We start from the raw sequence: 114138 nt of genomic DNA on the forward strand, positions 1-114138 counted from the left end.
CACCTCCTCGGGAGCGGTACGGCGCAGCAGGTCCACGAGCAGCACGCGCTTCGCGAGGCGCGACCGCGTGGCAGCGACGGATGCCGAGGTGGTGGCGACATCGACGAGCAGCACCCGCCCATCCTCGTGCCCGGCGCCCCGTCCCGCCCCCACAACCCTCGCCGAGATAGAGCCGTCGCGCCGAGGTAGAGCCTCCTGCGGCTCTACCTCGGCGCCACGGCTCTATCTCGCGGACGGGGGGGTGGTCCCGGATCGCGGGGGGGTGCGGGGGCGGGAAGAGTGGGGGGGTGAGCAATCGTCTGGCGGGCAGCACCAGCCCCTACCTGCAGCAGCACGCCGACAACCCGGTCGACTGGTACGAGTGGGGCGACGAGGCGTTCGCCGAGGCCCGGCGGCGCGACGTCCCCCTGCTCGTCTCGGTCGGCTACGCGTCGTGCCACTGGTGCCACGTGATGGCGCACGAGTCGTTCTCGGACCCGCAGGTCGCGGCGGTCATGAACGAGCACTTCGTCAACATCAAGGTCGACCGTGAGGAGCGGCCCGACGTGGACGCGGTGTACATGGCGGCCACGCAGGCCACGACCGGTGCGGGCGGCTGGCCCATGACCGTCTTCGCGACGCCCGACGGCGAACCGTTCTACTGCGGCACGTACTACCCGCCCGAGCCGGTGACCGGCATGGTCTCGTTCGGGCAGGTGCTGGACGCGGTGCACGATGCGTGGGTGACCCAGCGGCCCGACGTCGAGTCCAACGCGCACCTGCTGCGCGGCGCACTCGCGGCCGCACCGCCCGTGGCTCCCCCGGCGGGGTTCGACACGTCGCCCGCAACCCTCGAGGCGGTGACCGAGGCCGCCCGCTCCGAGCTCGCCCGCGCGTACGACTCGCACCACGGCGGGTTCGGGGGCGCCCCGAAGTTCCCGCCGTCGATGGTGCTCGAGTGGCTGCTGCGCCGCGCCGCGCGGGTGCACGACGAGGTCGCGCTCGAGATGGCCGAGCACACGCTCACGGCCATGGCGAGCGGCGGCATGGCCGACCAGGTGGGCGGTGGCTTCTCCCGGTACTCGGTCGACGCGTCGTGGACCGTGCCGCACTTCGAGAAGATGCTCGAGGACAACGCGCTGCTGCTGCGGGTCTACACGCACTGGTGGCGGGCGACCGGGGCGCCGCTCGCGCTGCACGTGGTCGAGGGCACGGCGCGGTGGCTGCTGCGCGCGCTGCGCACCCCGCAGGGCGCGTTCGCCTCGTCGCTCGACGCGGACACCGACGGGGTCGAGGGGCTCACGTACGTGTGGACGCCCGCGCAGCTCGTCGAGGTGCTCGGCGAGGAGGACGGCAGGTGGGCCGCCGAGGTCTTCGGGGTCACCGAGCAGGGCACGTTCGAGCACGGCACGTCGGTGCTGCAGCTGCGCCACCCACCCGGCGAGCACGCCGCCGAGCGGCTCGCCGCGGTGCGTCGGCGGCTGCTCAAGGCCCGGCGGGCGCGCCCGCAGCCGGCACGCGACGACAAGGTCGTGGCGGCGTGGAACGGGCTGGCGATCGCGGCGCTGGCCGATGCGGGCGCGATCCTGGGTCGGCGCACCTGGGTCGAGGCGGCGCTGCGGGCCGCGGTCGTGCTCGACACCGTGCACCTGCGCACCGAGCCCACGGGCCCCGGCGGCGAGCCCGAGCTCCGTGTGCTGCGCACCTCGCGCGACGGCGTCGCCGGCGACTCCCCCGGGGTGCTCCCGGACTACGCCGGCGTCGCGGAGGGCTTCCTGGCCCTGTACTCCGCGACCGACGACGAGCACTGGTTCGTGCGGGCGGGCGAGCTGCTCGAGACCGTCGAGGCGCACTTCTCCGACGGGACGGGCGGCTACTGGGACACCGCCGACGACCGCACCGACCCCGCGCTCGCCCGGTTGCAGCGACCGCGCGAGGTCGCTGACGGCCCCGCCCCGTCCGGACCGTCAGCCACCGCGGGGGTGCTGGTCACCCTCGGGGCGCTGACCGGCTCGCTGCGGCACCGTCAGTCGGCCGAGGCCGCGCTCGCGGCGCCCCTGGGCCTCGCACCGCGGATCCCCCGGGCGAGCGGCTGGGCGCTGGCGGTGGCTGAGGCGCTGCTCGACGGACCGCGCGAGGTCGCGGTGATCGGTCGCCCCCAGGACCCCGCGACCGGCGAGCTCGCCCAGACGGCGCGGCGGTCCACGGCGCCCGGTGCTGTGCTCGCGGTGGGGGACCCCGAACGCATCGAGGTGCTCGGCACGCACGTCCCGCTGCTCGCCGACCGCACCATGCTCGAGGGTCTCGCGTCCGCGTACGTGTGCCGCGGCTTCGTGTGCGACCGGCCCACCACCGAACCGGCGATGCTCGCGCGTGCGCTCGGTGGCGGACCTCCCGACGCGGGCGCACGATGAGGCATGGACGAACTTCACCTTCTCCACCGCGTGAACGCGGACAAGATCACGTTCCTCGTGACGCTCGTGGGTGACCGGTGGGACACGGTGACCCCGTACGCGGGTTGGACCGTCCGCGAGCTCCTCAACCACCTCACGGCAGAGCAGCTGTGGGCCCCTGAGCTGCTCGCGGGGCACTCGGTCGAGGACGTGGGCGACCGGTTCGAGGGCGACGTCCTCGGCGAGGACCCGCTCTCGTCGTGGCGGCTGGCCGTCGAGGCCGCGCTGGCCGCGTTCTCGGAGCCCGGCGCCCTCGAACGCACGGTCTCGGTCTCGCAGAACCCGATGACGGGCGACCACTACCTCGACCAGATGGTCACCGACCTGGCCCTGCACGGCTGGGACCTGGCACGCGGCATCGACGCCGACGACCAGATCGACCCCGCGACCGTCGACCGTCTGCTCGTCGAGTGGACGGGCCGCGCCGAGGAGTACCTGCGGGGGCCGATGTTCACCGGCCCCGCGGAACCGCCGGAGCCGATCGACGTCGACGACGAGGACGAGGCCCAGACCCGCCTGCTCGCGCTGTTCGGCCGTCAGGCCTGAGCCGCAGCGAGGACCACCCGCCGGGGGCTCCGGGGTTCACCACCCGCCGCCGCCACCTCCGCCGACCCCGCCGCCCGAGAATCCGCCACCCCCGGAGAAGCCCGAGGTGCCCGACGAGCCGGGCGTCGCCGACAGCGAGGTCGTCGCCACGTCCGTGAACCGCTCGATGTTGCTGCCGAACGCCGCGTACGAGCCCCAGAACAGCCCCTGGGTCATGGGGTAGCCGACGTACCAGCCGGGTTCCGGGACCGCGCGGCCCTGCGCCGCGAGCCGGCCGAAGACTGTCGCCCAGCGCTCGGCCACGCCGAACACGATCGCGTAGGGCAGGTAGCGCGAGAACAGGTCCTCGCCCTCCTCGAAGCGGATCTGCTCGGCCTCGGCCGTCTCGAGGTAGAGCTGGAAGCCACGCGCGTGCGCGAGCACCGCGGTCCCGCTCGAGGTCCGTGCGGGGGCCGCCTTGGCGAGCAGCATGACGACGACCCCGACCACGCCCAGCGCGATCGGCACGAGCACAGCGCCCCGCACGGTCAGGAAGAAGGCGACGATGGTCGCCGCGACGGCGATCGCGAGGAGCACGGCGCCCGCCCCGATCCACCGCTGACGCACCGCCTTGGGCGACGTCCGGAACCAGCCCCGCGCGGTGACCTCGCTGTACAGGCCCTCCTGCACCGTGGCCATGGTGGCCGCGAACGTGGTCCGCACCTCGGAGAGCTTGACCTGGCGGTCCGTGCCGAACAGGCCGTGCAGGAGCGTCCTCTCGAACTCGATGAGGCCGGCGTCGTCGTCGCGCAGCAGCACCAGGGTCCAGTCCTTGGGCTTCTTCCCGGGGTTTTTGCGCGGCACCTCCTCGATGCGCAGGTATCCGCGCACCGCGAGGTCGATGAGCGTCGCTGTGACGTCCTTCGGGTCGGCGACCTCGTCGAGCAGCGTGCCCAGCTCACCGGGTCGCACCTCGGGCGGCGGCGTGAACTGCACCGCGATGGGGCCGCGACGGTCGCTGTACCCCTCGGCGACGTCCTGGCCGGTCGCCGGCGCGAGGCCGGGCGTCAGGCCGAGGTACGCGCGGTCGCGGCCCTGCGAGCGCACGCGCCGCACCGCGATCCCGATGCCGCCCGCGGCGACGAGCAGCGCGAGGCCGCCGGTCAGCGGGGTCGGGAGCAGGGGTTCGAGCGGGTCCGCGCGCTCCTCGAAGACGGGCTCCGCCCCCTGGAACGTGCCGACGGGCCAGCCGACCGCGACGGTCAGCTGGTCGCCCACGGGGACCTCGGCCTGGCGGAACGTGGCTGTCGTGCCCGCGACGTCGGCCGCGTCGCACGAGCTCTTGTCACCCGCGGGACCGGCGTAGCAGGCGGCCTGGAGCACGTCGGCGGGACCGGTCACCGTCACGGCCACGTCGGCCAGCGGGATCTCCCAGTCGGCACCGATCGCGTTCCAGCTCAGCTCGTCGACGTGGTCGCCCGCGGCGTCCGGCACGTCGGGGTTGACCCAGCCGCTCGCGGTGTAGCTCACGTGGTAGGTCTGCACGCCGGACACGTCGTCGATGTCGGGGTCGCCGATGCGCACGATCGCCGCGTCGCCCGACTCTTCGACGTCGACCTGCGCCGGGGCGCCCGTGGGGCTCTGGGCGGCGAACCCGCTCAGGTCGTAGACGCGGTCGCGGTCGTCCCCCGCGTCCTGCCGGGTCACGAACGTCAGGTACGGCCCGTGCCCGGGGTCGTCACCGAAGTCGAAGTCGAAGTCCAGGTCCACGTGCGCCACGCCGTCCGCGGCGAGGCTCACCGCCGCGGCGTACCGCGTGATGTGCTGGCCCGAGGTGTCGGCGGCGGCAGCGCGCAGCGCCCCGGGGCCGATCGCGACCAGCACCGCCAGGACGACGGCACCGAGGATCGCGGCGACGCGTCCGCCCGCCGCACCTGCCCCTCGTCGGGCAGGGATGACGAGCGTGGTCACCTAGCGGTCCCTCTTCTCGCGCATGGCTCGCTGCGCCTCCAGGTTGTCCTGACGCTCACGCAGCGCCTCGCGCTTGTCGTACTCGCGCTTGCCGCGCGCCAGGGCGATCTCGACCTTCGCGCGACCGTCCAGGAAGTACAGCGACAGCGGGATGATCGTCTGGCCCTTGGCGCGGGCCTTCATGTCGAGGCGGTCGATCTCCGAGCGGTGCAGCAGCAGCTTGCGCTTGCGCCGCGGCGCGTGGTTGGTCCACGTGCCCTGCGTGTACTCGGGGATGTGCACCCCTTCGAGCCACGCCTCGCCGTTCTCGACCTCGCACCAGCCGTCGACGAGCGACGCCCGTCCGGCCCGCAACGCCTTGACCTCGGTGCCCGTGAGCACGACGCCGGCCTCGAAGACGTCCTCGATCATGTAGTCGTGGCGTGCCTTCTTGTTGGACGCGACGAGCTTGCGCCCAGTGTCCTTCGCCACGACTGCACCATCCTCACGTCACTGCACGGCCCGCCGACGAGCAGGCCCGTCACCAGGTCTCCGACCGTCGAGCCTACCGCCCGGTCGCCGAACGTCCCCAGCCCAATTCGTGCGGGGGCGCCGGAACCAGTCAGAGGCCCAGCAGCGGGCGCGGGTTCTGCGTCACGCCGTTGACGTAGACCTCGAAGTGCAGGTGGCACGCGGCCGACGTCCCGGTGTTGCCCGAGTACCCCAGCAGGGTCCCCTGGCCCACGGACTGCCCGCCGCGCACCACGAAGCTCGTCATGTGGTTGTAGCTCGTCATCACCGAGCTGCCGTTGACCAGGCCGTGGTCGACCATGACCTGGTTGCCGAAGCCGTACCGGGACTTCGCCCACAGCACCGTGCCGGCGCGTGCCGCGTAGATGGGTGTGCCGCAGTAGGTGCGCAGGTCGATGCCCGCGTGCAGCCGCACGTAGCCGAGCGTCGGGTGCAGGCGCATGCCGTACTCGCTCGTCACGTAGATCGGGCTGATGCTCGTCGGGTTGGAGAACAGGGCCCCCGAGACCGGCCCGGCGGGGGTCGCGGGCTTGCCCGCGGCTGCGGCGGCCGCGTCGGCGGCGGCCTTCTGCTTCGCCGCGATGTCAGCCAGCTCGGCGGCGATGGCCGCGGCCTCGGCGTCGGCCTGCGCGGCCTCGGCCGCGGCCTGGGCCTTCTGGTCCTCGATCTGCGCCTTCTTGGCGGTCTGCTGCGCGATGAGCGAGGAGATCTCGTCGGTGCGGGCCTGCGCCTCGGCGCGCGCCTGGTCGGCCTCGACGACCTTCGCGTCGGCTTCGACCTTGAGCTCCTCGACCCGCCCCCGCACGGCCTCGAGCCGGGCCTGGCTGTTGCGGTTCTGGGCCTGGAGCGTGCGCAGCTCGTCGAGCGTGTTCGTCTGGGTGCGCCGTGCGGTCGCGACCAGGCCGTACTGCTCGATGAACTCCTCGGTGTTCTCGGCCCCCAGCACGACGCCCAGGCTCGACTCCGCGCCGCGGCCCTTGTACGCCTCGCGCGCCATCTGCCCGATCGCGGCGCGGATCTGCGTGGTGCGTTCGGTGTCGTGGGTGATCGTGGCGCCGATCGACGCCTCCTGGTCGAGCGCGTCCTGCAGGCGCGAGGCGATCATCGTGGCCTCGCGCTGCGACCGCTCGAGCGTCTCCTGCGCCGTCCAGAGCTCGGCCTCGGCCGCGGGCAGCCGCTCCTCGACGGCCTGCAGGTCGAGCATCGCCTGCGCGAGCTCCGCGCTGAGCCCTTCGAGCGACGCCTCGAGCGCGGCACGCTTGGCGGCGTTGGCCTTGGCCTGCTTCTGCGCCGCTGCCTTCTTGTCCGAGAGCGTGTCGGCCACCGCCGGGGAGCCCACGGCCACGAGGGTCGCCAGGGCGGCGATGAGCAGCCCGGCGAGGAGGCGGGTCAGCGGACGACGGCGTCGGCTCATGCGATCACACCTTGGTGTAGCGGCTCAGGGTCACGAGCGAGGACACCGCTGCCAGGCCGATGGCCACGGCGGCGAGGAACGGCGCGATGACCAGGACGTCGGCTGTGGTCACGTACGGGATCCAGGTGAGCGACTGGCCCAGCCAGTCCGCGATCAGGTACTGCACACCCACCCACAGGCCACCGATCGCGAGCGCCGCCCCGATGGTCGCGGCGATCGCGCCCTCGAGCATGAACGGCAGCTGGATGAACAGGTTCGACGCGCCGACCAGCCGCATGATGCCCGTCTCGCGGCGCCGGCTCATCGCCGACAACCGGATCGTGGTGGTGATGAGCAGCACCGCGGCGAGCAGCATGACCGCCGCCAGACCCACCGAGAGCATCGTCGCGCGGTTGAGCACCAGGAACAGCGAGTCGAAGAGCTTGCGCTGGTCCTGCACCTCCTCGACGCCCTGGCGGCCCGTCAGCACGTCGGCCACCACCTGGTACTTCGTGGGGTCGGCCAGCTTGATCCGGAACGAGGAGCTCATGTCGTCGGCCGTCGTCTCCTCGGCCCACCACTGGTCCCCGTACATCTTCTGGAACGAGGCGAACGCCTGCTCCTTGGTCTCGAAGTAGACCTTCTGCACGTAGGGCTCGACGTCCGACGAGCCGAGCGCGTCCTCGATCGCCGCCTTCTGGTCCTCGGTGACCTCACCGCCCGCGCACGTCGGCTTGGCCGACACCTGCGGGCACAGGTACACCGACACCTCGACCTTGTCGTACCAGTCGTCCTTCATCGCGCCGATCTGCATCTGCAGCAGCGCGGCGGCCCCCACGAAGGTGAGCGACACGAAGGTCACGAGGATCACCGAGATCGTCATCGACAGGTTGCGCCGCAACCCGATGCCGATCTCGGAGAGGATGAACTGCAGTCTCACGGTGGTGCCCCCTCAGCGCGCCGAGCCGTAGACGCCGCGCGACTGGTCACGGACCAGCTCACCCGACGACAGCTCGATCACGCGCTTGCGCATCTGGTCGACGATCTCGTCGTCGTGCGTGGCCATCACGACGGTGGTGCCTGTGCGGTTGATGCGGTCGAGCAGCCGCATGATGCCCAACGACGTCGTCGGGTCGAGGTTGCCCGTCGGCTCGTCGCACAGCAGGATCGACGGCCGGTTGACGAACGCGCGCGCGATCGCCACGCGCTGCTGCTCACCACCCGAGAGCTCGTGCGGGCGCCGCTTCTCCTTGCCCGCGAGCCCCACCATCTCGAGCGTGTCCGGCACCGTCGTGAGGATGTGGTGACGCGGCTTGCCGATGACCTGCAGCGCGAACGCCACGTTCTCGAAGACCGTCTTGTTGGGCAGCAGGCGGAAGTCCTGGAACACAGCGCCGATCTGCCGGCGCAGGTGCGGCACCTTCCACGACGACAGCGTGGTCAGGTCCTTGCCCGCGACGAACACGCGACCCGCGGAGGGCCGCTCCTCGCGCAGCGCGAGCCGCAGGAAGGTCGACTTGCCAGACCCGGACGCGCCGACCAGGAAGACGAACTCCCCCCGCTCGATGTCGAGCGAGACACGGTCGAGGGCGGGTCGGGCGCCGCGCGCGTAGACCTTGGTGACGTTCTCGAGTCGGATCACTGTGCCACGGCCAGGTTCGGGGACAAGGGGGGCACGGGGGTGCCGGTGGGACGGTGCTGGCCTCGTGGCAGGGTAGGCGCGCGGTGCGGCCGATCCCCGGGTGACACGCCGCCCACGACCCTGTGAGTGCACGGCACGCACCGTGCGAGTCACCCGGGGGCGTGACGCGACGCCGGTCAGGCCTCGCACACCGCGACGACGTTGCCGGCCGGACCGTCGAGCCCGGCCAGGGTGCCCAGGGGGTCGTCGAGCAGGTCCGCGAACGCGACCTCGGCACCCCCGACGAGCTGCGCGTCGGACCCCAGCGTCGACCGCACCAGCCGCGCCTGCTCACGCCCCGGCCCCAGCGCCCGCGCGATCGCGACCTGCAGCGTCGGCTCCATCGTCGGGTACAGCGCCCCGAGCGAGCCGCCGAGCACGACCACGCTCGGGTTGAACAGGTTGACCAGGCTCGCGAGCCCCACCCCCACCCACTCCCCCGTGCGCCGCACCCCCGCGAGCGCCCGACGGTTTCCCGCGGCGACGTCGCTGATCACGTCCTCGATGTCGGACTCGCGCGGGTCGCGGCCCACGGCGCGGATGATCGCGCCGTCCCCGATCTCCGCCTCCCAGCAGCCGCGCGCCCCGCACGAGCACAACCTGCCCCCGGGCTTCACCACCAGGTGCCCCACCTCGCCGGCGTAGCCGCCCGCGCCCTTGAGCAGCTCACCGTCGATCACGACACCGCCGCCCACGCCCACCTCGCCGCGCACGTACAGCACGTCGTGCTCACCACGCGCCGCCCCCCGCAGGTGCTCGGCGACGGCGCCCAGGTCGCCGTCGTTGCCCACGACCACCGGCAGCTCCCCGTGGGTCGCGGTCCGCAGCATCGCCGCGAACGGCACGTCGTGCCAGCCCAGGTGCGGGGACCGGCGCACCAGTCCGTCCGGCTGACGCACGCTGCCGGGCACCGACACCGCGAGCCCCAGGCACAGCGCGCCGACGGGAGCCCGCGCCTGCATCTCGGCCGCGAGGCCCGTGACGAGCGCGACGACGGCCGCGGCCTCGTGCGGCGAGGTCCGGTGCAGGCGGCGGCGCACCTGGAGCATGTAGCCGCCGAGCCCGACGAGCGCGGCCGCGACCCCGGACGTCGTCACGTCGAACGCGAGCACGTACACGCTCGTGCTGACCGGCACCACCACGTTCGAGGGACGCCCCTTGCCGCGCACGGCGCCCGGGCGCTCGCGCACCAGCCCGGCCCGTTCGAGCTCGGAGGTGAGCGACCCGACGGTCGAGCGGTTGAAGCCGGTCGCCAGCACGATGTCCGAGCGGGAGGTCGCCCCGTCGAAGTGCAGCCGACGCAGCACCGCCGACAGGTTGGCGCGCCGGACGTCGTCGCTCCCGGCCGCGTCCGCGCGCAGCACGGGCTGCCCGGCGCCGAGCCGCACGTGGAGCCTCCTCGCCCCGGAGGCGCGCGTCACGGCTCCGGGAGGCCCGGCGCCCCGACGCACCCGCCGGCTGTCGCCCGATCCGGGTGCTACGCGCTCCCGGTCGCGCGAGCACGTCGCCGCGACAGGGCGTCGACGCCCGCAGCGGCGGCCAGGACCGCGCCGGTGACCACGTACTTGATGCCCGCAGAGTAGCCGAGCAGCCCCATCCCGTTGTCGATCACGGCGATCACAGCGCCACCGATCAGGGCGTCGACGATGCGCCCCTTGCCGCCGAACAACGACGTCCCGCCGATCACCGCGGCCCCGACCGCGTACAGGAGCACGTTCGAGCCGCCCGCGTTGGGGTCCACCGACGTGGCCCGCGACGCGGCGAACACGCCGGCGACGGCTGCCATCGTCGAGCACGTCATGAAGCACGCGATGCGCACCTTCTTGACGGCGATGCCGGCGCGGCGGGTCGCCTCCGCGTTGCCGCCCACCGCGTACACGTGCCGGCCGAACGCCGTGCGGGTCAGCACGAAGCCCAGCACGAGGGCCAGCACCACGATGATCGGCACCACGATCGGCACACCCTTGAGCGACGTCCGCGCCGGGTTGAGGCTGCGCTCCTGGTTGAGGGCGCCCACGAGCCCGAGCACGACCGCGGCGAGCACGACGATCTTGGCGACGACCAGGCCCAGCGGGGACGTGAGCAGACCCCGTGCGCGGCGCACCGACCACGTCCGCAGGCTCGTGACGGCGTACGACCCGACGGCCACGACCGCGAGCACCCAGCCCAGCACCGGGGGCACGTTCTTGTTCTGGATCGCCAGGATCACCGGGTCCGTGACCGGCACGTTGCCGCCCGCGCCGATGATCAGCAGCACGATGCCCTGGAAGGCCAGGAACGCCGCGAGCGTCGCCACGAACGACGGGATGCCCACCCGGGCGACCAGCAGCCCGAGCATCAGCCCGATCGCGACCCCGGTGAGGATCGCCGTGGCGAGCGCCGCGTACCAGGGCCAGCCGAAGTCGCGCAGCGTGACCGCCAGCACGGCCCCGCACACGCCCGACGCGAAGCCCGCGGACAGGTCGATCTCGCCCAGCAGCAGCACGAACACGAGCCCCATGGCGATGGTCGCCACGACCGCGCCCTGCTGGAACAGGTTCGCGATGTTGAGCACCGAGGGGAACGTCTGCGGCTTGAGCAGCACGAACACGCCCGCGAGCACGGCCAGCGCCAGGATCGCCGGCAGCGACCCCATGTCACCGCCCCGCACACGTCGCAGGTACGCCTGCAGCGCCTCGGCGAGCGTCGGCTGCTCGACCGCACCGGCCTGCACCGACGGGGCCGGGGGTGGCGTGGGCGGCGTGACGGTGGGTGCGCTCATGCCGGGGTGCCTCCGTTCGTCGGGTCGGGAGCCGTGGGGGCTGTGGGGGTCGCCGCCGCGGGCGGCGGTGCCGCGGCATCCGGCGCTGCGGTGCCCGGCGGCCCGACGCTCGTCGAGCCGCTCGTGATGAGCTCGATGATCTCGGTGCGTGTCGTACCGGCCGCCGGTACCTGCGCGGCCGTCTGCCCGAGGTAGAGCACAGCGATCGAGTCGGCGACCTCGAACACGTCGTGCATGTTGTGCGACACGAGCACGACCGCCAGCCCCGCCTCGGCCAGCTGGCGCACCAGCTGCAGCACCTGCTCGGTCTGCGCGACCCCGAGCGCCGCGGTCGGCTCGTCGAGGATGACGAGCCGGGAGTTCCACAGCACCGCCCGCGCGATGGCCACGGTCTGCCGCTGCCCGCCGGACAGGCTCGCGACGTGCTGGCGGACCGAGCGCACCGAGCGCACGGACAGCTGCGCGAGCACCTCGGCGGCCCGGGTCTCCATCGCCTGCTCGTCGAGCCGGATGCCCCTCTTCAGCTCACGCCCGAGGAACATGTTGTGCACGATGTCGAGGTTGTCGCACAGCGCGAGGTCCTGGTAGACGACTTCGATGCCCAGGTCGTTGGCCTGCGCGGGGTCGGAGATGTGCGTCGTGCGCCCCTCGAACAGCACCTCGCCCGCGTCGAACGGGAAGATGCCCGCGATGCACTTGATCAGGGTCGACTTGCCGGCACCGTTGTCGCCCACGAGCGCCGTGACCTCCCCCGCCCGGGCCACCAGGTCGACGCCACGCAGGGCGTGCACCGCTCCGAAGCTCTTGCGCCCGCCGCGCACCTCGAGCGTCGGGGGCCGGGCCGGGTCGGCGTCGGCCGGGACGGCGTGCGTCATCGTCCACCTCGTCGTGTCAGGTCGCGGGGTCCTGCAGCGTGCGGGATAGGGCAGACCGGGGTCCCGGGGCGGGTGCACCGGCCACCCGCAGGCGGCCGGTGCACCTTCCCCCCGATCAGGAGATGCCGGCCTCGGCGCACTTGTCCGCGAGCTCGGCCGTGCAGACGTTCTCGACGGTCGTGTACCCGTCGGCGATGACGTCCTTGACGTTGTCGAAGTAGATCGCCTCGGGTTCCAGCAGGACGGCCTGCACGTCCTCACCGGACTCGCTGTCGGTGACGGAGTCCGGGGCCAGGTCCGCGGTGTCGGCGCCGGTGGCGAGGGCCACGGCCAGCGCGGCAGCCGCGTCGGCCTCCTTCTTCACGGCCTTGTAGACGGTCATGCACTGGTCGCCCGCGAGGACGTTCTGCAGACCCTGGTCCGTGGCGTCCTGCCCGGTCACGGGCACGGTGCCGTTGACGCCGTTCTTCTTCAGGATGGCGATGGCCGCGTTGCCGAGGCCGTCGTTGGCGGCGAGGACGCCGTCGATGTTGCCGCCCTGGTCGGTCCACATCTGCTCGAAGATCGTGCCGGCCTGCTGGTTGTCCCAGTCGGGCACGGCCTGGTCGGCCACGACCGTGTACGCCCCCGAGTCGATCTGGGGCTGGAGCGCCTCGACCGCGCCCTGCTTGAACAGCGTCGCGTTGTTGTCGGTGGGCGACCCGTTGAGGTACACGATGTTCGCGGTCGTCGTGCCGGCGTCGGTCAGGCACTTCTCCAGGCCTTCGCCCTGCAGGTTGCCGACGGCGACGTTGTCGAACGACACGTAGAAGTCGGCGCCACCGCCGAGGGTCAGCCGGTCGTAGTCGATCGTCGAGATGCCCTGGGCCTGCGCCTTCGAGAGCACGGCCTTGCCCGATCCGGAGTCGAGGTTGACGATCATGAGGACGTTGACGCCGCTCGTGATCATCTGGTCCGCGATCGTCTGGAACTGGGTCTTGTCGCCCTGGGCGTTCTGGATGTCGTAGTCGACCCCGGCGGCCTGGAAGGCCTCCTCGAGGTACTTGCGGTCGGCGGTCTCCCAGCGGGCCGACGACTTCGAGTCCGGCAGGATCACCCCCACCTTCGCTGCCGAGCTCTCGCTCGAGCCCCCTGCGGTGCCAGACCCGTCACCGGACGAGTCTGAGTCGTTCGAACAGCCGGCCAGCAGCAGCCCGGAGGCCGCCAGGGCCGCCGTCGCCAGGATCATGCTCCGTCGCATCGCGCTCCCTCTCGTGACGACGCCCCCGTCGCACTCGTCGGCCGAGCCGTGGGCGCTCGGATTCTGTTGTCGGCGACAACATATTCCGGTGTGATCCGGATCACAAGCGGAAAACGGTGTCAATCGCCTGATATCCACCCAGAACGACCCAGGGCCCCGAGGAGATGTCTCCTCGGGGCCCTGCGGTTCGTCGTCGCGCCGTGCCGCGGACTCACCGTCCGCTCATCGCTCGTCAGGCCTGCACGTCCTGCGCCCGGCGCCAGCGGATGCCCGCCTCCAGGAACCCGTCGATGTCACCGTCGAAGACCGCCGCCGTGTTCCCGACCTCGTACTCGGTGCGCAGGTCCTTGACCATCTGGTACGGGTGCAGCACGTACGAGCGCATCTGGTCGCCCCAGCTCGCCTTGACGTCACCGGCCATGGCCTTCTTCGCCGCGTTCTCCTCGGCCTGACGCTGCAGCAGCAGGCGCGACTGGAGGACGCGCAGCGCGGCCGCACGGTTCTGGATCTGCGACTTCTCGTTCTGCATCGACACGACGATGCCCGTGGGGATGTGCGTCATGCGCACGGCCGAGTCGGTCGTGTTGACCGACTGACCACCCGGGCCCGACGAGCGGAAGACGTCGACCTTGATCTCGTTCTCGGGGATCTCGACCGAGTCGGTCTGCTCGATGAGCGGGATGACCTCGACCGCAGCGAACGACGTCTGGCGGCGCCCCTGGTTGTCGAACGGGGAGATCCGCACCAGGCGGTGCGTGCCGGCCTCGACCGACAGGTGCCCGAACGCGTACGGCACCTTCACCTCGAACGTGGCCGACTTCAGGCCGGCCTCCTCCGCGTACGACGTGTCGAGCACGGCCGTCGGGTAGCCGTGACGCTCAGCCCACCGCAGGTACATGCGCAGCAGCATCTCGGCGAAGTCGGCGGCGTCGACGCCACCGGCGCCGGAGCGGATCGTCACGACCGCCTCGCGCTGGTCGTACTCGCCCGCGAGCAGCGTGCGCACCTCGAGGGCGTCGAGGTCCTTGCGGATCTTGGTCAGGTCGGCCTCGGCCTCGGCGAGGGTCTCCTCGTCGCCGCCGTCCTCGGTCGCCATCTCGACCAGCGTCTCGAGGTCGTCGATGCGGCTGCCGAGCTTGTTGACCCGGTCGAGCTCCGCCTGCGTCGCCGACAACGCCGAGGTGATGCGCTGGGCCGCCTCGGGGTCGTCCCACAGGTTGGGCACCGAGGCCTGCTCGGACAGCTGCGCGATCTTGGCCTGGAGCGCCGTCGGGTCGCTCACCGCCTGGATGGACTCCAGCGTCGTACGAAGGTCGCGGATCTCCGCGGGAAAGTCAGTGGTCGCCACGGCGGTCCAGGCTACCCGCTCAACCCGGACGTCCCACCGCCCACCCCGCACCACCCGCCGGATCCGCCCAGATAGAGCGTGGGGGTCTGGCCCGGGAGACCAGGTCCGGGGCGGGGCTCACCAGCCTCGAGCCGTCGACGACGCCTCGAGCACGATGCCGTCGGACCACGGTGCCGTGACCCAGCTCAGCAGCACCGGCCGGGACAGCGCGCCGAGCCGCACCTCGGCCGAGTGCCCGTCGGGCGACGTCGCGTCGAGCACCTGCAGCCCCTCCAGGCCCCCACCGACCTCCGGGTGGTCGGCCAGATACCGCTCGACGACGCGGCGCACCTCGGCGTCGGTCAGCGGCACCGCGCCGCCGTCCTGGGTGGGCACGAGGCCGTCGTCGAAGTAGGTCGGGTCCGCGAGCGCATCGGCCCCCGCGAGCGCTGCGGCGTCGGCGGTCGCGAGCAGGCGCTTGCGGTCCAGGTGGACACCGGTGGCCGAGACCACGGCCGTCACGAGCAGCAGCGCCAGCACCATGAACCCGATCGCCAGGATCGTCGTCTGCCCGTCGTCACCGACCGGGCGTCGGGAGCGCCCGAGCAACCGCCACGCGGACCAGCGGGTCGGTGCCGGGGCGTTCACGGTGCGGCCCTGAACCGGTCGACCGGGGCGACGTGGTCGGCCGTGACCGGGATCTCGAGCGGCACGACGCCGCGCACGAACGACGGCACGAGAGGAAGCGGCACCCGCACCTCGACGTGCGCGAGGACCTCGCTGCCGGGTTCGAGGCACGGCACGCTCGAGCAGGTCAGCGTGAGCGCTGCCGACGGGTCGACGTCGTCGAAGCCCTGGTCGCGCAGCGCCACCCCGACCGACGCCACCGCGAGCGCGGTCCCCGTCTCGGGGTCCTGGGCCCGGGCGGGCGCTCCCCCGGCCTCCCGGGCGGCACCCTCGGCGGCGAACGTGCCCGCCTGCACGCGCCCGAGGACCAGCACGAGGTAGACGATCGGCACCAGCAGGATCAGCGCCACCGCGAGGAACTCGACGATCGCGTTGCCGCTGTCGTCCGCGGCCCTGGACCGTCGCCCGTCCCACCATGCGCGCACCCGGCGCCCGTTCACCGCCCGGCGTCGACCGGGCGGGCACGTCACTCCCCCGGTGTCGCCCCCGGCCGTCATGGGGCCTCCGCGATCGCGTGGCCGAGCACGGTCAGCGACCGGGCCGGCCCGAGCAGCCCTGCGACGGGCAGCGGGGCGGTGACCTGCACCTCGATCACGTCGAGCCCGTCGATCTGGGTGCGGCGCGCAGTCACGTCCTGCGCGTAGGAGCCCGAGAGCCCGGCCGACACGAGCGCGCGGGTGCGCTCGGCCCCGTCCTCGAGGTCGCGGTCTGCGAGCGCGGCGTACCGGGCTCCCTCCGCGGCGCAGTCGACGAGCGTGTTGCGCACGTGCTGCACGAGCGTGAGCTGCAGCACCGCGGCGAACAGCAGGCTCGTGAGCGCGCCGACCAGCACGAAGTCGACGACCGCTGAGCCGGAGTCGTCGGTCAGGGACCGGACACCGAGTTGATCGCGGTCTCGAAGATGCCCGCCAGCCCTGGTCCCGCGACGGCCCACAGGGCCACCACCAGGCCCGCTGTCATCAGGGTGACCAGCACCCAGCCGGGCACGTCGCCCCGCTCGCGCTCGTCGTCGGGCAGGTGCAGTGCGGCCGCACGTGCCGCCCACGCCCGCCTCCACGGGGTCAGGAGTGCCTGCATCGTCTGGTGCCTCGTCGTCATGGTGCCCTTCCTGTTCTGCCCCGGCACCCACCGGGACCTGGTTCCGTCGTACGACCACCGTCCATGTGCCGCTCACAGCCCGACCTGCAGCACAGCGATGCTCGGGAAGACCGCGAAGACGACGGTGACCGGCAGGATGAGGAAGACCACCGGCACCATCATCAGCACCTCCTTGCGGCCGCCCTCCTCCATGAGCCCGCGTCTGCGCTGCTCGCGGACGTCCTGCGCCTGGGCCCGCAGCACGTCCGCCAACGGGGTGCCGCGCTCGACCGCGACAGCGACTCCCTCGGCGAACCGCGCGAGCGCAGGCAGGCCTGTCCGGTCCGCGAGGTTCTCGAGCGCCTGGGCCAGCGGCGTCCCCGACCGGGCGTCCGCGAGGGTGCGCCCCAGCTCGGTCGAGAGGTCGCCGCGAGTGGTGCGCACGACCCGCTCGAGCGCACCGACCGCCCCCTCGCCCGCGCCCACGGACAGCGCGAGCAGCTCGGCGATGGTCGGGAGCTCGGCCAGCAGCCGCTCCTCGCGCGCCGTCACCTCACGGGTCAGCTGGTAGTCCCGCGCGAGCACAGCTGTCGCACCGGCCACGAGCACGAGCGCGAGGAGCGGGACCACCGCGGCGCCCCGCCCGGCCGCGAGCACCAGGGCCACGGCGAGACCGACCGCGAGTCCGACGGCTCCCCAGACCACCTGACCTGCCCGGAACTCCTCGACGGTCTCGGTGCGTCCGGCCCGCTCGAGCCGTCGGCGCAGGTCTGCGGTGGGTGACCCGAGCCGGGCGACCACCCGCACCCCGTCGGCCATCGCGGGCGCCAGCAGCCGCTCGAGCGTCGGGAACGGGGTCCGGGTGGCCGGGGTGCGCAGCAGCCGCGAACCGGTGCGCTGGGCCCGCAGGTAGGGGGCGAGCCGCTCGTCCAGGCTGATCCGGCGCGCACCGAGCCGCCACCAGACCACCGCCAGCCCGAGCCCGCCCAGCGCCCCGATGAGCGCACCGACCAGTGCCGGGCTCATCGCAGCACCCGCGGGTCCTCGGGCAGCCGGCCGATGCGCACCATCAGCACGTAGGCCACCACCGAGCACACCGCCCCGCCCAGCAGCACGAGCGAGCCCGCGAACGTGTTGTACGCGCTGGCGGCCTCGGTCCGGGTCGCGAGCATCGCGAGGACCGCCCACGGCGCGGCGACCGCGAGCCGCGCGGCGTACACAGTCCAGCTCTGCCGGGCCTCGAGCTCGCCTCGGGTCCGCGCGTCCTCGCGCAGGAACCCGGCGAGCGTGCGGAGCAACCGCCCCAGGTCGGTGCCGCCCACGTCGCGCGTGAGGCGCAGCGCCTCCACGATCCGGTCCGCGACCGGGTCGGCCAGGCGCATCTTGAGATCGTCGAGGCAGTCGCCGAAACGGCCCGTCACGCGGTAGTCCTCGGCGAACGCGGCGAACGGCTCGCGCAGCTCGACGGGCCCGCGCTCACCGAGCTGACCGAGGGCTTCGGGCAGCGACAGGCCCGCACGGATGCCCGACCCGAGGTGGTCGACGACCTCGGGCCACACGTCGCGCAGCAGGGCCCGGCGACGGCGGGCACGCCCGTGCACGAGCGCGACCGGTGCCCCGGCCGCCATCGCCGCGAAGCACGCCGCCACCGCGGGGGCGCGCGTCAGCGCCACGCCGAGCACCATCACCACGGCCCCGATCCCGACGCAGGTGGTCACGAGCGAGGCCGGGGAGACCTGCGGGGCGCCGGCCTGGACCAGCAGGTCCTGGGTCCGTGCCGACCAGCCGTCGAGCCGGGAGACGCTGCGGCCCCGCGGCGCCCACCAGGACCACCACACGCAGCACAGCCCGGCACCGAGCAGCAGCCCGACGACGACCCCCATGCCCTCCCCCTCAGCGTCCGCCGCGCAGCAGCGCGGGCAGGTCGATGCCGGCGAGCTCGAACCGTTCGGGGTGCGGCGGGTAGCCCTCGCCGCGCACGAGCTCGGTGCCGCGCAGGTGGTACAGGTCGGAGGTCTCGACGATGCCGTTCTCGACCCGGCCCGGGACCCCGACGATCTCGCGCACCCGGCGGCGTCCCCGCGCGTCGACACCCAGGTGCACCACCAGGTCGATCGCGGCCGCGACCGTCGGTACGACGAACCGGTCCGAGATGTTCTCCCCCGCGAGCAGCGGCAGCGTGCAGAGCTTCGTCAGGGCCTCACGCGCCGAGTTGGCGTGCAGCGTGCACATGCCGGGCACGCCCGCGTTGAGCGCGACCAGCAGGTCCAGCGCCTCGGCCTCGCGGACCTCGCCGATGAGCAGCCGGTCGGGGCGCATCCGCAGCGCCTCCTTGACCAGCCGTCGCAACGGGATCTCGCCCGTGCCCTCGAGGCTGGGCTGGCGGCACTGCAGCGCGACGACGTCCCGGTGCACGAGCCGCAGCTCGAAGACCTCCTCGCACGTGATGATGCGCTGCCGGGCCGGCACCGACCCCGCGAGCGCGCCGAGCATGGTGGTCTTGCCCGCCTGGGTCGACCCGGCGACCAGCACGTTGAGGCCCACGCGCACCGCCGCGTCGAGGAACGTCGCCGCCGTGGTGGGCAGCGACCCGAGCGCGACGAGGTCCTCGAGCCGGTGGGCCCGGGCCACGAACTTGCGGATGTTCACGGCCCAGTCGCGCCGCGTGACGTCGGGGATGACCACGTGGAGGCGCTCACCGCCGGGCAGGCTCGCGTCCACGAACGGGCTCGACAGGTCGAGCCGGCGCCCCGAGGCCTTGAGCATCTGCTCGACGAGGTCGCGCACCTGCCCGGCCGTGAGGATGGTCGTGGTCAGCTCGGGCTCGCCGTGCCGTGCGACGAACACCTCGGTGGGCGAGTTGACCCAGATCTCCTCGATCTCGGGGTCGTCGAGGTAGCGCTGCAGGGGTCCGAGCCCCGCGACCGCGTCGACCACGGCCTTGAGCGCGGAGCGGTGGTCGGCGAGCGGCGGGACCGCACCGACCACGCTGCGGGCGTCGTAGTCGGCCATCGCGTCGGTCACGAGCTGCTGCACGCCCGGCCGGTCGCGCACCGGGTCCAGACCACGGCGACGGATGAGCTCGCGCACCTCCCCCTCGAGGATCGCCACTCCGTCCATGTCTGCTCCCTGGGCCGGCACCACCCGGCCGACGCGCGGGCGACCCGACCATAGGGGAGAAACCGGACAGAGCGCACTCCTCCGTCCACAGAACGGGTGACGCGCGCTCCGGGGCCCGCTGGTGACGGCCCCGGATGCGGCCTCTCGGGGCGTGACCTGCACCGTCGTCCCGCTACCGTTGTGAGCGTGAACACTCCTTCTCCGTCCGGCCGCCAGCACCACCTCGTCCTGGGCGACCAGCGCGCCACGATCGCCGAGGTGGGGGCCAGCATCCGCGAGTACGCGGTGGGCGAGCGCCCCGTCGTCCTGCCCTTCGCGGAGGACGCCATCGCCCCCGCGTACTCGGGCGCCGTCCTCGCGCCGTGGCCCAACCGTCTGCGTGACGGCGAGTACACCTACGACGGCGTCGAGCGCGAGGTCCCGCTCAACGAGCACGACCGTCGCACCGCGCTGCACGGCCTGGTGTCGTACGCCCGCTTCTCCCCCGTCGGCGAGCCGTCCGCGACGTCGGTGACGCTGCGCCACGACCTGGTCCCGACGCCCGGCTACCCGTGGACGCTGCGCATCGACGCGACATGCACGCTGACCACGGAGGGCCTGGGCGTGCAGGTCGCCGCGACGAACCTCGGCGCGACGTCGGCGCCCTACGGCGTCGGCTTCCACCCGTGGCTCTCCCCCGGCGACGCCCGGGTGGACGAGTGCACGCTGCGCCTCGACGCGGCGACACGGGTGGTCAACGACGAGCGCCTGCTCCCCGTGGGCACCCGTCCCGTGGGAGCTGACGACGACTTCCGGACGCCGCGCCCGCTCGATGGTGTGGTGCTCGACGACGCGTTCGTCGACGTCGTGCGCGACGCGGACGGCCTGTCCTGGATCCACCTGGCGTCGCCCGACGGGCGCACGGCGTCGGTGTGGATGGACGGTTCGATGGACACGTGGCAGGTCTGCACGGGCAACGGCATCCCCGGCATCGACCGGGGTGGCGTGGCTGCGGAGCCGATGAGCTGCATCGCGGACGCGTTCCGCACGGGTGAGCGCCTGGTGCACCTGGCACCCGGTGCGACGCACACGGTGACCTGGGGTCTCGCGCTGTCCTGAGCAGCGTCCCTCCGGAATCAGCGGAGCCCGGCGACGCATCGCGTCGTCGGGCTCTGTCGTCTCCGGTGCGGTGTCAGCCGCGCGGACCCTCGTCAGCCGTAGTACTCGCCGTCGTCCTTGACGCCCTGCGTGTACTCCCAGTGCCAGCGCTCGTACGGGCCGGACCCGCCGGGCCGTGCCCACTCGGGGTTGTCCCAGCCGTAGGACGGCGCGTTCTCGTTGAGCCACGTCCAGCGGGCGCCCGTGGTCTCCTGCGAGCAGAAGTCGACGGCGAGGCCCCAGCCGTGGTTCGACTTGCCCGGCGCGGCGGCCAGGCCGCCCTTCTGCGCCTTGACGGACTGCTGCTGGCCGTACGTGCGGTACGCGCTCGAGATGCACAGGTCGGCGCCGAAGCGGGCGACGAACGCCTGGTTGAGCACCGCGAGCGAGACGGCGGCGTCGGCGCGGAGCTGGTAGCCGCCCTGCCAGAGCGTGCACAGGTCGGCGGTGGCGAGCTTGCCGTTGGTGCCGGGCGCGCGCTTGCTGCCGTCGCAGCCGGCGAGCGGCTCACGGTCCGCGGAGCGGCTCGCCGAGATCGTCGAGCGCAGTGCGGTCGCGTCGGTCGAGACGAGCGAGGCGGGCGGCAGGCCCGTCAGGCCCGAGGCGGTGAGGGCCTCGACGGTGCCCGGCATGTCCTCGGCCGCCAGCTCGGCGGTCGCGAAGCCGCCCGACGGCAGCGAGGCCTGCGTGAGCGGCACGGCGATCGTCACGCCAGCGAGCGCCGCGAGCACGCCGATGCGTGCGGTCCAGCGGACGGGTCGGGCAGCGGCTCCGCGGGGCTTGGCCGGCGGAGCCGTGGCGAGCCGGACCGCGGGGCGGCGATCGGCGGCCGGGCCGGGGTGGGTCGCGGATATCGCCGGGTGGGGCGGCTCGACGGGCTGCGCGCCGTGGCGACGCTGTGCCCGTTCGGCCTCCGCGGCCTGCTCGCGCAGCTGCCTGCGGGAGACGGGCGCCGGGGCGTCGCGCGGCACGGCTTGCGGCTCCACGACACCTCCAGCGCTCACGACCAGGACCAACGGGCGACCCGGTCAGGAGGGGGTGAGGGGCCTCGCGGCCCACCTGTCCGCCTCCGGAGCGGTCACGAAACCATAACGGACAGGTGGGAGCGGGTCCAAGCCCTCTGGACGTTTGTCCAGACTTCTCCCCCCGGACGGACGCACCCCGAGTGATGCGGGTCACCCGTCAGCGCATGCCACCGTGCTGCATCGCGTCCCGCACCTCACCCACGAGCTCCTCGAGGATGTCCTCCAGGAACACCACGCCCTCGACCTTCCCGTCACGCTCGACGCGCGCCAGGTGCGCCCCCGAACGCTGCATCGCGGCGAGCGCCTCCTCGACCTCGGCCTCGGGCTCGACGACGGCCAGCGCCCGCACCCGCCACGTCGGCACCGGCAGGTCGCGGTTGCTCTCGTCCGCGTACAGCACGTCCTTGAGGTGCAGGTAGCCGGTGGGCACCTCTCCGGCACCGAGCACGGGGAACCGGCTGTAGCCCGTGCGCGCGACGCGTCGTTCGACGTCGGCAGGTGTCGCGTCCGAGGACAGCGTGACGAGGTCCTCCACGCGGACCATGACCTCGGCGGCGGTGCGGTCGGAGAACTGGATGGCACCGGAGAGCAGCCCCTGCGCGTCGTCGATGAGCCCCTCGGCCTGCGAGAGCTCGACGATCGACTGCACCTCCTGGGCGGTGAACGCCGAGGCGATCTCGTCCTTGGGCTCGACGCCGAACAGCCGCAGCACGTGGTTCGCGAGCCAGTTCAGCGCCGAGATGATCGGCCGCAGCACCTGCCCGAGCCACACGAGCGGCGGGCCGAACCACAGCACCGCGCGGTCGGGACCGGCCACGGCGAGGTTCTTGGGCACCATCTCGCCGAGCACCACGTGCAGGTAGACGACGATCACGAGCGCCATCACGAACGCGATGGGGTGCGTGAGGCTCGGGCTCACCCCGAGCGCCTGCAGCGGGTCCTCGATGAGGTGGGCGATCGCGGGCTCGGCCACCAGGCCGAGGCTCGTCGAGCAGACGGTGACGCCGAGCTGCGCGCACGCGAGCATGAGCGACACGTGCTCCATCGCCCAGAGCACGGTGCGGGCCCGGCGGTTGCCGGCCTCGGCGAGCGGCTCGATCGAGCTGCGCCGGGCGGAGATGATGGCGAACTCGGCGCCGACGAAGAACGCGTTGGCGGCCAGGAGCACGACCGCCAGGACGAGCGCGAGGGTGCTGTTCATGCGCGCTCACCCCGCTCGCGACGACCAGGGGCGTCGGGCGTGCCGCCGTCGATCCGGGTGCGGTCGGGCACCGTGCGTCCTCGATCGTCGTCGTGCTTCTGGTCGTCCAGCGCGGGCATGACCGCCACGCGCTCGATCCGACGTCCGTCCATCTGCTCGACGAGCAGGCGCACGCCGTCGGCGTCCACCTCGTCGCCGACCTGGGGCACCCGGCCGAGCAGGGCCATCACGAGGCCGCCCAACGTCTCGTACGGGCCGTCGTCGGGCACGGTCAGGCCCGTGACCTCGGTGAGCTCGTCGGGGCGCAGCAGGCCGGGCAGCACCCACGAGCCGTCGGCGCGCAGCGAGGCGCTCGAGCGGCGCCGGTCGTGCTCGTCGGCGACGTCCCCGACGAGCTCCTCGACGACGTCCTCGAGCGTGACGATGCCCGACGTGCCGCCGTACTCGTCGACCACGACGGCCATCTGCAGGCCGAGCTCGCGCAGCTCGTCGAGCAGGGGGCCCAGGCCGACGGTCTCGGGGACGCGTGGGGCGTCGACCATGAGTGCGGCGGCGGGCACGTCGGCGCGTCGCTCGTAGGGCACCGCGATCGCCCGGCGCAGGTGCACGAGGCCGAGGATGTCGTCGCGGCTCTCACCGATCACCGGGAACCGGGAGTGACCCGTCTCCCGCGAGCGGGCGACCACGTCGGCCGCGGAGTCGTCGCGGCGCAGCACGACGATGCGCTGCCGGTCGGTCATCGCATCGACGGCGGTGAGCTCCTCGAAGTCGATCGAGTTGGTGAGCAGCATCGCTGTCGACTCGTCGAGCGTGCCGACCTGCGCGGACCGGCGCACGAGCGAGGCGAGCTCCTGCGAGGAGCGCCCGCCGGACAGCTCCTCGCGGGGCTCGACGCCCACGCGGCGCAGCAGCGCGTTGGCGCTGTTGTTGAAGAAGGCGATGAGCGGGCCGAGCGCGGTCGTGAACGCGCGCTGGAACGGCACGACGGTGCGTGCTGTGCCCTCGGGGTGGCTGATCGCGAAGTTCTTGGGCACGAGCTCGCCGAACAGCATCGAGAACCCGTTGACGAGGATCACGGTGAGGAGTCCCGCGACGACCCCGCCGACGGCCTGCCCGAGCGGTGAGTCCTGGAGCGGCAGGCTCAGCAGCCGCGAGACAGCCGGCTGCGTGGTGTAGCCGAGCAGGACCGTCGTCACGGTGATGCCCACCTGGGCACCGGACAGCTGGGTCGACAGGTGCCTGAGCGCCTTCAGCACGGACTGGCCGCGGCGGTCCTCGGGGCGGGTCTCCTTGCCCATCAGGCCCGGGTCGAGCGTGACGAGGGAGAACTCGCTGGCGACGAACACAGCGGTGCCGAGCGTGAGGAGGACACCGAAGCCGACGAGGAGCCAGTCGGTCAGCACGGGCTCACCCCGGCGGAGGTGCGCACCACGAGCCGGTCCGGCGCACTGGGCGCTCGGTGGGCACGGATGATCAGGACAGTGGAGGGGCCGGCATGGTCGCACCCTGGCTCGGAGGCCGAGGCGTGACGCCGGCAGCTACTTGAGCTGCTCATGGTGGAGACATCCTACGGAATGCTCCCGGGAGGTGCACGCAGGTGCCCGATCCTGCGCCGCACACGCGGTCCACCTGCGGGTTGACCCAGCTCCCAGGGCCGCTGTGCCACGCTGGACGCATGTCGATGAGTCACGGGTCCGTCCCGAGCGCCGGGAGCGGGCAGCAGGGTCCCTCGTCCACCGTGGTGCTCGTGGTGGAGGACGAGCCGGCGATCGCGACCGCCGTCGCGCACCGCCTGTCGGCCGAGGGCTGGCGGGTCGAGACCGTGGGCGACGGCCACGCGGGGGTCGCCGCCGCGGCGCGCCTCAAGCCGGACGTCGTGGTGCTCGACGTGATGCTGCCCGGCATCGACGGGCTCGAGGTGTGCCGCCAGATCCAGGCCGAGCGCCCCGTGCCGGTGCTGATGCTCACGGCTCGCGACGACGAGACCGACATGCTCATCGGCCTGGGCGTGGGGGCCGACGACTACATGACCAAGCCGTTCTCGATGCGCGAGCTGGTGGCCCGCACCAAGGCGCTGCTGCGGCGCACCGAGCGTGCCGCGCGCGCGGCCGAGCTGATGAGCGCACAGGCCACCCCCGAGCCCGCGATCGAGATCGGGGACGTGGTCGTGGACCGGGCGCAGCGGCGAGTGCACCGCGACGACCGGGAGGTGCACCTGACGCCCACCGAGTTCGACCTGCTCGTGGCCCTGGCGTCCTCGCCGCGCACGGTGCTGACCCGCGAGCGGCTGCTGGCCGAGGTGTGGGACTGGGTCGACGCGAGCGGCACCCGCACCGTCGACTCGCACGTCAAGGCGCTGCGTCGCAAGCTCGGCGCCGACCTGATCCGTACCGTGCACGGGGTGGGCTACGCGTTCGAGCCGTCCGACGCCCCGACGCCAGGGGCGCCCGGGCCCGGCGCGTGAGCGCGCGGCACGCCCGCGGCGGCAGGCTCCCCGACGTGCGTCCGCTCGACCGCTTCCAGTCGATCAAGATCAAGCTGGGCATCCTCGTCGCGGCGACCGTCACCCTGTCGGCGTTCGTCACGTGGCTGGGCCTGTACAACCACCTGGGCCCGACGCGCACGCTCCCGCTGGCGATCGTCGTCTCGCTCGTCGGCACGCAGTTCCTGGCCCGGGGCATGACGTCGCCGCTGCGGGAGATGACGGCGGCCGCGCGCGCGATGGCTGCGGGCGACTACTCGCAGCGTGTGCAGGCCACGAGCCGCGACGAGGTGGGTCAGCTCGCGCAGGCCTTCAACACCATGGCGCAGGACCTGGGTTCGGCCGACACGCTGCGGCGCGAGCTCGTGGCGAACGTCTCGCACGAGCTGCGCACGCCCGTCACAGCCCTGCAGGCCCAGCTCGAGAACATCGTCGACGGCGTGAGCGAGGCCGATCCCGCGACCATGCAGGTCGCGCTCGCGCAGACCGAGCGGCTGGGCCGGCTCGTGGCGTACCTGCTGGACCTGTCCCGGATCGAGGCGGGGGCCGTCGGCCTCGACATCACCGACGTCCCGCTCCAGGAGTTCCTCGAGGACGCGGCCGACGGCGCCGCGCTGGTGAGCGGCGACAAAGGCCTCACGTTCCCCGTGGTGGTCACGCCTGCGGACCTGGTGGTTCCGGCGGACCCGGAGCGGCTGCACCAGGTGGTCGCGAACCTCCTGCACAACGCTGTGCGCCACTCCCCGGCGGGCGAGGAGGTGCGGATGGTCGCCTCGCGCGTGGGTCCGAACGTGCGCATCGAGGTGATCGACCACGGCCCCGGCATCGCCCAGGCGCAGCGCAGCCAGGTCTTCGAGCGTTTCGTGCGCGGGAACATGCCGACGACCACCGGTCAGATCTCGACGGGGGGCACGGGGCTGGGCCTGGCGATCGTGCGGTGGGCCGTCGAGCTGCACGGCGGCACCATCGAGGTGGCCGACTCCGAGGTCGGGTGCACGATGCGCCTCACTCTTCCGGCCCAACGCCAGCCGTAACCACTTGTTCTAGCGAAACTATGACAGTTACGCTCGCGGCATGTCCCCGACGACCGGCGGCACCATCGAGGTCGCCCACCTGTCCAAGTCCTTCGGCGCGGTCCGCGCCGTCGACGACCTCTCCTTCCAGGTGCGCCCCGGCCGGGTGACCGGCTTCCTGGGGCCCAACGGCGCCGGCAAGACCACCACGCTGCGCATGCTGCTCGGGCTCGTGACCCCGACGTCCGGCACCGCGACCATCGACGGGCGCCGGTACCGCGACCTCGACCGGCCCCTGCGCACGGTCGGCGCCGCGCTCGAGGCCGCGAGCTTCCACCCGGGCCGCACCGCGATCGACCACCTGCGCGTCTACGCGCCCCAGGCCGGCGTGCCCGACGCCCGCGCCGCCGAGGTGCTCGACCTCGTCGGGCTGTCCGCCGCCGCGGACCGCCGGACCGGGGGCTTCTCGCTCGGCATGCGCCAGCGCCTCGCGCTCGCCACGACCCTGCTCGCCGACCCCGCGGTGCTGCTGCTCGACGAGCCGGCCAACGGCCTGGACCCCGAGGGCATCCGGTGGCTGCGCGTCTTCCTGCGCGCGCTCGCGGCCGAGGGGCGCACAGTGCTCGTCTCGAGCCACGTGCTCTCCGAGGTCGAGCAGACCGTCGACGACGTCGTGATCATCGCGCAGGGGCGGCTCGTGCACTCGTCCACGCTGGCCGACCTCGCGCGGCTCGCGCTCCCCCGGGTCCGGCTCGCCTCGCCCGACGCCGACGCTCTCGCCGCGCTGGTGGCCCGCGCCGGCTGGGAGGTGGCGGCGAACCCCGCGACCGGCTCGGGCGTCGAGCTGCTCGGCGTCGACGCCCGCACGGTCGGCGCCGCCGCGTTCGCCGCAGGCCTCGAGCTCTCCGAGCTCTCCCCCCACGACCCCGGGCTCGAGGCGATCTTCCTCGCCCTGACCCGCGCCCCGCAGGCCCCCACGACAGGAGACGCCCGATGAGGGCCGCGCTGATCACCGAGTACCGCAAGCTCGTCACGACCCGGATGTGGTGGGTGCTGCTCGGCGCGATGGCGCTGTACATGGCGTTCCTCGCCGTGGTGCTCACGTGGAGCCTCGTCGAGGCGGGCGGGGCCGTCACGAGCGACGTCGGGTCGGGCGGCATGGTGCTCAGCCCACGGGCCGTTGCCGAGACGGTCTACTCGCTCGCTCCCACGTTCGGCTACGTCTTCCCCGTGCTGGTCGGCGCGTTCGCCGTGACCGGGGAGTTCCGCCACAAGACCCTCACCCCGACGCTGCTCGCCGAGCCCCGCCGCTCGGTGGTCCTCGGCGCCAAGCTCGTCTCGACGCTGGTCGTCGGCCTGCTGTTCGGCGTGGTCGGCACCCTCGCGACCGCCGGGCCGGGTGCCGCCGTGCTCGCCGCGCTCGGCGAGCCCACCTACCTCACCGACCCCGCGGTGCTGCGCTCGCTCGCGCTGTGCGTCGTCGCGCTCGCCGTGTGGGCCGTGGTCGGCGTCGGCTTCGGGGCGCTGCTGCCCAACCAGGTGGCGGTGATCGTCGTGCTGCTCGCCTTCACCCAGCTCGTCGAGCCGGTGCTGCGCACGGTGCTCGGGCTCGTGTCGTGGGGGCAGGGCGTCGCGGCCTACCTGCCGGGGGCCGCGGGCGAGGCGATCGTCGGGGGCAGCTTCTTCTCGACGAGCGGCCTCGCGACGCTCCTGAGCCCGTGGCAGGGCTTCCTCGTGCTGCTCGGCTACGCGCTCGTGTTCGCCGCGATCGGTCGCGCGACGACTCTGCGCCGGGACATCACATGACCTGGGAAGACGCTGCGCCGACCCCGGCTTGAGGCTCCCAGGACGCGCCCGTTGCCCGACGTTGACCCCCTCTCCGGCGACGGGGTGACGCGGGCCCCAGACCTGCTCTCGGAGGCGAAGTTCCCCGGGTGAAGGCCGTAGTGTTGTCGTCAACAGAACCGACGATGACGCGGCGATGCCGCGGCGGAAGTGGGCGAATCTCGCGTGTCCCAGAAGGCTGAGCCAGACTCGACCCGAGCCGACTTCGGCGCCAACGAGTGGCTCGTGGACGAGCTCTACGAGCAGTACCTCAAGGACAAGAACGCGGTCGACCCCGCGTGGTGGGAGTTCTTCGAGGGCTACCGGCCCGACGAAGGAACCACGGTCCGTGAGGCCCCGAGGGCTGCCCCGACACCCGCACCCGCACCCGGCGCCCCGGCGTCGAACGGCCGCGCGCGCACCGCGCCCGCCCCCACCGCTGCGCCCACCCCCACAGCTGCGCCCACCTCCACGCCGGCGCCCGTGACCGCGCCGACGTCGACCGAGGAGCCAGCGACGCTCACGCCGCCGATCGCGACCGCCCAGCCCGCCACCGCGCCCTACGCCGAGGTGGCCGCCAAGGCCCGCCCCACGAGCGAGGCGCCCAGCAAGGACGACGTGCAGAAGCTCCGCGGCCCCGCCGCGCGCGTCGTGACCAACATGGAGGCCAGCCTCGAGGTCCCCACCGCGACGTCGGTGCGCGCCGTGCCGGCCAAGCTCATGGTCGACAACCGCATCGTCATCAACAACCACCTCAGCCGCGGACGTGGCGGGAAGATCTCGTTCACGCACCTCATCGGCTTCGCGATCGTCGAGGCGCTCGCGGACATGCCCGCGATGAACTCGGCGTACACCCTGCTCGACGGCAAGCCCGCGGTCGTCACGCCCGGGCACGTCAACCTCGGCCTGGCGATCGACCTGGCCAAGCCGGACGGCACCCGCCAGCTGCTCGTGCCGAGCATCAAGAAGGCCGACACCCTCGACTTCGCGCAGTTCTGGAGCGCGTACGAGGACGTGGTGCGCCGTGCACGCGGCGGCAAGCTCACGGTCGACGACTTCGCCGGGACCACGATCTCGCTCACGAACCCCGGCACCATCGGGACCGTTCACTCGGTGCCCCGTCTCATGGCCGGGCAGGGCACGATCGTCGGCGTCGGCGCGATGGACTACCCGGCCGAGTTCGCGGGCACCTCGGAGGAGATGCTCAACCGGATGGGCGTCTCCAAGGTGCTCACGCTGACCTCGACGTACGACCACCGCATCATCCAGGGTGCGCAGTCGGGCGACTTCCTGCGCATCCTCGGCCAGAAGCTGCTGGGCGAGGACGGGTTCTACGACCGCGTCTTCGCGTCGCTGCGCGTGCCGTACGAGCCCGTGCGCTGGGTGCGCGACGTCTCGGCCGACCCCGACGCCGAGGCGATCAAACCCGCCCGGATCGCCGAGCTGATCCACGCCTACCGCTCGCGCGGGCACCTCATGGCGGACACCGACCCGCTCGCGTACCGCCAGCGCAAGCACCCCGACCTGGACATCCAGACCCACGGCCTGACGCTGTGGGACCTGGACCGCACGTTCCCCACGGGCGGGTTCACGGGCAAACCCCGCGCCAAGATGCGCGAGGTGCTCGGCCTGCTGCGCGACTCGTACTGCCGCTCGGTGGGTGTCGAGTACATGCACCTGCAGGACCCGCGCCAGCGGCGCTGGATCCAGGAGCGCCTCGAGATGGGCTACGCCCGCACGCCGCGCGAGGACCAGCTGCGCATCCTGCGCCGGCTCAACGCCGCCGAGGCGTTCGAGACCTTCCTGCAGACCAAGTTCGTGGGCCAGAAGCGCTTCTCGCTCGAGGGCGGCGAGTCGGTCATCCCGCTGCTCGACGCGATCCTGTCCAAGGCCGCCGACAACGGCCTCGACGAGGTCGGCATCGGGATGGCCCACCGCGGCCGGCTCAACGTGCTCGCCAACATCGCGGGCAAGAGCTACGGCCAGATCTTCAGCGAGTTCGAGGGCAACCAGGACCCGAAGTCGGTCCAGGGCTCGGGCGACGTCAAGTACCACCTCGGCACCGAGGGCACGTTCACCGCCGAGTCGGGCGCCACCACACAGGTGTACCTCGCGGCGAACCCCTCGCACCTCGAGGCGGTGGACCCCGTGCTCGAGGGCATCGTGCGGGCCAAGCAGGACCGCATCGACCTGGGGGGCGACGGCTTCTCGGTGCTGCCGATCCTCATCCACGGCGACGCCGCGTTCGCGGGCCAGGGCGTGGTGTTCGAGACGCTCAACCTCGCGCAGCTGCGCGGATACCGCACGGGCGGCACGATCCACGTCATCATCAACAACCAGGTCGGCTTCACCACCGGCCCGTCGTCCTCGCGCTCGTCGCAGTACGCGACGGACATCGCCAAGGGCCTGCAGCTGCCGATCTTCCACGTCAACGGCGACGACCCCGAGGCGTGCGTCCGGGTCGCCGAGCTCGCGTTCGAGTACCGCGAGCAGTTCGGCCGTGACGCGATCATCGACATGGTCTGCTACCGCCGCCGCGGCCACAACGAGGGCGACGACCCCTCGATGACCCAGCCGCTCATGTACAACCTCATCGAGGCCAAGCGGTCGGTGCGCAAGATCTACACCGAGACGCTGGTGGCGCGCGGCGACATCACGGTCGACGAGGCCGAGCAGGTCCTCCAGGACTACCAGGCCCAGCTCGAGCGGGTCTTCACCGAGACCCGTGAGGGCGGCTACACCCCGCCCGCCGAGAGCGAGCCGGTGGCCGGCCTCGAGCGTCCCGAGTCCCAGCGCGAGGACGCCGGCGTCATGGTCGGCTGGAAGACGGCCGTCGACGCGGAGCTCCTCGAGCGCATCGGCCGGGCGCACGTGAGCCCGCCCGAGGGCTTCACCGTGCACCCCAAGCTCGCCCAGCTGCTGGCCAGGCGCGAGCAGATGTCCCGCGAGGGCAGCATCGACTGGGGCTACGGCGAGCTGCTCGCGTTCGGGTCGCTGCTCGCCGAGGGCACCCCGGTGCGCCTCGCGGGGCAGGACTCGCGGCGCGGCACCTTCGTGCAGCGGCACGCCGTGATGCACGACCGCGAGACGGGCGCCGAGTGGACCCCGCTCCTGTACCTGTCCTCCAACCAGGCGAAGTTCTGGTGCTACGACTCGTCCCTGAGCGAGTACGCGGCCCTCGGGTTCGAGTACGGCTACTCGGTCGAGCGGCCCGACGCGCTCGTGCTGTGGGAGGCCCAGTTCGGCGACTTCGTCAACGGCGCCCAGACGGTCATCGACGAGTTCATCTCCTCGGCCGAGCAGAAGTGGGGCCAGCGCTCGTCGGTCGTGCTGCTGCTGCCGCACGGCTACGAGGGCCAGGGGCCGGACCACTCGTCGGCCCGCATCGAGCGCTTCCTGCAGATGTGCGCCGAGAACAACCTGACCGTCGCGCAGCCCTCCACCCCCGCGTCGTACTTCCACCTGCTGCGCCGGCAGGCCTACGCCCGCCCGCGTCGGCCGCTGGTCGTCTTCACCCCGAAGTCGATGCTGCGGCTCAAGTCGGCGACGTCGGACGTCGCCGACTTCACCACCGGCACGTTCCGCCCGGTGGTCGGTGACGACCTCGCCGCGGCCAAGGCCGACCAGGTCGACCGGGTGCTGCTGTGCTCGGGCAAGGTCTACTGGGACCTGCTCGCGCACCGCGTCACGTCGGGTGACGACCGCACCGCGATCGTCCGGCTCGAGCAGCTGTACCCGCTCGACGACGCGGGCCTGCGCGAGGCTCTCGCACCGTTCGACGGGGCCGAGCTGGTGTGGGTCCAGGACGAGCCGCAGAACCAGGGCCCGTGGACGCACGTGTCGATGAACCTGCCGCAGGTGGTCGGGCGTTCGATCCGGGTCGTGTCCCGTACCTCGTCGGCCTCGCCCGCGGCGGGCTCGGCGAAGAAGCACCAGGCCGAGCAGGTCGAGCTGGTCAGCGCGGCGTTCGCCCGCTGACCCTGTGGGACCTGCGGGGTCGGCTCAGGCCGGGCAGGCGAAGGTGCTGCGGTACGACTGAGGGCTCGTGCCGAGGGTGCGGGCGAAGTGGTGCCGCAGCGCCGCCGCGCTGCCGAACCCGCTGAGCCGGGCGATCTCCTCGACGCCGGCCTCGGTGCGCTCGAGCAGCTCCTGGGCGCGGGCCACGCGCTGCCGGGTGAGCCAGGCCGCCGGGGTGGTGCCGGTCTCGGCGCGGAACCGGCGTGCGAACGTCCGCTCGGACATCAGCGCGCGGGCCGCGAGGGTCGGCACGTCGAGGTCGTCGTCGAGGTGCTCGAGCATCCACGCCACGAGGGGCGCGAGGGTGTCGGCGTCGGGCGGCAGGGGCGTGTCGACGTACTGGGCCTGCCCGCCGTCGCGGTGCGGGGCCACGACCATGCGCCGAGCGATCGCGGCGGCCGGACCCGCACCCAGCTCGCGTCGCACGAGGTGCAGGCACGCGTCGATGCCCGCCGCGGTACCGGCGCTCGTGATGACGCGGTCGTCCTCGACGTACAGCACAGCGGGGTCGACCACCGCGGTCGGGTGCGCCCGTGCGAGGGCGGCTGTGTGCATCCAGTGGGTCGTGCACCGGCGGCCGTCGAGCAGCCCGGCCTCGCCCAGTGCGAAGGCGCCGCTGCACACGCTCAGCACCCAGGCGCCGCGCTCGTGGGCCGCACGCAGCGCGTCGAGCACCTCGGGGGGCACCTCGGTCGACCCGCCGTAGGCGGGCATCACCACGAGGTCGGCGGCGCGGGTGGCCTCGAGCCCGTGCTCGACCACGATGCTCATGCCGACCTTGGTGGGCACGACGCCGGGCTCGACCCCGCACACGGTGAAGCCGAACGACGGGCCGCCGGTGTCGCGCCGGTCGATGCCGAAGACCTCGCACACGACGCCGAGCTCGAACGGGGCGACCCCGGGCAGGGCGATCGCGGTCACGGTGCGCAGCATGCTCCAGTATGCGCACACAGTGGCGGGATGTGAACGATGACCGGCACTCCTGCCACTAGTGGCAGGATCCTCACCGGCGCAGACTTTCTGCCATGACCATTCTCTGGATCACCCTCGCCACCCTCGCCCTCGTCGCGCTCGTGCTGCGGCTGGCCGACCTGGTCCGCCGGGACGGCTACGGCACGCACGCTCCGCCGGTCTCGCACGACCACCAGCGCGGGCCGCGGCCGTCCGTGCACGGAACGCCCTACTTCTGAGCAGTTCGTTCCTCTGGCGATCGGCGACCCACCCGATCGTGCACGCGCCGCGCCCGGGGATCATCGCTCCACGGCGCCCCCGGCCTGAGACACTGGCCGCCGGGACACACGCGCCCCGTCGGCCATCGCCGCCGGTACGTGCGCACGAGACGGGCTGGAGTGATGAGAGTGGGCGAGCAGCCGCTGCGCCTCGCGGTGGTCGGCGACGAGCTGGCCGCCGGCGTCGGCGACCCGAAGGGGCTCGGCTGGGTCGGTCGCGTCGCGGCCCGCACCCCGACCGCCACCCCGCCTGCCGTCCTGACGCTCGCCGTCCCGGGCGAGACCAGCACCGCGCTCGGCGCCCGCTGGGAGGAGGAGGCCGACCGACGGTTCGCCTCCGACGCCGACAACCGGCTCGTCATCGGGCTCGGTCGCGCCGACATCGGCGCCGGCCTCTCGCTCGCCCGCAGCCGGCTCAACCTGGCCAACATCCTCGACGTCGCCGAGCAGCGACGCATCCCCGCGTTCGTCGTCGGACCGCCCCCCGGGCGCCCGGCCGACACCGACCGGCTGGCCGACCTCTCGGCCGCCTACGCCGACGTCGCCACGCGCCGCCGCGTGCCGTACGTCGACACGTTCACCCCGCTCGCGGCGCACGAGCAGTGGCTCGCCGACATGGCCGCGGGCGACGGCGTGCTGCCGAGCCAGGCGGGTTACGGCCTGATGGCGTGGCTCGTGCTGCACACGGGCTGGCACACCTGGCTCGGGCTGCCCGACGACACCCTCTGAGCCACCGAGCCCCTGAGCCGCCGACGGCTCAGCGCAGCGTCGCCCGCACCGCCGTGAGCGCGCTGTCCAGCACGGTCCGCACGGTCTCGACCGTGAGCTGACCCACCCCGGCCCGCGCGTCGGCGCCCCGCAGGTCGGCACGCAGCTCGTCCCGGAACCTCTGGAGCAGCTGCTCGGCCTCGACGCGGCGTGCGTGGGAGGCGGCACGGCCGTCGTCGGGCGCAGGTCCCGCCGCACCCGGCCCCTGCGGGTGCGCCCCGGCCCGGGCCTCCTGCGCCGCGGCGGCGAGGTCGGCACGCAGGCCGGCCATCGAGCCACGGACGTCGTCACGCACCTGCGCGGCGAGGTCGCGCACGGTCTCGGCCAGCCCCTCCTCGAGGGCGGCGAGCTCGCCGCGGCGCCTGTCGAGCTCCTGGCGACCCGCGTCGGTCAGGCTGTAGGTCCCCTTGCGGCCCTCGTCCGACCTGCGCACCAGCCCTTCCTCCTCGAGGCGGGCCAGACGCGGGTAGATCGTGCCCGGGCTCGGACGGTAGGTGCCCCCGAACCGGTCGGAGAGCGCCGTCATGATCTCGTAGCCGTGCGCCGCCCCGGACTCGAGCAGCGCGAGCAGGTACAGCCGCAGCTGGCCGTGCGCGAACACGGGCGGCATCAGGACGCCTGCCGCGGCGTGTCACGCAGCACGGTCAGACCGCCCGACACGGTCGAGCACGAGACGAAGCACGAGCCGTCCTCGGTGCGCAGGTCCACGGTCGTCTGGCCGGGCGTCGAGCCCGAGCGCTGCTGTCCGTCGACGACGACCCGCCCGGCGACCGTCCGTGCCTCGACCGTGAGCCCCCGCCCTTCGGGAAGCCGCACGGTGACGTCTCCCGCGACCGTCGAGACGCTCAGCGACGAGGACTCGGACGTCACGTCGAGGGCGACCGCGCCCGAGAGCGCGTTGGCGGTCACGCGCGTGAGGTCTCCGGACGCGGTCACGTCGCCGCTCACCGTGTTGATCCGCAGGTCGCCCCGGTGGCTGCGCACGACGAGCTCGCCCGAGACGGTGTTGGCCGAGAGCGCGCCGCGCGTGGAGTCGGTGACCATGCTCCCCGAGACCGTCGAGACGGCAGCATCCTCGGCGAGGCCTGCGAGCAGACCCTCGGCGCTGACCGTGCCGAGCTTGACCGCGACGTCGCGCGGGACGGCGACGTGCACGTCGGCGGTGTCCTTGTCGCGAAAGTTGCGGAACTTGTCGAGGAAGTTCTCCCAGCCGTCGAGCGTGTAGCTGTAGCCCACGCGCAGCTCGCCGCCGGCGAGCACGATCTCGAGCGGGCGCCCGTCCACGGAGTGCACCTCGATCCGTGCGCCACGCTCGGCGGGGTCGTCGTGCGCGACGACGTCGACGCGTCCGCGCACGAGCTGGACGCGCAGCCGGGAGAGCTGCTCGATCTCGATGATCTGGGGGCCCGTGACGACCCACGACTCGGTGGCCATGACTTCCTCCGGCATGTTGAGATATATCGCGTTGAGAGACACGTTATATCGCGTCATGCCGACCGACAAGAGGGTTCACCCGAACGACCCGTCCGGCGCAGCGCGAACAGCGGGGCGCGCGGCACAGCAGGTCAGGCGACGAGCCCCGCGGCGCGCAGCTCGACCGTGAGGTCCTGCGGGTTCGAGGCCACCGAGCATGCCTCCTCGTAGGTGACGTGGTCGTCGCTGATGAGCTGGAACAGGTGCTGGTCGAAGGTCTGCATCTTGTAGTAGTCGCCCTCGCGGATCAGGTCGGGCAGCGGGGTGCCCTCGCTCGGGTCGAGGATCGCCTCGGCCGTGCGCCCCGTGTTGACCATGACCTCGACCGCCGCGCGGCGGCCGTTGCCGTCCGCGCGGCGCACCAGACGCTGCGAGACGATCCCCCGCAGCGACTGCGAGAGCGCCACCCGCACCTGCTTCTGCTCGTGCGGCGGGAAGAAGTCGACGATGCGGTTGATCGTCTCGGGTGCGTCGATCGTGTGCAGCGTCGAGAGCACGAGGTGGCCGGTCTCCGCGGCCGCCAGCGCCGCACGCACCGTCTCGACGTCGCGCATCTCCCCCACCAGGATCACGTCCGGGTCCTGCCGCATCGCCGCGCGCAGCGCCGCCGTGAAGTCGACGGTGTCCTGACGCACCTCGCGCTGCGAGATGATCGCCTTCCTGTCGGAGTGCAGGATCTCGATCGGGTCCTCGATCGTGACGATGTTGACCTCACGCGACGAGTTGATGAGGTCGACCATCGACGCGAGCGTCGTCGTCTTGCCCGATCCGGTCGGGCCCGTCACGAGCACCAGGCCGCGCGGCTCGAGGGCGAGCTCGCCCACGATCTCGGGCAGGCCCAGCTCGGCCATCGTCTGCGCCCCGACCGAGACGCGCCGGAAGACCAGGCCGAACGTGCCGCGCGCCTGGTAGGCGTTGACCCGGAATCGCCCGACTCCCGACAGCGAGTACGCGAAGTCCGCCTCGTGGGTGTGTCGGAACTCGTCCACGAGGTCCTCGGGCAGCACCTCGGAGAGCATGAGCTCGGTGTCCTTCGGCTTCAGGTCGCGGACCTGCAACCGGCGCAGGCGCCCGTCCACCCGCACGCGTGGCGCCGAACCGACCTTGACGTGCAGGTCGGAGCCGCCCGTGCTGGCCAGGGCGTGCAGGAACGGGATGACGGACAGCGGCTGGTCGCTCACCCCACAGTCATCGGAGACCTGCGGCCGGGACTTGAGACCTGCCGGCGAACGACCGTGACCAGCACCGCGGCGCGGCGGACCCGGCAGATGTGGGAGCATGGGACCGAATCCGGCGCGCAGCACGAGCGCCAGTACTTGAGGAGATCCCATGAGCAAGCGCGGACGCAAGCGCCGTTCCCGCAAGGGCAACGCCGCGAACCACGGCAACCGTCCCAACGCCTGAGGCGTCAGACGGAAGAACATGACGCAGGCCCGGTGCGATCTCGCACCGGGCCTGTCGTCGTCCTCACCTGCTCCTGAGACCCACCGGGACCACCCGAGGAGGTCGGCGCGTCACTGCTGATGGGCCCGCAGGAACGTCATCTGGTCCCTTATGCGGGCGCGCAGCTCGAGCGGGGCCTCCTCCTGGCAGCAGCGCCGCACCAGGTTCTTCACGACGATCTCGACGTCGTACTCCTCGAAGCACGGCCGGCACTCCTCGAGGTGCGCACGGACGCGCTCCTGGTCCGGTTCCGCCAGCTCCGAGTCGAGGTACTCGAACAGTCGGTCGAGCGCCTCGGCGCACCCGTCACCGCACCCGCCGACGTGCTCGTGGGACACCCGAGGTGCCGCGGCCAGCGGCTCGTCGGTGGCCGACGGCTCGTCCTGCGTGGGCGGTTCCCAGATGCTCATCGTTCCCCCTCCGGTCCGGTCGGTGCCACGCCGACGAGCCCTCGCCCGCGGGCGTAGTCGGCCAGCAGGTCCCGCAGCTGGGCGCGCCCACGGTGCAGCCGCGACATCACGGTCCCGATCGGGGTGCCCATGATCTCGGCGATCTCCTTGTACGCGAACCCCTCGACGTCGGCGAGGTACACGGCGATGCGGAAGTCCTCCGGCAGACGCTGCAGCGCGTCCTTGACGTCCGAGTCGGGCAGCCGGTCCAGCGCCTCGGCCTCGGCCGAGCGCAGCCCCGTCGACGTGTGCGAGGCAGCGCGGTGGATCTGCCAGTCCTCGACGTCCTCCGACGCCGACTGCAACGGCTCGCGCTGCTTCTTGCGGTACGTGTTGATGAAGGTGTTCGTCAGGATCCGGTACAGCCACGCCTTGAGGTTGGTCCCCGGGCGGTACTGGTGGAACGCCGCGAACGCCTTCGCGAACGTCTCCTGGACGAGGTCCTCGGCGTCCGCCGGGTTGCGCGTCATGCGCAGGGCAGCGCCGTACAGCTGGTCCAGGTAGACCAGCGCATCGGTCTCGAAACGTGCGTTGCGGGCCGCGTCGCCCTCGGCGTCGGGCGCGCGGTGGGTGTCTTCGCTCATCAGGGTCGAGCCTAGTCCCGGGGTCGGGGCAGGGCCCGCCACAGCACGGGTCGTGTCCGACGGTGCGATCGCGGGCGGGCGGGTGGCCAGGGCGCAGCTCATGAAACGGACAACACGCGACCCCGCACGCTGATTCCCGCACGCGGTCCTGGGCCCTGGCCACTAGCGTGCAGGCATGACCGACTCGACCTTCGTGAAGCTGCTCCGCGACCAGATAGGGCACGAGTTCGACGCCCACCAGCAGTACGTCGCCATCGCCGTGTGGTTCGACAGCCAGGACCTGCCCCAGCTGGCACGGCACTACTACCGGCAGGCCATCGAGGAGCGCAACCACGCGCTCATGATCGTGCAGTACCTGCTCGACCGGGACCTGCCCGTCGAGATCCCCGCCGGGAGCGCGGTGCGCAACGGCTTCGAGAACGTGCTCGAGCCGATCTCCCTCGCGCTGGCGCAGGAGCAGCAGGTGACCGCCCAGATCGAGGCGATCTTCCGGGCGGCCCGCGACGAGGGCGACGCGCTCGGCGAGCAGTTCCTGCTGTGGTTCCTCAAGGAGCAGGTCGAGGAGGTCGCCTCGGCGTCCACGCTGCGCACGGTCGCCGAGCGGGCGGGCGACAACCTCTTCGACCTCGAGAACTACGTCGCCCGGGAGCAGATCGGCGACGGTGGCGAGTCAGCCGACGCGCCGCACGCCGCCGGCGGCGCGCTCTAGCCGCTCACGCACGTCCCCGCACACCTGACACCGCACGGAAGAGGAAGAGGAGGTCGTGATGCTGCTCCGCAGGATCGCCCGCCCGATGTTCGCCACGTGGTTCGTCTCCGAAGGGCTCGACGCCGTGCGCCATCCTTCGAGCCATGCTGCCGTCGCCACGGGCGCGGTGACGTCGCTCGTGGCCCGGGTGCCGGTCGGCGCGCTCGGAGGCGCGCTCGAGCCGTTCCGTCAGCCCAGCCACCGGCAGATGACCACCGTCGTGCAGGCGCACGGCGCCGCGACAGCCGCCGTCGGGGTCGCGCTCGCGGTGGGCAGGGCGCCGCGCACCGCAGCGCTCGTCCTGGCCGCCCTGACGCTGCCGCTCGTCGCCGCGAACCTTCCCGACCGCAAGCTCGGCAAGCTCGACGCCGAGGAGCGCCGGGAGCGCCGGGCACGGCTCGTGCGCTCGATGGCCTTCGCCGGTGGCGCGCTGCTCGTCGGGATCGACCACGAGGGCCGGCCGGGCCTCGCCTGGCGGGTCGACAAGGCCCGCGAGCGCAAGGTGGCCGCCGCGACGGGTCTCGCGGAGGCCGCGACGCAGCGTGCCGGCGCCGTGGCCCGCAGCGCACGGTCCGCAGCGACGCCGGGCAGCCACTGACGGCCCGGCGCCACCCGGTACACGCCACCCCACCCGGACGCCCGGGCCGGGTGGCGCGGGCGGCCGATAACCTGGGGGCATGACCCAGCACCCCCTCGCACCCGCCGTCGAGCCCGTCGTCGAGCCCGTCGGGCCCGCCGACCGGGTCGTCGAGGACGCCTGGGACGCCCCCACGGCCGCCGGGCCGCTCGACGCGACGGTCGAGGTGCCAGGCTCGAAGTCGCTCACCAACCGGTACCTGGTGCTCGCGGCCCTCGCGGACTCCCCCGGTCGGCTGCGCGGTGCGCTGCGCTCGCGCGACACCCTGCTCATGGCGCAGGCGCTGCGCGGGCTCGGCGTCCAGGTCGACGACGAGGGTCAGGACTGGGTCGTGGACCCCGCCCGGCTGCACGGGCCCGCCACGATCGACTGCGGGCTGGCCGGGACGGTCATGCGCTTCGTGCCGCCGATCGCGGCGCTCGCCGACGGCCCGGTCCGCTTCGACGGTGACGCCGGCGCCCGGGTGCGCCCCATGGCCCCCGTGCTCAGCGCGCTGCGCTCCCTCGGGGTCGAGGTCACCGACGAGGGCGAGCCAGGCTTCCTGCCGTTCACGGTGACGGGCACCGGGGCCGTGCGCGGCGGCGCCGTGGACGTCGACGCATCGGGATCCAGCCAGTTCGTCTCCGCGCTCCTGCTCGCGGGCGCCCGCTTCACCCGCGGCCTGACGCTGCGCCACACCGGGGCGACGCTCCCGAGCCTTCCCCACATCGAGATGACGATCGACCTCCTGCGCGCCGCAGGCGTCACCGTGGACGACTCGGTGCCCGCCCGATGGCACGTCGAGCCCGGCCCCATCGCGGGTCGCGACGTGCGCGTCGAGCCCGACCTGTCGAACGCCGCACCGTTCCTGTGCGCCGCGCTCGTGGCCGGTGGCACCGTCCGGGTGCCCGGCTGGCCCACGACCAGCACCCAGCCCGGCGCGCTCGTGCCCGGCATCCTCGAGCAGATGGGCGCCACGACCCGGCTCGACGGCGACGTGCTCGCGGTGACCGGCACGGGTCGCGTGCACGGCGTCGACCTCGACCTGCACGCCGCGGGTGAGATCGCCCCCACGATCGCGGCCCTCGCGGCCCTCGCGGACTCCCCGACCCGGCTGCGCGGCATCGCCCACCTGCGCGGTCACGAGACCGACCGGCTGGCCGCGCTGACCACCGAGATCAACCGGCTCGGCGGCCACGCCGAGGAGACGGCGGACGGCCTGACGATCACCCCCGCTCCCCTGCACGCCGGGACGGTGCGGACGTACGCCGACCACCGCATGGCCACCGCGGGCGCGCTGCTCGGGCTCGCGGTCCCCGGGGTGCGCGTCGAGGACGTCGCCACCACGACCAAGACCCTGCCCGACTTCGTCGCGATGTGGGAAGGGATGCTCGCGTGACCGCGGTCCAGACATCCCGAACGCGCCGCACCGACCGGGCGGGGAGCTGACGTGGCACGCCGCCCGCTCGACGAGTCCGACGTCCGTGTCCGCCCCGGCCGCCGGGGCTCGCGCCCGCGCACCAAGACCCGCCCCGAGCACGCCGACGCCGAGGTCGCGCTCGTCACGGGCGTCGACCGGGGCCGGTACACCGTGCTGGTCGACGCGGGGTCACCGAGCGAGCGCCGCGCGATCGCGATGAAGGCCCGCGAGCTGGGCCGCGACCGCGTGGTCCCCGGCGACCTGGTCGACCTCGTGGGCGACACCTCGGGCGACGACGGCTCGCTCGCGCGCATCGTGCGCATCACCGAGCGGACGACGGTGCTGCGCCGGACCGCGGACGACACCGACCCGGTCGAACGGGTCATCGTCGCGAACGCTGACCAGCTCGTGATCGTCACCGCGCTCGCCGACCCCGAGCCGCGCACCCGCATGATCGACCGGTGCGTCGCCGCGGCGTACGACGCGGGCATGGACGCGCTGCTCGCGCTCACCAAGGCCGACCTGGCCGACCCGGCCGAGCTCGTCGCGATGTACGAGCCGATCGGGGTGCGCGTGGTCGTCACGAGCCGCACGGGCGAGGACATCAACGGGCTCGCGGAGCTGCGCGCGGCGCTGGCCGGGCGCACGTCGGTGCTCGTCGGGCACTCGGGCGTCGGCAAGTCCACGCTCGTCAACGCGCTGGTGCCCGGTGCGTTCCGGGACACCGGGGTCGTCAACGACGTGACCGGGCGCGGTCGGCACACCTCGTCGTCGGCCATCGCGCTGCGCGTGCCCGAGCCGGCAGGCACCGACCCCACCTGGGTGATCGACACCCCCGGTGTGCGGTCGTTCGGCCTCGCGCACGTGACCCCCGAGCACCTGCTGGGGGCGTTCTCCGACCTCGCCGAGGTCGCCGCGGAGTGCCCGCGCGGCTGCACCCACCTGGCCGACTCCCCCGACTGCCTGCTCGACGAGTGGGTCGCCGGTGCACCGGACGAGACCGTCCGGGCCCAGCGGGCCGCCCGCCTCGCGTCGTTCCGACGGCTCCTCGCCAGCCGCACCGGAACGCTCGACAGCGACTCGCGCACCGCCGAGGACCGCCCCTCGGGCTCGGGGCGGCAGCCCGACGCGTGAGCTCGCAGGTCCCCGGCCCGCGGGGCGCCCCCGACCGGTGCGGCGGCCCCGCTACGGTGTCGGCATGAACCTGCGTCCCGGGTACGACGACGACCTGCGCCTCGCGCACGTGATGGCCGACCAGGTCGACTCTGTGACGATGTCGCGCTTCAAGGCCCAGGACCTGCGGGTCGAGACCAAGCCCGACCTGACGCCCGTCTCGGACGCGGACCGCACGGCCGAGGAGATCATCCGCACCCAGCTGAGCCGCGCCCGCTCGCGCGACGCGGTGCACGGCGAGGAGATGCCCGACACCGGGCACGGCCCGCGGCGCTGGGTCGTGGACCCGATCGACGGGACCAAGAACTTCGTGCGCGGGGTCCCCGTGTGGGCCACGCTCATCGCGCTGCTCGACAACGACGAGGTCGTCGTCGGGGTCGTGAGCGCCCCCGCCCTGGGACGCCGCTGGTGGGCCGCGAAGGGGTCGGGCGCCTGGACGGGCCGCTCGCTCGCGGCGGCGAGCCGCATGCAGGTCTCGCAGGTCAGCCGCCTGCAGGACGCCTCGTTCTCGTACTCGAGCCTGTCGGGCTGGGACGAGCAGGGGCGCCTCGGCAGCTTCCTGGACCTCACCCGCTCGGTGTGGCGCACCCGCGCCTACGGCGACTTCTGGTCGCACGTGCTCGTCGGTGAGGGGGCCGTGGACCTCTCGGCCGAGCCCGAGCTCGCGCTGCACGACATGGCCGCGCTGGTCCCGATCGTCACCGAGGCGGGCGGACGCTTCACCTCGATCACCGGTGAACCCGGGCCGTTCGGGGGCTCGGCCCTGGTGACCAACGGGTTGCTGCACGACGACGCGCTGCGGATCCTCAACCCGTAGGGCCGACCGGCCCGTCGGGGCGGCTCAGCGCGGGATCGCGCCGAGCTCGCTCACGTCGTACCAGAGCAGGTCGCGCTCGGCGAGGCGGTCGAGCGCCTGCTCGTCACCCGTCACGGCGGCCTCGACGTCGGCCACGGCCTCGGGCTCGTCGACGTGGCCGCAGACCACCTGCGCGAGCGTGACGGGCTCGGTCAGGTCGACGAGGCTCGGGGCCACGCCGTCGTCGCCCACCGGTGACACGTGCGCGTCCGGGACGTCCGCCGCGAGCACCAGGCGCAGCTGCGGAGCAGCCGGGCGGGCTGCGACGAGCAGCAGCGCGTCGTCCGCAGCGCCGAGCTGGGCGGCGTACTCGTGCTCCTCGTCGTCCTCCTCGGGCAGCGCGGCGACCAGCGCGGGCGTCACGGCGTGCACGCGGCGCGGCGCGAGGACCACCGGCCCACCGCCCGCGGGAGGGTCGAGCTCGTCGAGGGTCGCGGGAAGGTAGATGCGCACGACCCCAGTCTGCCCGGCCGCCGGGCTCATGCCTCCGCGAGGCGCGCCGCGGGCGCGAACGAGTCGAGCTCCACGGGCCGCACCGGTGCGTGCCGGGCCGATGTCGGGGCGCCGCTCGTCGCCGCCGCGAGCCTGCCCGCGAGCGCGACCACCGCACGACGTGCGGGTGATCCGGGCACGATCTCGTGGAGCAGGCGCGCGTCGAGCAGGGCCGCGTCGAGACCCGCGGGGTCGTCCGGCACGAGGTGCACGTCGGTCACCCCCGCGTACCGGGCCAGCGCCTCGGCGATGGCCTCCCCCGGTCGCGGGCCGGCGACGCCGGACCGGAGCCGGTTGACCACGACGGTGCGGTTCCCCGGCAGGCCGAGGTCGGCCAGGTCGGCGAGCGCCCGCACCAGCCGCTGCACCCCGATCGGGTCGGCAGCTCCGACCACCACGACCTCGTCGGCCTCGTACAGCGCCGAGAGCGTCGCCGCGTTGCGTCGCGGGGCGCGGGTGTCGTAGCTGAGGATCTCGTCCTGCTCGAGGCAGAACCCGCAGTCCACGACCGTCCAGTCCGTCAGCGCACGCGCCACGGTCCACACGACGTCGAGCGACGACGCGGGGAGCTCGGGCCACCTGTCAGGCCGCGAGATGCCCGACAGGACCCGCAGGTCAGGGGCGAGCAGCGGGGAGAGCCGTGCCAGCGCCTCCACGTCCAGGGCCCCCTGCCCCGCAGCCCGGGCCGCCGCGGCCAGGCCCGGTGCCTCGTCGAGCATGCCGACGGCCTGCGCGACGGTGCCGCCGTAGGTGTCGGCGTCCACCAGCAGGGCGGTGCGACCCGCGACGGCCAGCTCGGCCGCGAGGTTCATCGCGAGGGTCGTGCGCCCCGGCGCACCCGTCGGCCCCCACACGGCGACGAGCTGCCCCCGCTCGCGGCGCGGCGACCCGGCACCCGGGACGGGCGCGTCGGCCGAGGGACGGTCGGCGCCGACCTGCCCCGGTGCGGCCGCCTCGGCGGCGCGTGAGCCGGTGGGCGACTCGAGCGCCTCGACCACCTCGCGCACCAGCACCGCCGCGGCCCTGGCGTCCGACGGGACGTCGAGCACGAGCTCGGCCCCGAGGTCGCGGAGCCGGTCGCCGTGCCACGGCGCTCCCGGCTCGCCGAGCCCCACCACGTGAACCCCGCACCGGTGCAACGCGGCGACGGCCTCACGGTCGAGCAGCGGGAGGTCCGCCGAGACGACGGCGACGCGTCCGAGGCCCGCCTCCGCGGCGGCGAGCAGCTCGGCCAGGTCGGCGCACCGACGGGTCACCCGGAGCCGGCCCCCCGTGGCGTCGACGGCCTGGACGATCTGCGACTCGGCGGTGCCACGCACCGCGCACAGGACCCCGACCGCCATGCTCAGCCCCCGGTCCCGGGGACGTGGACGACCTGCACGGTGCCCGGGCCTGCGACGGCCGCCAGGACGCCCGGCAGGTCCGCCTCGGGCACCAGGACCTGCACGACGGTCGACCCGCCTGCGCTGAAGGCGCCCTCGGGCCGCGTGACCTCCGCGACCGTGAGCCCCGTGGCCAGCCGGTGCGGAGCGGGCTGCGCGGCGGCCCCCTCGGCGTCGCGGGCGGCCGCGGGCACCTCCCACAGGTCGACGAGCGCCCCGGGCACCACGTCGCGCGAGGGCAGCTGCCCGACGGGCACGGCCACCGGACGCAGGTCGAGAGCGGTGGCCGTGCCCAGCGCGGACCGGGGCACGAGCTCGCCGGCCTCCACGACCCGTACCGCGACCGCGTCGGCGGGCAGGCCGTCCACGACGGTGACGTACCGCTCGAGCTCGCCCGCCGCGAGCCGCACCTCGGCGACCACGAGCTCGGACGGCACCACGCCGGAGCCCGGCGTGATCGTCTCGGCCGCGACGTACACCTCGACCGTCCGCTGGGCGTCCTGCACCACCCACGAACCCAGCGCGACCGACCCGGCGACCATCACGAGGCCCGCGAGCAACCTCGGGTCACGCCATCCGGGACGGCGCAGGCGGGTCGCCGGCGGGGCCGGCAGCTCGAGGACCGACGTGTCCATCACGACTTCCTTCGTCTCGTACGGGGGCCGTGCAGGGGCGCGTGCGATGCCCATCATGCCGACACCGGGGCAGGAACGGGACATCCCGGTCACACCCTTGTGCACAACCCGTCGGGCCCGCACGCGCGTGCCACACTGCGGTCATGGCTCCCAGGTTCCTCACGCTCGCCGACGTGACCGAGGTCCTGAACATCTCGGCCGCGCAGGCCTACGCCCTGGTGCGCTCAGGTGAGCTGCCCGCGATCCAGATCGGCGGCCGTCTGCAGTGGCGCGTCGAGTCCGCCGAGCTCGAGCGGTACATCGAGCGGATGTACGCCCAGACGCGGGCCCGCATCGAGACCGAGGTCGAGCACGACACGGTGCCCGAGCACGGTTGACCCGGAGGGCCCCGCGGGCCTGACGGCGCGCCTCATCCCGACCTGACCGCGCGCAGCCCCGCGAAGGGCACCGTCCACCACGTCCCACCCCGCAGCACCTCGCCGTGGCCCGTCACCAGGTCGAGGTGATCGGCACCCACGCGCTCGATGCGCCCGGTGAGCTCGGCCCCGTCGGTCTCGACGCGAACGACCACGCGATCGCGCGCGAGGGCCCGGAGGGCGTGACCGAGACCGAGCCGGCGCTCGACCTCGCCCGGTGCGGGAGCCGCGTGCGGGACGAGCCCGACGACGGCCGTCACCGCGTCGAGCGGCACGAGCGTGCGACGAGCCTGCTCCCCCAGCAGCAGCCACTCGGGCGCCGTGTCGAGCACGACCCCGTCGACGAGCGCCCCGCCGCGCACCCGCACCCCGATGCGCGCGCCGCGGGACGCCCGCAGCCGGTCCGCGACCGTCACCGTCGCCCGCTCGGCGCGGGTCAGCTCGCTCACCTGGGCCCCGAGCTCGGCCGACTCCTGCGCAGCCAGCTGCGCCTCCATGTCGGCGAACAACGACTCCCAGCGCATCGACTCACCTTAGGGCCCGAAGCCGGACAACCTACCGATATCCATCCCTGAGGCTGGACACCGGCCCGACGCGGCTGACGCCGTCAGGGCGTGTTGAGCACGAACACCCCGACCAGGGTCACAGCGACCACGATCAGGCTCGCGGCTGCCCAGGCGGCGCCTCGTCTGACGGTGAAGCCGAGTGACGGCAGTGCGGCAACAGGAAGAGCGACGAACACGCCAGCCAGGGCCCAGAACACCACGGATCCGGAGGGGTCGGGGGCGGGACCGGCGGCGAACTGGCTACCGGAGAGCGAGGCGATCACAGCGAGGACTGCGGCGATGATCCAGCTCGCGAGCGCGCACAGGATCGCCATCCCCCGACGCGGACGCTTGCCCGCCGCGGCGGGGGTCACGACACCACCCGGGTTGTGCACAGTCACCGCCCCTGAAGTCGCAGCCGACCGGTCGAGATGGTCCCGGTCAGGTCAGTCGTGCCGTCGATCTGCACGGTACCGACAGCGGAGGCCTTGACGAGCACTTCCGATCGAGTCATCGGACCTCATCCAACTCTGGACATACCGCCCAGTCATGCACTACACCTAGGGGCGTCAGGCACACCAAACTGCATCAAACGCGATGAAACGAAGGTGAGCGTATGACCGCGACCTCACGCCCGGCATGGGCGGGCCGCACCCTCGGACTGCTCGCTCTGCCTGTCGGCCTCGCGACGACGCTCGGTCTGACCGTGGTCATCGCCGGGCGGCTGCGCACCGCCCTCGAACCCGGGCTCGACCTCACGACCCTCCGCATCGACCGCGCCGTGCTCGTCGCGGTCCTCGGGGCCGGCACGCTGCTCGCGGCCTGGCTGGCCCTCTCGCTGCTCGTCGCGACGCTGTGCGCCGTGGCCCGCACCTGCGGGACGGCCTGGGGGGCAGGCGAGCGGGTCGTGCAGCGCTGGGCCCCCGCGCTCGTCCGGCGCACTCTCACCCTCGCGCTCGGCGCGAGCCTCGGGCTCGGCTTCACCGCGGCAGCGCAGGCCACCTCCCCCGATCTCCAGCTCGGCTGGGCCGCGACGGGAACGTCGACCTCGGCACCGGCGACGACCGGCACCGCACCCGAGGCAGCACCCGTCGACACCGCATCCGTCCACGCAGCGCCGACCAGCACCCGCCCCACCGGCACCCCCGCCGGTGCGTCGTCCACGGGCGACGGTGACGCGGCGTCGGTGGGGACGCCTGCGTCGGTGCCCGTCTCGGACGGCCAGGTCGTCGTCGCGGCGGGCGACAGCCTCTGGCGCATCGCCGCCCGGTACCTGGGGCCCGGCGCGAGCACCGCGGACATCGCCGCGGCCTGGCCCGACTGGTATGCGGCCAACGCGGCCGTCATCGGCGACGACCCAGGCCTCCTGCACCCCGGACAGGTCCTCACCCTCCCCGCGACCGCCTCGACCTCCACCGCCCCTGCCGAGCCCGGGAGTGCCTCATGACCCTCACCGCCGCAGCCCTCAGCCCCACCGAGGCCGCCCTCTGCCGCCTCGCATCCGGTGGTGCTCGCCCGAGCGGCCCGCCGACCACGTCTCGCCCACCGGCCACCGCCACCCCCACCGCCACCACAGAGGCACGCCCGGTGCGGCGGCCGCACGGCGCCGTCGACGACGTCCACCTCGCCGCCGACCGTGCGGGGCACGAGAGCGCACCCGACGAGGCCACGACATCCGGCCACCCGGCGCCGACCGAGACGGGGCTCGTCGACGCGACCAGAGCCTCCCAGCAGCCGGCCGCCGTGTCGTCCGACCGCCCGCCCGGGCCGGCGAAGCCCGTGCGGGTGCGGCTCGTCCCCGAGGTGCCGCACGGGCCACGCTCACGACCGCCGGCCGGGCCGGGCCACTCCCGTCCCCCGACGCTCGAGGAACGAGCCCTGGCCCGGCGCCGCGCCGCCCTCGACCCCGCGCGGGCCGAGACCCCCGGGGCTCCGGCCACCGAGGCGCTGCCCGAGCCGACCGCGCTGTGCTGCTCGATCGTCCTCGTGGCGCTCGAGGCGCTGCACGGCACGCGGTCGATCGCCCAGCTGGCCAGGTGGGTCACCCCCGAGGTGTACGAGCAGCTCGCGGCGCGCGTGGCGGTCACGGTGCGGGCCCTGGGCGCCGCACGGCCGACGGCACGCCCCGAGGTGCGTCGCGCGCGGGTGTGCCGGCTCGGCGGGCGGGTCGCCGAGGCCAGCGTCGTCGTGCAGGACGGCGCCCGGGTGCGCGCGGTCGCGCTGCGGCTCGAGGAGCGTCGCGGAGCGTGGCGCGCGGTGGCTCTCGAGATCGGCTGACCCGCGCACGGACGAACGGCGACGGCCCGCCCCGGAGCTCCGGGACCGGCCGTCGCCGTGCTGCCTCGTACGGGGGCGCTGACCCCCAGACGTCAGCGCTTGCGCTGCTTGGCGGCCTTGCGCCGCTCCTGACGGTTGCTGCCGTCCGCGGGCGCAGGCGCAGGCGCGCCACCCTCGGAACGGGTGACCACCGCGTCGTCGCCGTCCGCGCTGGGCGCCGAGTACTGCAGCGGGGCCCGCTCCTCGGGGCCGTCGATGCCCTTCGCGACGAGCCCGCCCGCGGCGGCCGGACGCGGACCGGCAGCGCCAGCCCCCGCACCGATTGCGGCCTGCGCGGCCGACTCGGCCGTGACGGCCCCCGCCTCACCGGCGGCGTCGGGCTCGGCGACCTTGACCTCGAGGTTGAACAGGTACTGGACCGACTCCTCCTTGATGGACTCGGTCATCGCCCCGAACAGCTGGAAGCCCTCACGCTGGTACTCGATGAGCGGGTCGCGCTGCGCCATGGCGCGCAGGCCGATGCCCTCCTTGAGGTAGTCCATCTCGTAGAGGTGCTCGCGCCACTTGCGGTCCAGCACCGAGAGCACCACGCGGCGCTCGAGCTGACGCATGTTGTCCGCGCCGATCGTGGCCTCGCGCTCGGCGTAGGCGTGCTCGGCGTCCGAGAGGACCTCGGTGCGGATGAGCTCGGCCGTGAGACGAGTCTCGCCGCCCGCCTGCTCGACGACCTCCTCGGGCGTGATCGAGATCGGGTAGATGGCCCGCAGCGCGGCCCACAGCGCCTCGAGGTCCCAGTCCTCCGGGCGCCCCTCGGCGGTCGCCGCGGTGACGTAGTCACCCAGGACGTCGCCGAGGAAGTGGTGCACCTGCTCGGCCAGGTCCTCGCCCTCGAGCACGCGGCGGCGCTCGTCGTAGATGACGGTGCGCTGACGGGACAGCACGTCGTCGTACTTCAGGACGTTCTTGCGGATCTCGAAGTTGCGACCCTCGACCTGCGACTGCGCGCTCTGGATGCCGCGCGTGACGATCTTCGACTCGAGCGGCATGTCGTCCGGGAACCCGGCGCGCGTCATCATCGACTCGGCCATCTGCGAGTTGAACAAGCGCATCAGGTCGTCCTGCAGCGACAGGTAGAAGCGGGACTCGCCCGGGTCGCCCTGACGTCCGGACCGGCCACGCAGCTGGTTGTCGATGCGGCGCGACTCGTGCCGCTCGGTGCCGAGCACGTAGAGCCCGCCCAGCTCGACGACCTCGTCGTGCTCCGCGGCGACGGCCTCGGTCGCCTTGGCGAGCGCGTCGGGCCACGCGGCCTCGTACTCCTCCGCGTTCTCGGCCGGGTCCAGCCCGCGGGCGGCGAGGTCGGCGACGGCCATGAACTCGGCGTTGCCGCCGAGCATGATGTCGGTGCCACGACCGGCCATGTTGGTCGCCACGGTGACGGCGCCCTTGCGGCCTGCCTGCGCGACGATCGACGCCTCCCGCGCGTGCTGCTTGGCGTTGAGGACCTCGTGCGGGACGCCCTGCTTCTTGAGCTTGGACGAGAGCAGCTCGCTCTTCTCGACGCTCGTGGTGCCGACCAGCACCGGCTGGCCCTTGGCGTGCCGCTCGACGATGTCGGCGACGACAGCGTCGAACTTGCCGTCCTCGGCCTTGTAGACCAGGTCGCCCTGGTCGATGCGCTGCATCGGGCGGTTGGTCGGGATGGGGACGACGCCGAGCTTGTACGTGCCCTGGAACTCGGCGGCCTCGGTCTCGGCCGTACCCGTCATGCCCGCGAGCTTGTCGTACAGGCGGAAGTAGTTCTGCAGCGTGATCGTGGCGAGCGTCTGGTTCTCGGCCTTGATGGCCACGCCCTCCTTGGCCTCGATCGCCTGGTGCATGCCCTCGTTGTACCGGCGCCCGGGCAGGATGCGGCCCGTGTGCTCGTCGACGATCAGGACCTCGCCGTTCATCACGACGTAGTCCTTGTCGCGCTTGAAGAGCTCCTTGGCCTTGATCGAGTTGTTGAGGAACCCGATGAGCGGCGTGTTGAGCGACTCGTACAGGTTGTCGATGCCGAGGTAGTCCTCGACCCGGGCGATGCCGGGCTCGAGCACGCCGACCGTGCGCTTCTTCTCGTCGACCTCGTAGTCGCGATCGGGCTGCAGGCGCCGGGCGACCTTGGCGAACTCGGCGTACCAGCGGTTCGCGTCGCCCGACGACGGCCCCGAGATGATGAGCGGGGTGCGCGCCTCGTCGATGAGGATCGAGTCGACCTCGTCGACGATCGCGAAGTTGTGGCCGCGCTGCACGAGCTCGTCGGTGTTCCACGCCATGTTGTCGCGCAGGTAGTCGAAGCCGAACTCGTTGTTGGTGCCGTACGTGATGTCGGCGGCGTACTGGACCCGCCGCTCGGACGGACGCTGGTTCGAGAGGATGACCCCGCTCGTGAGCCCGAGGAACCGGTACACGCGCCCCATGAGCTCGGCCTGGTAGCTCGCCAGGTAGTCGTTGACCGTGACGACGTGCACACCCTTGCCGGTGAGCGCGTTGAGGTACGCCGGGGCCGTGGCGACGAGGGTCTTGCCCTCACCGGTCTTCATCTCGGCGATGTTGCCGAGGTGCAGCGCTGCGCCGCCCATGAGCTGGACGTCGAAGTGCCGCTGACCGAGCGTGCGCCGCGAGGCCTCACGGACCGCCGCGAAGGCCTCGGGGAGCAGGTCGTCGAGGTTCTCGCCGTCCGCCAGGCGCGCCCGGAAGCGGTCCGTCTCCTCGCGGAGCTCCGCGTCGGACAGGCTGACGAAGCTGTCCTCGAGGGCGTTCACCTGTTGGGCGATCCCGGACAGCTTCTTGACGATCCGCCCTTCGCCGAAGCGCAGGACCTTGTCGAGAATCGCAGGCACGCGTAACTCCCCACGGTTTCCCGCCCCGCACGCCAGGGCGTCGGGACGGTCAGGCGGACCCGACCGCACGGCCGGGGCGCTGACCATCGTAGGCGAGGGTCATGGTCGCGGTCGAAGAACCACCACCGCGAGGAGCACCAGCACGGCCCCGAACGACCCCGCGAGGCCCAGCCGCTCGTCCCGCAGGAGCAGGGCACCGACCGTCGCGGCGAGCGGCTCGAGCAGGGCGAGGAGCGCCGCTGTGGTCGCCGGCACCGTGCGCAGCCCGCGGAAGTACGCGGCGTAGGCCGCTGCGGTGGGCACCAGCCCGAGGAAGAGGAGCACCGCCCAGCCCTGGCCGCCCCGGGGCAGCAGCGGCCCGGCACCCGACACGAGCACCGCTCCCGCGAGCAGCACACCACCGAGGGTGAAGGCGAGCCCGGTGAGGGACGACGCACCGAGCCCGGGCACGGGCCGGGTGTTGAGCTGGGTCATCGCCGCGAACGCGGCCCCCGCCCCGAGCGCGAGCAGGACGCCTGCCGGGCCGGACCCCGTCGCCGGCGCGCCGACGAGCAGCCCGAGACCGCCCACGGCCAGCGCGAGGGCCACGAGCACGGGCGTGGTGGGCGCTCGCCGGCTCCGCAGGGCCACCCCGGCCGCCACCAGCACCGGTGCGGAGCCGAGCGCGACGAAGGTGGCGCTCGCGACCCCCGCGCTGACCACGGCGGCGAAGAAGCAGGCCTGGTACAGCGCCGCGAGCACGGCCGTCGTGCCCACCCGGACCCCCACGGCCCGGGTGCGCGGCACTCCCCCGAGCTGCCCGGTCACCCCCAGCAGCCCGAGCAGCAGCAGGCCGCCGGTCAGCAGACGGCACGCGGCCACCGCCGGTGCGGACAGCCCCGCCACCGCGGCGAGCTCGGCACCCGCGAGCCCGCCGACCCCCCACAGCACCGCCCCGAGCACCACCAGGGCGAAGTCACCCGATCGGGCCAACGCGAACCGGGCGTCGACCCCCTCGGCGGCCACCCGTCAGCCGCCGACCGGCGAGAGAGGTCCGGACAGCACCGACGCCGCCGGCGCCCCCACGTCCAGCACACCGTGCAGCGCGCCGTCCAGCGCACCGTGCAGCGCCGCGGCGAGGTCCCCGCGTGCGTCCGCGCCGGCCGCCCCGACCCGGACGTCAGGCAGTCCCAGCCACCCGGCGAGCACACGCAGCTCGAGGGCCAGGGCGTCGGCCACGTCCACGCCGCCACCGCGGACGGGCCGCGCCCCCGGGGTCCGGTGCGCGGCGTGCACCCGGAGCACCCCGGCGCGTCGGTCGGCCTTCAGGTCCACCAGGGCGGCGAGGTGCTCGCCGTGCAGGAAGGGCAGCACGTAGTAGCCGTGCACCCGCTTGTGCTCGGGCACGTAGATCTCGATGCGGTAGCGCAGGCCGAAGAGCTCCTCGAGCCGCCGTCGCTCGAACACGAGCGGGTCGAACGGGCTGAGCAGCGCGCTCCCCGTCGCGTGGCGCGGCACCGTGGCGTCGCGGTGCCGCAGCACGTCGCGGTCCCAGCCTTCGACGCGCACCGGCACCAGCACCCCGTCCTCGACGAGGTCGTGCACCGCCTGCGCACCCCGGGGGCCACGGACCCGGAAGTAGTCGAGGAAGCAGCGTGCCGTGCCGATGCCGTGCGCCCGGGCCCCGATCTCGACGAGCGAGCGCACCGCGTCCGCGTCGGAGGGCTCGGGGGCGGCCAGCACGTCCGGCGGCAGGACGCGCTCGGTCAGGTCGTAGCAGCGCTCGAACTGGGCGTTGCGCCGCGCCGAGGCGACCTCCCCCGTGAAGAACAGGTACTCGAGGACCCGCTTGGCCACGGTCCGGTTCCACCCCCAGCCCGTGCGCGTGCGGGGGTGGTCGACCTCGAAGAACCGGTGGATCTCGGCCGCGGTCACCGGGCCGTGCTCGGCGACGAGCCGGCGCACCTCGGCCACCTCGGCCGCGTTCGCGAGCGGGACCTCGCGGATGGTGCCCCACGCCGTCGACCGGTAGGCGCGCCGACGCCAGCCGAGCAGCCGGTAGGTCTCGGGCGTCACGTACGACGCCTCGTGGGCCCACGTCTCGACCAGACGCCGCGGGGCGCGGCCCGACGCGCGGTCGAGCAGGCCGGTGTCGTAGGCCCCCAGCCGCGAGTAGACGGGCATCAGGTGGGCGCGCGCGAGCACGTTGACCGAGTCGATCTGCAGCAGGCCCAGCCGGTCGACGACCTGCTGGTACCGGCGCATCGTGACCGGACCGGACCGGACCGGCCGCGACCTGTCGAGCCCCTGGGCCCGGAGCGCGACACGGCGGGCCTGCGACGACGACAGCGATTCACGGGTCGGCCGGACGAGGGGCGGGACGGGACGGGTCGGAGGCACCTCGCCATCCTGCCGTCCCGCACCGACACGACGACAGGTCCCGCGGACGCGCCGCGGGACCTGTCGTCGGTACCTCAGACCGCGGCGTCAGACCGCGGCGTCCTCCCGCTCGTGCACGCGGCCGTTGGTGCTGACCGGGGTGTCGAGCTTGACCACGCCGTAGCTCCAGCCGTGACGCCGGTAGGCGACGGCGGGCTGGGCCGTCTCCGCGTCGATGAACAGGTAGAAGTCGTGCCCCACGAGCTCCATCTCGTAGAGCGCGTCGTCCACTGTCATCGGATGGGCCGAGTGGACCTTCTCCCGGATCACCACCGGCGAGTCGCCCAGCGCGATCTCGACCACGTCTCCGGGTGCGACGGCCGTGGGACGCTCGGCAGGCGGCTCTTCCTCGTCCTCGCTCAGCGGTCGCACGTCGACGGGGGCGTCGTTCGCCGCGGTGAGCGTGCGGTTGTGGTGGTCCTTGCGGCGGTCGCGCGATCGACGCAGCCTCTCCTGGAGCTTCGCGATCGCCAGGTCCAGCGCGGCGTAGCGGTCGTCCGCGCACGCCTCCGCGCGGATCACGGGACCCTTGTCCACGACCGTGAGCTCCACGCGCTCGCTCGAACCCGCCTGTCGGGGGTTGCGCTCATGGGTGACAACGACGTCGATCCGTTGTGCACGGGGTGCGAGCTGGGCCAGCTTCGTCAACTTGTCCGTCGCGTGCTGGCGGAACTTCTCCAGCACCTCGGTGTGACGACCAACGACCACGATCTCCATGAATACCTCCTGGAGGACCAGGGGCGGGGGGGAACACCGCCCGGTGACGTGCAGAGAGACGCCCCGATGGGGCGATCGTGCGGCACCACCTCCTCCCGTGGCCGGAATTGCACCCGGGACCGATCAGGCCCTCGAGCGGCTCCGCTCCGGCCCGTCGGTACTGGCTCCACGCTATCTCCGTGGAGCCTCAGGTTCCAGTTCCGCCGCTCCGCCGACCGGGTGGTGGCGTCGCCGCGAGCACCAGCCCTCCCACCACGACGGCTCCCGCCCCGACCAGCGCCCGCTCGGCCGCCGCGAACGTCGCACCGGTCGTGAGCACGTCGTCCACGAGAAGCACCGGGCGACCCGCGAGCCTCGCACCAGCCGCGCGGCGGACACGGACCTGACCTGCGAGGTTGTGCGCCCGGGCGCGCACCCCCAGGCCCACCTGGTCGCGCGCGCCCCCGCCCCGTCGCAGCCCGCGGCACACGGCGACCTCGGGCAGGTCCGCGGCGAGCGCACGCGCCACCGCGATGCCGAGCCGGCCCACGAGGTCGTCGCCGCGGCGGCGACGGGCCCCCGGGGACGAGGGCGCCGTGACGACGAGCAGCGGCGCGCACCGACCGAGGCCGGCCACGAGAGCCGGAGCGAGGTGGGAGGCCCCGCGGGCGAGCGCGGCCGCGAGCGGTCGCGTCAGGTCGGTGCGGCCACGGTCCTTCCACGCCACGACGAGCTCGCGCACCTCGCCCGTGCACGGCGCGAGGGACCAGACCGGCAGGACCGTCGACCCGTCCGACCGGTCGAGCCGTGGGGCCGACGCCTCGCACCTGCGGGGCTCGACGCGCAGCCTCGCGTGGCAGGCCTCGCACAGCGGCACGTCGAGCTCGCCGCAGCCGCCGCACGCGACCGGGAGCACGAGGCGGCCGACGTCGGCGACCACCCGCAGGAACGCGCGCGGCAGGGACGGGGCGGACGGGACGCGCGGGACGCTCGTGGCAGGCACGGCCCAGGGTGGCGCCCAGGGGCGACCCCGGCGTCGCGGCCGGGCGGCCCGGGCCCGCACACGGCCGTCGCCCGGGCTGGGGGTGGGCGACCGTGCGAGGTGTCAGCCCGGGAAGGACGGGTCGTGCACGCCGGTCGCGACCGACACCCAGCGCTGCCCCGACCGGGACCACAGCTGCCCGTCCGCCGTCGCCGCGTACAACGACCGATCGGCCTTGCCGCCCGCGACCGACACGATGCCCTCGAGGGACGGCGCCGCCCGGGTCGGACCTGCGACAGGCACCAGGTGGATCCCGGCGCTCGTGGCACCCGCCACCTTGCCCACCACCGCGAGCGTCGTCTCGTCGAACCACACGACCCGCGTGGCGTCGGTGAGCATCGCACCCGTGGCCAACGGCTCACCGAGCTGCTGCGGGACCCCGACACCGCCTCGCACCACGCCCGCGACGTCGAGCCCCGGGCCGTCGTCTCCGGTCGACAGGATCGCCACGCGTGAGCCGTCACGGGCGACCCGCACCTCGCGGACCGTGCGTCCGGCGAGCCAGTCGGCCTGCACGACCTGCTGGGTCCCGTCCGACCGTGCCGCGGTCAGGACCGGGCCCTCGGGGCTCGCGGACGCGGTCCACGCCCAGCCGAACCGGTCGACCGACGGGTCCGCGAGCGCGACCCCCGTCACGAGCGGCTGCGCGCTCCCGGACTGCGTCGTCGGCGCGCGCACGAGCGCGTCGCCGTCCGACAGCAGCACCCGCACGTTGCCCTGCTCGTTGCGCGCGGTGCTGCCCGCCTGCAGCCCCGTGAGCGCGCCGACCTCGTCGACCGGTGTCAGCTCACCGTCGGTGAGCGCCACGAGCGCGTCGCCCTGCACCACCTCGAGCGCCGTGTCGGCGGGGAGCACGCTCCGCTCGAGACGGGCCGGCTCCCAGTCGAGCGGCACGTCGCCGACCGTGAGCTGCACGGCGCTGACCCGGGGGATGCGCAACGACGCCTCGAGCTGGGCCATGAGCAGCGCGCGCTCGGTCGGGTCGCTCAGTGCGGCGCCCGTCAGGCTCACGTCGGCCGTGCCCGAGGGGTCGACCGGCACGGCGGGGGTCGTCAGGTGCATGCCGTCCGGCACCGCGGTGCGCACGGCGTCCTGGAGCCACGGCGAGGGGCCCTCGACGAGCGCCCGCACGACCGACGTCGCGAGGTTGCGCACCGGGAACGACCGCGTCTCGGGGACCAGGTACGTGCTGTCGGCCGACAGGAAGTACAGCGTGGCCGTGCGGTACACGAGATTGAAGTTGGGCTGCGAGAGCACCACGCCGTCGTCCAGCCCCGAGATCCGCCACTGCCCGGCACTGTCCATCACGAGGTCGAAGACCAGCGACTCCTGGGTCTCCGGCCCCGACTCCTGGTAGCGCCCGTCGGAGTCGACCCGCGCCGCGACACCCACACGCACCTGCACCTGGGTGTCGGTGAGCATCGTGGACTCCGGGCTGCTGGCCGCCGAGTACACGACCACCCGCTCGCCCGGGTCCCACGTGTCGCGCGCCTCACCCGCCAGGTACTCGCGGGCCACCGAGAAGTCCTTGCTGATGTCCGCCGTGCTCTCACGGCTGAACCCCGCGGCGCTCGCGTTGAGGAACCCGTCGACGATCTGCTGCGGTGAGGCGTCCTCACCCGGCGAGTCGCCGAGCAGGGTCACCGGGGCGAGCTCGCTCACGTCCTCGACGCCCTCGCTCACCGGACCGTCGGTGGGGATCGCGGCGCAGGCCGCGAGGGCGCCTGCCGTCAGCATCGCGAGCACCGCTGCGAGCACGGGATACGCGTGGCGGCGCCGGTGCAGGACGAGAGGCGCGCTCATCGGACCTCCTGGGGGTCGAGGTCGGTGTCGAGCTCGGGCAGCGCCGTCGGGTCGCTCGCCCCACGGGACCGCACCGCGGGCGCGGGGTCCGCGGTCTCCTCGGGGACGAGCGGCAGCGGCGCGCTGACGAGCCGGATGCCGGCCCGGCGCGGCAGCGTCAGCCGGAAGCACGCGCCGTCGCCCGGCCGGCCCCACGCCTCGAGCCAGCCGCCGTGCAGGTGGGCGTCCTCGAGCGCGATGGCCAGTCCCAGCCCCGTGCCGCCGGTCGTCCGCGCGCGCGCCGGGTCGGCCCGCCAGAACCTGTCGAACACGTGCGCCGCGGCCTCCGGGGTCATGCCCACGCCGCGGTCGCGCACCGTGACCGCGAGCGCCTGCGCGTCGGCCGCGAGCGTGACCTCGACAGTGCTCCCCTCGGCGTGCTCGATCGCGTTGACGAGCAGGTTGCGCAAGATGCGCTCGACGCGGCGGGGGTCGACGTCGGCGATGCAGCGCGTGTCGGGCAGGTGCACGCTCAGCCAGGTGCTGCGGCGCTCGGCGAGCGGGAACGCGTGCTCGACGGCCGCGGAGACGACGTCCCGCACGTCACGGCTCTCGGCGTCGAGCATCGCCGCGCCCGCGTCGAACCGGCTGATCTCGAGCAGGTCGGCGAGCAGGTCCTCGAACCGGTCGAGCTGGGTCTGCAGCAGCTCCGCGGAGCGCTTGACCGACGGCTCGAAGTCGTGGCGTGCGCCGTGCAGCACCTCCCCCGCCATCCGCACCGTCGTCAGCGGGGTGCGCAGCTCGTGCGACACGTCCGAGACGAAGCGTCGCTGGAGTGTGCTGAGCTCCTCCATGCGCCCGATCTGCTCCTGGAGCCCGTGCGCCATCTCGTTGAACGACCGGCCCAGCGTCGCGATCTCGTCCTCGCCCCGCACGGGCATCCGCTCGTCGAGGTGCCCGTCCGCGATGCGTGCGGCGACCTGCGCCGCGGCGCGCACCGGCCGCACGACCTGGCGCGTCACGAGCCACGTCATGGTGCCCAGCAGCAGCACGAGAGCCGCCGCGCCGATCGCGAGCATGCGCTGCAGGAAGTCCAGCCGGTCCTGCTCGGCCTGCAGGCTGTAGAGGAAGTAGAGCTCGTAGGTCCCCGCCACGGGCAGCACGACCGTCTGCCCGACGACGACGGCGGGCTCGGTCCGCCCGGCGTCACCGACGCCCCGCGAGACGGGCCACCCGGTCGACTGCCAGCGCTGCCCCTCGCCCGCGGCCGTGGCCGCGCGCAGATCCTTGCTGATCACGTCCATGAGGCCCGGCTCCGAGGCCCGGGAGTTCACGAGAGTGGTCTGGCCCGGCGCGCGCAGCAGGAACACCTCGCGCTCGCCCGAACCGCCCGAGCGCAGGGCCGACATCACGTCGTTGAGGAGCACCTGGACCTCGGTGGACGTCGCCGCGGTCGACGCGTCGAACGTGTCTTGCGCCTGGCGGGTCGCGCGCGCGCTCTCGTCGAGCACCAGGTCGACCCGTTCGGTGAACAGTCCGTCACGCATCTGCGCGGACAGCGTCACGCCGACCATCGCGAGCGCGACGAGCCCGATCGCCAGCGTCGACGTCACGACCCGGGCCTGCAGCGACGAGCGCCACGCGCGGCTCGAGACCCGCACGGACCGGACGACGCGCAGCCGCGCGAGCCGCCAGCTGCGTCTCACGCGTCCCACGAGGCACCCCCCGCCGTCCGTGCGTGCCTCACGGTCACTGCGACGGTGCGCCCGCCTTGTAGCCGACACCCCGGACCGTCACGACGATCTCGGGACGCTCGGGGTCCGCCTCGATCTTCGAACGAAGCCGCTGGACGTGGACGTTGACGAGCCGCGTGTCGGCCGCGTGCCGGTAGCCCCACACGCGCTCGAGCAGCACCTCGCGCGTGAAGACCTGCCACGGCTTGCGCGCGAGAGCGACGAGCAGGTCGAACTCGAGCGGGGTCAGCGATATGGGCACCCCGTCCCGCGACACCCGGTGCCCCGTGACGTCGATCGTGAGGTCCCCGATGCCGAGGTGCTCGGGCACGGGCTCGTCGCTGCGGCGCAGCCGCGCGCGCACCCGGGCGATGAGCTCCTTGGGCTTGAACGGCTTGGAGATGTAGTCGTCGGCGCCGGACTCGAGACCGAGCACCACGTCGACGGTGTCGGCCTTGGCCGTGAGCATGACGATCGGGACGCCCGACTCGGCCCGGATCTGGCGGCACACCTCGGTGCCGTCCTTGCCCGGCAGCATGAGGTCGAGCAGCACGAGGTCCGGCTGCGACGCACGGAAGATGCCGATGGCATCGTCGCCGTCCGCGCAGAACACCGGGTCGAAACCCTCCGAGCGCAGCACGATCCCGATCATCTCCGCCAGCGCGACGTCGTCGTCGACGACCAGCACACGACCCTTCATGGGGCCCATGATCGCACCGATCCGCCTCGGCCCGGCCCGGCTCAGCACAGATCACCCGCCCGCGCGCCCCGTCGCCCATGCTCACCTGCCCACAGACCCGCATGAGCGCCACCGCGACAGGTGCGACATGGCACCATGAACGTCTGACCAGGTACGGCCCAGACCAGGGAGCGAACGTCCATGACCACGCCGCACGAGGACTCCCCCCGGTCCCCCGCCGACCCGTCGCCGGTACCCGTCCACACCCCTCCTCCCACGCCGGGTTGGGGACCCGCCCCGGGGCAGGTGCCGCCGCCGTCCGGGTACGGGCAGCAGCCGGGGTACGGGCAGCCGGTGTACGGCCAGCAGCCCGGGTACGGGCAGCCGGTGTACGGCCAGGCCGGTCCCGGAGGTGTTCCGGGCTACGGGCCTGGTGGCTGGCGACCACCGGCCGCGCAGCCGGGCATCGTCCCGCTGCGGCCGTTGGGGCTCGGCGAGATCCTCGACGGCTCGTTCCGCGCCATCCGGGCCAACCCGCGCGTCATGTTCGGCCTCGCCGGCGTGGTCGTCACGGTGGTCGTCGCGATCCAGGCGGTGCTGCAGTGGTACCTCGGCGGCCTGCTCGCCGGTGGCGTCAGCGACCTCACCACCTCGGTCGACCCGACCGGTGAGATGGGCCTGGACACGCAGCTCGGCTCGACCGTCGGCTCGCTCGTCGCCACCCCGCTCCTGTTCGTCGCGACGACCCTGCTCACCGGGCTCCTCATCGTCTCGGTGAGCCGTTCGGTCATCGGCCGCACCGCGACGCTCGCGGAGGTCGGCCAGGCTGCGCGCGGGCGGGTGTGGTGGGTGCTGGGCTTCTCGGCGCTGTACGGCGCGGTGATCCTCGCTGCCGTCGGCGTGTTCGTCGGTGCGATCGTCGTGGCCGCGGCCAACGAGCAGTGGGGGGCGCTGGTCGCCGTCGCGCTGCTCGGCGGTGTGCTGCTCACGGCGGCCGTGGTCTGGGTCGCCGTCCGTACGCTGCTGGTCCCGCCGGCGCTCATGCTCGAGGGCGGCCGGTTCTGGGCGACCATCCGCCGGGCCTGGCGGCTCACGCGCGGCAGCTTCTGGCGGCTGCTCGGCATCTACCTGCTCGTGCAGATCATCATGTCCGTCGTCGTGAGCCTGCTGTCGTTCCCCGCTGCGATGATCTCCGCGTTCGTCTTCGACGACCCGACGGGCACGGCGTTCGGCTCGATCGTGGTCACCTCGCTCGTCAGCATCGTGACCTACACGCTCACCACCGTGTTCTCGGCCGCAGTGGTCGCGCTGCTGTACATCGACGTGCGGATGCGCCGCGAGGGACTCGACGTCGAGCTCGCACGGGCGGCCGACGAGCCGGTCGCGTGATCCTGCGCCGGCCCGCGTTGCGCGCGTCCGACATCCCGGTCGCACCCGGGGCGGACGAGGCGCGCACGTGGCTCGAGCGCGAGCTGACCGACCCGGTGTACCACCGCGGCCAGAGCATCCTGCAGCGCATCCTCGAGTGGATCGGTGAGCTGTTCGACGGCGCCTCGCGGGTGGGGCTGCCGCCGGGCGTCGCGATCCCCGTCGTGATCGGGGTGCTGCTCGTCGTGCTGGTCGTCACGGCGTGGGTCGTCGGACCGGTGCGCCGCACCCGGCGTGCCGCGTCCGCGCGGGCCGTGCTGGACCACGACGACCGGCGCACCGCCGCGGAGCTGCGGGCCGCAGCCGACGCCGCCGCCGCGGGACACCTGTGGGCGCTGGCCGTCGCCGAGCGCTTCCGGGCGCTGGTGCGCTCGCTCGAGGAGCGCACGCTGCTCGACGAGCGACCCGGCCGCACGGCGCACGAGGCCGTCGAGGCAGCGCTCGTCCGGCTCCCGGCCCGGACCGACGACCTCCGGCGCGCGGGGCGGCTCTTCGACGACGTCGTCTACGGCGACGTGCCCGCGGGTGCCGACGACGACGGGTGGCTGCGTGACGCCGAGCAGCGGGTGCGCGACGAGCGCCCGACGCTGCCCGGGCTCGTGGACGCCGCGGGTGCGAGCGGGTGGCCCGCGTGAGCCTCCCCGGGGCGCCCGCGGGCGCCGCGGCCACGACCACCTCGCCGGGTGGCGACGTCGGGAGCGGCGGTGCGCCCGGTGCCCGTGTCGTCGGCGACGGGACGACGGGTCGCTCGCGCGCCCGGAGCCGCTGGCGCCGCGCCCGGTGGCCGATCGCGGTCGGCGGGCTCGCACTGCTCGTCGGCGTGCTCGCGGCGCTGCCCGAACCACGGACCTCGACCGTGCCCCTCGCACCCGACAACCCGGACGCCGGCGGGGCCCGCGCCGTGGCCGAGGTGCTGCGTGACCAGGGTGTGGAGATCACCTACGTGCGCTCGACGAAGGCGGCGCTCGAGGCCGCCACCCCCGGCACCACGCTGCTCGTGACGGGCGACGCCGTGCTGACCACCGAGCAGGTCGAGCGGCTGGCCGCGAGCCCCGCCGACGTCGTGCTGCTCGAGCCCGGCTGGACGCTCGAGCTCTTCACCGACGCCGCCGCCCCGGCCACCACCGGCACCTTCGACCCGTCCGCGCCGCGCACCGCCGGGTGCACCGACCCGGACGCGCTCGCCGCGGGTGAGATCACGAGCGCCGGACCCGGCTTCGTCGCGCTCGGGCCGGACGCGACCGTGTGCTTCCCCGCCGCCGACGGCGAGCCCGGCACCGGCGCCTACCTCGTCGTCGCGGGCGAACGCCGGTTCACAGCCCTGGCCGACGCGGCGCTGCTCACGAACGCGCAGGTCACGACGGCAGGCAACGCCGCACTCGCGCTGCGCACGCTCGGTCGCCACGACCACCTGGTCTGGTACGTGCCCTCGTTCATGGACACCGACGAGGAGCCCGCCGGCCCGGGCCTGCGCGACCTGCTGCCCCCGGGCGCGGGAGTCCTCGGGCTGCAGCTGCTGGTCGTCGCGGGCGTGGCCGGCGTGTGGCGGGCCCGCCGGCTCGGGCGCGTCGTGAGCGAGCCGCTGCCGGTGACGGTGCGGGCGGGCGAGACGACGCGGGGGCGGGGGCGGCTGTACCGTCGCTCCCGTTCGTACGGCCACGCGGCCGCGGCGCTGCGAGCAGGCACCGCGACCCGGACCGCCACCCGGCTCGGGCTGCCGCGCTCGGCGCCCGCCGTGGCGGTGATCGACGCGCTCGTGCGGGCCACGGGCCGCACGAACGAGGACGTGGCGGGGATCTTGTACGGCCCCCCGCCGACCGACGACGCGGGGCTCGCGCTGCTGGCCCGCAGGCTGGACGACCTGGAGAGCGAGGTTCACCGATCGTGACCGAGGCACACACCACCGATGCGTGGCCCACCCCTGCACCCGGGGCTCCCGGGGCACCCGACGCCCACGTGCCGGCCGGCCCGGTGCCACCGCACGGCCCGTCGATCGCGCTGCGCGAGCAGCTGGGTGCCGTGCGCACCGAGGTCGGCAAGGCCGTCGTCGGCCAGGACGCGGCCGTGACCGGGCTGCTCATCGCCCTGCTCTGCCGGGGCCACGTGCTGCTCGAGGGGGTTCCGGGTGTCGCCAAGACGCTGCTCGTGCGCACGCTCTCGGCGGCCCTCGACCTCGACACCAAGCGGGTCCAGTTCACCCCCGACCTGATGCCCGGCGACATCACGGGCTCGCTCGTGTACGACGCGCGCACCGCGCAGTTCTCGTTCCGTGAGGGCCCGGTCTTCACCAACCTGCTGCTCGCCGACGAGATCAACCGCACTCCCCCCAAGACGCAGGCGTCGCTGCTCGAGGCGATGGAGGAGCGTCAGGTCTCGGTCGACGGGCAGGCGCGCCTGCTGCCCGACCCGTTCCTCGTGATCGCGACCCAGAACCCGGTCGAGTACGAGGGCACGTACCCGCTGCCCGAGGCCCAGCTCGACCGGTTCCTGCTCAAGCTCAACCTGCCGCTGCCCGAGCGCGAGCAGGAGGTCGAGGTCCTGGCCCGGCACGCCGCCGGCTTCGACCCGCGCGACCTGCGGGGCGCCGGGGTGCGTCCCGTCGCCGGGGCGGCGGTGCTGGCCGCCGCACGTGCCGAGGTGGCCCAGGTGCAGGTCTCGCGCGAGGTTCTCGGGTACACCGTGGACCTGTGCCGCGCGACGCGGCAGTCGCCCTCGCTCTCGCTCGGCGTCTCGCCGCGTGGCGCCACCGCGCTGCTCGCGACGTCGCGCGCGTGGGCCTGGATGTCGGGTCGCCCGTACGTCACGCCCGACGACGTCAAGGCCCTCGCCCACCCCACGCTGCGCCACCGGGTGCAGCTGCGGGCCGAGGCCGAGCTCGAGGGCGTGAGCACCGAGCGGGTGCTCGACACCGTGCTCGCGGCCGTCGCCGTCCCCCGCTGACGACCCCCGTGGCGATCACCTGGCGGGCCGTGGCGCTCACCGCCCTGGGCACGGTGGCGGTGCTGCTCGTGCCCGTGGCCGGCACGGTGCTGGTCTGGGCCGCCGTGGTGGCGCTGGCCTGCGCGCTCGACGCCGCGCTGGCCGCGAGCCCGCGGCAGGTCGCCGTGCAGCGCTCGGTCCCCGCGTCGGTGCGGCTCACCCAGACCACGCGCTCGGAGCTCACGCTGACGAACCTCGGCCCGCGCCGGCTGCGCGCCGTGGTGCGTGACGCGTGGCAGCCCTCCGCGGGCACGGGACCGAACCGTCACCCGGTCGACCTGCCGCCGGGTGAGGCGCAGCGGGTGCGCACCCCGCTGACCCCGACCCGCCGCGGCGACCGGCGCGCCGACCGTGCCACGGTGCGGACCGTGGGCCCGCTCGGGCTCGCGGGGCGTCAGGTCTCGCTCGACGTGCCGGCGACGCTGCGGGTGCTGCCCGAGTTCGCCTCGCGGCGTCACCTGCCGAGCCGCCTCGCCCGGCTGCGTGAGCTCGACGGCCGCGCCGCGGTGCAGGTGCGCGGCGCGGGCACCGAGTTCGACTCGCTGCGCGAGTACGTGATCGGCGACGACGTGCGCTCGATCGACTGGCGCGCCACCGCCCGACGTGCCGACGTCGTGGTGCGCACCTGGCGACCCGAGCGCGACCGGCGCGTGCTGCTCGTGGTCGACACGTCGCGCACGTCCGCGGTGCGCGTCGAGGACGCCCCACGCCTCGACGCGTCGATCGAGGCCGCGCTGCTGCTCGCGGCCCTGGCGTCGCGCGCGGGCGACCGCGTCGAGCTCGTCGCCTACGACCGCCGGGTGCGTGCGCGGGTCGCCGGGGCGAGCGGTCCGCGGCTCATGCCGGCGATCGCCGACGCCCTGTCGACGGTCGAGCCGACGCTCGTCGAGACGGACTGGCCGGGGGTCGTGGGGCTCGTGCGCGAACGGCTGTCGCAGCGCGCCCTGGTGGTGCTGCTGTCCTCGCTCGAGCCCGCCGCCGTCGAGCAGGGGCTGCTCGGCGTCGTGGGGCAGCTGACCGACCGGCACCAGGTGGTGCTCGCCGCGGTGCGCGACCCCGAGGTCGAGGAGCTGCGGGTGGGGCGCGCCGACACCGCCGAGATCTTCGACGCGGCGGCCGCCGAGCGCACCGAGCTCGAGCGGGCCTCGGTCGCGGCACGACTGCGGCAGCGCGGTGTCGAGGTCGTCGACGCGCTGCCCGACGAGCTCGCCCCACGGCTCGCCGACACGTACCTCGCGCTCAAGGCGGCCGGGCGGCTCTGACGCGCGCGTCGGGCACCCGCGAGGCTTCCGCGAGCCTCCGGTGCGGTGCCCCGGGGACTACCCCGCGAGCGCGACCGTGTACCCGGCCCTGTCGTCGTCGAGGTCGCCCGTGTGCCCCTCGGCCACGGCCCGGCGCCCGAGCACCAGCGTGTAGGCCCAGAACCCCGCGAGCGCGAGCGCACCGATCGTGATCTTCACGCCCCACGGCAGCGACGAGCCCGTGACGAAGCCCTCGACGAGTCCCGAGACGCCGAGCACGCCCACCAGGCCGATCGCGACCGTGAACAGCGCGCGACCCTCCTCGGCGAGCGCACGGGTGCGCGGGCGGGGACCCGGGTCGACCCAGGTCCAGAACAGCTTGAGGCCCGCCGCGCCCGCCACGAAGATCGCGGTGAGCTCGAGCAGACCGTGCGGCGAGATGAGCTGCAGGAACAGCCCCAGGTGCCCGTACGACGCCATCATCCCGCCCGTGGCACCGACCATGACCGCGTTGTTGAGCAGCACGTACACGGGCATGACGCCCGTGATCCCGAGCCCCACGCACTGCGCCGCGATCCAGGCGTTGTTGGTCCACACCATCGTCGCGAAGCCCGCGCCGGGCTCGTAGTACTGCGCGAACGCGTTCTCGACGTACTCGCGCCGCTGGCTCTCGGTACCCATCGCCGCGAGCGCGTCGGGCTGGGTCGCGACCCACACCCCGGCGACGACCCCCACCACGAGGCACGCCGCGGTCACCGCGACGGTCCACCACCGGATCCGGTAGAACGCCGCGGGCAGCGAGACGAGCACGAACCGCCGCAGGTCGCGCCAGCCGGCCTCGTGCGCGCCGGCGATCCGCGCCCGGGCCCGTCCCAGCAGCTGCGAGAGCCGCGTCACGAGCTCGGGGTCGGGGGCGCTCGAGCGCACGGTCGACAGGTCGGTCGCGACCGCCTGGTACAGGCGCACGAGCTCGTCGGCTTCGGCACCGCTCAGGCGCCGCTGCCGGCTCAGCTCGTCGAGGCGCTCCCACGCAGGGGTGTGCACCGCCGTGAAGGCGTCCAGGTCCACGCCCGATACCCTGCCACAGCACGTGCCGCCCCGAGTGCCCGGAGGAGCCCCGATGGACGAAGGCATCGTCACCGGCGAAGGTGTCCTGCTCGACACGCGCCCGACGTCGTTCGTCTCGCGCCTGCTCGCCGCGCTGCTCGACCTGGTGGTGCTCGGCATCGTGGCGATCGCCGCGGTGATCGTGCTGGTCCAGATCGAGTTCGAGCCCAGCACGACCCTGCTGATCGTGATCGTCGCGACGGTGACGGTCGTGGTGCCCACCGCTCTCGACACGCTCACGCGCGGTCGCTCGGTCGGCAAGCTCGTGGTGGGCATCAGGATCGTGCGCGACGACGGCGGTCCGGTGCGTCTGCGGCAGGCGTTCGTGCGGGCCCTGGTGGGGCTGGGCGAGCTGTGGATGACGTTCGGCTCGGTCGCCCTGGTCTGCGCGATCTTCCACCCGCAGGGCAAGCGCGTGGGTGACGTCCTGGCCGGCACGTACGGCGTTCGGGTCCGCGGCAAGGTCTCGCGGAGCACGCCCGTCGTGGCGATGCCCCCGCAGCTGGCCCCGTGGGCGGCGACGGCCGACGTGCGCCGCCTGCCCGACGGTCTCGCGCTGTCGGTGCGCCAGTTCCTGATCCGCACCCGCACGTTGCACCCCGGGTCGCGTGCCGAGCTCGGCACGCAGCTCGCGACCGAGGTCGAGCGCTACGTCGCCCCCGCTCCCCCGCCCGGCACCCACCCGGAGTCGTTCCTCGCGGCTGTGCTCGCCGAGCGACGCCAGCGCGAGTACGCGCGGACCGAGGCCGCGCGGCAGCGCGACGCGCACGACAGCGCGCTGATGCGCCGGCTGCCGCACGGCGTGCCCGACCCGGTCGACTGACCGCTCGGGCCCTCAGTACCGGTAGTGGTCGGGCTTGTACGGTCCGTCGACGTCGAGCCCGAGGTAGGCGGCCTGCTGCTCGGTGAGCGTGGTCAGCCGGGCCCCCAGCGCGTCGAGGTGCAGCCGGGCGACCTTCTCGTCGAGCAGCTTGGGCAGCCGGTGCACCCCCACGCCGTACGCCTCGGGACGGGTGAAGAGCTCGACCTGGGCGATGACCTGGTTCGCGAACGAGGTGCTCATCACGAAGCTCGGGTGCCCGGTCGCGTTGCCGAGGTTGAGCAGCCGGCCCTCGGAGAGCACGAGCACAGCGTGCCCGTCGGGGAACGTCCACTCGTGCACCTGCGGCTTGATCTCGGTGCGCCGGACGCCGGGCACGGCGGTGAGCCCGGCCATGTCGATCTCGTCGTCGAAGTGCCCGATGTTGCCGACCACGGCGTGGTCCTTCATCGCGGCGAGGTGCGCCGCGGTGATGACGTCACGGTCCCCCGTGGTGGTGACGAAGAAGTCCGCGTCGGCCACGACGTCCTCGAGGCGCACCACCTGGTAGCCGTCCATCACGGCCTGCAACGCGCAGATCGGGTCGACCTCGGACACCACGACGCGCGCGCCCTGGCCGCGCAGGGCCTCGGCCGCTCCCTTCCCGACGTCGCCGTAGCCCGCCACGAACGCGAGCTTGCCGCCGATCAGCATGTCGGTCGCCCGGTTCAGGCCGTCGGGCAGCGAGTGCCGGATGCCGTAGCGGTTGTCGAACTTGGACTTGGTGACCGAGTCGTTGACGTCGATCGCGGGGAACAGCAGGCGGGACCCGGCGGCGAGCCGGTCGAGCCTGCGCACGCCCGTGGTCGTCTCCTCGGTCACCCCCCGGATGCCCGCGGCGAGCGAGGTCCAGCGCTTCGGGTCGTCCGCGAGCGAGCGGCGCAGGAGCCCGCGCAGCACGTTCGCCTCGTCCGAGTGGCCCGGGTCGCCGGGCGTGGTGTCGGGCCGCACGGACCCGGCGGCCTCGACCTCGACCCCGCTGTGCACCAGCAGGGTCGCGTCGCCGCCGTCGTCGAGCACCAGGTTCGGTGGTGCGTCGTCGGGCCAGGTGAACACCTGGTCGGTGCACCACCAGTACTCCTCGAGGCTCTCGCCCTTCCAGGCGAACACCGGCACCCCCGCCGGGGCGTCGGGCGTGCCGCCGGGGCCGACGACGACGGCCGCGGCGGCCTCGTCCTCCGTCGAGAAGATGTTGCACGACGCCCAGCGCACCTGCGCACCGAGGGCCGTGAGCGTCTCGATCAGCACGGCGGTCTGCACGGTCATGTGGATCGAGCCGGCGATGCGGGCGCCCGCGAGCGGCCTGCTCGGACCCAGCTCGGCACGCAGCGCCGTCAGGCCGGGCATCTCGTGCTCGGCGAGGCGGATCTGGTGGCGCCCGGCCTCGGCCAGGGACAGGTCCCGGACCTTGTGACGGCCGGGAGCCTCGTCGAAGTCGGACATCGGTGCCCCTCTGGTCGGCTGACCCCACCCACGCCGTGCTCCGGCCATGCTACTGACGGGACGCTCCGGCGCGAGCGGGAGCCGTGTCGGCCCACCCGGCGACTCCTGGGATGATCGACGCGTGACCGCCACCCTCGTCGCCCGTGGCCTCGGGGCCGCCCACGGCGACCGCCCCCTGTTCTCCGACCTCGACCTCGTCGTCTCCCCCGGTGACGTCGTGGGCCTGGTGGGCGCCAACGGCGCGGGCAAGTCGACGCTGCTGCGCCTGCTCGCGGGCCAGACCGAGCCCGCGGCGGGCCGTGTCACGTGCTCCCCGTCGGACGCGCTCGTGGGGTACCTGCCCCAGGAGACCGAGCGGGTGCCGGGCGAGACGCTCGCGGAGCACCTGGCCCGACGCACGGGCGTGGCGGCCGCGCAGGCGGCGCTCGACGCCTCGGCGGACGCGCTGGCCACGGGCCTGCCCGGCGCCGACGACGCCTACGCGACGGCCTTCGACCGGTGGATGGCGCTGGGTGCGGCCGACCTCGAGGAGCGCACCGGGCAGGTGCTCGCCGACCTGGGTCTCGACGTGGACCCGTCGCACCCCATGACGGGGCTCTCGGGCGGTCAGGCGGCCCGCGCGGGGCTCGCGGCCCTGCTGCTCTCACGCTTCGACGTGCTGCTGCTCGACGAACCCACGAACGACCTGGACCTCGACGGGCTCGCCCGCCTCGAGACCTTCGTCCGCTCGCAGCGCTGCGGTCTCGTCGTCGTCTCGCACGACCGCGAGTTCCTGGCCCGGTGCGTCACGACGGTGGTCGAGCTCGACCTGGCCCAGCAGCAGGTCGCTGTGTTCGGTGGCGGCTACGAGGCCTACCTCGAGGAGCGCGACACCGCTCGCCGCCATGCCCGCGAGGCGTACGACGAGTACGCGGACCGTCGCGGCTCGCTCGAGGAGCGGGCCCGGATGCAGCGCGGCTGGATGGACAAGGGGGTGCGCAACGCGGCCCGCAAGGCGTCCGACCCGGACAAGTTCATCCGTGCGCACCACCGCGAGGGCTCGGAGAAGCAGGCGGCGAAGGCACGCCAGACCGAGCGCATGATCGAACGGCTCGAGGAGGTCGCCGAGCCGCGCAAGGAGTGGGAGCTGCGCTACGAGATCGCCGCGGCGCCGCGGGGCTCGGCGGTCGTGGCGACGCTGCGCGGCGCGGTCGTCCGCCTGGGTGCGGCCGACGGCGACCGCGAGCCGTTCACGCTCGGCCCGGTGGACCTGCAGCTCGACGCCGGGGACCGGGTCGCGGTCACGGGTGCGAACGGTGCGGGCAAGACGACGCTGCTGGGCGCGCTGCTGGGCCGGGTGCCGCTCGACGCGGGTACCGCGTCGCTCGGGACGAGCGTCGCGATCGGTGAGGTCGACCAGGCCCGGGCGGCGCTGGCCGGCAACGGCCCGGCCGACGTGGACGTGCCGCTGCTCGACGCGTTCGCCGCGCAGGTGCCCGACCTCGTCACGGCGGACGTGCGCACGCTGCTGGCCAAGTTCGGTCTGCGTGGTCCGCACGTGCTGCGGCCCGTCTCCTCGCTGTCGCCGGGTGAGCGCACCCGCGCGGGCCTGGCGCTGCTGCAGGCCCGCGGCGTCAACCTGCTCGTGCTCGACGAGCCCACGAACCATCTCGACCTGCCCGCGATCGAGCAGCTCGAGCAGGCCCTCGAGTCGTACGCGGGCACCCTGCTGCTCGTGACCCACGACCGGCGCATGCTCGACGCCGTGCGGGTGAACCGCCGCTGGCGGGTCGAGGGCGGACGCGTCCGCGAGATGTGAGACGCCTCACGGGGCGCACGGGGTACGAGGGCGCGTCGGAGCGCTCGGCAACGAGAGTTGTATCACGAAACGGTAACGATCCAAGAGCGGGTAAAGCCGCACGTCAGAGGCCATTTCCTGACGCGCCGACCCCCTCACAAACCGGACTCTCGACCTGAGGGGCGTTCGCTTTCTGCTCCTCGGTCGAGGCATGGTGAAGGCGACAGATCGACGACGGTCCGGCTCGGACCCCGTCACCTCGCCCCGCCGCAGCCCCCGTCCAGGGGATGCCGGGAACGAGACGTGACGGCTCTTCCTCGAGCGCCTCGCTGCACCACCGGTGCGCGCCGTCGACGACCGGATGTCCGCCCGGTCCACCGCCAGCGCGCACGTGCTCCAGCACGCGCCGCTCCCCCGAACGGGGTGCGGTCCGGGTGGCTGCGAGCAGATGAGGTGACCATGACGGCAGTACGCGCCGAGAACGTCTACAAGGTGTTCGGCCGACGCCCGGCCGAGGCCGTGCGGAGGCTGCGCGAGGGCGCGACCCGTGACGAGGTCGCCGCCCACGGGACCCCCGCCGTGATCGACGCGAGCTTCGAGGTCGCGAGCGGCGAGACGTTCGTCGTGATGGGCCTCTCGGGCTCGGGCAAGTCCACCCTGATCCGGATGCTCAACGGCCTCGGGCGTCCCACCGCCGGCCGGGTCGTGCTCGGCGACGCCGACCTGACGACGGTGCGACCCCACGAGCTCCGCGAGATCCGCCAGCGCCGCGTCAGCATGGTCTTCCAGCACTTCGCGCTCCTGCCGCACCGCTCCGTGCTCGACAACACCGCGTACCCGCTCGAGATCCGCGGCGTCGACCGCGCCGAGCGCCGCCGCCGCGCCGGCGAGGCGCTCGAGCTCGTCGGGCTCGAGCGGTGGGCCGACCGGCTCCCGTCCCAGCTCTCGGGCGGCATGCGCCAACGCGTGGGCCTCGCCCGCGCCCTCGCCGCCGACACCGACGTGCTGCTCATGGACGAGGCGTTCTCGGCGCTCGACCCGCTGATCCGGCGAGAGATGCAGGACCAGCTCCTCGAGCTCCAGCAGAGCCTGGGCAAGACGATCGTGTTCATCACCCACGACCTCAACGAGGCGATGTACCTGGGCGACCGGATCGCGGTCATGCGCGACGGACGCATCGTCCAGATCGGCACGAGCGAGCAGATCCTCTCCGACCCCGCGAACGACTACGTCGCGCAGTTCGTCGCGGACGTCGACCGCACCCGGGTCCTCACCGCGTCCTCGGTGATGCAGCCCGCCCGCGCCGTCGTGCCCCTCTCGGGCGGCCCCCGCCTCGCGCTGCGCACGATGCGCGCCGAACAGGTGTCGGCCGCGTACGTGGTCGACCGTTCGCGCGTGCTGCGCGGCGTCGTGACCGACGCCGACGTCGTGACCGCGCTCCGGTCCGGCGTCGACACGCTCGCCGGGCTCGTCCGCACCGACGTCACGCCCGTCCCGCCCGAGACAGCCCTCGCCGAGCTGTTCGCCCCCGCCGCCGAGTCGTGGCTCCCGATCCCCGTGACGGGCACGGACGGGCGCCTCGTGGGGGTCATACCCCGCGTGACGCTCCTCGAGGCGATGGTGCCGCCCGAGCAGACGCCCGCGCGGGGCACCCCCGCCGTCGCGGCAGCGGTCGACGACCCGGCCCCCGCCGCCGCTCCCGCTCCCGCTCCCGCCGCGGACGAGACCAGTCCCGTCACCGAGACCACCCCGGAGGTGCACGCATGATCGCGTCACCCACGCCCACCGACCTCCCGCGCCTGCCGCTCGGCTCCTGGGTCGCGGACATCGTCGACTGGGTCACCAGCACGTTCAGCGGGCTGTTCGCCGAGATCCGCGCCGTGCTCGAGTGGTGCTACGGCTCGCTCGACACCTTGCTCGGCGGCCCGCCGTTCTGGGTGGTCGCGCTCGTTCTCGTCGCCGTGGCCCTGCTCGTCAAGGGCTGGCGCCTCGCGCTCGGCTCGCTCGTCGGCTTCGCGCTCATCGCCGCGGTCGACCAGTGGGCCAACGCGATGGACACCCTCGCGCTGGTGATCCTCGCGAGCGTCGTCGCGCTGGTGATCGCCATCCCGCTCGGCATCTGGTGCGCCCGCAACGACCGGGTGTCCCGGGTCGTGCGCCCCGTGCTCGACCTCATGCAGACCATGCCCGCGTTCGTCTACCTGATCCCGACGGTGGTGATCTTCCGGGTCGGTGTGGTCCCGGGCATCGTCGCCACCGTCATCTTCGCGATGGCCCCCGGCGTGCGCTTCACCGAGCTCGGGATCCGTCAGGTCGACCGTGAGGTCGTCGAGGCCGGCCACGCGTTCGGCTCGGGCGAGGGGCGCATCCTGCGCCAGATCCAGCTGCCGCTCGCCCTGCCCACGATCATGGCGGGCGTCAACCAGGTGATCATGCTCTCGCTGTCGATGGTCGTCATCTCCGGCATGGTCGGCGCCGCCGGGCTCGGACGCGACGTCGTGTCGGCGCTCCAGCGGGTCAACATCTCGCTCGGTTTCGAGGCCGGCATCTCCGTGGTGATCCTCGCGGTCTTCCTCGACCGGGTCACGTCCGCGCTCGCCGACCGCGCCCCCGTCGCCCGCGCCCTGCGCACCACCGACGCCTGAGCGTCGCCACCGATCTCGTCCCCCACCCCCGGCCGCGCGACACCTGTCGCGAGCCACCTGGAAGGAAACGATGACCCACCGCACGTCACGTCACGTCATGATCGCCGCCACGGGCGCCGTCCTGGCCCTCGGCCTCACCGCCTGCGCCGGGACGACCGACGCCTCGTCGGGCGAACGCCTCGAGAACGGCGACCTGTCCACCGTCTCGATCGGGATCCACTCGGGCTGGGACGAAGGCATCGCCGTCTCGCACCTGTTCGCCACGATCCTCGAGGACGAGGGCTACACCGTCACGAGCCAGGAGGCCGACCCCGGGGTCGTCTACACCGGCATGGCCGGCGGCGACTTCGACGTCAACTTCGACATGTGGCTGCCCGAGACGCACGGGGACTACCTCGACCAGTACGGCGACGACCTCGAAGACCTCGGCGTCTGGTACGACGACGCCAAGCTCACCGTCGCCGTCGACGAGGACTCACCCATCACGTCGCTCAGCGAGCTCGCGGCGGCCTCGGACGAGCTCGGCGGTCGCATCGTCGGCATCGAGGCGGGCGCGGGACTGACCCGCATCGTCCAGGACTCTGTGGTCCCCGCCTACGGGCTCGAGGACATGGACCTGCTCATCTCGTCGACGCCCGCGATGCTCGCCGAGCTCAAGGGCGCGACCGACGCGGGCGAGCACATCGCCGTGACCCTGTGGCGCCCGCACTGGGCGTACGACGCCTACCCGGTGCGTGACCTGGAGGACCCCGAGGGCGCGCTCGGCGAGGCCGAGGAGATCCACTCGACGGGTCGCACCGACTTCGGGGTCGACTACCCGACGCTCGCCTCGTGGATCGAGGCGTTCCGGATGACCGACGAGCAGCTGTTCTCGCTCGAGAACGTCATGTTCAACGAGGACGGCGGCTCCGACCCCGCAGCGTCCGCACGTCAGTGGCTCGAGGCGAACCCCACGTTCGTCGACGACCTCAAGGCCGCCGCCCAGGCGTGAGCCGACGGCAGCTCAGCCGATGACCTCGGCCGGACCTGCGGAGCCCGTCGCCGGGTGCCGCAGGTCCGGCTCGAGGTAGATGACCCTGGCGATCGGCACCGCCGCCCGCACCCGCTGCTCGGCGCCGTCGATCGCCTCCGCGATCTGTGCCGCGGACGCGGTCGGTGAGATCTCGATCTTCGCGGCGACCAGGAGCTCCTCGGGGCCCAGGTGCAGCGTGCGCAGGTGGATCACCGAGCGCACGCCCTCGCCCACGAGCGCGGCCTCGATCGCGTCGACGTCCTCCTCGGTCGCCGACTCGCCGAGCAGCAGCGACGTGATCTCGAGCGCGAGCACCACGGCGATCGCGACGAGAAGCACACCGATGCCTGCGGTGCCGGCCGCGTCCCAGCGCCCGTCGCCGGTGACGAGCGTCATCGACACGCCCGCGAGCGCGAGCACCAGGCCGATGAGCGCGCCGAAGTCCTCGAGCAGCACGACGGGCAGCTCCGGGGCCTTGGCCCGGCGGATGAACTCGACCCACGACCGCGAGCCGCGCAGCGGGTTCGCCTCGCGGACCGCGGTACGGAACGAGAGACCCTCCATCACCATCGCGGCGAGCAGCACCACGATCGCGACCCAGCGCCACGAGTCGATCGGGTGCGGGTCCTGCCACTTGTGCCACGCCTCGTACAGCGCGAACAGGCCACCGAGCGAGAACAGCACGATCGACACCACGAACGCGTACACGTAGCGCTCGCGCCCGTAGCCGAACGGGTGGCGCTCGTCGGCCGCTCGGCGCGCCCGCCGGCCGCCCACGAGCAGCAGGAGCTGGTTGCCCGAGTCGGCGAGCGAGTGCACCGACTCCGCGAGCATCGAGCTCGACTGCGTCAGCAGGTACGCCACGAACTTCGTCACGGCGATGCCGAGGTTCGCGGCGAGCGCCGCGACGATCGCCTTGGTGCCGCCCTCGTGGGCCATGCGGTTCCTCCAGTCGACTCCGGGCACGGCCCGTCGGGGCCGCGCCCGGTCCACCCGCACGGACGGCGAGCGGAAGCCTAGAAGACCAGCTCCGCTCGCCGGACGACGCGGTCGATCAGCTCACGTCAGCGCGGCTCAGCGCAGCGGACGTGCCTCGTCCGCGAGCAGCACCGGGATGCCGTCGCGCACCGGGTACGCGAGCGGGTTCTCGGGGTCGGTCGAGTGCAGCTCGGGCGAGCCGTCGGGGCCGGTGCCGTCGACGAGCTCGGCGCCCGTCACAGGGCAGCGCAGGATCTCGCGCAGCCACGGCTCGAGCGGGCTCGGGGTCTCGGCGGGGGTCTGGTCGGCCATCGTCAGCTCTCCTCGGTCTGGCGCACGAGCGCGAGGACGTCGTCGCGCACCTTGGTCATGATGTCCTCGTCCGCGGCCTCGACGTTCAGGCGCAGCAGCGGCTCGGTGTTGGACGCGCGCAGGTTGAACCACCACTGCGGCGTGGTGTCCCAGTGCGAGACCGTCAGGCCGTCGAGCTCGTCGACGGTCACCGGTCCTGCGCCCTGCTCGGTCACGTACGCCTGGACGACCCGGGCCCGTGCGGCCGGGACGTCCGCGACCCGGGAGTTGATCTCCCCGCTCGCGGAGTACGGCTGGTAGATCTCGGCGAGGGCCGAGAGCGGGTGGGGCTGGCCACCGAGCGCCGCGAGCACGTGCAGCGCGGCGAGCATCCCGGTGTCGGCGAAGAAGAAGTCGCGGAAGTAGTAGTGCGCGCTGTGCTCGCCGCCGAAGACCGCGTCGTGCTCGGCCATCTCGGCCTTGATGAACGAGTGGCCCACCCGGGTGCGCACGACCTTCGCGCCGGTCGCGCCCACGAGGTCGGGCACCACCTGCGAGGTGATGAGGTTGTGGATCACCGTCGGCGTCGGGCGGCCAGCGGCCTGCTCCCGCGCGACCTCACGCAGACCCACGAGCGCTGTGATCGCGGACGGGCTCACCGGGTCGCCGTTCTCGTCGATCACGAAGCACCGGTCGGCGTCGCCGTCGAACGCGAGACCGAGGTCGGCCCCGTGCTCGACCACGGCGGCCTGCAGGTCGCGGAGGTTCTCGGGCTCGAGCGGGTTCGCCTCGTGGTTCGGGAAGGTGCCGTCGAGCTCGAAGTACAGCGGGACGACCTCGAGCGGCAGCTCGGGCAGCCCGGCGGCGGTGCCGAGCACGGCCGGTGCGGTGTAGCCACCCATGCCGTTGCCCGCGTCGACGACCACCTTGAGCGGACGGATGCCCGAGAGGTCCACGAGCGAGCGCAGGAACGCCGCGTAGTCGGCCAGCAGGTCACGCTCGTCGACGGTGCCCCGCTCGCGACCCTCCGTCGCGACGTCCGGCACGCCCGTGGCCAGGTATCGCGAGGCCAGGTCGCGCACGCGCGCGAGCCCCGAGTCCTGCCCGACGGGCCGTGCACCCGCGCGGCACAGCTTGATGCCGTTGTACTGCGCCGGGTTGTGGCTCGCTGTGAACATCGCCCCCGGGACGTCGAGCGAGCCTGACGCGAAGTACAGCCCGTCGGTCGAGGCCAGCCCGATCAGGGTCACGTCGACCCCGCGGCCCGCGAGACCGTCAGCGAAGGCAGCGACCAGTGCGGGGCCCGACGGGCGCATGTCGTTGCCGATCACGGCGCGCGGGCGCTGGCCCTCGCGCGTCTCGGGCACGACCACGACGTCACCGAACGCCGCGCCGATCGCGCGTGCGACCTCAGGGTTCAGCTCGTCGGGGACGACACCGCGCACGTCGTAGGCCTTGATCAGACCCGTCAGGTCGGGGAAGGTGTCCGTCGCGGACTTCTCGGGCGTCTCAGGCATCTCGCCGGTGGTGGATGACACAGCGTCACCCTACCGGCTGATGTGCGGACACACCGCGAGGGTCGATGCTCACCGCGTCGCTCGAGCAAAGGGTGCTTCATGAGTGTTGTCGTGACCGGAGGAGCCGGGTACATCGGTGCGCACGTCGTGCGGCTGCTGACCGCACGCGGTCAGGAGGTCGTCGTCGTCGACGACCTCAGCGCGGGACGTGCCGACCGGCTGGGCGCGGTGCCGCTCGAACGGGTGGACGTCGCCGCCGACGGTGCCGTCGACCGCCTCGCCGCACTGTTCGTGCAGGTCGGGGCGACCGCGGTGATCCACCTCGCGGCCCGCAAGCGGGTCGACGAGTCGATGGCGCTGCCGGCCTGGTACTACCGCCAGAACGTGGGCGGCGTCGCGAACGTCGTCGAGGCCATGCAGCAGGCCGGTGTCGGGACGCTCGTGTACTCGTCGTCGGCCGCCGTGTACGGCACCCCGGCCACCGCGCTCGTGACCGAGGACTCCGCGACATGTCCCGTGAACCCCTACGGGGAGACGAAGCTCGCGGGCGAGTGGCTCGTGCGGGCCTCGGGTCGTGCCTGGGGGCTGCGCACCCTCGCGCTGCGGTACTTCAACGTGGCGGGCGCCGGCTGGGACGACCTGCGCGACACCCAGGCCACCAACCTCGTGCCGCTCGTGCTCGCGCGGCTGCGGGCCGGCCTCGCGCCGGTCGTGTTCGGCGCGGACCACGCGACGCCCGACGGGACGTGCGTGCGCGACTACGTGCACGTGCTCGACCTGGCCCGTGCGCACGTCGCGGCGCTCGACCACCTGGCCACGCCGGACGACCCCGAGGTCGACGTGCTCAACGTCGGCACCGGGACCGGCTCGTCGGTGCTCGAGGTGCTCGACGCGTTCGCCCGGGTCACGGGCGCGTCGGTCGACCCCGAGATCGTCGGGCGGCGGGCGGGCGACCCGGCGCACGTCGTGGCCTCGGTCGACGAGGTCCACCGGGTGCTCGGCTGGCGCGCCGAGCTCGACCTGACGGCGATCGTGCGCTCGACCGTGGAGGCCGACCTGGCGGCGATCCCCGCGAGCGGCGCGTGAGTCCTCGCGAGGTCAGGTGGACCGGTCGCGCTTCGCGCTGCGGGTGATCACCTCGTCGCGGCTGATCTCCGCGCGCCCGTCCCCCGCGTGGAACCACGCCTTGACCTCGCACGCGTGGCACGAGACGAAGACCACGGGTGACCCGTCGGCGAGGGTCATGCGCAGCTGCGTCAGGGCCGACCCGCCGCAGCCGCTGCACGTCGCGACGGTGTGCGGCACGGCCCCACCCGGCTGGCTCAGCGACCCGAGCGGCTGCTGCGGCTCGGGTGCCCGCCCCCGGGTCGAGCGCGCCCGGCGTGCCTGTCCCCCGGTCGTGGCCCCCTGCACCATCAGTTCCCGCCCCTCGGCCGTGTCAGTCGTCGTCGCCGCGCAGGATGCGCAGGTGCCCGCGTCGCGGCGCGTTCGACTCGGCCAGCGCTGCGGCCGGTGCGAGCCGGGCCGCGGGCTCGGCGACCGCGGGGAGCGTGCCCGTGCGCGGCCGACCGGCCTCGCGCACCGCGTCGGCGAGCGCGAGCAGGTCGTCCCGGCTCGGCCCCGAGTCGACGAAGTCGGGGGTCAGCCTCACGACCTCCCAGCCCCGGGGGGCGGTCAGGCGGGCGGCGTGGTCGATGCACAGGTCGTACGAGTGCGGCTCGGCCGTCGTGGAGAGCGGACCCAGCACCGCCGTCGAGTCCGCGTACACGTAGGTCAGGGTGGCGACGGCAGCACGGCCGCACGCGGTACGCGAGCACTGGCGGACGGATCTCACAGCGCAGACCGTACCGCCCGGCGGACACGGCGCACCTCTCCCACGCCGCGTTACAGTGCCGAGGTGAGCTCCCCCGTCCGTCGCACCCCCACCGGTGCGCCACGTCCCGTCCGACGCCGCGACCGGCGCGGTCGCGGGCTGCGCGGCCCGATGCTGCCGACGGGCGTCCCGGCCTCCCGCACCCGGGCCGAGCTGTTCGACGAGCTCGTGCTGAGCGCCGTCGAGCGGCTCGAACGCCGGTGGTCACGCCAGCTCGAGGGGACCGAGTTCGCGGTCGAGGACGTGCCGCCCTCGAACCCCGCGCCGTGGGAGCGGGGCGGGGTCCCGCTCGGTCGCTGCTTCCCCGCCGACGCCGGCCTCCCGGCCCGCGTGGTCGTCTACCGCCGACCGGTCGAGACACGCGCGTTCGACGACGCCGACCTGACCGACCTGGTGCGTGACGTGGTCGTCGAGCAGGTGGCCCATCTGCTCGGACGGTCGCCCGAGGACGTGGACCCGGAGTACGGGGACGGGCACTAACCTGGTCCGACCATGAGCACAGCCGGACCCGCCCTCATCCGCGTCATCTGCGTCGTCTACCACCCCGGGCCCGAGCTGGAGGACTTCGCGACCTCGCTCGAGAGCGCCACGAGCGCCCCGGTGGAGCTGGTCTTCGTGGACAACGGGACCGACGACACCGTCACGCGGCACGTCGCCGCTGCGCACGGCGCACGCGTCCTGGTCCCGGGGACGAACCTCGGGTACGGCGGCGGGGCCAACGCCGGCGCCGCGGACGCCGAGACCCCCTGGCTCGTGGTCGCGAACTCCGACCTGGTGTGGGGGCCGGGCTCGCTCGACCAGCTCGTCGACGCCGCCTCGCGGCACCCCGGCGCCGGGTCGTTCGGCCCGGCGCTGCTCAACCTCGACGGCACCGTCTACCCGTCGGCCCGCGAGCTGCCGTCCCTCACGCAGGGTGCCGGGCACGCCGTGTTCTCGCGCGTGTGGCCCACGAACCCGTGGACGCTGGCCTACCAGCAGCGGCAGCAGGTCGCGGGCGAGGAGCGCACGGCCGGGTGGCTCTCGGGTGCGTGCCTGCTCGTGCGGCGTGAGGCGTTCGAGGCCGTCGGCGGGTTCGACACGTCGTACTTCATGTTCTTCGAGGACCTCGACCTGGGCGAGCGGCTCGGCCTCGCGGGGTGGCACAACGTGTACGTGCCGACCGCGCGCGTCACGCACGTCGGCGGCACCTCGTGGCGCGAACGCCCCGCCCGGATGATCTCCGCGCACCACGCGAGCGCCGGGCTGTACCTCACCCGCCGGTACCACCGGTGGTTCGAGTGGCCCGTGCGCGTCGCAGTCCGCGCAGGCCTCAAGGCGCGCGAGATGCTCGAGCTGCGCGCGGCACGCTGACCGTCTGACCGGCGTGCGCGGGCCTGCCGGGTCCGCTGCCCGCGCTCAGCCGAGGCCGAGCGCGCTCCCCCGTCGCACGGGGACCTGCGTGACCCCTTCGACCGGGGCCACCGGCGTGACGACCGAGACGAGTGTCCCGTCGGCCTGCTCCACCTCGATCAGGAGCGCCAGCACCCATCCCGCGGCGTCATCCTCGGTGCCGGTCAGCGAGACGCCCGTGACTCCCGCGCCGAGCTCGGCCACGTCGACCACCATCGTGCGATCCGCGGCCAGACTCACCGCCTTCTCGGCGACGAGCTCCCCGCGCGCCCCGTACCCGCGCAGCACGGCGCTGCCCGCCCCGGCGTCGCCGTCCGGGTCCTGCGTCGCCCGAGCCAGCACCACCGACGCGGTGGTGCCCTGCGGGACGGCCGCGAGCAGCTCGGTGGACGGCTCCGCCGCGGCCGCCCAGGCGCGTTCGAGCGTCGGGGTGGGGTCGAGCTCGCCGGGGGCGCCACGCCGGGTCAGCAGGCCCGCGGCGACCACGGGGACGTCCGCGTCGACGACCGCGGTGTACGCCCCGGCCGCCAGGCCACCGAGCGGGAGGTCGGTGACCTCGCCCGCGGCTAGCGCGACCGTGTCCGCTCCCGGCAGCTCGACCGGGCCGTCGGTGCCCAGCAGGGTGACGCGTGCGGTGGTGCCGTCGGCGCCGGGGGCGAGCAGGCGCAGCACCGGCTGCACCGTGTCGTCCACGGTCGAGTCCTCCACGACCAGCCCCGTCACGACCTGACGCGTCGCCGGCTCGGCGCCCGGCACGACCAGGTCGGTGCCCGCGGCCGTGAACCCGTCGAGCGCCGAGTCCTGCAGGGTGGCCGAGACCGCGCCGCCCGTGGTCGTGAGCCGCACCACGAGACGACGCTGCTCGGCCGCGACCGCAGCCAGGTCGACGACCCGCTGCGCGCCCGGTGCGACGAGGTGGTGGTCGGTGCCCGCGAGCTCGACCTGGCCCGAGGGGCCCCACAGCTCGATCGTGACCTCGGTGGGGGTCGTGCCCGGGTTCAGGAGCACGAGCGAGGCGCTCGAGCCGATCTCGGTGCTGCCCCCCACGAGCCACTGCTCCGAGCCGGGCGTCCGACAGCTCGCCGCGGCCAGTCCCCGCAGGTCACCGGCGGTCACGGTCGAGGCCGAGGTCGCCGCGAGGAGCGCCGGGGCACCGCCGACCGGCTCGGCCTGCACGAGCACAGCGCCGGACGGGTCGGTGAGCAGCCTGGACGCCGCGACGGCGCCCGGCGTGAGCTCGGCGCTCGGGGTCGAACCCCCGAGCAGCGTCATCGTGCCCGGTGCCACCTCCCCGCCCGATGTCGCCGTGCTCAGTGCCTGCACCTGCAGGTCCGGCTCGACCGGTACCCGCGCGAAGCCCGACGACCCGCCCGCGTCGTCGGGCAGCACGAGCGGCCCGGCGCACACGAGCGTGGTGCGCGGGGGTGCGACGTCGACGAGGCCCGACGGCGTCGCCTCGGGCGGCGCGTCGGGCAGCGCTCCGGCCCCGACGACCACGGCCCCGGTCGCGCCCAGGACCACCAGTCCCGACATGACCCGTGCCATCTGGGCGGCCCACGCGCGCGCGCTCATCGTCGTCCTGCCTTGCGTCGTCGGACGGGGAGGGCCAGCAGCACCGTCAGCAGCAGCACCGTCCCCTGGATCACGAGCCACGGGGTGCGGTCGGCGCGGTGGTAGGCCACCACGAGATCGCCCCCCTCGGCGCCCAGCGCGAAGGCCTGGCGCCACTCGTCCGGCACGGCACGCAACGGCTGACCGTCCAGCGTGGCCGTCCAGCCCTGGTCGGCCCGTTCGGCGAGCACCAGCCGACGCTCCGCGTCACCCGCCCCGACCTCCGCCGTGACGGTGCGCCCGTCCGACGGGACCACGACGTCACCGTCGGTGCCCACGACCCGCGCCCACGAGCTGATGGTCGCCGCCGGGGCCTCGTCGGGCGTCGGCGCGACGGCCTGCACCCGCCAGATGGTGCCGGCCGCGCTCTCGGTGATGCGCTCGAGCCCCGTCGTGGAGTCGAGCCGGGCCGAGAGCTCGGCCCGCGCCGTGGTGCGGGCCGCGCGGACCGCATCGACGTCCTGCTCGGCGACGCCCTCGAACCGTGCGGGCACGGGCGGCAGCAGGACGTCGCCGACCGCGAAGCCCGCGAGGTCGGCCGCCACGTCGCCGCTCGTCGCCGCCCGCAGCCGCGCGACCACGTCCGTGAGCCCCGACTCCGCGGTGTCGGCCCCGGCGGGCGCGGAGCCGCGGAGCGGGCCCTGCACGGTGCGGGTCCAGACCGCGGCCGACTGGTCGGCCAGCAGCACCCCGTCGCCGCGCACGAGCTGCCAGCTCACGACGCCGTCCGGGTCGGTCGCCAGGAGCAGCACGCGCGACGACCGGGGCGCAGCCTGCGACTGCTGCCCCACGGCAGGCACCACGAGCCGGTCGAGGGCCTCGAGCCCTCCGACGCCCTCGGTCCGCGCCTGCCACGCCCATCCCCCGAGGGTCGCGACGACCACAGCCCCCGCGAGGACCCCCATGAGCACGGCACCGGGCTGCCGCCACCCGAACGTCGAGCGGGTGAGCCGTTCACGCATCCCCTGCACGCCGAGCAGCGCCGCCGCCAGCAGCCCCGCCCCGGCGAACGACACGCCCGCCCCCGGCCAGCCGCGCACGACGGCGCCGTCCGAGACCGCGACGTCCACCAGCCCCACGACCGTCGCGACCGCCAGCCCCGCGACGACTCCGCACCACGCGACCCGCACCCCGCGGGCGACCGGTGCACCGCGCAGCAGCGCGAGCACGGCCACCAGCAGCAGCACAGCCCCCCAGGCGAGGGGCCACACGTTGGCGACTACGGCGGGGAGCCCGTCCGGGGCGAGCGCCGTGGTGTCCGAGGGGACGCCCAGGAGCCGCTCGAGCGGCGTCGCGGGCGTCGACGCGTACGGCAGACCCGGGTCGGCCACGAGCAGCCGCAGTCCGGCACCGCCGCGGGCGACGGCCTCGGCCAGCAACGGACCGAGGAGCGCGAGCCCGGGCAGCCCGACGAGCAGGACCCGGAACCGGCCACGCGGTGCGCACAGCGCCACGACGACGAGCACGAGCAGCCCGGGCACGAGCAGCGACGGCGCCCCCGCGACCATGACAGCGAACGCGAGGGCCGCGCCGGCGGCCGCGGTGACCGACGCCGTGCGCGGAGCGACGGGCAGCGGTTCAGCAGGCAGCGGCTCTGCGGGCAGCGGTTCAGCGGGCAGCAGTTCGGCGGGCAGCGGTTCAGCGGGCGGCGGCACGACGTCCGCCGCCACGAGGTCCGCGGAGGTGTGGTCGCCGGCGGGTTGCGGGCCGTCGTCGAACGCCCGGTCGTCGACTCGCCCGTCGGGCCCGCGTCGTTCGTCGGGAAGCAGGTCGTCGTCCAAGAGCAGGTCGTCGTCGATGGGGTCGGCGTCGCGGCGGGCGGTCGCGACGCCGGACAGCACCGAGTCCACCTGGTGCGTGCCGGTCGCGCGGGCCAGGCCCAGCACGAGCCACGGCAGGGCGAGGTGCGCGACGACCGGACCGAGGCGTCCGTCCCCCAGGCCCACGAGCAGCGCCGGGGCCGCGGCCCAGACCAGGGCCGCCCACAGGCGCGCAGCGACCGAGCGCGTCGCCGCGCCCGCCGCGAACCAGGCGCCCAGGCCGCCGAGCAGCACGGCGCCGAGCAGCACGACCGCCACGGCGCGGCTGAGGTCGCCGACCAGTGCCGTCACGGGGAGCAGCACCAGGAGCAGGGGGTCGGCAGGTCCGGGGGCACCGAGCCCGTCGGCGACCCAGCCCGAGGTCGCCGCCTGCCAGAGCTGGGCCAGCCCGGCGGCCGCGGGCGTGAGCGCCCGCCCCACGAGTGTCGCGCCTCCGGCCACCGGGCCGACGAGAGCCCCGAGCGCGACGGCGGTGACCCCGCTGAGCAGCACCACGAGCAGTCCCAGCGTGCTGCGGCGGCGCGTGGTCAGGGCGGCGAGCTCGCGCAGCTCGAGCTCGCTCGGCGCATGCACCACCCGACGCGCCTCGGCGTGCGCGAGCCGGCGGTCGCGCCACTCGGACCACACGTCGCGCGACGACGCCTGCAGCGGACGCAGCGTGCGTCGCGACAGCCTGCGGGTGCGCCGGGCACGCCGCCGGGCACCCAGCACAGCCCCCGGCCGACCTAGGGCACGCAGCGGTGCCGCGAGCTCGGTGAGGGCCAGCAGGGGCTCCTTGGTCGCGACGCGCACCAGGGCGCGCACCGGAGCCGAGAGCAGGGCGAGGACCGCGACGAACGGGAGCAGCAGGAGCGGCGCGGTCACGAGCCGCTGGTGCACCAGGGCGCGGCGGCGCGCGGCGAACGAGCGGCGGGGGTCGCCCGCGTCGGGCAGGCCGTCCGCGTCGGCGTCGACCTCGACACCCGCCCCGGACGTGCCCCGCAGCCCGTGGTAGCTCGCCTGCGCGTGCCGCACCACGGCGGCCGGGACGACGACCACGCGGTGACCGGCGAGCCGCGCCCGGCGCGAGAGGTCGAACCCGTCGCCGAACGGACCCAGCGCGGGATCCGGTCCGCCGAGCTCGTCCCACACGTCGCGCCGCACGAGCGCGCCCGCGATGCCGACGCCGAGCACGTCCTCGCGCCCGTCGTGCTGCCCCTGGTCGACCTCGGCGTCCTCGACGCCCGTCATGCGCCTCCCCGACCGGGAGGTGCGCACCCCGACCTCGAGCAGGCGCGCAGGCTCGGTCCAGGTGTACTGCTTGACGCCCGCGACCCCGACCGACGGGGCGTGCTCGACGGCACGCAGCAGCTCCGCGAGCGCGTCGGGCTCGGGGGCCGAGTCGTCGTGCAGCAGCCACAACCACGTGCCGGCCAGGTCGCGGGGCGCGGCGACGATGGTGGGAGGGGCGATGTCGGCCAGGGCGCTGCGCACGGCGTCGCCGAACGTCCGCGCGCCGGGGGCCTGCACGGCCACGATCTCCGGGGCTGCGTCGGGCCTGAGGCCCGCGAGCGCGCCGCGCGTGAGCCGCAGCACGTCGCCGCCCGCGTGCTCGGCGACGTCCACGACCAGCACCCGCGCGGGGGTGCGTGTCTGGGCGCCGAGCGCCTGCAGCGTGGGGGCGAGGTAGCGGCTGGGACCGCGGGTCACGACCACGGCGGTCACGGCCGGGGCCGACCGCGACGTGGCGGGGGCCTCGGCCAGTCGGAGACCTGAAAGGAGCGGTGAGTCAGTCATCTCGCGACATCATCGCCCCTGCCGGCGGGTACCGGTCAGACGACACGACGCTTGAGCTTGCGCCGTTCCCGCTCCGAGAGGCCGCCCCAGATGCCGAACCGCTCGTCGTTCTCGAGCGCGTACTCGAGGCACTCGGACCGCACGTCGCAGCCCGTGCACACCTTCTTGGCCTCGCGCGTCGAGCCGCCCTTCTCAGGGAAGAACGCCTCAGGGTCGGTCTGCGCGCACAGCGCGCGCTCCTGCCAGCCCATGATCCCGTCGTCTGCCGGCGTGCCGAAGAGGTTGAGGACGTTCGACGGCGCCTGCGTGGCCACAGCAGAACGGTCCGCGTCGGAGGGGAAGGATCCGTCGTCGTCGAGCAGATTCCACATGGGGTTCCTCCGTGCTCGATGGTGCGCGTTCGTGGACGGTGTCGTCGGACCGTGCGTCGATGCACGGCCTGAGTCGGTACGACGACCGTTTCCCGCTGCACATCCCGCCTGACCTGCACGTCGCGTGAAACGGTTCTCTGAAATTACACGCGTGTCGTTCGGGTTCGTCAAGCGGAGCTGTGCTACTCCGGGCGGTTTGTCGGGTGAAATGCAGAACGCTCTGCGTGTCGCGCCGCCGAAATGACGTCCTGACCAGGTTGAGGGCTCTGGGCGAGGTCGTCGGCCGACCCGAACCGCGCGACCGCCAGGGCTCCTACCAGCACCAACGAGAACGCCACAGCGGTGGCCGGAGCCCCGCCCGACGCGGGCCGGTCGCCCGCGAGAACCATGCCCAGCAACGCACCCAGGCACGTCTCGACACCGACCATCAGCGCGGTGACCGCCACCACCGGGGCGCGCTGCAGCGCGAGCGCGCCGAGGACCAGGCCGCAGGCGCCCGCACCCGCCATGACCCAGGCCACCGGGTCCCCCACGAGTGCAGCGGGGGCGAAGCCGGGCAGCGTGCGGGCCCCCACGGCGAGCAGCGCGAAGGCCATCCCGGCCAGGACCGCGAGCACACCTCCCGCCCGCGCGGGCCGACGGAGCCGCACCGCGAGCGCGGCCCCCACCACGACGACGACGAGACCGCCCACCAGCACCTGCCGGGTCGCCCCGGCGTCCACCACCGCAGGCTGCGGCCCGACCGACAGGGCCAGCACCACCAGCCCCGCGACGACCGTGCCCACCGCGGCCACCTCGACCCGGCGCAGCCGCGCCCCCAGCACCCACACCGACACGACCGCCGTGACCGCGAGGCTCGACGCGCGCCCCGCCTGCACCAGGAAGAGCGGCAGCGTCCGCAGCGCCACGAACGACAGCGCGAAACCTGCGGCGACCAGCACGAGAGCCATCAAGTAACGCGGGCTGCGGGCCAGCCGCACCACCAGCCCGACCTCGAGACCCTGCCCGACGGGAAGACGCCGGACCGCGACCGCCTGCAGCACGGTCGCCGTCCCGGAGCAGAGCGCGGCCGCGGCGACGCACAGCAGAGCAGGCAGCATGTTTTCCTTCGTTCCCCGCACGAGTGGCCCTGATCACGCCCGGAGGCACGCGGAAGTCCCTATGCTGCACGTTTGGCCGCTGCACCAGCGGCGCGCGGGGATCGGCGTGGCAGCGGGGGGCGTAGTGCACACAACGGACGAGAGCACCGTAGCGGGATCCACCCCCGTGGCAGCGCCCGAACGGCGATACCCCTGGGAGCGGGTGCTCGGCGCCTTCGTGCTCGTCACCGTCGCCCTGAGCGCGCTCGTCGCCTGGTCGGAGCAGTTCCGGCCGCCCGGCGACGAGTCGATCCTGCAGGGGCCGGCCTGGCTCGACGGGTGGTTCCAGTACGACGCGGGCTGGTACCACCACATCGCCACGGTGGGCTACGAGTACACGCCCGGGCAGCAGTCCTCGATCGCGTTCTTCCCCGTGTACCCCCTGAGCGTGCGGGCCCTCACGTCGCTGACCGGCGACACCCAGGTCGCCGGGTCGCTCCTCGCGGTCGCGGCCGGCGCCGCCGCGGTGGTGCTGTTCGGCCGATGGGTGTGGCCCCGCCTGCCCCGGCCCGCGGCGCTCACGGCGATCGCGCTGCTGATGCTCTACCCCTACGCGTTCTTCCTCTACGGCGCGATGTACGCCGACTCGCTGTTCCTGCTCTGCACCGTCGGGGCGTTCCTGCTGCTCGAACGCCGGTGGTACTGGGCGGCGGGTCTCGTGGGGGCGCTCGCGACCGCCGGACGCCCGGTGGGTGTGGCCGTGGCCGTCGGGCTGGTGGTGCGCACGCTCGAGCTGATCGCGCAGGACCGTGCGGCCCGGCGCGGGACCGTGCTCGTCGGGCGAGGCACGCCGGCGTGGCGCGAGCTCCTGACCGCCGTGCGCGACGTGCGCTGGCGTCACGTGGGCGTGCTGGTGTCGGGTGCCGGGCTCGCCCTGTGGTGCCTCTACCTGTGGGTCGACTTCGGCAACCCGCTCGCGTTCGTCGAGGTCGAGTCGGCTCCCGGCTGGAACCAGGGCGTCGGTCCGAAGACGTGGTTCAAGCTCGTCTACCTGGGCACCGTCGTGAAGGGCCCCTACGGCATCGCGGCCCTGCTGACCCTGCAGGCCCTCGCCTGCCTGTGCGCTGTGCTGCTGCTGCGCCGGGTGTGGCGCCGGTTCGGGTGGGGCTACGCGGCGTACACCGCCGTGGTGCTCCTCATCCCCATCCTCGGCACCAAGGACTTCATGGGCACCGGCCGCTACGTGCTGGTCGCGTTCCCCGTCATGGCCGCCGCAGGCGACCTGCTCACGACCACGCACCGTCGCTGGCTGCGACCGCTGGTGCTGGGCACCTGCGCGGTGCTGCTGCTCGTGCTGACCTCGCTCTACGGACGATCGGTGGCTGTCTCATGACCTCCCTCCTGCCTCCCCCCGAGACCTTCAAGAAGCTGTCGATCTTCTTCCCGATGTGGAACGAGGAGCTGTACATCCACCGTGCGGTCGGTGCCGCCGTGGAGATCTGCGAGCAGCTCGTCGCCGAGGAGCAGATCGCGGACTACGAGATCATCGTGGTCGACGACGCCTCGACCGACACGACGCCGCAGCTCGCGGACGCCCTCGCCGCAGCCGACCACCACGTGCGCGTGGTCCACCACCCGCACAACCGCAAGCTCGGCGGCTCGATCAAGAGCGGGCTCGCGGCCGCGACCGGCGACGTCGTGCTGTACACCGACGCCGACCTGCCGTTCGAGATGCTCGAGCTGGTCCGCGCGCTGCGCGTGCTGCGCACCTACGAGGCCGACGTCGTGAGCGCCTACCGCCTCGACCGCACCGGCGAGGGACCCCGTCGCGCCGTCTACTCGTTCTTCTACAACGGGCTGGTCCAGGCCATGTTCGGCACCCGGCTCCGCGACATCAACTTCGCGTTCAAGCTCTGCCGGCGCCAGGTGATCGACCACGTCGAGCTCGTCAGCGAGGGGTCGTTCATCGACGCCGAGCTCGTCATCCGGGCGCAGCGCTCGGGCTTCCAGATCCTGCAGATCGGCGTCGACTACTTCCCCCGCACCCGCGGGGTGTCCACGCTGTCGTCCTGGTCGGTCATCCGCACCATGGTCGGCGAGATGTTCCGGCTGCGCTCCGACCTGAAGCGGGTCGAACCGTTCCGCCGCGCCGGCGTCGAGACCCCTGCCGGCACGGGTGCCGAGGTCGCGTGAGCCGGCTGCTGATCGTCACGGCGGACGACCTCGGCCTCACGGCCGGCGTCAACCGGGCCGTGCAGCGCGCCCACCTCGAGGGGATCGTCACCGCGACGTCGCTGCTCGCCGTCGGCCGGGCGTTCGACGACGCCGCCACGATGCTGCGCGCCACCCCCACGCTCGAGCTCGGTGCACACCTCGCGATCGTCGGCGAGGACCCGCCGCTGCTGTCCCCGCGCGAGATCCCCACGCTCGTGGACCGGCGCGGGGCGTTCCCCCTCAGCTACCGCACCGTGGTCGCCCGCGGGCTCACCGGACGCCTCGACCCCGACGACGTGCGCCGCGAGCTGGGCGCCCAGCTCGAACGGGTGCTGTCCGTCGGCGTGCCCGTCACGCACGTCGACACGCACCAGCACACGCACCTGTGGCCCGCGGTCGGGGATGTCGTGGCCGACCTCGCGCGCGAGCACGGCATCGGGGCGGTGCGGTTGCCGCGGAGCCGAGCACGGGGGCCGGTCGGCCTCGGTGTCGGCGCACTGAGCCGGCTGACCGCCCGGCGCCTGAGCCGTCGGGGACTGCACCTGACCGACGACTACGCCGGGCTCGACGAGGCCGGCTCGCTCGACGTCTCGCGCTTCGCCGCCGCGCTGGCGTCGCTGCGCACCGGCGACGGGGCGAGCGCCGAGATCAACGCCCACCCCTCCGAGCCGGACGACCCCGACCTGGGACGGTTCGCCTGGGGGTACCGCTGGGGCGACGAGCTCGCGGGCCTGCTCGACCCTGCCACCCGGGACGTGGTCGCCGCCGCCGGGTACCGCCTCGGCGGGTTCGCCGACCTCGCTGTCGCAGCCTCCCACGACGAGGTCGCGGCCTCCCACGACGAGAAGGACCCGGGATGAGCCTGCTCGGCCGCCGACCCGACCACGCCGGGCGCGCCGCCCTCGACCTGTACCGCCGCTCCCCCGCCGGCGTCCGCGCCCACGTCACCGTGCGCTGGTGGAGCGCACCGTTCGCCGCCGTCAGCGCGGCGCTGCCCCGGACCGGGCGGATCCTCGAGATCGGCTGCGGGCACGGGCTCTTCAGCGCGTACGCCGCCCTCGACGCCCCCGGCCGCGAGGTGGTCGGCGTCGACATCGACACCGCCAAGATCGCGCACGGCACCGCCGCCGCCGGTGCGGTCGACCGGCTGGAGCTGCGGGTCGCCGAGTCCGGCGCCGTCCCCCCGGGCCCGTGGGACGCCGTGGTGTTCGTCGACGTGCTCTACCTGCTCCCCGCCTCCGAGCAGCGCCGGCTGCTCACCGAGGCGGTGGCACAGCTCGCCCCCGACGGGGTGCTGCTCGTCAAGGAGATGGGTGCCGAACCGCGCTGGAAGGTGCGGTGGAACACGCTGCAGGAGACGATCTCCGTCAAGGTGCTGCGGATCACCGAGGGCTCGTCGTTCGACTTCGTGCCCCCGTCGACACTGGCCCGATGGCTGACTGAGCTTGGGCTGACGGTGTCGCGGCACCGGCTCGACCGGGGGCGGGTGCATCCGCACCACCTCCTCGTCGCGCGCCGCGGATGAACGAGTGACAGGACCCTGGTCGAGCACTCGCGGGACACAAGCACGCCTCTTACTGTGGGCACACCGGTCGTTGCCGACCACGCGGATGAAGGTCCGCAGCACGTCGGTGCGGTAGCGGGCACGACGCGTCCCGGGAGGAACCGTGCCGAAGGATCTCCCGAGCGTCCCGGTGTCAAGATCCCGGGTGCCGCGTTCCGCCGCTCCTCCCCGCCACGGTGTCCCGCGACGCGCACACCTGCACGACGGGATGGTGGCGGTCCTGGTCGGAGTGCTGCTCTCGATCGTCGGCTGGCTGCGGTTGCCTGCCGTCGCGCGCGACACGCTGTGGGCCGAAGACGGACGTGTGTTCCTCTGGGACGCCTTCTACGCGCCTGCGTGGTCAACCCTTCTCCGCCCCTACGACGGCTACCTCCATCTCCTGCCGCGCTTCGCAGCCGAGCTCACAGTCCTGACCGCCGCTCCACCGTCCTACGCCACGGCCGTGTCCGCCGCAGCATGCCTGCTCGCGGGCGGCGCGGGGGCACTCGTCTACGTGTGCGCGCGGTCGGTCACCGACAACCCGTGGCTGCGTATCGCGTTCGCCGCCGTGACGCTGCTCGTCCCCGCCCTCCCCCTCGAGGTCTTGGGCAACCTCGCGAACGTGCACTGGTTCGCTCTGTGGCTGACGCCTTGGTTGCTCCTCTACCTCCCTGAGACGCGCGTCGGGGCGTGGCTGTTCGGCCTCGTCGCCCTGGCTTGTGCGCTCACCGAGATCCAGACGGCCTTCTTCGTCCCGCTCGTCCTCTGGCGATGGCGAGACCGCAGAGGATGGGTCATCCGGGCGGGGCTTCTCGTCGGGCTCGTCGCTCAGGTGCTCGGAGCACCGGACAGGGCCCCCAGAACTTCACCCGTGCCGGCGGCCGAGGACGTCATCTCCGGCTACCTCGTGAACGCCGTCCTGTCGCTGTGGTGGGGGTCAGAGGAAGCCATCACCCTGACCGTCATCCGGTTCGGATGGGGTGCAGCGGCGCTCGTGCTCGTCCCGTCGTGCGCAGCCCTCATCCTCGTGCTTCGTCGCGGCACGCCCACCCAGCGGCTCGCGGCCATCACCTTCCCCGCCGCGTCGGTGGTGCTGTGGAGCGCAGCGCTGCTGATCAGCAGACCCGAGGCGGGCTGGAGCAGGCCCGATGCCTCGTCAACCCGGGTACTCACCCTGCTGCGGTACGCAGTCGTCCCCTCCATGCTGCTTCTCGCCGCCCTGATCCTCGCGCTCACCGTCCTGCCCCGGCACCCGGGTGCGTACGCGGCAGCTGCCGTCGTCATGACGCCGTTGCTCGTTGCCGCCGTGACAAACTTCTCGCCCGCTCTGACCTCACGCAGCAACGGCCCTGAATGGGCGCCGGAGGTTCGCGAGGCTCTCGAGGAGTGCCGCGAGGACCCCACAGTCACCGCGCCGGCCCTGGCGGTCGCCCCGCCAGGGTGGACGTCTCGCGTGCCGTGCGAGCTGCTCGAGGAGGGCGGATGAGCGCAGGCGACCAGGTCGTGGATCGCCCCGCCTAGGCTGGGACGGTGACCCCGACGACCGTTGCCGACATCCTGCGCCTCATCACCCGCGAGCCAGGCCGCCCGAGGATCACGTGGTACGGGGACGGCGGCGAACGAGTCGAGCTCTCCGGCGCCGTGCTGGAGAACTGGGTGAACAAGACGGTGAATCTCCTCGTGGAGGAGTTCGACGTCGAACCCGGCACGCGCGTGCTGATCGACCTCCCCCCGCACTGGCGGACCGTGGTGTGGGCGCTTGCAGTGTGGCGGGCGGGGGCGTGCGTTGTGCTGAGTCAAGAAGGTGGGGCCACGGTCGAGGTCGATGCGATCGTCACTGACCGACCGTTGCATCATCTCGACATGACAGTCCCAATCGTGGCTGTCTCACTTCCGGCTCTCGCGCGGCGTTTCGACGGTGAGCTACCACCCGGGACGATCGACGCAGCATCGGCTGTGATGACCTACGGGGACGCGCTGGGGTGGGTACTTCCGGAGTCGCCGGCCCACCCCGCCCTGGCTACGGCGGCGACCGACCTCACACATGCCGACCTGAGCTCCGAGATGGCTGGGCCTTCGGCCTCCGCGCTCGGCCAGCAGCGCGTCCTCGTCCAGGCGAAAGACGATCGCGTCATCGGGACAGAAGAGTTCGCACGAGCGGCTCTCCGGATCCTGGCGAGTGGGGGATCACTCGTCGGGCTCGACCCTTCGCTCGTCACCTCGCATACTGCCACTCCCCAGCGATGGGAACGTCTCGTGAAGGATGAACGGATTACTACGACCCTTTGACCCCAGCTCGCATCGTCACAATCGACCAGGCCTCAGGGGACGTCGGCCTGGACCAGTACGCCACGGCCCTGAGCGGAGAGCATCCCTTCAGCGGCCGCAACAAACGCAGCATCGCCTCTGGTGAGCGTCAGCGAATCGACCTGCGACCGGACTGTGACCTCACCTGCGAGGCAGAGCAGCGTCCTCGGCCCTCGGCCGGGAAGCGGGTGGACGTCCTCGTCAGTCAGATCGGTCACCGAAAGTTCGAAGTCGTCGACAGGCGCGTAGAACACCCGAGTCGCGCCGTGGAAGACCTCCGGCGCGGTCCGGATGGGGGGCGCCGCGACGTAGTCGACGCAGGCGAGCAGCTCGGGCGTGTCGACGTGCTTCGATGTGAGGCCTGCCCTCAGAACGTTGTCGGAACTCGCCATGATCTCGATGCCCAAACCGCTCAGATACGCGTGGACTCCACCCGCCGGGACAAACAACGCCTCACCGGGCTGAAGACTGACGGGATTGAGCAGCAATGACGCAATGACACCCGGGTCACCTGGATAGGCTTTCGCCAGAAGCTCTACTGTCGAATCGGCCCGCGGCGAAGTCGAGCCTGATGCCAGCCGAGCTTCGCACTCCCGTGCCAGCGCCTCGACGTCACGCTCCGACGGGCGCGTCGCGGGATCGAGAAGGAACGTAAAGGCGGCTCGCACGCCAGAAGCTGACAGCTCGGCCGCCAGCAGCGCTCGGAGCTTCTTCGCCAGCGGGGCTGACAAGCCTGCGAACAGCTCAGCGGCCCGGCGCGGCGCCCGGAAACCGCACAACGCCTCGAACGGGGCCAGCGCAAGTACCAGTTCGGGCTTGTGGTTCCGGTCGCGGTAGTTCCGATTGTCGGCGTCGACCGGGATCCCGGCAGCATCCTCCCGGTCAAATCCTTCACGTGCACGAGCGACGTGAGGATGCACCTGGAGCGAGAGGGGCCGCTCGGGTGCGATGAGCTTGAGCAGATAGGGAAGCGCGTCGCCGAAGCGAGCCCGCACGTCGTCGCCCAGCGTCGCGGCGGGATCCGAAGCGATCAGGGAAGCCAGATCAGTGCATCCGAGGGGGCCTGCGACTGGAGACGGAGCGCTCAGATGCGCACCGAACCACAGTTCCGCAACCGGAGATGACCCCCGGGCCGATCCCAAGAGGTCCGGGATGGCGCGTGGCGATCCCCAAGCGTACGAGCGAGAGGTTCCCTCCAGCCTGTGCATCTTCTTCCACCTCCCTAGCCGAGCCACAGGCTATCCCGGCGAACGCGACACGCTGAAGTGGCGGCATGGGACGCCTGTCTCCCTAGATCTCGACCCCGGGCTGGTTCTCGATCCAGGTTGCGAGCCTGGTGACACCGTCACCGAGGGTGTACTCGGGTGACCAACCCAGCGCGTCTCGGGCGTGTGCGACATCCGCCCACGCGTGGCGCACATCACCCTGCCGGAACTGCCCTGTCACGTGAGGGGCGGGAGCCCCGTAGTGAGCCGCGATCAGTTCAGCCGCGGTTGCGATGGTCTGATGCTCTCCCGAGCCGATGTCGATGGGTCGAGGTCCTGGCGCTGGTGAGGTCGACGCGGCCACGACTGCACGCGCAACATCATCAATAAGTACGAAGTCTCGGCGGACCAGACCGTCCTCGTACAGTGGGATAGAGCGGCCGACCCTCGCGAGCCGGCAGAAAAGCGACATTATACCCGTGTACGGATTAATCAGCGACTGACCGGGGCCGTAGACGTTCTGCAGGCGCAGAATCACCGGCTCCACATTCACCGACTGTGCCCACGCGGCGACGATGTGCTCCTGGGCAAGCTTCGTCGCTCCGTAGACACTGACAGGTGCGGGATGTGTGGTCGCAGCGGACATCGCACACGGCTCGGCATCGGGAAAATCCCAGAGTGACTGCTCAAGGAGTCCGTTGCTCCGCTGGCCTGGGTAGAACACCGCCCCGTCGGCCGTCCGACTCCAGGCACCCTCGCCATACACCGCCCGGCTGCTTGTCAGTACGATGCGACTCGGCATCACACCGCTGCGCAGAAAGGCATCGAGCATCTGCGTGGTACCCACAACATTGGCTTCAGCGTGCCGGCTCGCCTCGGTCAGCGATTGACCGGTACCGGTCTCCGCCGCGAGATGGACAACAACATCTGGGCGGACGTCATCGAGTAGGGAGTCCCACAGCGCGGGCGACGTCACGTCCCCGACCACCAGCTCGACTCGATCGTCGAGGCCGTGTGGGCGATCGATTGATGGATGGATCTGCGGGTGCATGCAGTCAACTGCTACGACTCTGTCGAACGAGTGTGCGAGCAGCGGGGCCGACGCAGTGCCAATGAACCCGGCGCCACCCGTGACGAGCACCGTCCCGCCACGCTCGCCCGACACGCGACTTGTCGTTGGTGTAGACATCTCTCGCCTCTCTGTTCTCGTCAGCCGCCATCTCGCGACATGCGCGCGGTGCGTTTCGTCGATCGGTCGCATCGCGCCGAAGGAACCTTACAAGCGATGCGCACAGACCTCCACCGACCCGACGCGGGCGGGATGCCACACCAGACCAGAAGATGCGGCACACTGTCCCCATGTGCGCGCAACCTCAGACCAGCACGGCCTGTGGTCGTTCGCCGGGTGCGACGGTTCTATCTCCTAGAACCCAACGCTGCTACAACCATTCCATTCGCACCCCGGAGTCGAATCGGTGACTACGACATCAGCACCTGCGCGACCACGAACAAAGCCAAACGTCCAAGCATCGCCGTCTGCACGAATTGGCTTCTGGACCGGGGAACAGCTCAACCCCCGGCGAAACAGTCTCAACCTCATTCGTCTGATATTGGCGCTGGCCGTTCTATACCATCATTCGTGGCCACTCGGCGGATTTGAAGGTCACCCTCAAATCGGCGGAGTCGTGCTCGGCGGATGGGCCGTGTACGGATTCTTCTGTCTCAGTGGTTACCTCATCACTGCGAGCAGGCTCTCGCACCCTCTCGGCGAATATCTCATCCACCGCGCAGCCCGGATCCTTCCTGCGTTCTGGGTCTGCCTGGGGTTGACTGTGGCGGTTTTTGCACCGGTCGCCTATTTGCACGATCATGGAACTCTGAATGGATACCTCACAGGGCCCGGGGTCACTCCGCTCAACCACGTGCTTCTGAATTCCACGCTGCAGATCAATGCGTACGGCATCGGAGAGACGCTTTCAGCGAATCCCTACCCGACCGCGTGGAACGGCTCGCTCTGGACGCTCTACTACGAGTTCATCTGCTACCTCGCGGTCGGCGCACTCGCGATATCACCATTGTTTCGACGCAGCCTGGTGCCAGCATTGGCGAGCTTTTTCGCAAGCGTATTGCTGGTTGCAAACATTGAAACCGTCCTACCATATCTTCAAAACAATCCAGACGTTCGCAACATACTGACACTCATTCCGTTCTTTCTTGGCGGGTCTGTGATTCAGATGGCCAGAAGCCGTCTCCCCCTCCATTGGCTCGGGGCCGCACTTTCCGCAATCTGTACCGCGGCTTTGCTGGAACTTTCGAGCGAATGGGGACTCCAACTCGCCGCACCGTTGATCACATATGTCTTGCTGTGGATTGGGAAATCGGTCCCATCCCCGTCAGTCATTCGACGTCATGACGTCTCGTACGGCGTCTACATCTACGCGTTCCCGATACAGCAACTCCTCGCCAGCTTCGGTGCGCACCGGCACGGCGTCATCGCCTACACCGCCCTATCGGTGGTCCTGACAGCGCCATTTGCCGCCGCGAGCTGGATTCTCGTGGAACGTCCCGTCATGCGTCGGGCCCGGCGGTCGAGTCGACCAGCAACCCGTCAGGAACCAACTGAAAACCTGGTCGACGCGGCCCGGGTGCCACCGCGATGAAAGCAGCCGAGCGACCCGGGTCACAGCCGACCACGGTTGTGGCTGACGCCTCGCAGCCCAACAGGATGTCGATCCTCTCCCGGCTCTACCAACGATACAAGAAATTTGCACTCTTCCTTGTGGTCGGAGTCGTATCATTCGGCGTGGACGCTGGCCTCTTGGTGCTTCTCGCTGGGCCTGTCGGCATTCCTCCATGGCTCGCCGCGACGATATCTTTCTGGTTGAGCGTCCTGGCAAACTTCAGCCTCAATCGCGTGCTGTTCGGTACACGGGACGCCGACAAGCTACTGTCGCACTCCTTCAGATATGGCGTGCTTCTCGGAGCAAACTACTGCGTGACCCTTGCGGGGATTGAAGTTGCCCAGGCGGTGGGCCTAGGGCTCTTCATCGCCAAGACCGCAACCACCGCCGTGACCTCGATCTGGAACTACTTCCTGTACCGACATTGGGTGTTCAAATGACCAATACGCACCACGCCGTGATCGCACAATCTGGCGTCGATGCCGGCGCGCCATCCGGAAGGTCAGTGTCGGCTCGTCCGAGGCACGTCGGTGTCTACTCGACCGGCGTCGGCGTGCTCATCGCTGCGCTCACCGTCGCACTCCGGCATTTCGGGGTGCTGACTGGCCCGATCACACTGGCTCTCGTCATCGCGGTGGCGCTCGCGCTCCCGACGGCCAAGACGCTTTCAGGGCGAATCCTTCTCGCCGGGTTGATCGCGCTGGGCTGGTCCCAAACCCTCTGGTGGTGGCAGCTACCGTTCGATCGCGTGACAGCCTGCTTGGCACTTGGGTTCGGAATGGCCGCAGGATGGATCATCGCTCGGAAGATGCATTTGATGGGAAGTCGCCCTCTCATCCCCGACATCCGAGTTGTCGACGTGATCCCTCTACTCACTGCGGCGTTCGGCCTCTTTGCTTTCAAGCCCTGGATCACACGAGACGACGGAGTCTCAGCCCTCGCACTACTGCTACCCGGCTGGGACAACTCAGCACACTTCAATATGTTTCACATGACATGGTTGCACGGCAGCACCATTGACGCCATCACCCCGCCGACAGCGACAAATGACTGGCTCTACTTCAACTACCCACAGGGCTTTCACGCAACGGCCGCCTCGCTCGCGCAACTGATGTGGCCCGCCGCAAAGCACGACGTCTCGTCCTCGTTGATCGCCTACAACCGCATCACTGCCTTGCTTGTGACAGCGACTGTCGTGACTCTTGTCGCTGGCTTGTGCTCGATGCCGCGCCTCCGCAGCCGCTGGGACGTGGCGGCCCCCTTGGCGGCTGTAGTTTCGGCCGGGTTCTTCCTGGGCCCCGGCGCAACATCTGTTCAATCCGGTTTCGCGAGCTTCGTTGTGCCGTGCGCACTCATCGGCGCCTCGATGTTTGTGGTCGTCTCGATGTCCCGTGTTGCACAGCCGGTCTCGATGCTGGCGTTGTGCGGAGCGTTTCTAGGCGTAGCTCACGGCTGGATTCTCTTGCTGGTGCTTGCTTTCCCCGTCGCGGTTGCGTCACTACTGCCCATGACGAAAGATCGCTGGCGAGCGTCGCGGCACGCCTGGACGGCCACCGCGCTGATCATCGGAGCCACTGCATTCGGGATATTTCGAGCCGCCCGGCTCGTCCTCGGCGGAACGGGTGGGACCAGCCTGTCAGCACCTGGCGCCATCACCCCTCCGCCCGTGGGAATGGTCGTTGTCATAGCGACATCAAGCCTTGGTGCCGGGCTCATCGCAGTCGCTTTGCTCCGTAAGGGTGAGTTGGTCGACAAGGCGAACGCCTGGCAGGTCTCGACTCTCATCAGCATTTTGCCGATTTGCGTTGTGGTGGCGCACTACCTCACCTCGATCCAGATTCGAGATCACGGGACAGTGGGTTACTACTTCTGGAAGTTCCTTTTGGGCTCAGAACTGATTCTGTTGGCATTGCTTTCCCTCGCAGTTTCTCTTATTGTTCCGCACGAGATCGCAAAGAAAAAGCCGACGGGACGAGTGCTCACCGGGATCGGTGTTTGCGCCTTAAGTCTCGCCGGAACGCAACTCTACGGGTACAGTGGCCCCTCGTCGGTCGCGACCGGACTCGTCTCTACCGATACCACGACCATTGTGCAAGACAATTTCCGTCTCGCCCCAGACGCCATGGCCACCGCCGCATCCTCACTGCTGTCAGCAGCGAGGGTCCTAGAGAACTCGGGCATCGATTCAGCGTATCTTGAGACGGCACCGACTTCCATGGACCCCATCAACGCCCAGCAGTGGTATCTGTCTCTTCGGGGCGACTGGACGACCCAAGGTAATTTTGAGTCCGTGCTCCTTCAAGGCGGCCAGGACTCCGTGGAGACCACAATCCCCGTTGCTGAACGTTGGCTAAGTTCCCATTCGGGGACGCTGGTGATTTCTCCGTCGTTGCGCCAGGCGTTCCTCGACGACGCCCGTTTGGTTTCATATTCGGACCGGATCCGTGCATGGTCCTAGTCGTCGCTATCGTGCTACGGCCGAAGACGGCTCCTCATCGAGGGTCTTGTTGCCGCGGCACGTCGGTGGCCGGGTAGGGGTCGAGGCCTTCCGGCGGTGGAGTTCTTGCCCTGCCCATCGGGAAGACCTCGACGTGTCCGACGCTACCTTCGGCTGGCTTGCCCTGACCACGTCCAGGTTCGGGGTCGTCGCCATGGACAACTTCACGGGGGTTCAAGTCCGCGTCCAGCAAGGAGTTGCCCGACTTGGCGGCGGTGATAGATCCGTTTGCGTGGTCCGCATGTCAGGTGGCGGACCCGCACACCGGCGCTGACCTGCTCAGCGGCAAGCAGACTCGACACCTGGAGACGTTGTCGCAACCGATACACCAGCGCATGATCGAGGCCTACGGCGAGCCCGAGCAGCAGAGGGCGAGAGCTGATGGCCCGGCTGGTCGAGTCCATCAGCCATTGCGTGCAGAACGAGTTGATCACGCTCGGCCGAACCTTGAAGAAGCGTGCCCCTGAAGTGCCGGCCTCCTTCGAGCGCCGGCACCAGCGTTGGCCCCGCTGAGGCTGTCGACGGACACCTCGAAAGCCCGCGCGGGGCTGCCCTCGGCTTCCGCAACCTCACCAGCTACGTCACCCGATCACTCTCTTCTCCTTGCCGCACCACGTGGCAGTCAGGTGGCGTTCACCATCGGACCTACCGCACGTCGGCGGCCCCAGCAGAGGAGCGACGACGCAGTATCGACGTCACCCGCCACGATCGAGAACGGCGCAGCTCCGCTGCCGCGTGGATCAGCGAGTCATCAGACATCGCGACGTAGTTGCTGAACCGTACTCGTCGGGATGGCGCTGCCAGCACACCGGGTAGGCGCAGCGGTGCGCTCAGCCGCCACGACCTGGACTCAAGGATTTGGGCGATCTCGTTCAGATTCCGAGGGTCGGCTCCGGTGTGCCCTCCCCTGCTCGGCTCGGGCCGGAGCGCCGCCGCGTTCGCCGCCTCTCTGGCAGAGTCGCGCTCCGCCATGACTTCCCGGATTCGTGACGCCGAGCCCTCGGGCAGTATCAACGCGCGCGAGTCGAGCTTGCGCACGATTCGACCGTTGTTCCGATCCCACTCCCGCTGATGGTGCACGGTCCTTGACGACTCGCCGCGAACCCACCAGTGGTAGATGGACGTGATCTCGGGGCTGGACGCCACGCCCACGACCACTGCCGCGCGCATGATGAAGTCCCAGTCTTCGGTTGTCGTCAGCTCCGGGTCGAAGCGCATGCCGAGGTCGTGGAAGACTCCCCGCGGAAAAGCGATCGCCATGTTTGGCGTGAAATTGGCTCGCAGATGGTCGAAGATGTCGAACTCGGACGGATACAGTTTCTCGATTCCGCCAGCCGTCCGAATTCCGCTCTGACCATTGGTCTCGACTGCATCGATGTTCTGAAGCACTGCGACGGCACGCAGCATGCGCCCCGGCTCGCGGTCCGCCATCCGCCTGAATGTCTCAACCCAGTGCGCCAACGGAATGTCGTCGTCGTCAAGGATGACGATGTAGTGGCCCTGCGCGGCAGCGAAGCCTTGATTGAGGGGGGCGACACGGTTGCCGTGCTGGACCTTGATGAGGTGTGTGCGGTCACGCAAGCTCTTGGGCAGGTCCTCGATGACCCGCTCGACGCCGACCTGCTGCTGGACCTCGAGTCGATGACCCATGACGAGGACCTCGAAGTCGTCATCTGTTTGGCCAGCAAGGCATGTCAGCGCTTCGCGAAGGCAGTGGAGACGGCGCCCCTGAGTGCGCATCACTACAGAGAGGAACGGCCGCGCCGGGTTCCGCTCCGCGGTGTACACCAAGTTCTCGCTGACCGGCCCTGGGGCGACGGCCCACACGAACTGGTTGGTGCTCTCATCAGGTGCGGCTTCGCTGCGAAGACGGCGGAGGAGGTGGTGGAGCGTCGTTCCTGCTGCCAGCGCCGAGTGGCTGTCCGGGAAGTGCTGGTCACTGACCTCCAGGTCGACGTCGCGGCGGACTGTCCGGTACAGGCCACCGGCCGCAAGTTCGCGCTCAAGTGATCTAGCGCTGAAGAACCGGGTGTGCGTCGTGTCAAGGATGCCGGTCTCGGTGTACTGCCAGTCTCCAAGAGCCAGTTTGAAACCGATGTCCCTGTGCGTGACGTTCGGCACGCTGATCACTGCCGCGCATTCGTTGTCGAGGGCGAGCCGGCGGATGACTCGCAGCACACCCGTGACGTCATAGAGATGTTCGAGCGTGTCCAGCATCGAGATCGACGCCACACGTCGTCCTGCGATGATCTCGACGATGGCCAGCAGCGTTTCCTTCTCGGCGCCGAGCTCCAGATGATGTGCCTCGATACCCCGCTGCATCAGGGCGTCGACGGTCTCTCTGTCCGCGTCGACGCCGACGTAGACGAGGCCCGACGCCTCGGTGAGCGGCCCCGCGATCGCTGCGTGGCCGCACCCCAGGTCCAGGTGGATGGCCCCGTCTCCTGCTACGCCTCTCGGGATGACGTCGAGCAGCAGGTCGAGCGCGTGCCCATAGACGTTGTCATGCGCGAAAGCGTTCTCGTAGTTGGACATTTTCACAGCTCGAATCGGTGCTTGGCGTAGTAGCCGTTGTCGAAGACACCTATGCGATGGTCTCCATCGATGGCGTCAGGGATAGCGCCCTCCGCGAGCCTCGTTCGATATGCGCACGCGGCACGCTTCTGGTCTTCATCTCCGTGCGCTTCAAAGCCCGCGAGGATCCGCGTCACCAGGTCCGGACGGGACCACTTGTGCGCCAGGAGCAGCGCCGCCTCCGCCGAGTAGTACCGCTCGGCCGGCGTGGGGTCCCACGTCCCCGTCGAAGAGAGCCGCTTGTCATGCATCACAACAGCGTTCGGCTGGAAGACCACGCGAAGTCCGAGCAGCCTGACCTGCCAGGAGAAGTCCACGTCGTCGCAATACATGAAGAACGTTTCTTCGTCGAAACCTCCGATGTGACGAAAGACGTCCAGCGGGATCATGGCGCAGGCAGTCGCGGCCCACGAGGTGTCGCCAGTGACGGGGTCGTAGTCCTTCGGGTGCTCGAGCGGAAGCTGCTTCGCCTCACTCATGCCGGTTCCTGTGCGCGTGAATGGCTCGAGCAGGTGCTGGATGACCCGGGGGGCAACCACGATGTCGGGGTTGAGGATCAGCATGAACTCGAGATCGCAGTCCTCAGCAAGCCGGTTGTGGCCTCGAGCCGAGCCGAGGTTCTCACCGAACCACGCGTACCGCAGGTCGAGAATCCACCCAAACTTGGACCGCAGGGCCTCGAGGTCATGGTCTTCCAGACAACGTGCCGGAGAGCAGTCACCGTAAGTCACCACCACCCGCTTGCACACGCCGTCTTCCATGACTGCGAGTTCGGCAGACCTCGCAAGAGCCTCGAGCGCGCGCTCGATCGCCCTGACTGGCGTCTTGTAGAGCACCGACTGAACCCAGACGCTCGGCACCTGGTCCTTGATCAGCGGCGTCCTGCCGACCCACTCACCCTCAGCGACACCCTTGTCCCGCGCCACACAATCCCCTTTGCTCGGTGGCCGCGTCTCGCGTGCCTGTAGCGAACAACTTCGGAGCACCCTAGCCGAACCTGGCGCCCGACACGGACCGTCCAGGGCGTGTGTCCATTTGAGGTCCCAGGGAGGTGATCGCCGGGTGCCCCTCCTCCCGGGTTCCAGTTGCAGCAATCGTGTACCAATGCCGACGAGGGAAGACGCCTGGCGGGAAATGCCGCGCGAGCGCCTCGGGACCGACGATCGGACGGAGGGCCTGGACGCCAGGACCGCGACCCACCCCCCAGCAGGAGGCGCGTGAACCGCAAAGATGACCTGAATGGTTCCTTCGGCTGGGCGGCTCGCGGGGAGCAGGCCACATCATCGCCGGTCACGCGGCTGTTCGGCCACCAGCTACACCAGCACCGACGACCAGCCCGGGAGGCCCGGGCGGCGATCACCGTCGGGCAGCGCAGCCCGGGGCAGCGCGCGAACGGCTCGTGGCCGCCATCCACTTCCCCCGCCCGGGAGCCGCGCCCACATTTAGACGGTCCTGGCCGACCGGGCGTGTGACACCGGTCCGGTCAGCCCACACCCCGCGGCGACGACCATGTCGGCCGCCAAACGAGCGCACCATGATCGACCGAACCACCGGCGTCTCCCGTCATCCCCTGTCACCACCTGACGGCTAGGCCGAGTCCGTGACCAAGTGATACAGGCAGCCAAGGCGACCGCGCCACGTGTCGAGCCCGCGTGGGTGGTCCGCCGCGGGCCCCGCGGCGATTGCGGTTGCGTCGGACTTCTCGGGGATGACGACCTTGATGCCTCGGGCGACCTGAGCAACGCGTGGCCCGAGGATGTCGTCCAGTTCGTGGTCATCCCGCTACCTGGCGGTTGACTCGCGCCGATCGGCAGATTCCTGAGATTCGACCCGGCCCCGTGTCCCCGACCGAACGGCTCGCGCTGCAGGCCCCGCCACGGGACCCCGTCGATACCGGTAGGCGATCGCTTCGCCCACCCGCCGGATGTCCCCGACCGGATGCCCCCGTTGGCCCTGGTCCGAGGGCAGCAACTGCTCGATGCGAGCCCACTGCTCACTGCGAACACCCAAACGCGAAGACGACGTCACCCGCACCGACCCCGCGGGCCTCACCCGAGAAACGGGAGACACGTCCTAGCTGACTGCGAGAACCCCTTGAGCCGCCGCGTGCCATCGGTCTGCCCAATCGCCGATAGGAGCAACGCCGACCGCGTGCAGCGAACGGTGGTCAAGCACGGAGTAGGCCGGGCGAGGCGCCGCACTTGCGAAGGCGCCACTGGTAGTGGGCCGGACGATGGCGGGATCGAGGCCCGCCGCGACGACGATCTCCTGGGCGAACTCGTGCCACGACGTCTGGCCCGCCGAGGTCCCGTGGTAAATGCCGCTCGGCGCTCCGCCCTCGACGAGTCGAACCAACAGATCGGCGAGGTCCACCGTCCAGGTCGGCTGGCCCACCTGGTCGGCGACCACATCGAGCCCACCGCGCTCGGCAGCGACCCGCGCGATGGTCTTCGGGAAGCACTTGCCGTGGGCGCCGTAGAGCCACGCCGTGCGAACGATCAAGTGGTCCGGGTTCTCAGCGCGCACCGCCCACTCCCCTGCGGCCTTGGTGCGGCCGTATGCCGAGCGGGGGTCGATGGGCGCCATCTCCGCATACGGCGCGACACCTGCGCCGTCGAAGACGTAATCGGTGGAGATCTGCACGATCCGAGCGCCCCGTTCGGCGGCGGCTCTGGCCAACAGCGCCGGCCCGGTGGCGTTGAGGGCGAAGGCGCTGGCCTCGTGGGTCTCGGCGTCGTCGACAGCGGTCCACGCCGCGCAGTTGACCACCACGTCATGGCCCTGGACAGCGGCACGCACCGACGCCAGGTCGGTGATGTCCACGTGGTCCCGGTCGGTTGCAGTCACCTCAGCGCCGGCCTGCCGTAGCCGGCTCACGACGTCCTGGCCCAGCATCCCTGCTGCTCCTGTCACCAACCAGCGCACGACAACTCCTCACTTCGACGTCTCGACCGACCGCCAAGCGTAGCCGCGCCGTTAGGCTGACTCCGCAACAAGCGACGTGAGGAGACAACACAGTGCAGTTCCGCGAGCTCAAGGTTCCCGGGGCGTGGGAGATCACGCCGCAGCAGTTCGGCGACCCCCGAGGCGTCTTCCTGGAGTGGTTCAAGGAGAGCGCCTTCGTCGATGCGGTCGGACACCCCCTCGACCTCCAGCAGGCCAACTGTTCCGTGTCGGCCGCAGGCGTGCTCCGCGGGATCCACTTCGCCGATGTCCCGCCCGGTCAGGCGAAGTACGTCACGTGCCCGAAGGGTGCCGTGCTCGACGTCGCCGTCGACATCCGGGTGGGCTCGCCTACCTTCGGCCAGTGGGACGCCGTCCTGCTGGACGATGTCGACCGTCGCGCCATCTATCTCTCCGAGGGCCTCGGGCATGCATTCCTGTCGCTCGAGGACGATTCGACAGTTGTCTACCTGTGCTCCACGGGCTACTCCCCCGGCCGCGAGCACGGCGTGCACCCCCTCGACCAGGAGATCGGCATCGACTGGCCGACGACAGCCCGCGACGGCAGCCCGCTGTCGCCGCAGCTCTCCGACAAGGACCTGGCTGCCCCGACGCTGCGCCAGGCCCGGGAGGATGGGCTGCTGCCGACCATGGACGAGGTGCGCAACCACGTCGCCCACCTCAAGAGCCAGGCGCAGGGCGGAACACCGGCTCGCTGACCCGCCGATGCCGGAGCCGCTTGCTGGCAGACTGTGCGCCATGCGCGGAATCATCCTGGCCGGCGGATCCGGTACTCGTCTGAACCCGATAACCCTCGGCGTGAGCAAGCAGCTCGTCCCCGTCTACGACAAGCCGATGATCTACTACCCGTTGTCGACGCTGATGGCGGCGGGCATCGAGGACGTCCTGATCATCACCACGCCCCACGACGCCGAGCAGTTCCACCGCCTGCTAGGCGACGGCTCCCAGTTCGGCATCTCCATCAGCTACACGGTGCAGGCCGTCCCCAACGGACTGGCGCAGGCGTTCGTCCTCGGGGCTGACTTCGTGGGCAACGACTCCGCTGCCCTCGTCCTCGGCGACAACATCTTCTACGGCCCCGGCCTGGGCACCCAGCTCCAGCGCTTCGAGCAGATCGACGGCGCCGCGGTCTTCGCCTACCGGGTGGCTGACCCGACGAGCTACGGCGTCGTCGAGTTCGACCAGAGCGGCCGCGCGCTCTCGCTCGAGGAGAAGCCGAAGCACCCGAAGTCGGACTACGCCGTCCCCGGGCTGTACTTCTACGACAACGACGTCGTGGCGATCGCGAGGGACCTCGAGCCGTCGGCTCGCGGCGAGTACGAGATCACCGACGTCAACCGCCACTACCTCGACGCAGGGAAGCTGCAGGTCGAGGTCCTGCCGCGCGGTACGGCGTGGCTCGACACGGGCACGTTCGACTCGCTGCTCGAGGCCTCCGACTACGTTCGCACCATCGAGCACCGTCAGGGCCTGAAGATCGGGGCGCCCGAGGAGGTCGCCTGGCGACGAGGGCTCCTCACCGACGACGAGCTCCGGGCTCGCGCCGAACCCCTGGTCAAGTCGGGCTACGGCACCTACCTGCTGGACCTGCTCAAGCGCCAGCAGTAGGGGCAAGGAGCATCGCCGGGTGCTCGGCCCGCCGCTCGGGCATCCGGCGCTCCTCTGCTCACACAGATCTGGGCTGCTGGCCGCCGCCCTGTCCGCCGGGGTGACCCCCGGCTCGCTGGATCGCGGCCTCGTACGCCGTGAGATGGGCGTCGGCGGCCGCGGCCCAGGTGAATCGGGCGGCACGCTCCACCGCGGCGCCGGCCAGTTCGTGGCGCCTGTCCTTGTTCGCGAGCAGCTGAGCGAGCGCGGCGGCGATCGAGCCTGCGTCCGTCTCGGTGTACTCCACCGCGTCGCCGCCGACCTCGGGCAGCGACAGCCGACGGCTGGTGAGGACCGCCGCTCCGCACGCCATCGCCTCGAGCACCGGGAGGCCGAAGCCCTCGCCCAGGCTCGGATAGGCCACGACCTCTGCTCCGCCGAGGAACCCGGCGAGGTCGGCGAGCGGCAGGTAGCCGGGCCGGACCACCTGCAGCCCCTGTGGCACCGCGTCGATCGCAGGCTGGACGCCGTCGTCCCAGCCAGGGCCGCCCGCGAGGACCAGGGCGGGCGGGTCGACGAGCCCCGACGCGACCTCCACCCACGCCTCGATCAAGGCGGGGACGTTCTTGCGGGGCTCGAGCGTGCCGAGGAATGCGACGTACGGTCGACCCTCGAGGCCCAGCGTGCGGGCCACGCGTTCCTGCTCCGATGCCGCCACCGGGTGGAAGACCTCGGGATCGACCCCGTGGTGCGCCACGAAGAACTGCTCGGCGCGGCCACCGGCGTGGCGTACGACCTCGTCCCGGGTCGCCCTGGACGGCACGACGAGAGCGTCTGCATGGCGCACCGCGAGCCACGTGGCTCCGCGGAAGAACGAGGTCTTGACCGCGCTGTGGACGTCCCGGTCGCTGAAGAACGTGGCGTCGTGCAGCGTGACCACGCGCGCGCCGGGGCTGAGCAACGGGCTCGTGTAGTGCGGGCTGTGGACGACATCCACCCGTAGCTTGCGCGCCAGCAGGGGCAGGCCGGTCTGCTCCCACGCCAGTCGCACGGCGCGCCGCTCGATCGCTCGTGGTGCGGCGACGACCCGGGCGCCCGGGAGCGCGGCCTCCATCAGGTCGACGTCGCGGACCTGGCACACGACGACGAGCTCCACGTCCCGGTCGGCCAGCGCGCGCAACAGCTCGTCGACGTAGCGCCCCACCCCACCTCGGTCGGTGGGGATGGCCGTCGCGTCTACAAGAACTCTCATCTCACCCCTGCCGAGCGTGTCCAGGACCGAGCGAGCCTAACGCGGATCGGCGACACGGTTCTGGTGGGTAGTGTTCAGTCCCGCACGGGCCGGCCAGCGCCGACCGCCGACCTCCTCGCTCGAACGAAGGGCCCTCGATCCGGGACATGAGCACTCTGCCGCGCGTGACCGCCCTGATGCTCGCGTACGGCGCAGAGCCCTATCTCCACGACGCGGTCGAGGCGGTGCTGGCGAGCGCGGGAGTTGAGATCGACCTGGTGCTCGTGGACAACGGGTGCACCACGGACGCCGTACGCCATCTCCCCGACGACCCACGGATCGCCCTGCTCGTCCCTGCGGAGAACCTCGGCTTCACCGGGGGGATGAACCTCGCGGCGAGTCGAGCGGGTGGAGACTTCCTCCTGCTGGTCAACAGCGATGCGGTTGTCGACCCGAATGCCGCACGCGAGCTGGTCGGCGCGCTCGCTGTGCCGGGAGTCGGCGTTGCGGGCGGAAGCGTACGGCTGGCCGATGAGCCTGACTTGGTGAACTCGGTAGGCAACCCGCTGCACATCCTTGGCCTGAGCTGGGCAGGCAGCATGGGCGAGCCGGCCGCGCAGCACGCGACGCGTCAACCGGTGGCGTCAGCGAGCGGCGCGTGCATGGCACTGAGCCGGTCGCTGTGGGAGAGCCTCGGCGGTCTCGTGGAGCCGTTCTTCGCCTACGCCGAGGACCTCGAGCTGTGCTGGCGCTGCTGGCAGCGGGGACTGCGGGTCGAGTATGTGCCGACGGCGGTGGCTGTCCACCACTACGAGTTCAGCCGCACACCGCTCAAGATGTACCTCGTCGAGCGCAACCGCCTGGCCTTCGTGCTCACCTGCTACGGCGGTCGTACGCTGCTGCTCCTCGCGCCCGTGCTGATCGCCTTCGAGCTCGCGCTGGTCGCGGTCGCCGCGAAGCAGGGGTGGCTCCGGCAGAAGGTCCGCGGGTGGTGGTGGCTGGTGACCCATGCCCGCTGGATCCGCGCACGTCGCGCGGAGGTCCAGCGAGATCGTCGCGTCTCCGACCGCGAGCTCGCCGACCTGATGACCGATCAGTTCGACCCTGCCCAGTTCGCGCTGCCGGTGGGCTCTCACCTCCTGCAAGAGGCGCTCGCGCGATACTGGCGCTCGGTCCGTCGCGCCCTGTAGGCCGACGTGACAACCGGAGGAGGAATACCTGCTGTGACCCTCGAAGTTGCCCTGACCGCCGAGCAGTGCTGGCAGCCCGTGCCTGGAGGCTCCGGCACATACGTCGTCGAACTCGTCCGTGGCCTGGCCGAGGTCCAGGGCATTCAGGCCACCGCACTCGTCGCCGCCCATCGGACGAGCACCGCCCACGACGGCCGGGTCGACGCTCCGGTGCGTCGAGCACCACTCCCTCGTCGTCTGCTCTACCCCGCGTGGAACCATCTCGGCCTGCCACGTGCCGAGTGGCTGGCTCGCGGCAGCGACGTCGTGCACGCCACCACGTGGGCCGTCCCACCGACCGTGCGCCCGCTGGTCGTGACGGTCCACGACCTCGCGTTCCTCCGGTCGCCCGAGCACTTCACCGCGCACGGGAACGCGTTCTTCACGCGAGCCCTCGAGCGGGTCCGGCGTGAGGCGGATCTGCTCATCGTCCCGTCGCAGGCCACGGCAGACGACTGCGTCGCGGCAGGGCTGCCAGAGGACCGCATCAGGATCGTCCCGCACGGTGTACGGATCCTCGCAGCCGCGCCCGACGAGGTCGCCGGGTTCCGGCGTCAGCACGACCTGCGCCGTGACTACGTCATGTGGTGCGGGACGGTCGAGCCGCGCAAGAACCTCCCCGTGCTGCTCAAGGCCTACTCGCTGGCCGCCGAGCGGGGCCTGGACGCTGACCTCGTCCTCGTGGGGCCACGAGGCTGGGGCGGCCCCGAGTCGGGGATCGGATCTGCCGAGGCGACGCCCCCGGGCGTCCGGTACCTGGGCCGGCTCGACGAGGTGGACCTCCACCGGGCGTATGCCGGGTCGCGCGCGTTCTGCTTCCCCTCCCTCTGGGAGGGCTTCGGGATGCCCGTCCTCGAGGCGATGGCCCACGGTGTCCCGGTCGTCACCTCTCGGGGGACGTCGATGGAAGAGATCGTCGGTGGCGCCGGGCTGCTCGCCGACCCGAACGACCCCGACGAGCTCGCCCAGCGCCTGCTCGAAGCCTGCGGCGCGTCGCACGACACGCTCGCCTCGTCGGCGCTGTCCCGCTCCCGCCACTACACGTGGGAGGCAGCGGCCGAGGCCACGGCCGCGGTCTACCGTGAGGCGTCAGACGGCTGAGGTCGCCCCCCTATACTCGGCCCGTGCCCCCCGAAGACGCGACCCGCCAGCACGCGTCCGGGTACCCCGACACAGCCGCGGTCATCACGGCATTCCGCCCGTGCGCGGACCTGCTCGAGGCCGTACGGGCCGCAGCCCGCCAGTGCGTCCGTGTGGTCGTCGTCGACAACACGCCCGCGGGTGAGAGCGGTGCCGAGGCCGTTCTGGGAGCGGCGCCCGGCGTGACGCTGCTTCGCGACGGCGTCAACCGCGGGCTCGCGGCCGCGCTCAACCGCGGTGTCGCCGAGGCTTCGGAGGTCGACGCCTTCCTGCTCCTCGACCAGGACTCGACGGTGCCTGACGGGCTGGTCGGCCGGTTGTGGGCGGCCCTCGAGCAGGACGTACGCATAGCCATCGCCGCGCCTGCGCCGTGGGACGCGGACGCGCAGAGGTTCCTCGACCCGCGCACGCGGGCTCGAGCGGAGGTGGCCGACATGGACGTCGTGATCACCTCGGGGATGCTGCTCCGGCGCAGCGCGGCGGGTGAGCTCGGAGACTTCCGCGAGGACTTCTTCGTCGACGGGGTGGACCAGGACTACTGCCTGCGCGCGCGGCGCGCCGGGTGGCGCGTCGTGCAGGATCGACGAGTTCTGCTGCCGCACTCCCTGGGCGCCACCCGTTGGCACGGTGTCGGCCCCCTCCGCGTGCGCGCGACGCACCACCCCACGTGGCGGCTGTACTGGATGGCGCGCAACGGCGTCGTGCTCGTCCGCGAGAACCTCCGGCACCGGCCCCGGTGGGCTGTGACATCGATCGCGCTCCTCGCCTACTCAGCAGCAGCGGTCGCCGCCTTCGAACCACCTCGGGCGCCTCGGCTCTCTGCCATCCGAGCGGGGGTGCGGGACGGCATGCGCGGTGACGTCGACGCGCGTTTCGTCCCCGACGAGAAGCGATGACCGCGCCCGCCGTCCGCTCGTCCGGCTACGCGCGCGACGCGCTGCTCGCCGCCGCGAGCCGCATGGCGCCGTTGGGCGTCCAGCTCGCGTCGACCCCCTTCTTGCTGGCCCACCTCAGCCCGGGCGCCTTCGCCGCGTGGACCCTCACGATGACGACGATCAACCTCTTCCTGAGCGCCGACCTCGGCGTCGTCGGCATCATGCAGCGCTACCACGGCATCGCGATCGGGCGCGGCGACGCTGCGCTGGGCGGGCGCATCACCGCGACCGTGCTGACCGTGCTGGGCACTCTGCTGGTCGTCCTGGCGGTCACCGGACCGTGGGTCTCCGACGCCATCATGCATGTGGTGAACCTGCCCGCGGGCGCCGCCGACGAGGCGGGCCGGCTCTTCCGGCACGCGGGAGTCCTCGCGTCGCTGCAGCTCACCGCACTGGCCCTGAGCAGCTATCTCGCCGCGCACTCCCGGTTCCTCGCGGTGGCGGCTGCATCGCTCGTCGCCAGGGCTGTCCTCGCCGGTTGCATCGTCGTCGCCGTCGTCACCGGGACTGGGCTACGAGGGCTGTTGCTCGCTGCCTACGCCGATGCCGTCGTCGCAGTGCTGATCACGGCCTTCTTGTGCCGCAAGCACCTCGTCCGCGAGGTGCGCGGCTTCGCCCGCGCGGCAGAGCTGTCCGAGCTCTGGGCGTACTCCTGGCGCAACCAGGCCAGCGCGTTCGGCTTCATCGCACAGCGGGAGCTGGACGTCCTGATGGCCGCCATCCTCCTTCCGACCGCGGCGATCGTCAGCGTCTCAGCGGTCGCTCCGCTCGCGGGCGCCGTCTCGCTGGCGCCGGCCGTCCTGCTGACGCCGTTGTTCACCCGGCTCAGCGTCCGCGCCGGCGAGTCGATGCCCGCGGCGGCCGCGGAGGCTGGGGTGGCCGAGCGGGCGTGGTGGTCCCTGCTCTTGCCCTTCGGCGCGCTCGTCGTGGTGATCCTCCCGTTCGCGGCGGCCGCCTGGCTCGGGCCCGACGTGACCGGCGTCGTCCCCCTGACGGCGTTGCTGTCCGCCGGCTTCGTCCTGTCCCTCGCCGGGTCCGTCCGCGCGATGGCTGCCCGGGCTGTCGGATCGCCGGGGGTCGAGACGCGCGCCTACGTCGTGCTCGTCTCCGTCAAGGTCGTCGTCGGATCAGCGCTCGCTCTCGTCTTCGGCGTGTACGGTCTCGCTGCCGCGACCATCCTCGCCGCAGCGTCGTTCCTGGTCTCGCTCGCGCACGCGGTGCGCAAGAGTCAGATCATCGGGCGGACGCCGTTGCCGCCGCTCCGCCTGACGATCAGCACGGCGCTGCTCGCGCTGGTCTGCGGCTCAGCTGCCGCGTCGGTCCACCAGGTGATCGACGGACGGATCGCCCAGCTGGCCTTGATGGTCGTCATCGCGCTGGCCGGCGCTGTCGGCGCGTTCCTGGTGCACCGATCCTCGGAGCAGCCGCGTGAGCCATGATCCGCACGTGTCCGGAGACGGACCCCCGAGAGAGGGCACGATGAGAGAGTCGATCGTTCGCCGGTTCACCGCAGCACGGGACGGACGCCTGGGCACCCCCCGTGCGACCTTCTGGATGAGCTTCGGGATCCTCTTCGTGATCACCGCGCTCTGGTCGCTGGCCAACCCGCTGATGGCTGTCGTGGACGAGGGCTCTCACACCGTCAAGGCCGCGGCCAGCGCACGGCTGCAGTTCAAGGGCGACGAGACGGGACTGCCGTCGGGCAACGGCACCTTCCGCGTGCCGGAGCTCTACGACCAGGCGTTGAAGCTCCCGAACTGCTTCGCGTTCAGCCCGGACACGTCAGCGCAGTGCCAGCAGGATCTCGTCGGAGATCTTGCCGCGGTCACCGACGTCCCGACGTCGGCGGCGCGCTACAACCCGATCTACTACGCGATCGTGGGAATCCCGAGCCTCTTTCCCAGCGGTGAGGCGACGCTCTATCTCATGCGCCTCGCCAGCGGGTTGCTCTCGGCAGCTCTGCTCGCCTCCGCATTCCGCGCTGTGGCAGAGATGAAGCGCCGTTCGTGGCTCATGATGGGCCTGATGCTGACGGTCACCCCGACCGTCCTCAACCTTGCCAGCGCGATCAATCCGCAGAGCGTGGAGATCGCGGGTGCCATCGGCCTGTGGGTCTCGCTCCTCGCGCTCGTCCGCGCACCCGATCCAGCCCTCCTGCAGCGGCGCCTCGTGCGGCTGACCGTGCTGTCCGTCCTGTTCGTGAACTCGCGGGCGTTGAGCCCGTTCTTCTTGGCGGTGATCGTGGCCACCGTGGTCCTGTCAGCGCCGTGGCCGAACGTGAAGGCCGTGCTGATCGACCGGCGAAGCTGGCCCTACCTCGCGGTCGCGTTCCTCGGGACCGTTGCCGCCGTCGTGTGGATCCGCGCGGTGGGCGGGCTCTCCAACTCGGGCGAGATCCTCTACCCCGAGCTCACCACGAACCGAGTGGTGGGGCTGACGCTCGAACAGACCGCCTACTACTTCGAGAGCCTCGTCGGCGTGTTCGGATGGCTGGACTCCCGCATGCCGCAGTGGGGGTACCTGCTCTTCGCCGCCCTGCTTGGCACCCTCGTCGTCATCGGCTGGACACTCGCCGACCGGCGCAACAAGCTGGTGCTCCTCGGCCTGGGCGGTCTCACTCTCCTGCTCCCGGTCGTCCTCCAAGCATCACAGGCTCCCTACGTCGGGATCGTGTGGCAGGGGCGGTACATCGCACCCCTCGCCGTGGGGATCGTGCTCCTGGCGGCCTTCAGCGCGCGCGACGGGCAAGAGCGCGCTCCGGAACGGCTCGCCCGCAGCCTGATGGGAACCGTCGGGATC

The 114138-nt window shown here is 72.4% G+C and carries 106 protein-coding genes (2 of these 106 cut by a window edge); 48 read left to right on the plus strand and 58 right to left on the minus strand.

The window, feature by feature from the left end:
- Positions 1-114 carry the start of an ATP-dependent DNA ligase gene (locus ACGIF2_RS06035; RefSeq protein ID WP_396044550.1) on the minus strand. It extends 1428 nt beyond the left edge of the window, so the window shows 114 of its 1542 coding nt (coding positions 1-114); its start codon is at positions 112-114; its stop codon lies beyond the left edge, outside the window.
- A 173-nt stretch (positions 115-287) separates the two neighbouring features.
- Here ACGIF2_RS06035 and ACGIF2_RS06040 point away from each other — a divergent pair, with 173 nt between their 5' ends.
- Both ACGIF2_RS06040 and ACGIF2_RS06045 read left to right on the plus strand, forming a co-directional pair.
- Positions 288-2393 carry a thioredoxin domain-containing protein gene (locus ACGIF2_RS06040; protein ID WP_396044552.1) on the plus strand — a complete coding sequence of 702 codons (2106 nt, stop codon included), beginning with the start codon at positions 288-290 and terminating at the stop codon, positions 2391-2393.
- A 3-nt stretch (positions 2394-2396) separates the two neighbouring features.
- The gene (locus tag ACGIF2_RS06045; protein ID WP_396044554.1) at positions 2397-2978 is read left to right on the plus strand and encodes a TIGR03086 family metal-binding protein; all 582 of its coding nucleotides are present in this window, start codon (positions 2397-2399) and stop codon (positions 2976-2978) included.
- Positions 2979-3014: 36 nt separating this feature from the next.
- On the opposite strand, the gene ACGIF2_RS06050 is transcribed toward ACGIF2_RS06045, so the two are convergent.
- The 17 genes from ACGIF2_RS06050 to ACGIF2_RS06130 form a co-directional block, all read right to left on the minus strand.
- On the minus strand, positions 3015-4928 hold the full coding sequence (locus tag ACGIF2_RS06050; protein WP_396044556.1) for a DUF2207 domain-containing protein: 1914 nt from the start codon (positions 4926-4928) through the stop codon (positions 3015-3017).
- On the minus strand, positions 4929-5399 hold the full coding sequence (gene smpB, locus ACGIF2_RS06055) for an SsrA-binding protein SmpB (RefSeq protein WP_396044558.1): 471 nt from the start codon (positions 5397-5399) through the stop codon (positions 4929-4931).
- A 130-nt stretch (positions 5400-5529) separates the two neighbouring features.
- On the minus strand, positions 5530-6852 hold the full coding sequence (locus tag ACGIF2_RS06060) for a peptidoglycan DD-metalloendopeptidase family protein (RefSeq protein ID WP_396044560.1): 1323 nt from the start codon (positions 6850-6852) through the stop codon (positions 5530-5532).
- Between the two features lie 4 nt (positions 6853-6856).
- On the minus strand, positions 6857-7771 hold the full coding sequence (gene ftsX / locus ACGIF2_RS06065) for a permease-like cell division protein FtsX (protein WP_396044562.1): 915 nt from the start codon (positions 7769-7771) through the stop codon (positions 6857-6859).
- Between the two features lie 12 nt (positions 7772-7783).
- Positions 7784-8473 carry a cell division ATP-binding protein FtsE gene (gene ftsE, locus ACGIF2_RS06070; RefSeq protein WP_396044564.1) on the minus strand — a complete coding sequence of 230 codons (690 nt, stop codon included), beginning with the start codon at positions 8471-8473 and terminating at the stop codon, positions 7784-7786.
- A gap of 176 nt (positions 8474-8649) precedes the next feature.
- Positions 8650-9900, minus strand: a complete 1251-nt coding sequence (locus tag ACGIF2_RS06075) for an ROK family protein (RefSeq protein WP_396044566.1) — start codon at positions 9898-9900, stop codon at positions 8650-8652.
- 89 nt (positions 9901-9989) lie between these two features.
- Complete coding sequence (locus ACGIF2_RS06080) at positions 9990-11273, minus strand: sugar ABC transporter permease (protein WP_396044568.1); 1284 nt, start codon at positions 11271-11273, stop codon at positions 9990-9992.
- Positions 11270-12148, minus strand: a complete 879-nt coding sequence (locus tag ACGIF2_RS06085) for an ATP-binding cassette domain-containing protein (protein WP_396044570.1) — start codon at positions 12146-12148, stop codon at positions 11270-11272. Before ACGIF2_RS06085 ends, ACGIF2_RS06080 begins: the two co-directional genes overlap by 4 nt.
- A gap of 115 nt (positions 12149-12263) precedes the next feature.
- Positions 12264-13388 (minus strand): sugar ABC transporter substrate-binding protein, encoded by a 1125-nt coding sequence (locus ACGIF2_RS06090; protein WP_396044572.1) that lies wholly within the window; start codon positions 13386-13388, stop codon positions 12264-12266.
- 232 nt (positions 13389-13620) lie between these two features.
- Entirely contained in the window at positions 13621-14736 is a 1116-nt protein-coding gene (gene prfB / locus ACGIF2_RS06095) for a peptide chain release factor 2 (RefSeq protein ID WP_396044574.1), read from the minus strand.
- Positions 14737-14853: 117 nt separating this feature from the next.
- The gene (locus ACGIF2_RS06100; protein ID WP_396044576.1) at positions 14854-15363 is read right to left on the minus strand and encodes a pilus assembly protein TadG-related protein; all 510 of its coding nucleotides are present in this window, start codon (positions 15361-15363) and stop codon (positions 14854-14856) included.
- Complete coding sequence (locus tag ACGIF2_RS06105) at positions 15360-15899, minus strand: pilus assembly protein (protein WP_396044578.1); 540 nt, start codon at positions 15897-15899, stop codon at positions 15360-15362. Before ACGIF2_RS06105 ends, ACGIF2_RS06100 begins: the two co-directional genes overlap by 4 nt.
- The gene (locus tag ACGIF2_RS06110) at positions 15896-16336 is read right to left on the minus strand and encodes a TadE family protein (protein WP_396044580.1); all 441 of its coding nucleotides are present in this window, start codon (positions 16334-16336) and stop codon (positions 15896-15898) included. The genes ACGIF2_RS06105 and ACGIF2_RS06110 overlap by 4 nt, the downstream gene beginning before the upstream one ends.
- Positions 16267-16500 (minus strand): hypothetical protein, encoded by a 234-nt coding sequence (locus ACGIF2_RS06115; RefSeq protein ID WP_396044582.1) that lies wholly within the window; start codon positions 16498-16500, stop codon positions 16267-16269. Before ACGIF2_RS06115 ends, ACGIF2_RS06110 begins: the two co-directional genes overlap by 70 nt.
- A 72-nt stretch (positions 16501-16572) precedes the next feature.
- Entirely contained in the window at positions 16573-17505 is a 933-nt protein-coding gene (locus ACGIF2_RS06120) for a type II secretion system F family protein (RefSeq protein ID WP_396044584.1), read from the minus strand.
- Entirely contained in the window at positions 17502-18362 is an 861-nt protein-coding gene (locus ACGIF2_RS06125; protein ID WP_396044586.1) for a type II secretion system F family protein, read from the minus strand. The genes ACGIF2_RS06120 and ACGIF2_RS06125 overlap by 4 nt, the downstream gene beginning before the upstream one ends.
- A 10-nt stretch (positions 18363-18372) precedes the next feature.
- Positions 18373-19599, minus strand: coding sequence for a CpaF family protein (locus ACGIF2_RS06130; RefSeq protein WP_396044588.1), 1227 nt, complete (start codon positions 19597-19599; stop codon positions 18373-18375).
- A 186-nt stretch (positions 19600-19785) separates the two neighbouring features.
- Between ACGIF2_RS06130 and ACGIF2_RS06135 the strand changes: the two genes are divergently transcribed.
- Positions 19786-20697: an aldose 1-epimerase family protein gene (locus ACGIF2_RS06135; protein WP_396044590.1), complete on the plus strand. Its 912-nt coding sequence runs from the start codon at positions 19786-19788 to the stop codon at positions 20695-20697.
- Positions 20698-20789: 92 nt separating this feature from the next.
- Here ACGIF2_RS06135 and ACGIF2_RS06140 read toward each other — a convergent pair whose 3' ends face one another.
- From ACGIF2_RS06140 to ACGIF2_RS06150, 3 genes are all read right to left on the minus strand, one after another.
- Complete coding sequence (locus ACGIF2_RS06140) at positions 20790-21722, minus strand: D-alanyl-D-alanine carboxypeptidase family protein (RefSeq protein WP_396044592.1); 933 nt, start codon at positions 21720-21722, stop codon at positions 20790-20792.
- A gap of 196 nt (positions 21723-21918) precedes the next feature.
- Positions 21919-22962 (minus strand): hemolysin family protein, encoded by a 1044-nt coding sequence (locus tag ACGIF2_RS06145; protein ID WP_396044594.1) that lies wholly within the window; start codon positions 22960-22962, stop codon positions 21919-21921.
- On the minus strand, positions 22959-24365 hold the full coding sequence (locus ACGIF2_RS06150) for a hemolysin family protein (RefSeq protein WP_396044596.1): 1407 nt from the start codon (positions 24363-24365) through the stop codon (positions 22959-22961). Before ACGIF2_RS06150 ends, ACGIF2_RS06145 begins: the two co-directional genes overlap by 4 nt.
- A gap of 278 nt (positions 24366-24643) precedes the next feature.
- Here ACGIF2_RS06150 and ACGIF2_RS06155 point away from each other — a divergent pair, with 278 nt between their 5' ends.
- From ACGIF2_RS06155 to ACGIF2_RS06175, 5 genes are all read left to right on the plus strand, one after another.
- Positions 24644-25426, plus strand: coding sequence for a response regulator transcription factor (locus ACGIF2_RS06155; RefSeq protein WP_396044767.1), 783 nt, complete (start codon positions 24644-24646; stop codon positions 25424-25426).
- 35 nt (positions 25427-25461) lie between these two features.
- Complete coding sequence (locus ACGIF2_RS06160) at positions 25462-26478, plus strand: ATP-binding protein (RefSeq protein ID WP_396044598.1); 1017 nt, start codon at positions 25462-25464, stop codon at positions 26476-26478.
- A gap of 40 nt (positions 26479-26518) precedes the next feature.
- Entirely contained in the window at positions 26519-27454 is a 936-nt protein-coding gene (locus tag ACGIF2_RS06165; protein ID WP_396044600.1) for an ABC transporter ATP-binding protein, read from the plus strand.
- Positions 27451-28263 carry an ABC transporter permease gene (locus tag ACGIF2_RS06170; RefSeq protein WP_396044602.1) on the plus strand — a complete coding sequence of 271 codons (813 nt, stop codon included), beginning with the start codon at positions 27451-27453 and terminating at the stop codon, positions 28261-28263. Before ACGIF2_RS06165 ends, ACGIF2_RS06170 begins: the two co-directional genes overlap by 4 nt.
- A gap of 204 nt (positions 28264-28467) precedes the next feature.
- Positions 28468-32259: a multifunctional oxoglutarate decarboxylase/oxoglutarate dehydrogenase thiamine pyrophosphate-binding subunit/dihydrolipoyllysine-residue succinyltransferase subunit gene (locus ACGIF2_RS06175; protein WP_396044604.1), complete on the plus strand. Its 3792-nt coding sequence runs from the start codon at positions 28468-28470 to the stop codon at positions 32257-32259.
- A gap of 24 nt (positions 32260-32283) precedes the next feature.
- On the opposite strand, the gene ACGIF2_RS06180 is transcribed toward ACGIF2_RS06175, so the two are convergent.
- Positions 32284-33231, minus strand: a complete 948-nt coding sequence (locus ACGIF2_RS06180) for a GlxA family transcriptional regulator (protein ID WP_396044606.1) — start codon at positions 33229-33231, stop codon at positions 32284-32286.
- Positions 33232-33323: 92 nt separating this feature from the next.
- Between ACGIF2_RS06180 and ACGIF2_RS06185 the strand changes: the two genes are divergently transcribed.
- Together ACGIF2_RS06185 and ACGIF2_RS06190 are read left to right on the plus strand one after the other, a co-directional pair.
- Positions 33324-33488, plus strand: a complete 165-nt coding sequence (locus ACGIF2_RS06185) for a hypothetical protein (protein ID WP_396044608.1) — start codon at positions 33324-33326, stop codon at positions 33486-33488.
- 162 nt (positions 33489-33650) lie between these two features.
- On the plus strand, positions 33651-34256 hold the full coding sequence (locus tag ACGIF2_RS06190; protein ID WP_396044610.1) for a GDSL-type esterase/lipase family protein: 606 nt from the start codon (positions 33651-33653) through the stop codon (positions 34254-34256).
- A 28-nt stretch (positions 34257-34284) separates the two neighbouring features.
- Here ACGIF2_RS06190 and ACGIF2_RS06195 read toward each other — a convergent pair whose 3' ends face one another.
- From ACGIF2_RS06195 to ACGIF2_RS06205, 3 genes are all read right to left on the minus strand, one after another.
- A complete protein-coding gene (locus ACGIF2_RS06195; RefSeq protein ID WP_396044612.1) occupies positions 34285-34905 on the minus strand; it encodes a PadR family transcriptional regulator in 621 nt (206 codons plus the stop codon).
- Positions 34905-35786 (minus strand): DUF4097 family beta strand repeat-containing protein, encoded by an 882-nt coding sequence (locus tag ACGIF2_RS06200; RefSeq protein WP_396044614.1) that lies wholly within the window; start codon positions 35784-35786, stop codon positions 34905-34907. Before ACGIF2_RS06200 ends, ACGIF2_RS06195 begins: the two co-directional genes overlap by 1 nt.
- A 74-nt stretch (positions 35787-35860) precedes the next feature.
- Entirely contained in the window at positions 35861-36949 is a 1089-nt protein-coding gene (locus ACGIF2_RS06205) for a type IV pilus twitching motility protein PilT (protein ID WP_396044616.1), read from the minus strand.
- Positions 36950-37097: 148 nt separating this feature from the next.
- Between ACGIF2_RS06205 and ACGIF2_RS06210 the strand changes: the two genes are divergently transcribed.
- Positions 37098-37172 carry a 50S ribosomal protein bL37 gene (locus ACGIF2_RS06210; protein ID WP_371863679.1) on the plus strand — a complete coding sequence of 25 codons (75 nt, stop codon included), beginning with the start codon at positions 37098-37100 and terminating at the stop codon, positions 37170-37172.
- A 110-nt stretch (positions 37173-37282) separates the two neighbouring features.
- Here ACGIF2_RS06210 and rsrA read toward each other — a convergent pair whose 3' ends face one another.
- Both rsrA and ACGIF2_RS06220 read right to left on the minus strand, forming a co-directional pair.
- Positions 37283-37621, minus strand: coding sequence for a mycothiol system anti-sigma-R factor (gene rsrA / locus ACGIF2_RS06215; protein WP_396044618.1), 339 nt, complete (start codon positions 37619-37621; stop codon positions 37283-37285).
- Positions 37618-38346: a sigma-70 family RNA polymerase sigma factor gene (locus tag ACGIF2_RS06220; protein WP_396044620.1), complete on the minus strand. Its 729-nt coding sequence runs from the start codon at positions 38344-38346 to the stop codon at positions 37618-37620. The genes rsrA and ACGIF2_RS06220 overlap by 4 nt, the downstream gene beginning before the upstream one ends.
- A gap of 73 nt (positions 38347-38419) precedes the next feature.
- Here ACGIF2_RS06220 and ACGIF2_RS06225 point away from each other — a divergent pair, with 73 nt between their 5' ends.
- The 5 genes from ACGIF2_RS06225 (at position 38420) to ACGIF2_RS06245 (ending at position 43018) form a co-directional block, all read left to right on the plus strand.
- Positions 38420-38953: a ferritin gene (locus ACGIF2_RS06225; RefSeq protein WP_396044622.1), complete on the plus strand. Its 534-nt coding sequence runs from the start codon at positions 38420-38422 to the stop codon at positions 38951-38953.
- Between the two features lie 58 nt (positions 38954-39011).
- On the plus strand, positions 39012-39590 hold the full coding sequence (locus ACGIF2_RS06230) for a DoxX family protein (RefSeq protein ID WP_396044624.1): 579 nt from the start codon (positions 39012-39014) through the stop codon (positions 39588-39590).
- A gap of 79 nt (positions 39591-39669) precedes the next feature.
- Positions 39670-41007, plus strand: coding sequence for a 3-phosphoshikimate 1-carboxyvinyltransferase (gene aroA / locus ACGIF2_RS06235; protein ID WP_396044626.1), 1338 nt, complete (start codon positions 39670-39672; stop codon positions 41005-41007).
- Positions 41008-41058: 51 nt separating this feature from the next.
- Complete coding sequence (gene rsgA, locus ACGIF2_RS06240) at positions 41059-42162, plus strand: ribosome small subunit-dependent GTPase A (RefSeq protein WP_396044628.1); 1104 nt, start codon at positions 41059-41061, stop codon at positions 42160-42162.
- 64 nt (positions 42163-42226) lie between these two features.
- The gene (locus ACGIF2_RS06245) at positions 42227-43018 is read left to right on the plus strand and encodes an inositol monophosphatase family protein (protein WP_396044630.1); all 792 of its coding nucleotides are present in this window, start codon (positions 42227-42229) and stop codon (positions 43016-43018) included.
- Between the two features lie 24 nt (positions 43019-43042).
- Here ACGIF2_RS06245 and ACGIF2_RS06250 read toward each other — a convergent pair whose 3' ends face one another.
- From ACGIF2_RS06250 to ACGIF2_RS06260, 3 genes are read right to left on the minus strand one after another with little or no spacing between them, the layout of a single operon-like run.
- Entirely contained in the window at positions 43043-43510 is a 468-nt protein-coding gene (locus tag ACGIF2_RS06250) for a DUF6912 family protein (RefSeq protein ID WP_396044632.1), read from the minus strand.
- A 26-nt stretch (positions 43511-43536) separates the two neighbouring features.
- Positions 43537-44892 (minus strand): CpaE family protein, encoded by a 1356-nt coding sequence (locus ACGIF2_RS06255; protein ID WP_396044634.1) that lies wholly within the window; start codon positions 44890-44892, stop codon positions 43537-43539.
- Positions 44893-44894: 2 nt separating this feature from the next.
- Positions 44895-45566, minus strand: coding sequence for a hypothetical protein (locus ACGIF2_RS06260; RefSeq protein WP_396044636.1), 672 nt, complete (start codon positions 45564-45566; stop codon positions 44895-44897).
- Positions 45567-45709: 143 nt separating this feature from the next.
- On the opposite strand from ACGIF2_RS06260, the gene ACGIF2_RS06265 reads away from it, so the two are divergent.
- On the plus strand, positions 45710-45943 hold the full coding sequence (locus tag ACGIF2_RS06265) for a helix-turn-helix domain-containing protein (protein ID WP_396044638.1): 234 nt from the start codon (positions 45710-45712) through the stop codon (positions 45941-45943).
- 32 nt (positions 45944-45975) lie between these two features.
- Here the strand turns inward: ACGIF2_RS06265 and ACGIF2_RS06270 are convergent, their stop codons facing one another.
- Both ACGIF2_RS06270 and ACGIF2_RS06275 read right to left on the minus strand, forming a co-directional pair.
- Positions 45976-46506: a hypothetical protein gene (locus ACGIF2_RS06270; RefSeq protein WP_396044640.1), complete on the minus strand. Its 531-nt coding sequence runs from the start codon at positions 46504-46506 to the stop codon at positions 45976-45978.
- An 83-nt stretch (positions 46507-46589) separates the two neighbouring features.
- Positions 46590-46901 carry a hypothetical protein gene (locus ACGIF2_RS06275; RefSeq protein WP_396044642.1) on the minus strand — a complete coding sequence of 104 codons (312 nt, stop codon included), beginning with the start codon at positions 46899-46901 and terminating at the stop codon, positions 46590-46592.
- A 242-nt stretch (positions 46902-47143) separates the two neighbouring features.
- Between ACGIF2_RS06275 and ACGIF2_RS06280 the strand changes: the two genes are divergently transcribed.
- Positions 47144-47974: a LysM peptidoglycan-binding domain-containing protein gene (locus tag ACGIF2_RS06280; protein WP_396044644.1), complete on the plus strand. Its 831-nt coding sequence runs from the start codon at positions 47144-47146 to the stop codon at positions 47972-47974.
- A gap of 140 nt (positions 47975-48114) precedes the next feature.
- Complete coding sequence (locus ACGIF2_RS06285; protein WP_396044646.1) at positions 48115-48804, plus strand: Rv3235 family protein; 690 nt, start codon at positions 48115-48117, stop codon at positions 48802-48804.
- 92 nt (positions 48805-48896) lie between these two features.
- Here the strand turns inward: ACGIF2_RS06285 and secA are convergent, their stop codons facing one another.
- The 8 genes from secA to mtrA all read right to left on the minus strand — a co-directional run bounded on the left by secA (position 48897) and on the right by mtrA (position 60057).
- Positions 48897-51686 carry a preprotein translocase subunit SecA gene (gene secA, locus ACGIF2_RS06290; RefSeq protein WP_396044648.1) on the minus strand — a complete coding sequence of 930 codons (2790 nt, stop codon included), beginning with the start codon at positions 51684-51686 and terminating at the stop codon, positions 48897-48899.
- Positions 51687-51785: 99 nt separating this feature from the next.
- Positions 51786-52691: an EamA family transporter gene (locus ACGIF2_RS06295; RefSeq protein ID WP_396044650.1), complete on the minus strand. Its 906-nt coding sequence runs from the start codon at positions 52689-52691 to the stop codon at positions 51786-51788.
- A gap of 3 nt (positions 52692-52694) precedes the next feature.
- Positions 52695-53930: a winged helix-turn-helix domain-containing protein gene (locus ACGIF2_RS06300; protein ID WP_396044652.1), complete on the minus strand. Its 1236-nt coding sequence runs from the start codon at positions 53928-53930 to the stop codon at positions 52695-52697.
- Positions 53931-54152: 222 nt separating this feature from the next.
- Positions 54153-54821, minus strand: a complete 669-nt coding sequence (gene hpf, locus ACGIF2_RS06305; protein WP_396044654.1) for a ribosome hibernation-promoting factor, HPF/YfiA family — start codon at positions 54819-54821, stop codon at positions 54153-54155.
- Between the two features lie 187 nt (positions 54822-55008).
- The gene (locus tag ACGIF2_RS06310) at positions 55009-55803 is read right to left on the minus strand and encodes a ComF family protein (protein WP_396044656.1); all 795 of its coding nucleotides are present in this window, start codon (positions 55801-55803) and stop codon (positions 55009-55011) included.
- Between the two features lie 102 nt (positions 55804-55905).
- Positions 55906-57645 carry an LpqB family beta-propeller domain-containing protein gene (locus tag ACGIF2_RS06315; protein ID WP_396044658.1) on the minus strand — a complete coding sequence of 580 codons (1740 nt, stop codon included), beginning with the start codon at positions 57643-57645 and terminating at the stop codon, positions 55906-55908.
- A complete protein-coding gene (gene mtrB, locus ACGIF2_RS06320) occupies positions 57642-59330 on the minus strand; it encodes an MtrAB system histidine kinase MtrB (RefSeq protein ID WP_396044660.1) in 1689 nt (562 codons plus the stop codon). Before mtrB ends, ACGIF2_RS06315 begins: the two co-directional genes overlap by 4 nt.
- Before the next feature lie 43 nt (positions 59331-59373).
- A complete protein-coding gene (gene mtrA / locus ACGIF2_RS06325) occupies positions 59374-60057 on the minus strand; it encodes an MtrAB system response regulator MtrA (RefSeq protein ID WP_396044662.1) in 684 nt (227 codons plus the stop codon).
- A 180-nt stretch (positions 60058-60237) separates the two neighbouring features.
- Between mtrA and ACGIF2_RS06330 the strand changes: the two genes are divergently transcribed.
- From ACGIF2_RS06330 to ACGIF2_RS06350, 5 genes are all read left to right on the plus strand, one after another.
- Positions 60238-61425: a glycerophosphoryl diester phosphodiesterase membrane domain-containing protein gene (locus ACGIF2_RS06330; protein WP_396044664.1), complete on the plus strand. Its 1188-nt coding sequence runs from the start codon at positions 60238-60240 to the stop codon at positions 61423-61425.
- A complete protein-coding gene (locus ACGIF2_RS06335) occupies positions 61422-62099 on the plus strand; it encodes a DUF4129 domain-containing protein (RefSeq protein WP_396044666.1) in 678 nt (225 codons plus the stop codon). Before ACGIF2_RS06330 ends, ACGIF2_RS06335 begins: the two co-directional genes overlap by 4 nt.
- Positions 62096-63352 carry a DUF4350 domain-containing protein gene (locus tag ACGIF2_RS06340; RefSeq protein ID WP_396044668.1) on the plus strand — a complete coding sequence of 419 codons (1257 nt, stop codon included), beginning with the start codon at positions 62096-62098 and terminating at the stop codon, positions 63350-63352. The genes ACGIF2_RS06335 and ACGIF2_RS06340 overlap by 4 nt, the downstream gene beginning before the upstream one ends.
- Before the next feature lie 68 nt (positions 63353-63420).
- Positions 63421-64404 carry an AAA family ATPase gene (locus ACGIF2_RS06345; protein WP_396044769.1) on the plus strand — a complete coding sequence of 328 codons (984 nt, stop codon included), beginning with the start codon at positions 63421-63423 and terminating at the stop codon, positions 64402-64404.
- Between the two features lie 8 nt (positions 64405-64412).
- Complete coding sequence (locus ACGIF2_RS06350) at positions 64413-65705, plus strand: DUF58 domain-containing protein (RefSeq protein ID WP_396044670.1); 1293 nt, start codon at positions 64413-64415, stop codon at positions 65703-65705.
- A gap of 57 nt (positions 65706-65762) precedes the next feature.
- On the opposite strand, the gene ACGIF2_RS06355 is transcribed toward ACGIF2_RS06350, so the two are convergent.
- Complete coding sequence (locus ACGIF2_RS06355) at positions 65763-66752, minus strand: stage II sporulation protein M (protein WP_396044672.1); 990 nt, start codon at positions 66750-66752, stop codon at positions 65763-65765.
- A gap of 52 nt (positions 66753-66804) precedes the next feature.
- On the opposite strand from ACGIF2_RS06355, the gene ACGIF2_RS06360 reads away from it, so the two are divergent.
- A complete protein-coding gene (locus ACGIF2_RS06360) occupies positions 66805-67614 on the plus strand; it encodes an RDD family protein (protein WP_396044674.1) in 810 nt (269 codons plus the stop codon).
- 12 nt (positions 67615-67626) lie between these two features.
- On the opposite strand, the gene ahcY is transcribed toward ACGIF2_RS06360, so the two are convergent.
- Positions 67627-69093 carry an adenosylhomocysteinase gene (gene ahcY, locus ACGIF2_RS06365; protein ID WP_396044676.1) on the minus strand — a complete coding sequence of 489 codons (1467 nt, stop codon included), beginning with the start codon at positions 69091-69093 and terminating at the stop codon, positions 67627-67629.
- Positions 69094-69214: 121 nt separating this feature from the next.
- Between ahcY and ACGIF2_RS06370 the strand changes: the two genes are divergently transcribed.
- From ACGIF2_RS06370 to ACGIF2_RS06385, 4 genes are all read left to right on the plus strand, one after another.
- A complete protein-coding gene (locus ACGIF2_RS06370; protein ID WP_396044678.1) occupies positions 69215-70891 on the plus strand; it encodes an ABC-F family ATP-binding cassette domain-containing protein in 1677 nt (558 codons plus the stop codon).
- A 438-nt stretch (positions 70892-71329) separates the two neighbouring features.
- Entirely contained in the window at positions 71330-72637 is a 1308-nt protein-coding gene (locus tag ACGIF2_RS06375) for a glycine betaine/L-proline ABC transporter ATP-binding protein (RefSeq protein WP_396044771.1), read from the plus strand.
- Positions 72634-73515: an ABC transporter permease gene (locus tag ACGIF2_RS06380; protein WP_396044680.1), complete on the plus strand. Its 882-nt coding sequence runs from the start codon at positions 72634-72636 to the stop codon at positions 73513-73515. The genes ACGIF2_RS06375 and ACGIF2_RS06380 overlap by 4 nt, the downstream gene beginning before the upstream one ends.
- A gap of 70 nt (positions 73516-73585) precedes the next feature.
- Positions 73586-74506 (plus strand): glycine betaine ABC transporter substrate-binding protein, encoded by a 921-nt coding sequence (locus ACGIF2_RS06385; RefSeq protein WP_396044682.1) that lies wholly within the window; start codon positions 73586-73588, stop codon positions 74504-74506.
- A gap of 12 nt (positions 74507-74518) precedes the next feature.
- On the opposite strand, the gene ACGIF2_RS06390 is transcribed toward ACGIF2_RS06385, so the two are convergent.
- The 3 genes from ACGIF2_RS06390 to ACGIF2_RS06400 form a co-directional block, all read right to left on the minus strand.
- Positions 74519-75466 carry a cation diffusion facilitator family transporter gene (locus ACGIF2_RS06390; protein WP_396044684.1) on the minus strand — a complete coding sequence of 316 codons (948 nt, stop codon included), beginning with the start codon at positions 75464-75466 and terminating at the stop codon, positions 74519-74521.
- Between the two features lie 135 nt (positions 75467-75601).
- Entirely contained in the window at positions 75602-75817 is a 216-nt protein-coding gene (locus ACGIF2_RS06395) for a Trm112 family protein (RefSeq protein ID WP_396044686.1), read from the minus strand.
- Positions 75818-75819: 2 nt separating this feature from the next.
- On the minus strand, positions 75820-77313 hold the full coding sequence (locus tag ACGIF2_RS06400) for a phosphomannomutase/phosphoglucomutase (protein WP_396044773.1): 1494 nt from the start codon (positions 77311-77313) through the stop codon (positions 75820-75822).
- A gap of 99 nt (positions 77314-77412) precedes the next feature.
- Between ACGIF2_RS06400 and galE the strand changes: the two genes are divergently transcribed.
- On the plus strand, positions 77413-78399 hold the full coding sequence (gene galE, locus ACGIF2_RS06405; RefSeq protein ID WP_396044688.1) for a UDP-glucose 4-epimerase GalE: 987 nt from the start codon (positions 77413-77415) through the stop codon (positions 78397-78399).
- 12 nt (positions 78400-78411) lie between these two features.
- Here the strand turns inward: galE and ACGIF2_RS06410 are convergent, their stop codons facing one another.
- Both ACGIF2_RS06410 and ACGIF2_RS06415 read right to left on the minus strand, forming a co-directional pair.
- Positions 78412-78618, minus strand: coding sequence for a hypothetical protein (locus tag ACGIF2_RS06410; RefSeq protein ID WP_396044690.1), 207 nt, complete (start codon positions 78616-78618; stop codon positions 78412-78414).
- A 133-nt stretch (positions 78619-78751) separates the two neighbouring features.
- Positions 78752-79147: a DUF3499 domain-containing protein gene (locus ACGIF2_RS06415; protein ID WP_396044691.1), complete on the minus strand. Its 396-nt coding sequence runs from the start codon at positions 79145-79147 to the stop codon at positions 78752-78754.
- A gap of 63 nt (positions 79148-79210) precedes the next feature.
- On the opposite strand from ACGIF2_RS06415, the gene ACGIF2_RS06420 reads away from it, so the two are divergent.
- Together ACGIF2_RS06420 and ACGIF2_RS06425 are read left to right on the plus strand one after the other, a co-directional pair.
- Positions 79211-79666 (plus strand): metallopeptidase family protein, encoded by a 456-nt coding sequence (locus tag ACGIF2_RS06420; protein ID WP_396044693.1) that lies wholly within the window; start codon positions 79211-79213, stop codon positions 79664-79666.
- 12 nt (positions 79667-79678) lie between these two features.
- Entirely contained in the window at positions 79679-80536 is an 858-nt protein-coding gene (locus ACGIF2_RS06425; protein WP_396044695.1) for a glycosyltransferase family 2 protein, read from the plus strand.
- Positions 80537-80581: 45 nt separating this feature from the next.
- On the opposite strand, the gene ACGIF2_RS06430 is transcribed toward ACGIF2_RS06425, so the two are convergent.
- The 4 genes from ACGIF2_RS06430 to ACGIF2_RS06445 all read right to left on the minus strand — a co-directional run bounded on the left by ACGIF2_RS06430 (position 80582) and on the right by ACGIF2_RS06445 (position 87253).
- The gene (locus tag ACGIF2_RS06430) at positions 80582-82147 is read right to left on the minus strand and encodes a DUF5719 family protein (protein ID WP_396044697.1); all 1566 of its coding nucleotides are present in this window, start codon (positions 82145-82147) and stop codon (positions 80582-80584) included.
- Positions 82144-85782: a glycosyltransferase family 2 protein gene (locus ACGIF2_RS06435; RefSeq protein ID WP_396044699.1), complete on the minus strand. Its 3639-nt coding sequence runs from the start codon at positions 85780-85782 to the stop codon at positions 82144-82146. The genes ACGIF2_RS06430 and ACGIF2_RS06435 overlap by 4 nt, the downstream gene beginning before the upstream one ends.
- Before the next feature lie 35 nt (positions 85783-85817).
- Positions 85818-86153 (minus strand): WhiB family transcriptional regulator, encoded by a 336-nt coding sequence (locus tag ACGIF2_RS06440; protein WP_396044701.1) that lies wholly within the window; start codon positions 86151-86153, stop codon positions 85818-85820.
- Between the two features lie 182 nt (positions 86154-86335).
- Positions 86336-87253 (minus strand): hypothetical protein, encoded by a 918-nt coding sequence (locus ACGIF2_RS06445; protein ID WP_396044703.1) that lies wholly within the window; start codon positions 87251-87253, stop codon positions 86336-86338.
- Between the two features lie 166 nt (positions 87254-87419).
- On the opposite strand from ACGIF2_RS06445, the gene ACGIF2_RS06450 reads away from it, so the two are divergent.
- The 6 genes from ACGIF2_RS06450 to ACGIF2_RS06475 all read left to right on the plus strand — a co-directional run bounded on the left by ACGIF2_RS06450 (position 87420) and on the right by ACGIF2_RS06475 (position 93278).
- Entirely contained in the window at positions 87420-88625 is a 1206-nt protein-coding gene (locus ACGIF2_RS06450; protein WP_396044705.1) for a hypothetical protein, read from the plus strand.
- The gene (locus tag ACGIF2_RS06455) at positions 88622-89425 is read left to right on the plus strand and encodes a glycosyltransferase family 2 protein (RefSeq protein ID WP_396044707.1); all 804 of its coding nucleotides are present in this window, start codon (positions 88622-88624) and stop codon (positions 89423-89425) included. Before ACGIF2_RS06450 ends, ACGIF2_RS06455 begins: the two co-directional genes overlap by 4 nt.
- A complete protein-coding gene (locus ACGIF2_RS06460; protein WP_396044709.1) occupies positions 89422-90306 on the plus strand; it encodes a ChbG/HpnK family deacetylase in 885 nt (294 codons plus the stop codon). The genes ACGIF2_RS06455 and ACGIF2_RS06460 overlap by 4 nt, the downstream gene beginning before the upstream one ends.
- The gene (locus ACGIF2_RS06465; RefSeq protein WP_396044711.1) at positions 90303-90971 is read left to right on the plus strand and encodes a class I SAM-dependent methyltransferase; all 669 of its coding nucleotides are present in this window, start codon (positions 90303-90305) and stop codon (positions 90969-90971) included. Before ACGIF2_RS06460 ends, ACGIF2_RS06465 begins: the two co-directional genes overlap by 4 nt.
- Positions 90972-91221: 250 nt before the next feature.
- Positions 91222-92475 (plus strand): hypothetical protein, encoded by a 1254-nt coding sequence (locus ACGIF2_RS06470; protein ID WP_396044713.1) that lies wholly within the window; start codon positions 91222-91224, stop codon positions 92473-92475.
- 44 nt (positions 92476-92519) lie between these two features.
- Entirely contained in the window at positions 92520-93278 is a 759-nt protein-coding gene (locus tag ACGIF2_RS06475; RefSeq protein ID WP_396044715.1) for a TIGR03089 family protein, read from the plus strand.
- 32 nt (positions 93279-93310) lie between these two features.
- On the opposite strand, the gene manA is transcribed toward ACGIF2_RS06475, so the two are convergent.
- Both manA and ACGIF2_RS06485 read right to left on the minus strand, forming a co-directional pair.
- A complete protein-coding gene (manA, locus tag ACGIF2_RS06480; protein WP_396044717.1) occupies positions 93311-94504 on the minus strand; it encodes a mannose-6-phosphate isomerase, class I in 1194 nt (397 codons plus the stop codon).
- A gap of 82 nt (positions 94505-94586) precedes the next feature.
- A complete protein-coding gene (locus tag ACGIF2_RS06485; protein WP_396044719.1) occupies positions 94587-95690 on the minus strand; it encodes an NAD-dependent epimerase/dehydratase family protein in 1104 nt (367 codons plus the stop codon).
- Positions 95691-95976: 286 nt separating this feature from the next.
- Between ACGIF2_RS06485 and ACGIF2_RS06490 the strand changes: the two genes are divergently transcribed.
- From ACGIF2_RS06490 to ACGIF2_RS06500, 3 genes are all read left to right on the plus strand, one after another.
- Positions 95977-97161, plus strand: a complete 1185-nt coding sequence (locus tag ACGIF2_RS06490; protein ID WP_396044721.1) for an acyltransferase family protein — start codon at positions 95977-95979, stop codon at positions 97159-97161.
- A gap of 65 nt (positions 97162-97226) precedes the next feature.
- On the plus strand, positions 97227-97622 hold the full coding sequence (locus tag ACGIF2_RS06495) for a GtrA family protein (RefSeq protein WP_396044723.1): 396 nt from the start codon (positions 97227-97229) through the stop codon (positions 97620-97622).
- Positions 97619-99640: a hypothetical protein gene (locus ACGIF2_RS06500; protein WP_396044725.1), complete on the plus strand. Its 2022-nt coding sequence runs from the start codon at positions 97619-97621 to the stop codon at positions 99638-99640. Before ACGIF2_RS06495 ends, ACGIF2_RS06500 begins: the two co-directional genes overlap by 4 nt.
- Before the next feature lie 203 nt (positions 99641-99843).
- Here ACGIF2_RS06500 and ACGIF2_RS06505 read toward each other — a convergent pair whose 3' ends face one another.
- The 4 genes from ACGIF2_RS06505 to rfbD all read right to left on the minus strand — a co-directional run bounded on the left by ACGIF2_RS06505 (position 99844) and on the right by rfbD (position 105178).
- Positions 99844-100113, minus strand: a complete 270-nt coding sequence (locus ACGIF2_RS06505) for a hypothetical protein (protein ID WP_396044727.1) — start codon at positions 100111-100113, stop codon at positions 99844-99846.
- Between the two features lie 211 nt (positions 100114-100324).
- Complete coding sequence (locus tag ACGIF2_RS06510) at positions 100325-102214, minus strand: methyltransferase domain-containing protein (protein ID WP_396044729.1); 1890 nt, start codon at positions 102212-102214, stop codon at positions 100325-100327.
- A 2-nt stretch (positions 102215-102216) separates the two neighbouring features.
- Positions 102217-103179 (minus strand): glycosyltransferase family 2 protein, encoded by a 963-nt coding sequence (locus tag ACGIF2_RS06515; protein WP_396044731.1) that lies wholly within the window; start codon positions 103177-103179, stop codon positions 102217-102219.
- A 1147-nt stretch (positions 103180-104326) separates the two neighbouring features.
- Positions 104327-105178, minus strand: coding sequence for a dTDP-4-dehydrorhamnose reductase (gene rfbD, locus ACGIF2_RS06520; protein WP_396044733.1), 852 nt, complete (start codon positions 105176-105178; stop codon positions 104327-104329).
- Positions 105179-105270: 92 nt separating this feature from the next.
- On the opposite strand from rfbD, the gene ACGIF2_RS06525 reads away from it, so the two are divergent.
- Positions 105271-105915 carry a dTDP-4-dehydrorhamnose 3,5-epimerase family protein gene (locus ACGIF2_RS06525; RefSeq protein WP_396044735.1) on the plus strand — a complete coding sequence of 215 codons (645 nt, stop codon included), beginning with the start codon at positions 105271-105273 and terminating at the stop codon, positions 105913-105915.
- 40 nt (positions 105916-105955) lie between these two features.
- Complete coding sequence (gene rfbA / locus ACGIF2_RS06530; RefSeq protein WP_396044737.1) at positions 105956-106825, plus strand: glucose-1-phosphate thymidylyltransferase RfbA; 870 nt, start codon at positions 105956-105958, stop codon at positions 106823-106825.
- Between the two features lie 58 nt (positions 106826-106883).
- Here the strand turns inward: rfbA and ACGIF2_RS06535 are convergent, their stop codons facing one another.
- Positions 106884-108056 carry a glycosyltransferase family 4 protein gene (locus tag ACGIF2_RS06535; protein ID WP_396044739.1) on the minus strand — a complete coding sequence of 391 codons (1173 nt, stop codon included), beginning with the start codon at positions 108054-108056 and terminating at the stop codon, positions 106884-106886.
- A 146-nt stretch (positions 108057-108202) separates the two neighbouring features.
- Between ACGIF2_RS06535 and ACGIF2_RS06540 the strand changes: the two genes are divergently transcribed.
- The 5 genes in view from ACGIF2_RS06540 to ACGIF2_RS06560 are tightly spaced (at most 40 nt apart) and all read left to right on the plus strand, a layout consistent with a single transcriptional unit that may run on beyond the window.
- On the plus strand, positions 108203-109225 hold the full coding sequence (locus ACGIF2_RS06540; RefSeq protein WP_396044741.1) for a glycosyltransferase family 2 protein: 1023 nt from the start codon (positions 108203-108205) through the stop codon (positions 109223-109225).
- A gap of 33 nt (positions 109226-109258) precedes the next feature.
- The gene (locus ACGIF2_RS06545; protein ID WP_396044743.1) at positions 109259-110365 is read left to right on the plus strand and encodes a glycosyltransferase family 4 protein; all 1107 of its coding nucleotides are present in this window, start codon (positions 109259-109261) and stop codon (positions 110363-110365) included.
- A gap of 23 nt (positions 110366-110388) precedes the next feature.
- Entirely contained in the window at positions 110389-111300 is a 912-nt protein-coding gene (locus tag ACGIF2_RS06550; RefSeq protein WP_396044745.1) for a glycosyltransferase, read from the plus strand.
- Positions 111297-112778, plus strand: a complete 1482-nt coding sequence (locus ACGIF2_RS06555) for a lipopolysaccharide biosynthesis protein (RefSeq protein ID WP_396044747.1) — start codon at positions 111297-111299, stop codon at positions 112776-112778. The genes ACGIF2_RS06550 and ACGIF2_RS06555 overlap by 4 nt, the downstream gene beginning before the upstream one ends.
- Positions 112779-112818: 40 nt before the next feature.
- Positions 112819-114138, plus strand: partial view of a DUF2142 domain-containing protein gene (locus tag ACGIF2_RS06560; RefSeq protein WP_396044749.1) — the 5' portion only. Its footprint extends 297 nt past the window's final position; the window shows 1320 of its 1617 coding nt (coding positions 1-1320); it begins with the start codon at positions 112819-112821; the stop codon falls past the right edge of the window.

The sequence above is a fragment of the Cellulomonas sp. P22 genome, from assembly GCF_044392165.1.

Coding starts and splice junctions, on each gene's coding strand:
- ACGIF2_RS06105 (WP_396044578.1), bottom strand. CDS start 15,899: ATGACGGCCGGGGGCGACACCGGGGGAGTGACGTGCCCGCCCGGTCGA.
- ACGIF2_RS06155 (WP_396044767.1), top strand. CDS start 24,644: ATGAGTCACGGGTCCGTCCCGAGCGCCGGGAGCGGGCAGCAGGGTCCC.
- ACGIF2_RS06425 (WP_396044695.1), top strand. CDS start 79,679: ATGAGCACAGCCGGACCCGCCCTCATCCGCGTCATCTGCGTCGTCTAC.
- hpf (WP_396044654.1), bottom strand. CDS start 54,821: ATGGAGATCGTGGTCGTTGGTCGTCACACCGAGGTGCTGGAGAAGTTC.
- ACGIF2_RS06465 (WP_396044711.1), top strand. CDS start 90,303: ATGAGCCTGCTCGGCCGCCGACCCGACCACGCCGGGCGCGCCGCCCTC.
- ACGIF2_RS06220 (WP_396044620.1), bottom strand. CDS start 38,346: ATGAGCTGCGCCCTGGCCACCCGCCCGCCCGCGATCGCACCGTCGGAC.
- ACGIF2_RS06180 (WP_396044606.1), bottom strand. CDS start 33,231: ATGCTGCGCACCGTGACCGCGATCGCCCTGCCCGGGGTCGCCCCGTTC.
- ACGIF2_RS06430 (WP_396044697.1), bottom strand. CDS start 82,147: ATGAGCGCGCGCGCGTGGGCCGCCCAGATGGCACGGGTCATGTCGGGA.
- ahcY (WP_396044676.1), bottom strand. CDS start 69,093: ATGTCCGACTTCGACGAGGCTCCCGGCCGTCACAAGGTCCGGGACCTG.
- ACGIF2_RS06380 (WP_396044680.1), top strand. CDS start 72,634: ATGATCGCGTCACCCACGCCCACCGACCTCCCGCGCCTGCCGCTCGGC.
- ACGIF2_RS06400 (WP_396044773.1), bottom strand. CDS start 77,313: ATGCCTGAGACGCCCGAGAAGTCCGCGACGGACACCTTCCCCGACCTG.
- ACGIF2_RS06060 (WP_396044560.1), bottom strand. CDS start 6,852: ATGAGCCGACGCCGTCGTCCGCTGACCCGCCTCCTCGCCGGGCTGCTC.
- ACGIF2_RS06395 (WP_396044686.1), bottom strand. CDS start 75,817: ATGGCCGACCAGACCCCCGCCGAGACCCCGAGCCCGCTCGAGCCGTGG.
- ACGIF2_RS06495 (WP_396044723.1), top strand. CDS start 97,227: ATGTCGATCCTCTCCCGGCTCTACCAACGATACAAGAAATTTGCACTC.
- ACGIF2_RS06390 (WP_396044684.1), bottom strand. CDS start 75,466: ATGGCCCACGAGGGCGGCACCAAGGCGATCGTCGCGGCGCTCGCCGCG.
- ACGIF2_RS06510 (WP_396044729.1), bottom strand. CDS start 102,214: ATGTCCAACTACGAGAACGCTTTCGCGCATGACAACGTCTATGGGCAC.
- ACGIF2_RS06500 (WP_396044725.1), top strand. CDS start 97,619: ATGACCAATACGCACCACGCCGTGATCGCACAATCTGGCGTCGATGCC.
- ACGIF2_RS06145 (WP_396044594.1), bottom strand. CDS start 22,962: ATGAACAGCACCCTCGCGCTCGTCCTGGCGGTCGTGCTCCTGGCCGCC.
- ACGIF2_RS06125 (WP_396044586.1), bottom strand. CDS start 18,362: ATGGGGGTCGTCGTCGGGCTGCTGCTCGGTGCCGGGCTGTGCTGCGTG.
- ACGIF2_RS06455 (WP_396044707.1), top strand. CDS start 88,622: ATGACCTCCCTCCTGCCTCCCCCCGAGACCTTCAAGAAGCTGTCGATC.
- ACGIF2_RS06540 (WP_396044741.1), top strand. CDS start 108,203: ATGAGCACTCTGCCGCGCGTGACCGCCCTGATGCTCGCGTACGGCGCA.
- rfbA (WP_396044737.1), top strand. CDS start 105,956: ATGCGCGGAATCATCCTGGCCGGCGGATCCGGTACTCGTCTGAACCCG.
- ACGIF2_RS06485 (WP_396044719.1), bottom strand. CDS start 95,690: ATGTCTACACCAACGACAAGTCGCGTGTCGGGCGAGCGTGGCGGGACG.
- ACGIF2_RS06330 (WP_396044664.1), top strand. CDS start 60,238: ATGACCACGCCGCACGAGGACTCCCCCCGGTCCCCCGCCGACCCGTCG.
- ACGIF2_RS06085 (WP_396044570.1), bottom strand. CDS start 12,148: ATGACGCACGCCGTCCCGGCCGACGCCGACCCGGCCCGGCCCCCGACG.
- ACGIF2_RS06445 (WP_396044703.1), bottom strand. CDS start 87,253: ATGCTGCCTGCTCTGCTGTGCGTCGCCGCGGCCGCGCTCTGCTCCGGG.
- ACGIF2_RS06385 (WP_396044682.1), top strand. CDS start 73,586: ATGACCCACCGCACGTCACGTCACGTCATGATCGCCGCCACGGGCGCC.
- ACGIF2_RS06245 (WP_396044630.1), top strand. CDS start 42,227: ATGAACCTGCGTCCCGGGTACGACGACGACCTGCGCCTCGCGCACGTG.
- ACGIF2_RS06535 (WP_396044739.1), bottom strand. CDS start 108,056: ATGAGAGTTCTTGTAGACGCGACGGCCATCCCCACCGACCGAGGTGGG.
- ACGIF2_RS06115 (WP_396044582.1), bottom strand. CDS start 16,500: ATGACGACGAGGCACCAGACGATGCAGGCACTCCTGACCCCGTGGAGG.
- ACGIF2_RS06185 (WP_396044608.1), top strand. CDS start 33,324: ATGACCATTCTCTGGATCACCCTCGCCACCCTCGCCCTCGTCGCGCTC.
- galE (WP_396044688.1), top strand. CDS start 77,413: ATGAGTGTTGTCGTGACCGGAGGAGCCGGGTACATCGGTGCGCACGTC.
- ACGIF2_RS06190 (WP_396044610.1), top strand. CDS start 33,651: ATGAGAGTGGGCGAGCAGCCGCTGCGCCTCGCGGTGGTCGGCGACGAG.
- ACGIF2_RS06200 (WP_396044614.1), bottom strand. CDS start 35,786: ATGACGCGATATAACGTGTCTCTCAACGCGATATATCTCAACATGCCG.
- ACGIF2_RS06375 (WP_396044771.1), top strand. CDS start 71,330: ATGACGGCAGTACGCGCCGAGAACGTCTACAAGGTGTTCGGCCGACGC.
- ACGIF2_RS06120 (WP_396044584.1), bottom strand. CDS start 17,505: ATGAGCCCGGCACTGGTCGGTGCGCTCATCGGGGCGCTGGGCGGGCTC.
- ACGIF2_RS06090 (WP_396044572.1), bottom strand. CDS start 13,388: ATGCGACGGAGCATGATCCTGGCGACGGCGGCCCTGGCGGCCTCCGGG.
- ACGIF2_RS06165 (WP_396044600.1), top strand. CDS start 26,519: ATGTCCCCGACGACCGGCGGCACCATCGAGGTCGCCCACCTGTCCAAG.
- ACGIF2_RS06435 (WP_396044699.1), bottom strand. CDS start 85,782: ATGACTGACTCACCGCTCCTTTCAGGTCTCCGACTGGCCGAGGCCCCC.
- ACGIF2_RS06440 (WP_396044701.1), bottom strand. CDS start 86,153: ATGTGGAATCTGCTCGACGACGACGGATCCTTCCCCTCCGACGCGGAC.
- ACGIF2_RS06360 (WP_396044674.1), top strand. CDS start 66,805: ATGGACGAAGGCATCGTCACCGGCGAAGGTGTCCTGCTCGACACGCGC.
- ACGIF2_RS06300 (WP_396044652.1), bottom strand. CDS start 53,930: ATGCGCCGGTACCAGCAGGTCGTCGACCGGCTGGGCCTGCTGCAGATC.
- ACGIF2_RS06255 (WP_396044634.1), bottom strand. CDS start 44,892: ATGGCGGTCGGGGTCCTGTGCGCGGTGCGTGGCACCGCCGAGTCGCAG.
- ACGIF2_RS06280 (WP_396044644.1), top strand. CDS start 47,144: ATGACCGCGACCTCACGCCCGGCATGGGCGGGCCGCACCCTCGGACTG.
- ACGIF2_RS06225 (WP_396044622.1), top strand. CDS start 38,420: ATGACCGACTCGACCTTCGTGAAGCTGCTCCGCGACCAGATAGGGCAC.
- ACGIF2_RS06270 (WP_396044640.1), bottom strand. CDS start 46,506: ATGCGCTGGGAGTCGTTGTTCGCCGACATGGAGGCGCAGCTGGCTGCG.
- mtrA (WP_396044662.1), bottom strand. CDS start 60,057: ATGAAGGGTCGTGTGCTGGTCGTCGACGACGACGTCGCGCTGGCGGAG.
- manA (WP_396044717.1), bottom strand. CDS start 94,504: ATGCACAGGCTGGAGGGAACCTCTCGCTCGTACGCTTGGGGATCGCCA.
- ACGIF2_RS06260 (WP_396044636.1), bottom strand. CDS start 45,566: ATGGACACGTCGGTCCTCGAGCTGCCGGCCCCGCCGGCGACCCGCCTG.
- ACGIF2_RS06265 (WP_396044638.1), top strand. CDS start 45,710: ATGGCTCCCAGGTTCCTCACGCTCGCCGACGTGACCGAGGTCCTGAAC.
- ACGIF2_RS06230 (WP_396044624.1), top strand. CDS start 39,012: ATGCTGCTCCGCAGGATCGCCCGCCCGATGTTCGCCACGTGGTTCGTC.
- ACGIF2_RS06080 (WP_396044568.1), bottom strand. CDS start 11,273: ATGAGCGCACCCACCGTCACGCCGCCCACGCCACCCCCGGCCCCGTCG.
- ACGIF2_RS06170 (WP_396044602.1), top strand. CDS start 27,451: ATGAGGGCCGCGCTGATCACCGAGTACCGCAAGCTCGTCACGACCCGG.
- aroA (WP_396044626.1), top strand. CDS start 39,670: ATGACCCAGCACCCCCTCGCACCCGCCGTCGAGCCCGTCGTCGAGCCC.
- rsrA (WP_396044618.1), bottom strand. CDS start 37,621: ATGAGCATCTGGGAACCGCCCACGCAGGACGAGCCGTCGGCCACCGAC.
- ACGIF2_RS06555 (WP_396044747.1), top strand. CDS start 111,297: ATGACCGCGCCCGCCGTCCGCTCGTCCGGCTACGCGCGCGACGCGCTG.
- ACGIF2_RS06315 (WP_396044658.1), bottom strand. CDS start 57,645: ATGAGCGCGCCTCTCGTCCTGCACCGGCGCCGCCACGCGTATCCCGTG.
- ACGIF2_RS06195 (WP_396044612.1), bottom strand. CDS start 34,905: ATGCCGCCCGTGTTCGCGCACGGCCAGCTGCGGCTGTACCTGCTCGCG.
- ACGIF2_RS06045 (WP_396044554.1), top strand. CDS start 2,397: ATGGACGAACTTCACCTTCTCCACCGCGTGAACGCGGACAAGATCACG.
- ACGIF2_RS06130 (WP_396044588.1), bottom strand. CDS start 19,599: ATGGACGGAGTGGCGATCCTCGAGGGGGAGGTGCGCGAGCTCATCCGT.